This is a genomic window from Citrobacter sp. Marseille-Q3906, assembly GCF_916618775.1.
GTDB classification, from domain to species: domain Bacteria; phylum Pseudomonadota; class Gammaproteobacteria; order Enterobacterales; family Enterobacteriaceae; genus Citrobacter; species Citrobacter murliniae.
The window spans coordinates 1,955,953-2,071,295 of the sequence record NZ_CAKAKA010000002.1 but is presented as its reverse complement, the minus strand read 5'-3'; the positions used below and the strand labels follow the sequence as shown (position 1 = coordinate 2,071,295).

The 115,343-nt window shown below is 50.0% G+C and carries 115 protein-coding genes, 6 tRNA genes and 1 pseudogene (2 of these 122 only partly in view); 70 read left to right on the top strand and 52 right to left on the bottom strand.

Annotation, left to right across the window (positions count from 1 at the left end):
• Positions 1-113 carry the start of an extracellular solute-binding protein gene (locus LG384_RS14190; RefSeq protein ID WP_048221163.1) on the bottom strand. The gene continues 925 nt to the left of window position 1, outside the view, so only the first 113 of its 1,038 coding nucleotides appear in the window; the start codon lies at positions 111-113; the stop codon falls past the left edge of the window.
• A 262-nt stretch (positions 114-375) separates the two neighbouring features.
• A tRNA-Asn gene (locus LG384_RS14185) sits at positions 376-451 on the bottom strand.
• A gap of 324 nt (positions 452-775) precedes the next feature.
• Here LG384_RS14185 and nac point away from each other — a divergent pair.
• Together nac and cbl are read left to right on the top strand one after the other, a co-directional pair.
• Positions 776-1,693 carry a nitrogen assimilation transcriptional regulator NAC gene (nac, locus tag LG384_RS14180; protein ID WP_045444396.1) on the top strand — a complete coding sequence of 306 codons (918 nt, stop codon included), beginning with the start codon at positions 776-778 and terminating at the stop codon, positions 1,691-1,693.
• A gap of 101 nt (positions 1,694-1,794) precedes the next feature.
• Positions 1,795-2,745: an HTH-type transcriptional regulator Cbl gene (cbl, locus tag LG384_RS14175; protein ID WP_225761109.1), complete on the top strand. Its 951-nt coding sequence runs from the start codon at positions 1,795-1,797 to the stop codon at positions 2,743-2,745.
• A 37-nt stretch (positions 2,746-2,782) separates the two neighbouring features.
• Here the strand turns inward: cbl and LG384_RS14170 are convergent.
• Together LG384_RS14170 and mtfA are read right to left on the bottom strand one after the other, a co-directional pair.
• Positions 2,783-2,858 (bottom strand) — tRNA-Asn (locus LG384_RS14170).
• A gap of 100 nt (positions 2,859-2,958) precedes the next feature.
• Positions 2,959-3,756 carry a DgsA anti-repressor MtfA gene (gene mtfA / locus LG384_RS14165; protein ID WP_045444392.1) on the bottom strand — a complete coding sequence of 266 codons (798 nt, stop codon included), beginning with the start codon at positions 3,754-3,756 and terminating at the stop codon, positions 2,959-2,961.
• Between the two features lie 93 nt (positions 3,757-3,849).
• Between mtfA and LG384_RS14160 the strand changes: the two genes are divergently transcribed.
• Both LG384_RS14160 and LG384_RS14155 read left to right on the top strand, forming a co-directional pair.
• Positions 3,850-3,939 (top strand) — tRNA-Ser (locus LG384_RS14160).
• Between the two features lie 463 nt (positions 3,940-4,402).
• Complete coding sequence (locus LG384_RS14155) at positions 4,403-5,041, top strand: helix-turn-helix domain-containing protein (protein WP_045449685.1); 639 nt, start codon at positions 4,403-4,405, stop codon at positions 5,039-5,041.
• Positions 5,042-5,225: 184 nt separating this feature from the next.
• On the opposite strand, the gene brnQ is transcribed toward LG384_RS14155, so the two are convergent.
• The 4 genes from brnQ to LG384_RS14135 form a co-directional block, all read right to left on the bottom strand.
• On the bottom strand, positions 5,226-6,395 hold the full coding sequence (gene brnQ, locus LG384_RS14150; protein ID WP_225761108.1) for a branched-chain amino acid transport system II carrier protein: 1,170 nt from the start codon (positions 6,393-6,395) through the stop codon (positions 5,226-5,228).
• Between the two features lie 131 nt (positions 6,396-6,526).
• Complete coding sequence (locus tag LG384_RS14145; protein ID WP_045444388.1) at positions 6,527-7,333, bottom strand: PhzF family phenazine biosynthesis protein; 807 nt, start codon at positions 7,331-7,333, stop codon at positions 6,527-6,529.
• Positions 7,323-7,976, bottom strand: coding sequence for a transcriptional regulator (locus LG384_RS14140; RefSeq protein WP_045444385.1), 654 nt, complete (start codon positions 7,974-7,976; stop codon positions 7,323-7,325). Before LG384_RS14140 ends, LG384_RS14145 begins: the two co-directional genes overlap by 11 nt.
• A 10-nt stretch (positions 7,977-7,986) precedes the next feature.
• Entirely contained in the window at positions 7,987-8,352 is a 366-nt protein-coding gene (locus LG384_RS14135) for a RidA family protein (protein WP_045444382.1), read from the bottom strand.
• Between the two features lie 763 nt (positions 8,353-9,115).
• On the opposite strand from LG384_RS14135, the gene LG384_RS14130 reads away from it, so the two are divergent.
• The 4 genes from LG384_RS14130 (at position 9,116) to LG384_RS14115 (ending at position 18,253) form a co-directional block, all read left to right on the top strand.
• Positions 9,116-13,363 (top strand): autotransporter outer membrane beta-barrel domain-containing protein, encoded by a 4,248-nt coding sequence (locus LG384_RS14130; protein WP_225761107.1) that lies wholly within the window; start codon positions 9,116-9,118, stop codon positions 13,361-13,363.
• Between the two features lie 99 nt (positions 13,364-13,462).
• Positions 13,463-14,917, top strand: a complete 1,455-nt coding sequence (locus LG384_RS14125) for an EAL domain-containing protein (protein WP_200012787.1) — start codon at positions 13,463-13,465, stop codon at positions 14,915-14,917.
• Positions 14,918-15,697: 780 nt separating this feature from the next.
• Positions 15,698-16,468: a response regulator transcription factor gene (locus tag LG384_RS14120; RefSeq protein ID WP_048221214.1), complete on the top strand. Its 771-nt coding sequence runs from the start codon at positions 15,698-15,700 to the stop codon at positions 16,466-16,468.
• 153 nt (positions 16,469-16,621) lie between these two features.
• Positions 16,622-18,253 (top strand): SgrR family transcriptional regulator, encoded by a 1,632-nt coding sequence (locus LG384_RS14115; RefSeq protein ID WP_225761106.1) that lies wholly within the window; start codon positions 16,622-16,624, stop codon positions 18,251-18,253.
• A gap of 120 nt (positions 18,254-18,373) precedes the next feature.
• Here the strand turns inward: LG384_RS14115 and ompC are convergent, their stop codons facing one another.
• Positions 18,374-19,540 (bottom strand): porin OmpC, encoded by a 1,167-nt coding sequence (gene ompC, locus LG384_RS14110; protein WP_048221217.1) that lies wholly within the window; start codon positions 19,538-19,540, stop codon positions 18,374-18,376.
• 426 nt (positions 19,541-19,966) lie between these two features.
• On the opposite strand from ompC, the gene LG384_RS14105 reads away from it, so the two are divergent.
• The 3 genes from LG384_RS14105 (at position 19,967) to LG384_RS14095 (ending at position 22,614) form a co-directional block, all read left to right on the top strand.
• The gene (locus tag LG384_RS14105) at positions 19,967-20,662 is read left to right on the top strand and encodes a phosphohydrolase (RefSeq protein ID WP_225761105.1); all 696 of its coding nucleotides are present in this window, start codon (positions 19,967-19,969) and stop codon (positions 20,660-20,662) included.
• Positions 20,663-20,735: 73 nt separating this feature from the next.
• Positions 20,736-22,166: a DNA cytosine methyltransferase gene (locus tag LG384_RS14100; RefSeq protein WP_225761104.1), complete on the top strand. Its 1,431-nt coding sequence runs from the start codon at positions 20,736-20,738 to the stop codon at positions 22,164-22,166.
• Positions 22,147-22,614, top strand: coding sequence for a very short patch repair endonuclease (locus LG384_RS14095; protein WP_048221219.1), 468 nt, complete (start codon positions 22,147-22,149; stop codon positions 22,612-22,614). The genes LG384_RS14100 and LG384_RS14095 overlap by 20 nt, the downstream gene beginning before the upstream one ends.
• Here LG384_RS14095 and yedA read toward each other — a convergent pair.
• Positions 22,606-23,526, bottom strand: a complete 921-nt coding sequence (gene yedA / locus LG384_RS14090) for a drug/metabolite exporter YedA (RefSeq protein ID WP_048221220.1) — start codon at positions 23,524-23,526, stop codon at positions 22,606-22,608. The two genes, LG384_RS14095 and yedA, sit on opposite strands and share 9 nt — an antisense overlap.
• Before the next feature lie 178 nt (positions 23,527-23,704).
• On the opposite strand from yedA, the gene LG384_RS14085 reads away from it, so the two are divergent.
• Both LG384_RS14085 and LG384_RS14080 read left to right on the top strand, forming a co-directional pair.
• Positions 23,705-24,616, top strand: a complete 912-nt coding sequence (locus tag LG384_RS14085) for a DUF808 domain-containing protein (protein ID WP_048221221.1) — start codon at positions 23,705-23,707, stop codon at positions 24,614-24,616.
• Between the two features lie 77 nt (positions 24,617-24,693).
• Complete coding sequence (locus tag LG384_RS14080) at positions 24,694-24,876, top strand: YodC family protein (protein ID WP_045444360.1); 183 nt, start codon at positions 24,694-24,696, stop codon at positions 24,874-24,876.
• Positions 24,877-25,082: 206 nt separating this feature from the next.
• On the opposite strand, the gene yodD is transcribed toward LG384_RS14080, so the two are convergent.
• Positions 25,083-25,310, bottom strand: coding sequence for a YodD family peroxide/acid resistance protein (yodD, locus tag LG384_RS14075; protein WP_045444359.1), 228 nt, complete (start codon positions 25,308-25,310; stop codon positions 25,083-25,085).
• 163 nt (positions 25,311-25,473) lie between these two features.
• On the opposite strand from yodD, the gene dsrB reads away from it, so the two are divergent.
• Complete coding sequence (gene dsrB, locus LG384_RS14070; protein WP_045444358.1) at positions 25,474-25,662, top strand: protein DsrB; 189 nt, start codon at positions 25,474-25,476, stop codon at positions 25,660-25,662.
• 54 nt (positions 25,663-25,716) lie between these two features.
• Here dsrB and rcsA read toward each other — a convergent pair whose 3' ends face one another.
• The 14 genes from rcsA to fliF all read right to left on the bottom strand — a co-directional run bounded on the left by rcsA (position 25,717) and on the right by fliF (position 37,219).
• Positions 25,717-26,340, bottom strand: a complete 624-nt coding sequence (gene rcsA / locus LG384_RS14065) for a transcriptional regulator RcsA (RefSeq protein ID WP_045444355.1) — start codon at positions 26,338-26,340, stop codon at positions 25,717-25,719.
• A gap of 278 nt (positions 26,341-26,618) precedes the next feature.
• Positions 26,619-27,413 carry a flagellar biosynthetic protein FliR gene (gene fliR, locus LG384_RS14060; protein WP_045444352.1) on the bottom strand — a complete coding sequence of 265 codons (795 nt, stop codon included), beginning with the start codon at positions 27,411-27,413 and terminating at the stop codon, positions 26,619-26,621.
• Between the two features lie 8 nt (positions 27,414-27,421).
• Positions 27,422-27,691: a flagellar biosynthesis protein FliQ gene (gene fliQ, locus LG384_RS14055; protein ID WP_045444349.1), complete on the bottom strand. Its 270-nt coding sequence runs from the start codon at positions 27,689-27,691 to the stop codon at positions 27,422-27,424.
• A 9-nt stretch (positions 27,692-27,700) separates the two neighbouring features.
• Positions 27,701-28,438, bottom strand: coding sequence for a flagellar type III secretion system pore protein FliP (gene fliP / locus LG384_RS14050; RefSeq protein WP_045444346.1), 738 nt, complete (start codon positions 28,436-28,438; stop codon positions 27,701-27,703).
• Entirely contained in the window at positions 28,438-28,815 is a 378-nt protein-coding gene (gene fliO / locus LG384_RS14045) for a flagellar biosynthetic protein FliO (RefSeq protein WP_225761103.1), read from the bottom strand. Before fliO ends, fliP begins: the two co-directional genes overlap by 1 nt.
• The gene (fliN, locus tag LG384_RS14040) at positions 28,815-29,228 is read right to left on the bottom strand and encodes a flagellar motor switch protein FliN (protein WP_005127761.1); all 414 of its coding nucleotides are present in this window, start codon (positions 29,226-29,228) and stop codon (positions 28,815-28,817) included. Before fliN ends, fliO begins: the two co-directional genes overlap by 1 nt.
• Complete coding sequence (gene fliM, locus LG384_RS14035; RefSeq protein WP_045444342.1) at positions 29,225-30,229, bottom strand: flagellar motor switch protein FliM; 1,005 nt, start codon at positions 30,227-30,229, stop codon at positions 29,225-29,227. Before fliM ends, fliN begins: the two co-directional genes overlap by 4 nt.
• A gap of 4 nt (positions 30,230-30,233) precedes the next feature.
• Positions 30,234-30,701: a flagellar basal body-associated protein FliL gene (fliL, locus tag LG384_RS14030; protein WP_045444339.1), complete on the bottom strand. Its 468-nt coding sequence runs from the start codon at positions 30,699-30,701 to the stop codon at positions 30,234-30,236.
• Positions 30,702-30,805: 104 nt separating this feature from the next.
• A complete protein-coding gene (gene fliK, locus LG384_RS14025; protein ID WP_225761102.1) occupies positions 30,806-32,020 on the bottom strand; it encodes a flagellar hook length control protein FliK in 1,215 nt (404 codons plus the stop codon).
• Positions 32,017-32,460 carry a flagellar export protein FliJ gene (fliJ, locus tag LG384_RS14020; protein ID WP_045444334.1) on the bottom strand — a complete coding sequence of 148 codons (444 nt, stop codon included), beginning with the start codon at positions 32,458-32,460 and terminating at the stop codon, positions 32,017-32,019. The genes fliK and fliJ overlap by 4 nt, the downstream gene beginning before the upstream one ends.
• Positions 32,461-32,481: 21 nt before the next feature.
• Entirely contained in the window at positions 32,482-33,852 is a 1,371-nt protein-coding gene (gene fliI / locus LG384_RS14015; RefSeq protein ID WP_045444331.1) for a flagellar protein export ATPase FliI, read from the bottom strand.
• The gene (fliH, locus tag LG384_RS14010; protein WP_045444329.1) at positions 33,852-34,559 is read right to left on the bottom strand and encodes a flagellar assembly protein FliH; all 708 of its coding nucleotides are present in this window, start codon (positions 34,557-34,559) and stop codon (positions 33,852-33,854) included. The genes fliI and fliH overlap by 1 nt, the downstream gene beginning before the upstream one ends.
• Positions 34,552-35,547 carry a flagellar motor switch protein FliG gene (gene fliG / locus LG384_RS14005; protein WP_045444327.1) on the bottom strand — a complete coding sequence of 332 codons (996 nt, stop codon included), beginning with the start codon at positions 35,545-35,547 and terminating at the stop codon, positions 34,552-34,554. Before fliG ends, fliH begins: the two co-directional genes overlap by 8 nt.
• Positions 35,540-37,219, bottom strand: a complete 1,680-nt coding sequence (gene fliF / locus LG384_RS14000; protein ID WP_045444324.1) for a flagellar basal-body MS-ring/collar protein FliF — start codon at positions 37,217-37,219, stop codon at positions 35,540-35,542. Before fliF ends, fliG begins: the two co-directional genes overlap by 8 nt.
• Before the next feature lie 216 nt (positions 37,220-37,435).
• On the opposite strand from fliF, the gene fliE reads away from it, so the two are divergent.
• Positions 37,436-37,750, top strand: coding sequence for a flagellar hook-basal body complex protein FliE (gene fliE / locus LG384_RS13995; protein ID WP_045444321.1), 315 nt, complete (start codon positions 37,436-37,438; stop codon positions 37,748-37,750).
• Positions 37,751-37,795: 45 nt separating this feature from the next.
• Here fliE and yedF read toward each other — a convergent pair whose 3' ends face one another.
• The gene (yedF, locus tag LG384_RS13990; protein ID WP_000790504.1) at positions 37,796-38,029 is read right to left on the bottom strand and encodes a sulfurtransferase-like selenium metabolism protein YedF; all 234 of its coding nucleotides are present in this window, start codon (positions 38,027-38,029) and stop codon (positions 37,796-37,798) included.
• Entirely contained in the window at positions 38,026-39,231 is a 1,206-nt protein-coding gene (gene yedE, locus LG384_RS13985; RefSeq protein WP_225761101.1) for a selenium metabolism membrane protein YedE/FdhT, read from the bottom strand. Before yedE ends, yedF begins: the two co-directional genes overlap by 4 nt.
• Before the next feature lie 185 nt (positions 39,232-39,416).
• On the opposite strand from yedE, the gene yedD reads away from it, so the two are divergent.
• A complete protein-coding gene (yedD, locus tag LG384_RS13980) occupies positions 39,417-39,830 on the top strand; it encodes a lipoprotein YedD (protein WP_045444315.1) in 414 nt (137 codons plus the stop codon).
• Between the two features lie 39 nt (positions 39,831-39,869).
• Here yedD and amyA read toward each other — a convergent pair whose 3' ends face one another.
• From amyA to fliD, 4 genes are all read right to left on the bottom strand, one after another.
• Positions 39,870-41,357 (bottom strand): alpha-amylase, encoded by a 1,488-nt coding sequence (amyA, locus tag LG384_RS13975; protein ID WP_225761100.1) that lies wholly within the window; start codon positions 41,355-41,357, stop codon positions 39,870-39,872.
• Positions 41,358-41,428: 71 nt separating this feature from the next.
• The gene (gene fliT / locus LG384_RS13970; protein WP_045444309.1) at positions 41,429-41,797 is read right to left on the bottom strand and encodes a flagella biosynthesis regulatory protein FliT; all 369 of its coding nucleotides are present in this window, start codon (positions 41,795-41,797) and stop codon (positions 41,429-41,431) included.
• Positions 41,797-42,204 carry a flagellar export chaperone FliS gene (gene fliS, locus LG384_RS13965; protein WP_045444306.1) on the bottom strand — a complete coding sequence of 136 codons (408 nt, stop codon included), beginning with the start codon at positions 42,202-42,204 and terminating at the stop codon, positions 41,797-41,799. The genes fliT and fliS overlap by 1 nt, the downstream gene beginning before the upstream one ends.
• 15 nt (positions 42,205-42,219) lie before the next feature.
• Positions 42,220-43,623 (bottom strand): flagellar filament capping protein FliD, encoded by a 1,404-nt coding sequence (gene fliD / locus LG384_RS13960; RefSeq protein WP_048221229.1) that lies wholly within the window; start codon positions 43,621-43,623, stop codon positions 42,220-42,222.
• A gap of 255 nt (positions 43,624-43,878) precedes the next feature.
• Between fliD and LG384_RS13955 the strand changes: the two genes are divergently transcribed.
• The 8 genes from LG384_RS13955 to sdiA all read left to right on the top strand — a co-directional run bounded on the left by LG384_RS13955 (position 43,879) and on the right by sdiA (position 51,321).
• Positions 43,879-45,390, top strand: coding sequence for a FliC/FljB family flagellin (locus LG384_RS13955; RefSeq protein ID WP_225761099.1), 1,512 nt, complete (start codon positions 43,879-43,881; stop codon positions 45,388-45,390).
• A 162-nt stretch (positions 45,391-45,552) separates the two neighbouring features.
• Complete coding sequence (locus LG384_RS13950; RefSeq protein ID WP_225761098.1) at positions 45,553-46,272, top strand: RNA polymerase sigma factor FliA; 720 nt, start codon at positions 45,553-45,555, stop codon at positions 46,270-46,272.
• A gap of 55 nt (positions 46,273-46,327) precedes the next feature.
• Entirely contained in the window at positions 46,328-46,879 is a 552-nt protein-coding gene (fliZ, locus tag LG384_RS13945) for a flagella biosynthesis regulatory protein FliZ (protein ID WP_045444294.1), read from the top strand.
• A 100-nt stretch (positions 46,880-46,979) separates the two neighbouring features.
• On the top strand, positions 46,980-47,780 hold the full coding sequence (tcyJ, locus tag LG384_RS13940) for a cystine ABC transporter substrate-binding protein (RefSeq protein ID WP_045444291.1): 801 nt from the start codon (positions 46,980-46,982) through the stop codon (positions 47,778-47,780).
• 166 nt (positions 47,781-47,946) lie between these two features.
• Entirely contained in the window at positions 47,947-48,933 is a 987-nt protein-coding gene (dcyD, locus tag LG384_RS13935) for a D-cysteine desulfhydrase (protein WP_225761097.1), read from the top strand.
• Between the two features lie 21 nt (positions 48,934-48,954).
• Positions 48,955-49,623 (top strand): cystine ABC transporter permease, encoded by a 669-nt coding sequence (gene tcyL / locus LG384_RS13930; RefSeq protein ID WP_045444284.1) that lies wholly within the window; start codon positions 48,955-48,957, stop codon positions 49,621-49,623.
• Entirely contained in the window at positions 49,620-50,372 is a 753-nt protein-coding gene (gene tcyN, locus LG384_RS13925) for an L-cystine ABC transporter ATP-binding protein TcyN (protein WP_045444281.1), read from the top strand. Before tcyL ends, tcyN begins: the two co-directional genes overlap by 4 nt.
• 226 nt (positions 50,373-50,598) lie before the next feature.
• The gene (gene sdiA, locus LG384_RS13920; RefSeq protein ID WP_045444278.1) at positions 50,599-51,321 is read left to right on the top strand and encodes a transcriptional regulator SdiA; all 723 of its coding nucleotides are present in this window, start codon (positions 50,599-50,601) and stop codon (positions 51,319-51,321) included.
• Between the two features lie 67 nt (positions 51,322-51,388).
• Here sdiA and LG384_RS13915 read toward each other — a convergent pair whose 3' ends face one another.
• A complete protein-coding gene (locus tag LG384_RS13915) occupies positions 51,389-51,613 on the bottom strand; it encodes a DUF2594 family protein (RefSeq protein ID WP_045444275.1) in 225 nt (74 codons plus the stop codon).
• A pseudogene (locus LG384_RS13910) lies at positions 51,610-51,720 on the bottom strand (hypothetical protein); the annotation flags it as partial. The gene LG384_RS13915 and the pseudogene LG384_RS13910, both read right to left, overlap by 4 nt.
• Positions 51,721-52,072: 352 nt before the next feature.
• On the opposite strand from LG384_RS13910, the gene uvrY reads away from it, so the two are divergent.
• From uvrY to LG384_RS13880, 6 genes are all read left to right on the top strand, one after another.
• Entirely contained in the window at positions 52,073-52,729 is a 657-nt protein-coding gene (gene uvrY, locus LG384_RS13905; protein WP_003834023.1) for a UvrY/SirA/GacA family response regulator transcription factor, read from the top strand.
• Positions 52,726-54,558, top strand: a complete 1,833-nt coding sequence (uvrC, locus tag LG384_RS13900; RefSeq protein WP_045444271.1) for an excinuclease ABC subunit UvrC — start codon at positions 52,726-52,728, stop codon at positions 54,556-54,558. Before uvrY ends, uvrC begins: the two co-directional genes overlap by 4 nt.
• A gap of 55 nt (positions 54,559-54,613) precedes the next feature.
• The gene (gene pgsA, locus LG384_RS13895) at positions 54,614-55,162 is read left to right on the top strand and encodes a CDP-diacylglycerol--glycerol-3-phosphate 3-phosphatidyltransferase (RefSeq protein WP_003030490.1); all 549 of its coding nucleotides are present in this window, start codon (positions 54,614-54,616) and stop codon (positions 55,160-55,162) included.
• 151 nt (positions 55,163-55,313) lie between these two features.
• Positions 55,314-55,389, top strand: a tRNA-Gly gene (locus LG384_RS13890).
• Positions 55,390-55,440: 51 nt separating this feature from the next.
• Positions 55,441-55,514 (top strand) — tRNA-Cys (locus LG384_RS13885).
• 12 nt (positions 55,515-55,526) lie between these two features.
• Positions 55,527-55,613 (top strand) — tRNA-Leu (locus LG384_RS13880).
• Positions 55,614-55,938: 325 nt separating this feature from the next.
• On the opposite strand, the gene LG384_RS13875 is transcribed toward LG384_RS13880, so the two are convergent.
• The 3 genes from LG384_RS13875 to LG384_RS13865 form a co-directional block, all read right to left on the bottom strand.
• A complete protein-coding gene (locus LG384_RS13875; RefSeq protein WP_225761096.1) occupies positions 55,939-58,563 on the bottom strand; it encodes an inverse autotransporter beta domain-containing protein in 2,625 nt (874 codons plus the stop codon).
• A 666-nt stretch (positions 58,564-59,229) separates the two neighbouring features.
• Complete coding sequence (locus LG384_RS13870) at positions 59,230-59,445, bottom strand: hypothetical protein (protein WP_225761095.1); 216 nt, start codon at positions 59,443-59,445, stop codon at positions 59,230-59,232.
• 396 nt (positions 59,446-59,841) lie between these two features.
• Entirely contained in the window at positions 59,842-60,186 is a 345-nt protein-coding gene (locus tag LG384_RS13865) for a hypothetical protein (RefSeq protein WP_225761094.1), read from the bottom strand.
• A gap of 453 nt (positions 60,187-60,639) precedes the next feature.
• Here LG384_RS13865 and LG384_RS13860 point away from each other — a divergent pair, with 453 nt between their 5' ends.
• From LG384_RS13860 to LG384_RS13835, 6 genes are all read left to right on the top strand, one after another.
• Positions 60,640-61,089, top strand: a complete 450-nt coding sequence (locus tag LG384_RS13860; protein WP_231593075.1) for a DUF1571 domain-containing protein — start codon at positions 60,640-60,642, stop codon at positions 61,087-61,089.
• 13 nt (positions 61,090-61,102) lie between these two features.
• Positions 61,103-61,573, top strand: a complete 471-nt coding sequence (locus tag LG384_RS13855) for an SRPBCC family protein (RefSeq protein ID WP_225761092.1) — start codon at positions 61,103-61,105, stop codon at positions 61,571-61,573.
• Between the two features lie 253 nt (positions 61,574-61,826).
• Complete coding sequence (locus LG384_RS13850; protein WP_225761091.1) at positions 61,827-62,969, top strand: transglutaminase-like domain-containing protein; 1,143 nt, start codon at positions 61,827-61,829, stop codon at positions 62,967-62,969.
• On the top strand, positions 62,947-63,303 hold the full coding sequence (locus tag LG384_RS13845) for a mercuric transporter MerT family protein (RefSeq protein ID WP_200012821.1): 357 nt from the start codon (positions 62,947-62,949) through the stop codon (positions 63,301-63,303). The genes LG384_RS13850 and LG384_RS13845 overlap by 23 nt, the downstream gene beginning before the upstream one ends.
• Positions 63,300-63,581 carry a heavy-metal-associated domain-containing protein gene (locus LG384_RS13840; RefSeq protein WP_045444251.1) on the top strand — a complete coding sequence of 94 codons (282 nt, stop codon included), beginning with the start codon at positions 63,300-63,302 and terminating at the stop codon, positions 63,579-63,581. The genes LG384_RS13845 and LG384_RS13840 overlap by 4 nt, the downstream gene beginning before the upstream one ends.
• Before the next feature lie 205 nt (positions 63,582-63,786).
• A complete protein-coding gene (locus tag LG384_RS13835; RefSeq protein ID WP_045444248.1) occupies positions 63,787-64,452 on the top strand; it encodes a YecA family protein in 666 nt (221 codons plus the stop codon).
• 64 nt (positions 64,453-64,516) lie between these two features.
• On the opposite strand, the gene tyrP is transcribed toward LG384_RS13835, so the two are convergent.
• Positions 64,517-65,728, bottom strand: a complete 1,212-nt coding sequence (gene tyrP / locus LG384_RS13830) for a tyrosine transporter TyrP (protein WP_045444245.1) — start codon at positions 65,726-65,728, stop codon at positions 64,517-64,519.
• Between the two features lie 233 nt (positions 65,729-65,961).
• Between tyrP and LG384_RS13825 the strand changes: the two genes are divergently transcribed.
• Positions 65,962-66,201 carry a YecH family metal-binding protein gene (locus LG384_RS13825; RefSeq protein WP_200012825.1) on the top strand — a complete coding sequence of 80 codons (240 nt, stop codon included), beginning with the start codon at positions 65,962-65,964 and terminating at the stop codon, positions 66,199-66,201.
• Between the two features lie 45 nt (positions 66,202-66,246).
• Here LG384_RS13825 and ftnA read toward each other — a convergent pair whose 3' ends face one another.
• Both ftnA and yecR read right to left on the bottom strand, forming a co-directional pair.
• Positions 66,247-66,744 (bottom strand): non-heme ferritin, encoded by a 498-nt coding sequence (ftnA, locus tag LG384_RS13820; protein WP_045444240.1) that lies wholly within the window; start codon positions 66,742-66,744, stop codon positions 66,247-66,249.
• Positions 66,745-67,124: 380 nt separating this feature from the next.
• Positions 67,125-67,460: a YecR family lipoprotein gene (yecR, locus tag LG384_RS13815; RefSeq protein ID WP_225761090.1), complete on the bottom strand. Its 336-nt coding sequence runs from the start codon at positions 67,458-67,460 to the stop codon at positions 67,125-67,127.
• 268 nt (positions 67,461-67,728) lie between these two features.
• On the opposite strand from yecR, the gene LG384_RS13810 reads away from it, so the two are divergent.
• Positions 67,729-68,367, top strand: a complete 639-nt coding sequence (locus LG384_RS13810) for an RpiB/LacA/LacB family sugar-phosphate isomerase (RefSeq protein WP_045444237.1) — start codon at positions 67,729-67,731, stop codon at positions 68,365-68,367.
• Between the two features lie 33 nt (positions 68,368-68,400).
• Here LG384_RS13810 and LG384_RS13805 read toward each other — a convergent pair whose 3' ends face one another.
• The gene (locus tag LG384_RS13805) at positions 68,401-69,822 is read right to left on the bottom strand and encodes an MFS transporter (protein ID WP_225761089.1); all 1,422 of its coding nucleotides are present in this window, start codon (positions 69,820-69,822) and stop codon (positions 68,401-68,403) included.
• A gap of 125 nt (positions 69,823-69,947) precedes the next feature.
• Between LG384_RS13805 and LG384_RS13800 the strand changes: the two genes are divergently transcribed.
• Positions 69,948-70,199, top strand: coding sequence for a DUF2766 family protein (locus LG384_RS13800; protein ID WP_045444231.1), 252 nt, complete (start codon positions 69,948-69,950; stop codon positions 70,197-70,199).
• A 139-nt stretch (positions 70,200-70,338) separates the two neighbouring features.
• Here the strand turns inward: LG384_RS13800 and LG384_RS13795 are convergent, their stop codons facing one another.
• Positions 70,339-70,842: a non-heme ferritin-like protein gene (locus LG384_RS13795; protein WP_045444228.1), complete on the bottom strand. Its 504-nt coding sequence runs from the start codon at positions 70,840-70,842 to the stop codon at positions 70,339-70,341.
• Between the two features lie 554 nt (positions 70,843-71,396).
• Between LG384_RS13795 and LG384_RS13790 the strand changes: the two genes are divergently transcribed.
• The 6 genes from LG384_RS13790 (at position 71,397) to otsA (ending at position 78,254) form a co-directional block, all read left to right on the top strand.
• Entirely contained in the window at positions 71,397-71,954 is a 558-nt protein-coding gene (locus LG384_RS13790; protein ID WP_045444225.1) for a DJ-1/PfpI family protein, read from the top strand.
• A gap of 317 nt (positions 71,955-72,271) precedes the next feature.
• Positions 72,272-73,261, top strand: a complete 990-nt coding sequence (locus LG384_RS13785) for an arabinose ABC transporter substrate-binding protein (protein ID WP_045444221.1) — start codon at positions 72,272-72,274, stop codon at positions 73,259-73,261.
• Between the two features lie 104 nt (positions 73,262-73,365).
• Positions 73,366-74,880 (top strand): L-arabinose ABC transporter ATP-binding protein AraG, encoded by a 1,515-nt coding sequence (araG, locus tag LG384_RS13780; RefSeq protein WP_225761088.1) that lies wholly within the window; start codon positions 73,366-73,368, stop codon positions 74,878-74,880.
• A gap of 14 nt (positions 74,881-74,894) precedes the next feature.
• Entirely contained in the window at positions 74,895-75,881 is a 987-nt protein-coding gene (araH, locus tag LG384_RS13775; protein ID WP_045444215.1) for an arabinose ABC transporter permease AraH, read from the top strand.
• Between the two features lie 176 nt (positions 75,882-76,057).
• Positions 76,058-76,861 (top strand): trehalose-phosphatase, encoded by an 804-nt coding sequence (gene otsB, locus LG384_RS13770; protein WP_200012827.1) that lies wholly within the window; start codon positions 76,058-76,060, stop codon positions 76,859-76,861.
• Complete coding sequence (otsA, locus tag LG384_RS13765; RefSeq protein WP_045444208.1) at positions 76,836-78,254, top strand: alpha,alpha-trehalose-phosphate synthase; 1,419 nt, start codon at positions 76,836-76,838, stop codon at positions 78,252-78,254. Before otsB ends, otsA begins: the two co-directional genes overlap by 26 nt.
• A gap of 17 nt (positions 78,255-78,271) precedes the next feature.
• Here otsA and uspC read toward each other — a convergent pair whose 3' ends face one another.
• Positions 78,272-78,700 (bottom strand): universal stress protein UspC, encoded by a 429-nt coding sequence (uspC, locus tag LG384_RS13760; protein WP_045444205.1) that lies wholly within the window; start codon positions 78,698-78,700, stop codon positions 78,272-78,274.
• A gap of 791 nt (positions 78,701-79,491) precedes the next feature.
• On the opposite strand from uspC, the gene flhD reads away from it, so the two are divergent.
• The 6 genes from flhD to cheW all read left to right on the top strand — a co-directional run bounded on the left by flhD (position 79,492) and on the right by cheW (position 84,922).
• Positions 79,492-79,833 (top strand): flagellar transcriptional regulator FlhD, encoded by a 342-nt coding sequence (gene flhD, locus LG384_RS13755; protein WP_003034622.1) that lies wholly within the window; start codon positions 79,492-79,494, stop codon positions 79,831-79,833.
• A gap of 2 nt (positions 79,834-79,835) precedes the next feature.
• A complete protein-coding gene (gene flhC, locus LG384_RS13750; protein WP_045449675.1) occupies positions 79,836-80,414 on the top strand; it encodes a flagellar transcriptional regulator FlhC in 579 nt (192 codons plus the stop codon).
• 125 nt (positions 80,415-80,539) lie between these two features.
• Positions 80,540-81,427: a flagellar motor stator protein MotA gene (gene motA, locus LG384_RS13745; RefSeq protein WP_045444201.1), complete on the top strand. Its 888-nt coding sequence runs from the start codon at positions 80,540-80,542 to the stop codon at positions 81,425-81,427.
• Positions 81,424-82,353, top strand: coding sequence for a flagellar motor protein MotB (gene motB / locus LG384_RS13740; protein WP_045444198.1), 930 nt, complete (start codon positions 81,424-81,426; stop codon positions 82,351-82,353). The genes motA and motB overlap by 4 nt, the downstream gene beginning before the upstream one ends.
• A gap of 10 nt (positions 82,354-82,363) precedes the next feature.
• Positions 82,364-84,397, top strand: a complete 2,034-nt coding sequence (gene cheA / locus LG384_RS13735; protein ID WP_200012867.1) for a chemotaxis protein CheA — start codon at positions 82,364-82,366, stop codon at positions 84,395-84,397.
• Between the two features lie 21 nt (positions 84,398-84,418).
• Positions 84,419-84,922, top strand: coding sequence for a chemotaxis protein CheW (cheW, locus tag LG384_RS13730; protein ID WP_045444189.1), 504 nt, complete (start codon positions 84,419-84,421; stop codon positions 84,920-84,922).
• Positions 84,923-84,993: 71 nt separating this feature from the next.
• Here the strand turns inward: cheW and LG384_RS13725 are convergent, their stop codons facing one another.
• On the bottom strand, positions 84,994-86,253 hold the full coding sequence (locus LG384_RS13725) for a dicarboxylate/amino acid:cation symporter (protein WP_045444186.1): 1,260 nt from the start codon (positions 86,251-86,253) through the stop codon (positions 84,994-84,996).
• A gap of 404 nt (positions 86,254-86,657) precedes the next feature.
• Between LG384_RS13725 and tar the strand changes: the two genes are divergently transcribed.
• From tar to LG384_RS13670, 11 genes are all read left to right on the top strand, one after another.
• Positions 86,658-88,319: a methyl-accepting chemotaxis protein II gene (tar, locus tag LG384_RS13720; RefSeq protein WP_225761087.1), complete on the top strand. Its 1,662-nt coding sequence runs from the start codon at positions 86,658-86,660 to the stop codon at positions 88,317-88,319.
• A gap of 43 nt (positions 88,320-88,362) precedes the next feature.
• Positions 88,363-89,964, top strand: coding sequence for a methyl-accepting chemotaxis protein IV (gene tap / locus LG384_RS13715; RefSeq protein WP_048221253.1), 1,602 nt, complete (start codon positions 88,363-88,365; stop codon positions 89,962-89,964).
• Between the two features lie 19 nt (positions 89,965-89,983).
• Positions 89,984-90,850, top strand: coding sequence for a protein-glutamate O-methyltransferase CheR (gene cheR / locus LG384_RS13710; RefSeq protein WP_045444179.1), 867 nt, complete (start codon positions 89,984-89,986; stop codon positions 90,848-90,850).
• Positions 90,847-91,896: a protein-glutamate methylesterase/protein glutamine deamidase gene (gene cheB, locus LG384_RS13705; RefSeq protein ID WP_045444175.1), complete on the top strand. Its 1,050-nt coding sequence runs from the start codon at positions 90,847-90,849 to the stop codon at positions 91,894-91,896. Before cheR ends, cheB begins: the two co-directional genes overlap by 4 nt.
• A gap of 16 nt (positions 91,897-91,912) precedes the next feature.
• The gene (cheY, locus tag LG384_RS13700) at positions 91,913-92,302 is read left to right on the top strand and encodes a chemotaxis response regulator CheY (protein ID WP_045444172.1); all 390 of its coding nucleotides are present in this window, start codon (positions 91,913-91,915) and stop codon (positions 92,300-92,302) included.
• 10 nt (positions 92,303-92,312) lie between these two features.
• On the top strand, positions 92,313-92,957 hold the full coding sequence (cheZ, locus tag LG384_RS13695) for a protein phosphatase CheZ (protein ID WP_045444169.1): 645 nt from the start codon (positions 92,313-92,315) through the stop codon (positions 92,955-92,957).
• 179 nt (positions 92,958-93,136) lie between these two features.
• Positions 93,137-94,288 carry a flagellar biosynthesis protein FlhB gene (flhB, locus tag LG384_RS13690; protein ID WP_045444166.1) on the top strand — a complete coding sequence of 384 codons (1,152 nt, stop codon included), beginning with the start codon at positions 93,137-93,139 and terminating at the stop codon, positions 94,286-94,288.
• Positions 94,281-96,359, top strand: coding sequence for a flagellar biosynthesis protein FlhA (flhA, locus tag LG384_RS13685; RefSeq protein ID WP_225761086.1), 2,079 nt, complete (start codon positions 94,281-94,283; stop codon positions 96,357-96,359). Before flhB ends, flhA begins: the two co-directional genes overlap by 8 nt.
• On the top strand, positions 96,359-96,751 hold the full coding sequence (gene flhe, locus LG384_RS13680; RefSeq protein ID WP_045444162.1) for a flagellar protein FlhE: 393 nt from the start codon (positions 96,359-96,361) through the stop codon (positions 96,749-96,751). The genes flhA and flhe overlap by 1 nt, the downstream gene beginning before the upstream one ends.
• 262 nt (positions 96,752-97,013) lie before the next feature.
• Positions 97,014-98,597 carry an MFS transporter gene (locus tag LG384_RS13675; protein WP_045444160.1) on the top strand — a complete coding sequence of 528 codons (1,584 nt, stop codon included), beginning with the start codon at positions 97,014-97,016 and terminating at the stop codon, positions 98,595-98,597.
• A 4-nt stretch (positions 98,598-98,601) separates the two neighbouring features.
• A complete protein-coding gene (locus LG384_RS13670) occupies positions 98,602-99,741 on the top strand; it encodes a glycoside hydrolase family 105 protein (protein ID WP_200042322.1) in 1,140 nt (379 codons plus the stop codon).
• On the opposite strand, the gene mrdA is transcribed toward LG384_RS13670, so the two are convergent.
• Together mrdA and argS are read right to left on the bottom strand one after the other, a co-directional pair.
• Positions 99,713-101,650: a penicillin-binding protein 2 gene (mrdA, locus tag LG384_RS13665; RefSeq protein ID WP_225761085.1), complete on the bottom strand. Its 1,938-nt coding sequence runs from the start codon at positions 101,648-101,650 to the stop codon at positions 99,713-99,715. The two genes, LG384_RS13670 and mrdA, sit on opposite strands and share 29 nt — an antisense overlap.
• Positions 101,651-101,835: 185 nt before the next feature.
• Positions 101,836-103,569 carry an arginine--tRNA ligase gene (gene argS / locus LG384_RS13660; RefSeq protein ID WP_048221257.1) on the bottom strand — a complete coding sequence of 578 codons (1,734 nt, stop codon included), beginning with the start codon at positions 103,567-103,569 and terminating at the stop codon, positions 101,836-101,838.
• A gap of 238 nt (positions 103,570-103,807) precedes the next feature.
• Between argS and LG384_RS13655 the strand changes: the two genes are divergently transcribed.
• Both LG384_RS13655 and cutC read left to right on the top strand, forming a co-directional pair.
• Complete coding sequence (locus LG384_RS13655; protein ID WP_225761084.1) at positions 103,808-104,374, top strand: VOC family protein; 567 nt, start codon at positions 103,808-103,810, stop codon at positions 104,372-104,374.
• Between the two features lie 2 nt (positions 104,375-104,376).
• Entirely contained in the window at positions 104,377-105,123 is a 747-nt protein-coding gene (gene cutC, locus LG384_RS13650; protein ID WP_225761083.1) for a copper homeostasis protein CutC, read from the top strand.
• Between the two features lie 178 nt (positions 105,124-105,301).
• On the opposite strand, the gene cmoB is transcribed toward cutC, so the two are convergent.
• The 5 genes from cmoB to LG384_RS13625 are packed head-to-tail and all read right to left on the bottom strand — an operon-like array spanning position 105,302 to position 108,879.
• Complete coding sequence (cmoB, locus tag LG384_RS13645; protein ID WP_045444145.1) at positions 105,302-106,270, bottom strand: tRNA 5-methoxyuridine(34)/uridine 5-oxyacetic acid(34) synthase CmoB; 969 nt, start codon at positions 106,268-106,270, stop codon at positions 105,302-105,304.
• Positions 106,267-107,010: a carboxy-S-adenosyl-L-methionine synthase CmoA gene (gene cmoA / locus LG384_RS13640; protein ID WP_045444142.1), complete on the bottom strand. Its 744-nt coding sequence runs from the start codon at positions 107,008-107,010 to the stop codon at positions 106,267-106,269. Before cmoA ends, cmoB begins: the two co-directional genes overlap by 4 nt.
• A gap of 40 nt (positions 107,011-107,050) precedes the next feature.
• Positions 107,051-107,446: an MAPEG family protein gene (locus tag LG384_RS13635; protein WP_016153418.1), complete on the bottom strand. Its 396-nt coding sequence runs from the start codon at positions 107,444-107,446 to the stop codon at positions 107,051-107,053.
• Between the two features lie 51 nt (positions 107,447-107,497).
• Entirely contained in the window at positions 107,498-108,316 is an 819-nt protein-coding gene (locus LG384_RS13630; protein ID WP_225761082.1) for a DUF72 domain-containing protein, read from the bottom strand.
• Positions 108,313-108,879, bottom strand: coding sequence for a hydrolase (locus LG384_RS13625; RefSeq protein WP_048221296.1), 567 nt, complete (start codon positions 108,877-108,879; stop codon positions 108,313-108,315). The genes LG384_RS13630 and LG384_RS13625 overlap by 4 nt, the downstream gene beginning before the upstream one ends.
• A 264-nt stretch (positions 108,880-109,143) precedes the next feature.
• On the opposite strand from LG384_RS13625, the gene aspS reads away from it, so the two are divergent.
• The 6 genes from aspS (at position 109,144) to ruvB (ending at position 114,400) form a co-directional block, all read left to right on the top strand.
• Positions 109,144-110,916 (top strand): aspartate--tRNA ligase, encoded by a 1,773-nt coding sequence (gene aspS / locus LG384_RS13620; RefSeq protein WP_045444133.1) that lies wholly within the window; start codon positions 109,144-109,146, stop codon positions 110,914-110,916.
• A gap of 1 nt (position 110,917) precedes the next feature.
• Positions 110,918-111,361 (top strand): dihydroneopterin triphosphate diphosphatase, encoded by a 444-nt coding sequence (nudB, locus tag LG384_RS13615; RefSeq protein ID WP_225761081.1) that lies wholly within the window; start codon positions 110,918-110,920, stop codon positions 111,359-111,361.
• A gap of 28 nt (positions 111,362-111,389) precedes the next feature.
• Positions 111,390-112,133, top strand: coding sequence for a YebC/PmpR family DNA-binding transcriptional regulator (locus LG384_RS13610; RefSeq protein WP_045444127.1), 744 nt, complete (start codon positions 111,390-111,392; stop codon positions 112,131-112,133).
• 34 nt (positions 112,134-112,167) lie between these two features.
• Positions 112,168-112,689 carry a crossover junction endodeoxyribonuclease RuvC gene (gene ruvC / locus LG384_RS13605; protein ID WP_045444124.1) on the top strand — a complete coding sequence of 174 codons (522 nt, stop codon included), beginning with the start codon at positions 112,168-112,170 and terminating at the stop codon, positions 112,687-112,689.
• 80 nt (positions 112,690-112,769) lie between these two features.
• Entirely contained in the window at positions 112,770-113,381 is a 612-nt protein-coding gene (gene ruvA, locus LG384_RS13600; protein WP_045444121.1) for a Holliday junction branch migration protein RuvA, read from the top strand.
• A gap of 8 nt (positions 113,382-113,389) precedes the next feature.
• Positions 113,390-114,400, top strand: coding sequence for a Holliday junction branch migration DNA helicase RuvB (ruvB, locus tag LG384_RS13595; RefSeq protein WP_225761080.1), 1,011 nt, complete (start codon positions 113,390-113,392; stop codon positions 114,398-114,400).
• A gap of 83 nt (positions 114,401-114,483) precedes the next feature.
• Here ruvB and znuB read toward each other — a convergent pair whose 3' ends face one another.
• Positions 114,484-115,269: a zinc ABC transporter permease subunit ZnuB gene (gene znuB / locus LG384_RS13590; protein ID WP_048221298.1), complete on the bottom strand. Its 786-nt coding sequence runs from the start codon at positions 115,267-115,269 to the stop codon at positions 114,484-114,486.
• Positions 115,266-115,343, bottom strand: partial view of a zinc ABC transporter ATP-binding protein ZnuC gene (gene znuC / locus LG384_RS13585; RefSeq protein WP_045444112.1) — the 3' end only. It continues 678 nt past the right edge of the window; only the last 78 of its 756 coding nucleotides appear in the window; its start codon lies off the right edge, out of view; the stop codon is at positions 115,266-115,268. Before znuC ends, znuB begins: the two co-directional genes overlap by 4 nt.

The following is a 115,343-nucleotide window of genomic DNA, read 5'->3' as shown; positions in this document are numbered from 1 at the left end:
CGGGTGGTATAGAGTGTTAACGTATCCTGGGCGAAAGCCGGCAGGCTAACGGAGAGTACCAGGGCTGATGCAAGCGTGATACGGCGCAGTCCAGTGCGAGGCAGAGCATTCATCGTTTATATCCCAGAGTAATTGGAACGTTCAGTGAACGAGCGAGCGCTCGTCCTTTCGGCAGTCGTACAATAAATGATAATCACTAGCACTTACAATAATTGCAAAGTTGAAACGATTTACATTTACACAACTTTAATCATTGGTGTGATGTGGCATCCGGCAGGTGAAAAACTGTTGGGAAGGGTGCTTAAGGAATGAGGTTTTTAATGGCAGTAAAAAAGTAAAAAGCCTGCTTAGTTTCCTGAGCAGGCTTCTTAAATTTGGCTCCTCTGACTGGACTCGAACCAGTGACATACGGATTAACAGTCCGCCGTTCTACCGACTGAACTACAGAGGAATCGTGTGAACGAGGCGCATATTAGCGAGGGTCGTAGGGGTTGTCAAAGGGGTAAATGCAAATGTGTGTTTGTTTGCTGACAAAATCAACAAAGCGACGATCTTTCAATCTTTTTATGTTTTTGCTCCATTCTGGTGCGCGCCTACCCGTGTTGGGGCAGGCAGAAAACTGCGCAAAGCATCGAGAATAGTTATTATTCACCATCGGCCCTTATTTTTCGGGTGGTTAGCGCGATTAACTGCAGCCAGGCGAAACTGGCAAGCATCTTGCAACCTGATAAATATGACTGCCAGCACGGGTTCTGGTATTCCGACAGGAGGCAAAATGAACTTCAGACGACTGAAATACTTCGTAAAAATCGTCGATATTGGTAGCCTGACCCAGGCCGCGGAGGTGTTGCACATTGCGCAACCTGCGCTGAGTCAGCAGGTTGCTACGCTGGAAGGTGAACTGGATCAGCAATTGTTGATTCGTACCAAGCGCGGCGTGACGCCAACTGAGGCCGGAAAGGTTCTTTATACTCACGCCCGGACTATCTTGCGTCAGTGTGAACAGGCGCAGCTCGCGGTCAATAATGTCGGGCAGACGTTGAGTGGGCAGGTGTCTATTGGGCTCGCACCTGGAACTGCCGCATCCTCAATAACGATGCCGTTATTACAAACTGTACGTGCCGAACTGCCGGATGTTTTGGTTTACCTGCATGAAAACAGTGGCGCAGTGCTCAACGACAAACTACTCAGTGGTCAACTTGATATGGCTGTGCTCTATGAGCGTTCGCCGGTGGCTGGGATTTCCAGTCAACCATTGCTAAAAGAAGATCTTTTCCTTGTTGGCACGCGTGACTGTCCGGGCCAAAGTGTTGATTTAATCGCAGTAGCTCAAATGAATCTGTTTCTTCCGCGAGATTATAGTGCGGTACGTTTACGTGTGGACGAAGCCTTTTCGCTACGTCGCTTAACGGCCAAAGTAATCGGGGAAATTGAGTCCATTTCCACATTAACTGCAGCTATTGCCAGCGGTATGGGGGTGACTGTTTTGCCTGAGTCGGCCGCTCGTTCATTATGTAATGCTGCAAATGGCTGGATGGCCCGAATTACAACGCCGTCGATGAGCCTGCCATTATCGCTGAATGTATCGGCCAGAGGGAGTTTGTCGCCGCAGGCACAAGCGGTAAAAGAAATTCTGTTATCACTGGTCAGCCGTCCGGCGCTGGAAAACCGCGAATTGCAGCTGGTCAGCTAAACCTTATTCCCGACAGGAATAAGATGCAGGTTTTTATTATTTGTTATGCCGGGCGTCAGACTTTAACAATAGCGTAATGTCTGATGTACCCGGAGCGAAGCGTGAATTTCCAGCAACTTAAAATTATCCGCGAGGCGGCCCGTCAGGATTACAACCTGACGGAAGTCGCGAACATTCTTTATACCTCGCAGTCGGGCGTAAGCCGGCATATTCGCGAGCTTGAAGATGAGCTCGGTATTGAAATATTTATCCGGCGCGGTAAACGCCTGCTGGGCATGACTGAGCCGGGCAAAGCATTGCTGGTTATCGCCGAACGTATTCTTAATGAAGCCAGTAATGTTCGCCGACTGGCGGATTTGTTTACAAATGACACGTCCGGTGTTCTGACGATTGCTACCACGCACACACAGGCTCGCTACAGCCTGCCGGCGGTGATTAAGGCATTTCGCGAACTCTTTCCTGAAGTCCGTCTTGAGTTAGTACAGGGGACGCCGCAAGAAATTGACGTGCTATTGCAAAATGGCGGGGCAGATATCGGGATTGCCAGCGAACGGTTAAGTAGCGATCCACTGCTGGTGGCCTTTCCCTGGTTCCGTTGGCATCACAGCCTGCTTGTTCCTCATGATCATCCGTTAGTTCAGGCTTCTCCATTGACGTTAGAGTCTATTGCTCACTGGCCACTAATTACATATCGACAAGGTATTACGGGACGTTCCCGCATTGATGAGGCATTTGCGCGTAAAGGACTGGTGCCCGATATTATCCTTAGCGCTCAGGACTCGGATGTGATTAAAACCTATGTGGCATTGGGACTGGGGATTGGACTGGTGGCGGAGCAATCCAGCGGTGAGCAGGAAGAGGGCACGTTGATCCGTCTGGATACCCGGCATTTATTTGATGCGAATACCGTCTGGCTTGGCCTGAAACGAGGTCAGTTACAGCGTAATTACGTCTGGCGATTCATTGAGTTATGTAATGCGGGCTTATCGGTGGATGAGATCAAACGACAGGCTATGGAGCCAGATGAAGTGATGATTGATTATCAGATCTAAAGCAAAAAGCCCGCTAAAAAGCGGGCTTTTCTAAATTTGGCTCCTCTGACTGGACTCGAACCAGTGACATACGGATTAACAGTCCGCCGTTCTACCGACTGAACTACAGAGGAATCGTGTGAACGAGGCGCATATTACTGACCTCACTATATCGTGTCAACAGTAAAATTAGCACGCCATATCAATTGGTTAATTAATCCTCAAAACGTAGTATTAATGCACATTCGATGAGCGATAATCGTCATCTTCCCGGCTATCGCGCAACCGTAGCATTGGGTTTTGCCGATAGAACTGGAAGAACCTCTGCCATAATGCGGGAAAACGCGGCGCAAACAATTCGGGAGCGCTGAAAAAATACTCGGATAATACGGCAAAACATTCGGCAGGATCGGTCGCAGCATATGCATCTATACTGCATGCGGTTTCACCCACCAGATCGATTTCGTCCTGAATGTTGTTCATTGCCGCATGCAGATCGTGTTCCCAGTTTGCAATTTCTCGCAAAGGGATTGCCGGGACGCCGCTGGCGCGATCACCATTACGCATATCAAGTTTATGCGCCACTTCATGGATAATCAGATTAAAGCCGGAGGCATCGAAGGAATCCTGGATATCGAGCCAGTTCAGGATGATCGGACCTTGCTGCCAGCTTTGTCCGGACTGAACTACGCGTTGATTATGCACCAACCCAATATCATCTTCCCACTCGTCATCCACGACAAATGGGGCAGGGTAGATGAGCACTTCGTGAAAACCATCAAGCCACTCAATACCCAATTCCAGTATGGGCAAACAGAAAAGCAAAGCTATACGCGCACTTTTCAGTGGGTCCAGTTCAAATCCCTGAAGGGCAACTAACCTTTTTTGTTGTAAAAAGCGTTCGGCCAGGGCGATCAGTCTGGCTTGTTCTTGTTCAGTGAGATTCACCAGAAGAGGAATTGCCAGGGCATCATCCCAGGGCCACTCATCATTACGGACTGTTTCTTGTTCTTTCCAGGGCCACTTAATCATCGTTTTGCTCGCAAACTCGTCACTTGAACGAAATTGACGGAACTGGGTCTGTTAAAATGCCAAATTACCTGGCATCATGGCAACCGCCAGAACGGAGAGATGCCAGAGCGGCTGAATGGACCGGTCTCGAAAACCGGAGTAGGGGCAACTCTACCGGGGGTTCAAATCCCCCTCTCTCCGCCAAAACACCGCCTCAACCCAATCGATTTATATCTCTTTCAGCTAAAACTTTATTTGTTCAGTATGCCATTCATAACTGGTTTGCTGGGTATTGTCCTGGTATGCATTGGGCAAACTCGCAGCTACACAAGTTATCACTTAGCCAGCATTCCAGGTAGAGCTTTACCAGCATGTCATTCATTTTGTGACTTCAGTCGAAGTGTTGCACTTTAATAAGGTTGTTCCTCAGCCCAAATACCGGATATTCACTCAGGAATATCCGGATGCGCCTTACTATATCAATACTAAATTTCTGTCGTTTTGCTTCTGATATAAGCTCATGCCCTTGAGACGTTACGCAGCGTTTCGTAGTGAAATATTTATCGCTGAAACGGCAGGTTTCCGTTTAATAGTATGCTTCCCGTTACATCTGGCTGCTGGTAAAATAAGCAACTCAATACTTAACTGCATACTGAAGGGAATCGGAGTGTCCTCATCCATTGACTACCAGATTGAAAAGTACTGTTTAACGGAAAGAGGGGAGTCCCCCAGGTTAACCCGTCAGTGGGCGGATGTTATTGCTGAATGTCAGGATAAAAAAGCAGGGGCAGAGGAGCGCCTGCGTATTGCGTTGCTTAACGTGGATTATGTGACCAGCTTTGAGCTACCTTTTCGGTTGTTGCTGGTACGCACTCCACAGCTAATAGCCAGTGTGCGTGATGAATGGCAACTCAACCAAAAGAATGTGGTTTTCAACGGGAAACGTTTTGGTTGTGTCTGGAGTCTGAAGGCGGATTTGAGCGGGATACCAGATGAGTTTCACTATCATCTGTCCAATCGCATTCGGCGGGTGGATGTATCCGGGATCACGGCCGCACCTTACCAGCAAATAGCAAAAACAGTGAAGTCTCCGCGCGAACGACTGAGAATGGCACTTGAGGCAGGGTTACCGGTTACTGCGCTGGATGGACTTTTTTGGTTTGGGATCCAGAGGATTGCTGCCGATGTGCTAAGGCTTCGGAAGGCTGGTATGGCGATTTCAACATCAGAGACTGAGGTTTTCGACAATCTGACCGATACCCATCGACGGGTCCCTGTTTACAGATGTGACGGTTGTTCAGAGTAACAGCTATGTTGCCCAGACGGGCAATAGCGTCAGGCGTGAAGTATCACTTTTAATAATTTTTCCTGAAAAGACGGAGGCGGCGCCATCTCTCTGGCGTTTCACAGAAATCAGGAGATAGCGCAGGCTTAAGATTACACAAAACCCTCATCGTATAATCGGAGAGAGGTTGCCATTAGGGACTAATTTATCCTTTCACAAACAGACTGAGAATGCCGACTCCCAGCGCACTATAAAAAAAGACTCTGTATAAATTATCCGGAATATCAAACCATCTACGAAATATGCCTAATATTACTACAACCAGAACAGCCGGATAGATAGAGCAAAGAACCGGTATCGCCAGTGTTGTCAGCGAATTCAAGCCCAGAATAGCAATTGCTGCTGAGAATATAAGAGACAGAGTCACAAATACGCCGTAAGAAATACCTGTGTTCTGCTTGAAAAATTGTGCTGTACCGCTCGTGAGTCCTATTGCGGTGACAAGGCAGGCCAGAGTAATAATGGCTGCCAGCAATTCTCTGCCATATGTTCCAAAAACAGTCTCTACATATGCACTCATGATTTGCATACCGTTTGTCGCACCAATCTCTGGAGTGTGTGCGCCCATCGATATGTAGCAAATGTAAATCAGAGTTAGTCCGGTGGCAGCAATAAATGCTGATGAAGCAGAATATCGGAAAATGCCTTTAGTATGTGTAACCCCACGTTGCTTAAGCGTGTGTGAGATAATAGCCCCAAAACATAGTGCGCTGATCACGTCTAATGTTTGGTAACCATTTACAAACCCTGCTCTGAAAGCTTGTGTTTCATATATAGTTGTCGCCGTAGTGATCTCGCCTATGGGATGAAACCATGCGCATACGCCAATGAAAATCAGCACACCAATTTTTACCGGTGACAGGACAAAGCCGACGACTTCAAGCATCTTACCTGGCTTTGCTAAAATTGCGCCTGCCAGTCCGAAAAAAACAGCAGAAAAAATAAGTTTTTTCCACCATATGTCTGCTGCTCCATTAGTTATTACTTCATAACTAATGGTAGCTGTGCGTGGAGTACCAAATAACATACCAAGCGTTAAAAAACAAATACCGATGAATATAAAGCTGACCCATTTCCCTAATGGCCTGGTGAGTTCATTGATACTACCTTCATTAATCGCAAGTGAAATTATTGCTAATGCAGGAAATAACACAGCTGTAATAATAAAACCAAAACCAGCGTTAAACGTGTTTGTACCGGCTTGCAGACCAACCAACGGTGGGAATATGATATTGCCGGCACCGAGAAAAAGAGCTAGCGTCATTCCGCCAAGTGCCATAGTTTCTGGCAAGGATAGTTTTGTGTTCGCTGTCATTTATAAACTCGCATTTATGATATTGCCATATTTATTGATTGTGTTATCAATATCACTGGAGGGGTAAAGTATGATTTTCTGAGCATGAGTAATGGTGAAAATATTCACCATTACAAATCAGGGCTGTAATATTACAACTGAAACATCCCTTCAATCATCAAGCGGGCGGCGCCGTATAATTCTACACGCTTATTATCGCCTACAACGCAACGCAATGTGCCCTTTCGCGCACCGCCTTGTTGCGCCGTTAATTCTGTTTTGCCTAACCGTGATGCCCAAAACGGGGCAAGAAAAGTATGTGCTGATCCGGTAACGGGATCTTCATTTACGCCAACTTGCGGTCCAAACCAGCGAGAGACAAAATCAAACTCTTCATCCCCGGCAGTGACAATGACGCCACGGGTATCAAATAAAGCCAATTTATTGAAGTCCGGCGCTAATTTATCAATGATTGCTTTATCGTCCACCAGCACAATCAGATCGTCTGATTGCCATACGCTAATCACACCGGTGGTGATACCGAGTGCTTCAAGTAACCCTGCAGGCGCTTCAACTTCTGTGGCAGACTTTGCCGGAAAGTCCATGCAATATTCATGACCTTGCTGAGTCACAGTCAGAATGCCACTGCGCGTATGGAAACGAATAGATTTGCCAGGATGATTTAGTTTATTGAACATTACCCATGATGTTGCCAGCGTAGCGTGACCGCATAAATCAACTTCTGTCGCCGGTGTAAACCAGCGGAGATGATATCCATCTTCAACAGGTACGAAAAACGCGGTTTCTGAGAGATTATTTTCTGCGGCGATCGATTGCAAAATATCATCATCCAGCCATGCCGTTAATGGGCATACAGCAGCGGGATTGCCTCCAAAGGGGAGCGACGTAAAAGCATCCACCTGGTAAAAGGGGAGGCTGGTTGTGATATTATTTATCATTGATTTTGTCCAGATAGTTATAGATTGTATATCGCGTTACGCCTAATGCTCTTGCTACATGGTTAACGCTGCCTTTAATTTTAAAAAATCCCATTGCATGTATTTCAGATACGACCCGCTTTCTAAAGTCTGTTTTGCTTTCTGAGCCTGTTGGTCGATATTGAGCAAGAACTTCGTCCAGTGACTTATCTTGAATATCTCTGGGGATACTGTCAGCGCTTTCTGTCTCGACAGGTGTTGGCAGAAGATAATCAAGCTCACGCTTTAACCGTACCACGGCCTCAATATCAACATTTATACAGAAGGCCACCAGAGGACTACCTGATTTGCTGTAGTAAATTGTTGATGCACTATTCAGCTTTGTTCCTGCGACCGTTGTTGTTGTATATCCACTGAATACACGGGTAGGGACGGGCTGTGAAGCATCGAGTAGCCCTAAAAAGCCGGCGTCATCATCCGGTCCCGATAGCAGCGCATCTCCAATTTTCCGACCACTTATATGCCCGTTGACAATACTGATAACTGATTTTTCCGGCTGTGTAAGATCGTGTAACACGGCTTCAGTATTTGAGGGGAGAGTTGTACGCAGAGCTTCCAGTGAAGCGCTCAGCACAGTTATTAAGTGATCACGTTCGTTTTTCATTATGGTCTCTTTACGAGGCGACTGCCTGTACCTCTATCTCAACATCCAATTCAAAGGCAAGGCGGCTGGTTGTTACTGTCCTTGCAGGGTAACCATTTGGGAACCACGTGCAATATGCTGCGTTAAACTCAGCAAAATATTTCATATCACTTAACCATACCTGTACTTTGACGACATTATCTTGCGAAATACCTGTACGTTTCAGCGTTTCAACAATGGTATGCATGATCCTCTGCGTTTGTTCAGTCACAGAGCCATACACGGGTTCACCCTCCTCTGTCATAGATACCTGACCTGAAAGAAATACCATGCCATTCCCTTGAACTGCATCGGAAAAAGGGAAGGGCTTACTAGTGGCATAGCGCTTAATACTCATACTTTAGTCTTACTCATCGGGGGGGGATATGCCATAACGTTACCACAGCTCCGCCCTGAATTAAACGAAATTGTATTTTTCAACAAATGTTTGTTTTTGTCGTAAAATCTTGTTTACAGATCACAGGAAACAAGCAACGTGTTGGTGTAAAAGTAAGCAAGCGAATAATTTTTTGTATGATTATTTTCCAGGTGATAATTGGTTTATAGCGTTTTTAAGCAGATAAATCCTATTTTTAATTGCGTTGGTTTTTTCTATGCCATTGTTTCTAAATGGTAAATCTTGCGTCCCTTAAATTCAACAAAAATATTGTTTTCAAATATTGTTGAATTTGATTTTGGGTGTCGATAAGATGCCTGTGCTCTGAGATATTTTTCCTGATTCAACCCAGGTGTGTCTGAAGGTGTTTTAGGCTGATCTTTCACATCAAAGTAAAAGTGAAGATCGATTAATTCAGAAACGATAAAATTATCGTTGAATAATGACGGGCTGGATTTGACCTTGCTGGTTCAGGAAAGAGGAATGTCTTTACTATTATCTTAAAAATAGAGCCTAAAGAAACTTCAGTGTACGCATTAATCTTAAAATATATTTAATCATAATAATCAAATGCCTGATTAATGGTATCGCTTAGGTATTTTTTGCCCAGGTTTGCTAGCCAGACTAATGGTTAGATCATCATTCATATGTGACGAAAATAGTGATCAATATAACTGATGGTCATTATCCGTTGCTGTATCTATTCTAATGTAAGGCTGTGTTTATGCAATTAAGCAAAGTGTTTATTGCTGTTATATCTGCGCTGTGTACTACAAGTGCAATGGCTAATGATATCAATAATAACCAGGAAGTTACAATTGATTCCGTATGGGATGAGACCTCAAACAACCCGAGTCGCATCAGGGTTGGGTATGAAACAGACGGTGCTCTGAATATTGTTCAAGGTGGTGACGTTTTAACTAAATACTTCCATATTGGCCAGGAAGATTCTACCGGTACCGTAAATGTCATTGATGGCGGGAAATTGACAGTTAGCGCAGAATCAATGAGTTATCCCTTTGATATTGGCGGGTCTATCGATGGTCAAAACCATAAAGGGACTGGCACTCTTAATGTTTCCGGGCAGGGAAGTCTCGTCACCATATCCTCTACAAATGCTGCAGCTCTCCAGGTGGGGGCCGGGGACGGAAATGGGTTTATGAATATTTCTGATGGCGGAAAAGTTCGCCATCAATCCGGTGGTATATGGATCGGCGGCAGGGCATCTTCATCCGGAGAAACGTCAGGTGTTGTGAGTGTTGATGGTACAGACAGTGAATTATGGAGTGTGGGCAGTATTCATGTCGGAACATACGGCTCCGGAAGCCTCACCACGTCAAATGGCGGACATACCCATAGTGAAGCCACAATCTCGGTAGGCAATATGGATGAGACGAAAGCCTACGATAATCTGATGAGCGTAAAGGGTGCTGATTCAATAATATCGTCGAATGATAAAATGACTGTTGGACTTCAGGGTAAGGGGACAGCGGTTGCTTCCGATAGTGGAATACTCAGTGCTCCAGAGATTGTTATCGCGCAAGATTCCGGGTCCAGCGGTGAACTGGCAGTAGGTGCCAGAGCGGGTGCTGATGCGGCGGTTGCCGGCATTATTGATACTAAGAAAATTGTTTTTGGTGTTGGTGATGGTGTATTAACACTTAATCATACCAACACGGATTTTGTCCTTGATGCGGATATAAGCGGTACAGGTTCAGTAAATGCTGAGAGTGGGGTTTCTACCTTGTCCGGTGATAACTCCGCTTTTCAGGGGCGTTTTAATATTTCCTCTCCTGCCACACTGGTTATTTCAGAACAACAAAATATCGGCACAAATGAAATTACCATGACCGGAGGCTTACTGGAGATTGACGCAGCTCACGACTGGCAGTTTATTAACACGCTTACTGGGCAGGGCGTACTTCAGATTAATGCAGCGGGAAATACATTTGATTTTAACTCCTCCGAAGTGACTGAGAATTTCAACGGCACGCTGGCGCTTAAAGACACATTATTTTCTCTGGCAGGTACGAATACTGCTGCGCTGAAAAATATGTTGCTGAGTTTAGGTGAAGGAAGTGTGGTCAGTGTTGGGAATGGTCAACAGGTTATTGACGAGCTTGCGTTTGATGGTGGCAAGCTGGTGTTCGGAGATGTTATCCCAGGTCAGACAGAAAGCACGGAAACAGTTCATACCACCGGAGATCTGGATGTTTCAGGAAAGGGAACGATACAGGTAACCACGGGGGGAATGATAAATAACGATACTCCCACACCGAATACCCATATTACTCTTCTGGAGCAGGATGATGGAAACAGCCTGATTCAACTCGTTTCCAGTGATGGGGACACTATCGGCAGCGCAGGAAATTTGATACTGACGGACCAGAACGGAAAGGTTATCAGTGACGCCGTCGAATCCTCTATCAGTCAGAACGGCGAGGTTGTAGCTGAAGGGACCTATGATTACCGTCTTACCAGCGGTGAGAATAATGACGGGTTGTATATCAGTTACGGGCTGACGCAGGTGGAACTTCTTGCGTCTGGCGATAATGCGCTGGCCCTGGGTGCGAATGGTAATAGCGGAAATGCGGCAGACCTCAGTGCCCGTGTAACGGGTAATGGCGATCTGGCAATTGACAGTCAGAAAGGGCAGACCGTTTCGTTGTCTAATACTGATAATGATTACACCGGGGCCACTGATGTTCGTGGTGGTAATTTGCTGATGCAAAACGACAACGTTCTTGGACAAACGAGTGAACTTCGTCTGGCAGCAGAAACCGGTTTTGATATGAATGGTCACAGCCAGACAATTGATCAACTGTCTGCTGCGGCGGATTCGTTGCTGAATATCAACGGCGGAAGCCTGACGCTGCAACATGGTGGTTCTGTTGACGGTACGCTGGCTGGCAGCGGCGAGCTGAAGATTATCGGCGACACGTTGACGGTAACCGGTGAAAACAGTGCGCTGACGGCTAAAACAACCATCGCAGAAGATGCAAGTGTGTTGATGAATAATACCCTTGGTCTGGGGGTGGGAAATATCGTCGCAGCGGGCACGCTGTCTCTGAGCAAATCCGTAGGCACGCTATATAACAATATCAGTGACGCTGGGTTGGTAGAACTGAGCGGCAGCGATGTGGTGCTGGCAGGGAATAACAGTGATTTCTCCGGGCAGTTCACCATTGATGCGGACTCCCGGCTTACGGCTTCGATGGCGGAAAATCTGGGCGATGCGCAAGTCAGTGATGTCGGTTCACTGGTACTTAACAGTGAGAGCACATGGCAACTCGACAACGAGATCTACGGTCAGGGAAGCGTAACCAAAACAGGCACCGGGACTATTACCGTAGGTGATAACGCGGCCTGGACCGGCCAGACTGTTATCGAACAAGGTAGTCTGGAACTGGGACAAGCAGACTCTCCGGTGGTACTTGCCAGTACGCAGGTCACTATTCATGACGGGGCGGTGCTCTCCGGCTCTGGTGGAGTAGCAGGCAACATCGATAACGACGGTATGTTACTGGTCGGGTCGGTGGTGAGCGACAACCCTCAGCTGTTTACTGTAGGTGGTGATTTGTCGAACAGCGGTGACCTTGTTACTGGTATTCATGGTCAACTGGCGGGTAATCAACTGGTCGTTAAGGGTAACTACACCGGTAACGATGGTCATCTGTCATTAAATGCGGCGTTGGGTGACGACACTTCCGTTACGGATAAGCTGGTGATTAATGGCGATACGAGCGGCAAAACGTCTGTCAGTGTGACGAATGCGGGTGGTAAAGGGGCTGCGACTGTCGACGGAATAGAGGTGATTCACGTTGATGGACAGTCAAACGGTGAATTTACCCAGGCGGGACGTATCGTCGCGGGTGCCTACGATTATACCCTGGGGCGTGGTCTGGATGAGAACAGCGGCAACTGGTACCTCACCAGCGGTAAAACCAATCCGGATCCCGATCCGAAACCCAATCCAGATACCGAGAAGGACCTGCGTCCGGAAGGTAGCAGCTACACCGCAAACCTGGCAGCAGCGAACAATATGTTCGTCACGCGACTTCACGATCGCCAGGGTGAGACCCGGTACACGGATGCACTTACCGGGGAGCAGAAAATTACCAATATGTGGATGCGACATGTCGGAGGACACAATAGCTGGCGTGATGGCAGCGGGCAGTTGAAAACCCAGAGCAATCGCTATGTGCTGCAGCTGGGGGGAGATATTGCTCAGTGGAGTCAGAACGAGGTTGATCGCTGGCATCTTGGCGTGATGGCGGGCTATGGCAATGAACACAACAACACCCGGTCTTCACGAACCGGATACGATGCTAAGGGATCGGTGAATGGCTATAGTGCCGGCGTATATGCGACATGGTATGCCAATGATGAGTCACACAACGGCGCGTATCTGGACAGTTGGGTACAGTACAACTGGTTCGATAACCATGTGAAGGGCGATGATCTGCAGGGCGAGTCGTATAAATCCAGCGGAGTAACGGCCTCACTGGAAACGGGCTACACCCAGAAACTGGGTGTGTTCAATGGTAGCAAAGGGACACTGAACGAATGGTATGTACAGCCTCAGGCGCAGGCTGTGTGGATGGGAGTGGACGCTGACGATCATCTTGAAAGCAACGGGACGCGAGTCAGCAGCAACGGCAGCAGTAACTTACAGACGCGTCTGGGCATGAAAACCTGGATTAACAGCCATCATCAGATGGATAACGGTAAATCGCGAGAATTCCAGCCTTTTGCTGAGATTAACTGGATCCACAATAGCCGAGATTTTAGTGCAACGATGGATGGCGTGAATGTACGTCAGAATGGTGCGAAAAACATCGGTGAAGTTAAGGTTGGTGTGGAAGGTCAGGTAACTTCCCGTCTGAATCTGTGGGGTAACGTTGGCGTTCAGGTTGGCGATAAAGGCTATAACGACAGCGCCGCAATGGTCGGTGTGAAATGGAATTTCTGATGCCGTTGGATTGATGCAGCATGTAAGACTTTCGCCTGAATTTCTTAACTATACCGGAAGCACCCCGGTGGGTGCTTTGTCCGATAATACGAGTTAATTATGTCTATAACCAAGAAAGCTGCGCCCACAGTGATGGTGTTGCTTTTTCTTCTGACCGGAATGCTGGCCTCATGGTTGCAATGGAATAAAGAGGAAGAACTCATCAGGGAACACGCAGTAGGTAATCTGGTAGAAGAAATTAATCGTGTTTTTAATGGCGCACGGACACTGGCAGCACTTGCCAGTACACATATCCACGAAGCCTGTACGGACGAATTGTTGCGAACACTGAACCGTCTGACGGCATCAGAAGACAGCATCCGCTCACTCAATATTATCGAAAACGGCGAATGGACTTGCTCATCTCTTGAAGGCAGGGAATCGCTGGGAATTCATTCGTCAGGTACAACCACTCACTCTTTGATGATTGAGTTGGTTCATCGTCAAAAGACGGATATGTATATGGTTTATTTCCCTGCTGCGGGGCAAGTGGTTGCGGTTGCGGTCTATAAGGCAGTCATCGATAATATTTTACAAAAATTTTCCCATGATAAAAAAATAGATGCGTTGTTCTTACTGCACCCCGATAGCAAATCTATGACCCGGGTGGCTTCGCATAATTATCCTTTCTGGATTGTGGATAAATCCAATCGACAGGTCGGTGATTATTTACAAGATAATCGCTATATCATTATTTTATTTTTGATTCTGTTGATAAAATCATGTGTTCACCTGCGTCATATACAGCGATTGTCATCGATTGAAACGCTTGCACGGGCGATCGATAACGACGAATTTATTCCATATTATCAACCTGTCGTAGAACTCATGTCCGGAAAAATTGTAGGAGCTGAAGTTCTTGCCCGATGGAACCATCCGGAGCGGGGGATTGTTCCACCTAATGAGTTTATTCATGATGCGGAAAAAAATGGGCTGATTAATGCAATGACGCTCAGTTTACTGGAGCGGGTAGAAGTGGATATGCAACAAATAGGTAATCGCGGAGAGACATCGTTTCATATCGGTATTAACATCCCGCCTGAATCCCTGGAGTGCAATAAATTTACAGACGCCTGTATTCGATTTATTCAACGCATGAGTCTGATTGATATCGGTGTGATGCTGGAAATCACTGAAAGGCAGCTGAATCTAATCCAGGAAAATGTACTTAACCGATTGAAAGACGCCGGTGCATCGCTGGCTCTGGATGATTTTGGTACTGGTTATTCAAACCATGCGGCGTTGCAGAGAATTTCTCCTCAATATCTGAAAATAGATAAGATGTTTATTGATTCACTGGGCAGAGGAGGCGTTGAAGAGTCCATCGTCAGCAACATTGTTCATCTCTCTCAACTGGTACAGATTCCTTTGGTTGCTGAAGGTATTGAAAATAAAAAACAACAGGAGAAACTCCAGCAGATGGGGGTTGCTCTTGGGCAAGGGTATCTATTTAGCAAGCCCGTTCCCTTTAATGTTTTTTACGCCAGGTTTGATAATTCCGTGCACAAAAAATAAGAGCACCTGTTATAGATTTGCGCTAACAATTTTTAGGTCTCAATTACTGGTAAAGTGAATTTTTATTATTTGTTGTGGCTGTATAGTTTGGTTTTGGTTGCTATTATGTTGCATGTTATTTTTTATTGGGTGTGTTTTTATGCTCGCGTAGAGTTTTACACTGCTTTAATGGGATTAGTTTGATTGCGAACGAATTAAATTGTGTTTTTTTTGTTTGCGCGGAGTGTTTAACTGCAAAAATAACTTTTACGGCCGTCGCGTTATTTTATAGTAACTTATTATTAGGTATAATGTTTTTTAGGTTCTCTATCTGACTGGAGTTTGTGATTATTTGAATTGAAATTATTTTTTGTAAATTGCAAAAGGAAATCACTAATAATTTTATCCGTTTTTTTAAGTGGATGATTTTCAAATTCGTCCGTTATGATGTTTTAGTGTTCTTTTCCAGCTTGTGAAGCATCACACTGGTAACGTTGATGTATATTTATCTGTATGTCCTGGGGGCTTGGTTTTTTATGTCGCTGGGTGTTGCCAAAAATACAACATGAGTCATTTTTTCTGTTAGTGATTTAGAATCCGCATTTATACACAATATATCTCACAGAGGGGGTATTCATTTGGCTGCTATTAACAGCTGGCTAAATATATCGTAAAAAATATGAGTGATTAACGATCGTATATTTCAGTCATTATTACGAATTGATGTCGTCTTCGGTTATTGCCAAATATTTAACCGGGCGATAAACCAAAGCTTCACAAGTGAGCAGCAGGAATACATGAATGAAATTTAAATCTTCAACATTACTGGTAGCGTTTAATGATGATAACCAGATTTACAGCCAGGGAATGTTGTCTTTACTGGAAGATATTTTTACCCATGGAATGGGGATTTCATTGTCCCGAATGACTGGGGCGCCTGGCAATTCCTCCATCCGTGTTGCGGATATCTATGTTGATCATTGTGCTGCAGGTGTGCAGGCAATGTGTCGCCCTGAATACAGATTACGTAAGCAGTGCAGCCTGCTGATTGTGATCAGCTCGGCACGCGGAGAGATTTCGCAGAACACAATTCTTCCGTGTCAGCATAACTGTGTGTTTCTGCACAGAACAGATACTCTTGCGGAAATTCGGCGTCAGATAATACTGGCCTGGCATCGCCGGTTTCAGACGAAAGAGGTTAGTTGTCATGCCTGTCGTCCGTTGCTATTAACTAAATCTGAGGAACGAGTTATCGACTATTTAAGCCAGGGAACGTCGTTATCAGAGTTGGTGGACAGGCTGGCTCTAAGTCCGAAGACGGTAAGTTCACAGAAACACAGTCTCATGCGCAAATTTAGCTTGAGCAACAATGTCGAGCTGATGGATTTTATTCTGTGGTGGAAGCGTTATGAGCCAACTCGCAGGCTTAAGGCAACAGTTTCACCTGCAACAGCTATCGCCAGTACTCTGCCTAAAATGGGCATGAATAACCGTCAGTGCATCACGCCTTTTTTTACAGCAAAATCTGACAGGGACGAAAAACCACGCATACGACTGAAAGTGACTGAATAAACCCTGCGAGAATAAGTGGTGTTATACCTCTATTTAAGTTTTTTTGGGGGCATAACACTGATTGTTTTTCTATGCTCTATTAACTGAAAATATTCTGCACCACTCGCGGTATCAGGAAAGGTTGTAAAAATAAAGGAATGGATGATGTCAGTAATGAATCGGGATAGAAAATACGCCCCCAAGACATCCTGTCTGGAATCTCACTATCAACGATTAGTTGCTCGCTGGCAGACGACTGCCGCGGCGGTGACGCTACAGGAAATTGCTGAAGAACTGGGATGCTGCCGTCGCTATACTCGGGTGTTACTCCAGTCGATGATGGCACGTCAGTGGCTATCGTGGACCGGACAGCGTGGCCAGGGAGCCAGGGGGCGTTTACACTGCCGTGTGAAAGATGTCTCTATGCAGGAAAAAGAGAAAATTTTCCTCGAAGTGAGCGCGACGTTAGATTCAGAATATGAAAGTTCTCCCCCAGAGGATGTTAGCAGTAACCGTGTGTGTATTCGTTTCTACCGTCCAATTGATGCCATTGTGCCCTCTGACCATACCGGGAGGGTTGAACGCCATCTGTTGAATATGGTTCATGCCGGACTGACTTCCATCAACGATCAAGGTGTTGCAGTGCCGGACGTGGCGATGGCTGCAAAAAAAAGCCAGAATTTACAGACCTGGCGATTTCCTTTACGACAAGGCCTGACCTGGCACAATGGGGAGCCTGTTCATGCCGACCAGTTGTTACAGTCGTTGCAGATTCACCTTGCTCGTCCTGCATTTTCTCATGTGACTTCCGTCGAGCTGGAAAAAGACCGCGGTATAGATACCCTGATTTTGTCACTGTCCCGACCTGATGCGATGCTGGCATACCGATTGGCCGATCCGGTACACCGGCTTGCTCACCCGCAGTCGGGGGAAACGGGGTTAGGGCCTTTCGCGATCCGGGTGCATAACGATCATCAATTGCAGCTTGAGGCATCTTATTGTTATCACGGTACGAAACCGCGGATACAGACCATCGAGTACAGTATTGAGGCCCGTTTGCCTGGCAGGCAGTGGACCACAGTGGTCCTGCTACACCCGGATGAGGAGCCGGAGGGAGCGACGTTTCAGTATCTCCCGAAAGATGATGCTGGTTTTGTCTACCTTGCATTTAATAATCGCAGTGGGAGTCTGAACCCATCGCAGCAACGTTTTATTCAGGCACTGGCTGGCGTTGCTCTGAGATCGCTTATTGGGCGTGAGAATGTATCACCTGTCAGTGAGCAATGGTCAGTACCTGCATTGTCTGAGAATGCGGAAGTCGTTTTGCTGCCGCCAGCGGTGACGCTCGGCTACTTTTGGGCGCCTGAGACGGAAGCATTGATGAAAAATCTTCAGCGTCAGATGCGTTACTGGGGATGTAAACTGACGATACGCCCCATTGATGCCAATTTGTGGTTCCTGCCTGAAAAATGGGATGACTGCGATATAGGTGTGTCGGATCTGCGCTTTCAAACCCCATGGTGGTTCGCACCAGAAACTCGCTTCTGTCATTCGGTTATGATCCGGCAATTCACGCCACCGACATTTTATAGCAGGCTTAGTCAGCTCCTGATTCGCCTTGGACGGGATGAAGCACGCTATCCTGAGCGTATACGCAGGATAATGGACTTACTGATCAGGACTGGCTGCGTGTCTCCGCTATTCACCCTGAAGTTTGAAGTGCGGGCAAGCAAGGGGATCTGCGACGTAACTGTATTTCCCCAGGGATGGCCAGATTTTAATCGAATTTGGGTGGACGTTAACTGAGTACTTTCGGCGAGGAAATACCTGATACTTCCTCGCAATTTAAAAACGTCATTCAGGACGGGTCAGCATAAATAAAATAGCCCGCTTTATATAAAGCGGGCTTGCGTATTAATGAGCAGATTAGAACTGATAGACTAAACCAACTGCAACGATGTCGTCAGTCGCGATCCCGTTATCGGCGTAGAACTGATCGTCTTCATCCAGCAGGTTGATTTTATAATCAACGTAGGTGGACATATTTTTGTTGAAGTAGTAAGTCGCACCGACGTCGACATATTTCACCAGATCTTTGTCGGTGTACTGAGCGATACCACGGTTATTATAAACGCCCTGACCACCTAAGTCCTTACCTTTAGACAACAGGTAGGAAACGGAAGGGCGCAGACCAAAGTCAAACTGATACTGGGCTGTGATTTCAAAGTTCTGCGTTTTATTCGCGATACCGTCACTGTTGCCATATGAGGTCATATTGCGAGTTTCAGCATACATTGCCGCCAGGTAAACATCATTCGCATCGTATTTAGTACCAACAGTCCATGCGTCAGCTGTATCGCCGCCCGCAGTAATGCTGGATTTGTCATTGCGGTTGCTTTTTGCAACCTGATCATTTGTACGATCTGAACTGGAATAGGCAGCACCCATGCTTAAACCGAAGTCAAAGTCATAAGAGGTGGACATGCCATAACCATCGCCATTTTGTTTAGCCAGTTTACGACTATTGCCATTACCAGAACCTTCCTGATTTGCGCTGTGCCCTTCATTATTACCCTGATATTGCAGCGCAAAGTTCAGACCATCAACCTGACCAAAGAAGCCATTGTTACGGTAGGTTGCAACGCCGTTGGTACGCCCTGTCATGTAAACATCGGTCTGGGCGTAGGTATCACCACCAAACTCTGGCAGCATATCGGTCCACGCTTCAACGTCGTAGACTACACCGTAATTACGACCATAGTCGAAGGTACCATTCTGACCGAAGCCTAAACCGGCAAAGGCCAGACGAGTCCAGGAATCACCGTGATCGCTTTCGGGGCCGTTGGCCTGAATGTGGTATTCCCACTGACCGTAGCCCGTCATCATATCGTTGATCTGGGTTTCACCTTTAAAGCCAAGACGCGCATAGGTCTGATCACCGTCACTGCCTGCATCATTAGAAAAATAACGCAGACCATCAACTTTGCCGTACACGTCGAGTTTATTGCCATTCTTATTATAGATTTCAGCAGCATTTGCTGCGCCGGCAGCTAATAACGCAGGAAGAAGTAATGCCAAAACTTTTCTTTTCATTATATATTTCCTTTAATAATAATTGATAAGAATATGTAGCTCTATCCAGTAACTACATTTAGATACTATTCTATTAAGTTCGATTGATTTAAAAGATAACATGTAACAAATATATTTTAAATATTTCAATATGTTTCCATTTGGTTTTTTGATAACTATTTAATATGTTCCTTATTGTTTTATTAAATATTTAAATGTATGTTTTCATGATGTTATTGGTTATATTTTAATCATGATGATTTTATATATTATGTGCGTAAGGAATGATTTCTTTAATCGCATATTGTTGCCATGTCATATTGTAAACTTGGTTGTATTCATTCTTTGATGCTATGTAGTAATTACTTCTTATAAAGAACACAACTGTATGTGGTCTGTGATGACGTTTATTGTTAAGGTAGTTTTCTTTCTGCTGAGAGCGTTAACGTGGATTTACAATACTGGCAGTCGCAGTTTGAAGCGTGGTTACGCAAAAATCACTTGGGACAAGATGCTGCGCATGACATTTTTCATTTTCGACGCGTGTGGATGACGTCGCAAAAGCTGGGTAATGGCGCAGAGATTGACTGGTTGGTGGTTCTGACAGCCTGCTATTTCCATGATCTTGTCAGCTTGCCGAAAAACCATCCTGACCGTCATCGTTCGTCAGTGTTGGCCGCAGAGGAGACGCGCCGTTTGTTGGTTCAAGACTTTCCTGATTTTCCTGAAGACCATTTACCAGCGGTGAGTCACGCCATTGAAGCGCACAGCTTTAGCGCAAAAATCACGCCTGAGACTATTGAAGCTAAAATTGTCCAGGATGCTGACAGACTTGAAGCTTTAGGGGCCATCGGTTTAGCACGTGTGTTTGCTGTTTCGGGCGCATTGGGCGTAGCATTGTTTGACGCGGAAGATCCTTTTGCCCGACACCGTACTCCAGACGATAAGCAATATGCGCTTGACCATTTTCAGACCAAATTGCTGACGTTACCGATGACGATGCAAACTGAGCAAGGACGGCATCTGGCACAACATAATGCTGACTTTTTGCTGACCTATATGGCGAAATTAAGCGCAGAGCTGAAAGGGGAATATGAAATGCTGGATCTCGCTGCTATTCAACCCTTTACATCAAATCAGTAGACATAACAGTCAAAACGTCAACACCTCTATTTTATGTTAACCTGTCGACCATCCATTTCGGCCGGTTAAACGTATGCAGGAAAAATTTTCAGTAGCAGGCACCATGAACCTGATGACAGATGATACCGGGACCGCCGCGCAGGCGATTTTGGTGAAGTTGCTTGAGATCTACGACGTAAAAACGCTGGTCGCTCATCTTAATGGGATTGGCGAGAATCACTGGAGCCCGGCAATCTTTAAGCGCGTAGTTGCGAATGAGACATGGCATCGCCTTAGCGATAATGAACTTGCTCATCTGAAGACTTTGCTTCCCACGCCGCCCGCGCATCATCCATATTATGCTTTTCGTTTTATCGATCTTTTTGCCGGAATTGGTGGCATTCGCCGAGGTTTTGAAGCAATAGGCGGACAGTGTGTTTTTACCAGCGAGTGGAACAAGCATGCGGTGCGAACTTACAAAGCGAACAACTATTGCGATCCAAATCAACATTACTTTAATGAAGATATTCGCGATATCACGCTCAGTCACCATGAAGGGGTGAGTGATCAACAGGCGGCAGAACATATTCGCCAGCATGTTCCTGAGCATGATGTGCTGCTGGCGGGTTTTCCTTGTCAGCCGTTCTCTCTGGCTGGCGTATCAAAGAAAAATGCGTTAGGTCGTGCTCACGGTTTTGCCTGCGATACACAAGGCACGCTATTTTTTGATGTCGTCCGAATTATTGATGCGCGACGTCCGGCTATATTTGTGCTCGAAAATGTCAAAAACTTGAAGAGTCATGACCAGGGAAAAACGTTTCGTATCATTATGCAGACGCTGGATGAACTGGGTTATGACGTAGCGGATGCGGCGGATAACGGACCGGATGATCCCAAAATCATCGATGGAAAACATTTTTTGCCCCAGCATCGCGAACGTATTGTGCTCGTTGGTTTTCGACGCTGTCTGAATTTGAAAACAGACTTTACGCTGCGCAATATTGTTACCCGCTACCCGCAGCGACGTCTTACGCTGGCGGAACTACTTGAGCCGACGGTTGATGCGAAATATGTACTGACGCCAGTGCTGTGGAAATATCTCTATCGTTATGCGAAAAAGCATCAGGCGCGCGGAAATGGGTTTGGTTACGGCATGGTGTATCCCGACAACCCGGATACCGTGACGCGCACACTATCTGCACGCTATTACAAAGACGGGGCTGAAATCCTGATTGATCGTGGCTGGGACATGGCGCTGGGTGAAAAAGATTTCGACGATCCCAAGAATCAGTTGCACCGTCCGCGCAGACTAACGCCCAGAGAGTGCGCGCGTCTGATGGGATTTGAATCACCTCAGGGATATCAGTTCCGAATTCCGGTGTCAGATACCCAGGCCTATCGTCAGTTTGGTAACTCGGTGGTCGTCCCTGCATTCGCAGCGGTTGCCAGACTGCTGGAGCCAAAAATCAAACAGGCCGTTGTGATGCGGGAAAAAGAGAATCTGCATGGCAGACGTTCACGATAAAGCAACACGCAGTAAAAATATGCGGGCAATCGCCACCCGCGATACGGCTATTGAAAAAAGACTGGCCAGCGTGTTGACAGAGCAGGGTGTCACTTTTCGCGTTCAGGATGCTGCGTTACCGGGTCGCCCTGATTTTGTCGTGGATGACTATCAGTGCGTGATTTTCACCCATGGCTGTTTCTGGCATCACCACAACTGTTATTTGTTTAAGACGCCAGCCACCCGAACAGCCTTCTGGCTGGATAAAATAAGCAAGAATGTCGAGCGTGACGGACGGGATCGAGAAAAGCTACAGGCGCTTGGCTGGCGTGTACTGATTGTCTGGGAATGCGCGTTACGGGGACGAAAAAAACTCGCGGATGAGGCACTGTCGGAACGCGTTATTGAGTGGATCTGCGGCGGTGGCTCCACCGCGCAGATTGACACTCTTGGCATTCATTTACTGTAAGGACTTTTCCGATGGAGCCGCGACAACGTCGGCCCTGGCGGGAAAAAGGTATTTACCCAGTGTCACCAGTATTACCGCGAAAACTATCACGCCCAGAGCCAACCACTCGATGAGCGCCAGGCTTTCACCGCCCAGACCTGTTCCTAGCAACACAGCCACCACTGGATTGACGTAAGCGTAACTGGTCGCCAGGGCTGGGCTAACATTGCGGATAAGGTACATATAAGCGTTGATGGCGATGATAGAGCCAAACAGGGCCAGGTAAGCCACCGCCATAAAGCCGGAAAGTGATGGCATAGTGGTTAATTTTTCTCCGCTGAGAAGCGATGCGCACATCAGCACAATACCCGCAGCTAACATTTCAATCGCACCAGCCATCATGCCGACGGGTAAGGTTATGCGTGAGCCGTATACGGAGCCAAATGCCCAGCTCATCGAGCCGATTAGAATTAACACGGCCCCCCACGGATTGCCACTCAGATTTCCCCCGCTGTTGAGCATGATGATCCCTGCCAGTCCGATAGCAATCCCCACCCATTCCAGTTTGCGCGTTTTGATACCAAAAAAATAACTAAAGCAAAGAGTAAACAGTGGAACCGTGGCGACTACCACGGCAGCGATGCCGGAAGGGACATTTTGGTGTTCTGCGACGGTAACCAGACCATTACCCACTGCCAGCAGCAGAATACCGATCAGCGCGGCATTAAGGAGAGGGCGTAAAGGCGGCAGCTTATGACCGCGAATAAGTAAAAACGCAGTTAATAGAATTCCCGCAGAGAGAAAACGCACGCCAGCCATCATCAACGGCGGCCAGCTTTCAACACCGATACGGATAACGAAGTACGTGGAACCCCAAATGATATACAGCGCGAACAGCGCACTGAAAAGTGGTAACAATTGCCTGAAACGCATAATCCCTCACGGTGGAAATAAAAAGGTGCAACATAGTAAACGTCAAAACTATCTTGCTGGCGAGATTTATAATTGTCCGCTGTTGTTAAATAATTGTTGACCAGAAAGGCCGGTTTCAGCATTACGTGTTTTACTTCATACTTACGACTGCAAAAAAATAATATTGAGGGTAAAAATTTTGGCAGGAAGTAGCTTACTCACTTTACTTGATGATATCGCCACGCTTCTCGACGATATCTCCATGATGGGAAAACTGGCCGCGAAAAAAACAGCGGGAGTGTTGGGGGACGACCTGTCGCTCAATGCGCAGCAAGTGTCGGGGGTACGCGCTAACCGCGAGCTTCCGGTTGTATGGAGCGTGGCAAAAGGATCTTTCGTCAACAAAGTTATCCTCGTGCCGTTGGCGTTGTTGATCAGTGCTTTCATACCCTGGGCTATCACGCCGTTACTTATGATTGGCGGGGCGTTTCTCTGCTTCGAAGGAGTGGAGAAAGTCCTTCATACTCTGGAAGCCCGCAAGCACCAGGAAACCCCTGTGGAACGTCAGCAACGTCTTGCCACCCTTGCGGCGCAGGATCCACTGACCTTTGAGAAAGATAAAATCAAAGGGGCCGTGCGTACCGACTTTATTTTATCTGCTGAGATTGTCGCGATTACTTTAGGTATTGTGGCGGATGCACCTTTGCTGAATCAGGTGCTGGTACTTTCTGGTATCGCCTTAGCGGTGACTATTGGCGTGTACGGCCTGGTTGGCATTATCGTCAAGCTTGATGACATCGGATACTGGCTGGTAGAAAAGACCAGTACCCTCGCGCAGTTGACAGGTAAAGGGTTGCTGGTAGTCGCGCCCTGGCTTATGAAAACGTTGTCCGTAGTCGGTACTCTGGCGATGTTTCTGGTGGGGGGCGGAATTGTGGTGCACGGCATTGCGCCGTTACATCATGCGATTGAACATTTTTCGCAGCAGCAAAGCGTATTTATCGCGCTGATGCTTCCGACCCTGCTTAACCTCGTCCTCGGTTTCATCATTGGCGGTATCGTGGTGCTGTTGGTGAAAATGGTGGCAAAATTGCGCGGTGTTTCGCACTAAATGTCCAGTGGCTGATTACGCAAAACTGCTCTTTGTCGTCTAAGGTGAAAAGGTTTCTCTTGATACAGGGGGCAGGTATGGTCTTTTCTGTCAGTGAGGAAGTTACCGCGAAAGAGGGCGGCCCACGTATGATCGTTACCGGGTATGCCAGCGGTATGGTGGAGTGTCGCTGGTACGACGGCTTTGGCGTCAAGCGGGAGGCGTTCCGCGAAGATGAACTGGTGTCCGGTGAACGAAGACCGCTTAGCCAGGAAATCTGAATATATCGCTCAAACGTAACCCGGTGATATCTCAATCATTAGTTATATTTATCATTTTAGTGAGAATTATTTACTTGTCAGACAAAAAAATTGCAGATAAGGTTGCCAACACATCAGATTTCCTGGTGTAACGAATTTTCAAGTGCTTCTTGCATAAGCAAGCTTGATCCCGACCCGATAAGGGCCGGGATTTTTTTCGCCCATAGTCAGCGATTGATCTCAGACACGCTGAAATCATGGATATCAAGCTCGAACGCTTCAGCCAGTTCATGCCATGTGTGGTAATCACGACCGTCAACGCTAACGCGTTCCGGGTCATCGTGGCTTCGGTGAATTTCGCTCTCGCAGATTTCGTTGATTGCCTTCAGCAAAGCGTCCACATCGACGCCGACTTCGCGTTTGGCCGTATCGCTGTACTCTTTCGCGGTTTTCATCCTCATACCTCTCAACCGTTACGGATATCGGGCGCGCGCCGCAAAACCTCTGATGCACGCTACTTAAGTATAGACCGTCGAGAAAACCCGCAATCACACGCGCCAGGCGCTGCCAGAAAAAGGAATTTGTTCTACACTGGCACAAAGCCACAGGAGGAAAACTATGAAGGTGAATGATCGGGTTACAGTCAAAACGGACGGCGGACCTCGTCGACCGGGCGTGGTACTGGCAATCGAAGAGTTTAGTGAAGGCACAATGTACCTGGTTTCGCTGGAAGACTACCCGCTCGGTATCTGGTTCTTTAATGAGTCAGGACATCAGGATGGTATCTTTGTGGAAAAACTGGAGTGATGTAAGTCTTTCGGGTTTATTCTGACTGGTGGAATATCCACCAGTCAGAACGTTTTACCGCATATTCACAAAGATCCCGTTGGTGACGTTATCGGTGAGTCGAACGACGTGATAGATAACCTGCTTATTATGCGTCTTAATCTTCCTTTTTATATTCCCCTTATGGGATGACACCGTCTTTGCCTTGATATTCATTTGATCGGAAATCTGAATTGTTCCCTGACCCGCCATCCACATACGTAGCATACTGGATTCGGTGCGACTTAATGATAATGTCGGCAGTTTTACATCAACGACAATATCGACTTCCTTTTTCAGAATATCGCCAAGAAGTTCATCCAGTGAATCGGGCTTAATCGATTTAGAACTAATCAATAAATTTTTTCTTACTAAGAGATACTCATCAAAATGTACGTTGGCAATTGCCATAAACACAATAAATAATGTACTGGGATGTTGATTAATGATTTGCTTTATTTGCTGACTGTTATCTGGATCGTGGATGAAACAGTCCTCATTAATAAACACCACAGCAGGGTGCAGTGATTCGCAGGCGATGCGGAGTTCGTCAACGGTTGAAATATCGTTGATTTCCCTTTTCCTCACCCCCCGACTTACCAGATACCCGGTCAACCCTAACCGGGTGTAACTGCATAGATCCATAATAATCGTTGACATGGCATACCCTCACTCAATGCGTAACGATAATTCCCCTTACCTGATTATTGCATCACAACTAAACGGAATAATAACTACCCAAGATGACGCTTTCGCTGTTTTTCAGGCGAAATTACTATCCCGTAAAGTTGAGTATAATTTGCCAGGAAACATCTTAAAGTAAAGTAAATGTTGCGATATGTGAGTGAGGCTAAAACAAATAAACCGCGACAGATATATCCTGGTGGATGTTGTTGGTTTATAAATTTAGGACAATCCTTAGTAAAACAGGATAAAAGTTATGGACTATTATTTACAGGCATTTCGCTGACGATATCGGCCAACAAATTAAAAATTTCACTGAATAATCGCTCACAAAACGGTGCAATTAATGGCATCAGGGCGGCCATTAATGAAATACCCACGGTCAGGGTCAGCGGAAAGCCAATCACAAATACCGACAACTGTGGCGCCATACGATTTAGTAATCCGAGTGCGAGGTTGAGGGTAAGCAACAAGGTCATTACCGGCAGGGCAAGCATCAGTCCGTTGAGGAAGATTAAGCTGCCTGCGCGGGCGAGGGCGAGAAACGCATTACTGTTAACCGGATTGCCCCCTATGGGCAGGGTATGAAAGGTATCTACCAGCAGTGAGATCAGCCATAAGTGACCGTTAAAGGTCAAAAACAGCAACATTGCGAGCATATCCATCAGTCTTGCCAGCACAGGCATATTCAGACGACTTCCTGGGTCGAAGAAGGTGGCGAAGGAAAGGCCCATTTGCAGGCCGATTAATTCACCGGCTGTACGAACCGCGGCAAATGCAAACTGCATAGTGAATCCTAACGCGATACCGATCAGGATTTGCTGCATCGCCAGCCATAACGCCCCGGCGGAAAAAATGGGGACGTCAATCGAGGGAAGTGACGGGGCGATAACAATGGTTATCATCAGTCCCAACCCCAGTTTCACCCGTTTGGGTATCGCACGCTCACTGAGAATTGGTGCTGTAGAAATGAGCGCCAGCACGCGCAGCAGTGGCCAGAAGTAAAGATTCAGCCAGTGGAGCCACTCAACGCTGGTCACCTGCAGCATAGTGTTGTCTACCCGATGATATAGGGGATATTGCCGAACAACGTACGTACGTAGTCGAGCAACAGGTTAAGCATCCACGGGCCGGCAACGATGATGGCAATAAAGACGGCGACGATTTTGGGAATGAAGGACAGCGTCATTTCGTTAATCTGGGTTGCTGCTTGCAGAATACTGATGATAAGCCCCGTGACGAGAGCCACCAGCAGCAAAGGTGCGGCGAGGGCAAGGGCAACTTTCATTGCCTCTGTGCCCATCATCATGACCGATTCAGGAGTCATTTCGCGCCTCTAACTGTAAAAGCTTTGTGCAAGCGAGCCGACAAGCAACTGCCAGCCATCAACCAGCACAAACAACATCAGCTTAAATGGCAGCGCAATGGTGGCAGGTGGCACCATCATCATCCCGAGCGCCATCAGTACGCTGGCGATAACCAGATCGATGATCAGGAAGGGAATGAAAATAGTAAAACCTATCTGAAATGCTGTTTTCAGTTCACTGGTGACGTAAGCGGGAAGCAAAATACGCATGGAAACCGCTTCCGGTCCCTGTAACGGTCCGCTGTTTGCCAGGCGCGCAAATAACGCCAGGTCAGCTTCACGGGTCTGGCGTAGCATAAATTCACGCAACGGCTGAGCACCTTTCTCCATTGCTTCCTGCATGGAGATCTTCTCTTCGCTGAACGGTTGATACGCATCAACGTAGATTTTGTCGATCACCGGAGACATGATGAAAAAAGTCAGAAACAGCGCCAGTCCGAGCAGAACCTGGTTGGGTGGGGCGGACGGTGTTCCCAGCGCGTTACGCAACAGACCGAATACGATGATGATGCGGGTGAAGCTGGTCATCATCAGTAAAATAGCGGGCAGGAACGTCAGGGAGGTGATAAACACCAGCGTTTGTACAGGCAAAGACCAGCTCTGACCTCCGCCGGGCAACGGTTGGCTGACAAGGCCAGGAAGCTGGGCGAAGGCGGCAGGACTGATCAGCCACAAGCCTACCAGCGTGAGGGAAAACAAACGGCGCATCAGGATCTCCCGGGACGCTTGAGCAAACTCTTCATCATGGCCTGGAAATCCGCAGGGGAGGCCGGTTTTTCTTCTGCAATAATGGGCGCAGGGGGGAGGGTGTGCAGTACGTTTATCTGTGATGCAGTGACGCCCAGCACCAGGCGCGCATCCTCGACCTCAACAATGACCACGCGCTCGCGCGGACCTAATGAAGTGCTGGCCGAGACTTTTAGCCCTCGCGTACCTGTCCCTTTCGGTGCAAATCCCAGACGTTTAATGACCCAGGCTGCCGCCAGGATCAACACGATGATCGCGAGCAGCGCGCCACTTACCTGTACCAACGGAGATCCGGATACAGCGGCTGGCTGAGAAACAGTGGCCTGGGTATTCATCATTAACGACTCAGACGGCGCATACGTTCAGACGGCGTAATAATATCGGTGATACGTACACCGTATTTATCCGCGACAACGACGACTTCGCCCTGGGCAATTAGATAACCGTTGATCAGAATATCCAGCGGTTCCCCCGCCAGGCCGTCCAGTGCAACGACGGAACCCTGCGTCAGACGCAGCAGCTCTTTAATGGTCATGCGCGTGCGCCCCAGTTCGACGGTCAGTTTGACCGGAATATCCATGATCAGATCGATATCCTGCAGAGCACCGCTGACGTCGCCACCGCCTAGCTGCTGAAATACTGCATCGGCCGCACTTTTAGTTGTGGTTGTTTTTTGCTCGTTTAACGCGTCAGCCCACAGATCGTCCAATGCGCCAGTGTTCTCATCGGACGGATTATTCATATCACTCATTTGGGCTGTTCCTCATTCAGCGAATTCAAAATCGGGTTTATCAAATGTTCTACGCGTAACGCATACTGACCGTTTACGGTGCCATATTGGCTGGTCAGCACAGGCACGCCGTCCACATGAGCAATAATGCGGTCGGGTTTTTCAATCGGCAGTACATCGCCGGGTTTCAGCTTTAAAATCTGGGATAGCCGCAGCGGAATGTCGGCAAAGTTTGCCACCAGCTCCAGCTCAGAATGCTGAACCTGACGCACCAGATTATTGCGCCAGTTCTGATCTTCATTACGCGAGTTTTCCAGCGGCGGGTTAACCAGTAGTTCGCGTAAAGGTTCAATCATGCTGAATGGCAGACAGATGTTAAATTCACCGGTCAGGTTGCCAATCTCAACATGGAAGGGCGTATTCACGACGATGTCATTGGGTGATGTGGTGATATTGGTAAACTTCACCTGCATCTCGGAACGAACGTACTCCACTTCCAACGGGTTGATCGCTTTCCATGCGTCGCTGTAGCTTTCCAGCGCCAGCTTCAGCATGCGATTGATCACACGCTGTTCAGTATGGGTAAACTCGCGCCCTTCCACTTTTGTCGGGAAACGGCCATCACCGCCGAACAGGTTATCGACGGCGATAAACACCAGACTTGGCGAGAACACCACCAGACCCGTACCGCGTAGTGGTTTCAGGTGGATTAAGTTCAGGTTGGTCGGAACCGGTAAGTTACGCGCAAACTCGTGATATGGCTGGATACGGATCGCACCCACGGTAATATCCGGGCTACGGCGTAGCAGGTTAAATAACCCCATCCGGAACTGGCGCGCAAAACGTTCGTTAATAATCTCCAGCGCTTGCAAACGCTCACGTACTACGCGGCGTTGCGTATTGGGATCATACGGACGAATATTGCTTTCGTTTGCAATACCGGAAATGGGTTCGTCTTTAGTTTCGCTATCGCCGTTAAGCAATGCGTCAATTTCAGCCTGAGAAAGAATACTGTCGCCCATGTCTTTACCGCAGAATAAAAGCTGTATAAAGAACGTCGGTGACAACCTGTTTTGGTTGCCCGACAACGAGCGGAGTCGCGAGTGTCTCTTTGATGGCGGCAATCAGTTGTTGCTTGCCTTCCTCAGTGGAGAGCGTGGCGGCATTCTGACGAGAAAACAGCAGCAGTAAACGGCTGCGTACTTCCGGTAGATATTCGTTAAGACGTGCGCGCGTAGCTTCGTCTTTCATGCGTAGCGTAACGCCGATATACAACACGCGATCCGCATCGCCCAGATTGACGGTAAACGTATCCAGTGCAAAAAAGACCGGGGCCGGCGGTGGGGCTGGTTCCGCTTTGACGCTGGCGGACGGCTGCTGCTGCATGCGCCAGTAGCTATATCCCGCAGTTGCGCAGGCGGCGAGGGTAATTAACACCAGCAGAGGGATCCAAATAGCGCGTTTACTCTTTTTGTTAATTGCGGAGTCAGTCATCAGATACGGGCTTCCTGTTTCGGTACAGCTTATGGGCTGATTATCCCGTGTCCTGTCCACGACAAAGCGTGGAAAAGACGCGGATAATCATGCTACCTCTGGCGTTAGGCGAAGATGTCTACTGCGCCATCACCGCGCGCAATGGCTTGCAACGAGGCCGGTGCTGCCATCATTGCTTCATCTTCGGAGGCAAAAAGATCTTGCCCGTGGGCGCGACCAGTCTGTTGCTGCTGGGCAGATGACTGCTGTTGACCGGCAAAACTTTCGCTGCTGATGCTACTTTGCCCCAACTGGATCCCGCTTTCAGCCAACTGAGTGCGCAGCATCGGTAATGCCGCTTCCAGTGCCGCTCGAACATGGCTATGCGGCGACATCATTTGCAACTGCGCCATGTTGTCATCGAGCTTGAGAGAAATTTGTACCTGACCCAAATCCTGCGGATGCAGACGCAGTTCGGCGCTTTGCTGGCCCTGACGAGTGAACAACGTAACGTGCTGGCTCAGCGATTGCTGCCATTCGTGGCTACCCAATGGCGCGCTCAATACCGGTGCGGCTGTAGGCAGTGGCTGCGCGTGTGTTTGGCTGCCAACCGGCGTTGCTATTGCTACACTCGCGGTCGTTGGCGAGGGGGCGCTCTCGATCTCAGTTCTGGCAGCAGCGGCAGCCGCCAACGGTGTTAATGTCGGATTACTGGCCTGATCAACGCCACTGGTGTGTACTGCGGTATCCGTTTTACCTTTTTTCATGTCACCTGCTGCGAGCGCCGCGGTATTATCCACATTAGCACCGTGCGCATTGCCGCGTAACAGGGTGGTCAGGGCGGTATCGGCCGGTGCAGTCGGTGTGTCAGCGGCTGGCGTAACGGCTGGTTGACCTGGCAGCATGGCGAACAGCGCACTCAGCTTGGCGAGATCTTCATCGCTCAGCGTTGTCGTTTTTTCGTCCTGTTGGGCGGCCTTGCTCAACGTTGACAGGGCATTGACTTTCAGCGACGGGGTAAGTGCTGACAGCAGTTGCTGTGCGTCAGTCAAATCGCCCAGCGTGGCATCTGTCTGCACCTCTTTTTGTGCCAGGAGGTCGGCTAGCTTTGCTGTTTGCGTGGTGTCGCCATTTATTTGCAGCAATCCCTTTTGCAGTTTGCTTCCTGCCGCCTGTAAATCCGCAAGGGACAGTGGTGCATCTTTACTCTGCGCGTCGCCCGCGCCAAGTGCGCCAGCCAGCAGAGCTAAAAAATCCTCGGGTGAATCTACCGCTTTTCCTGACTGAAGACCTGCGGCTACGTCGGTGTCGGTGGTGATCAGTTGGGGCAAAGTAATCATTCGGGTTTCCTCATAGCTGCACGCTGAGCAAATTCATCCATTTTCTTCTGATCCAGTCGGTTTTCAGCCAGTAAGGCCGCCGTGGTCTGTCTGTCCTGCAGAGTCTGCCATGCCTGAAGCCGTTGCTTTTTATCGCGCCAGCTGTTGAGCGCCTGGTCAACTTTCTGCGTCCACTGATTAAGCTGTTGGCGATGCTGTTCAATCGCTTTTTCCAGCGTTTGAATAAATTGCTGGTAGTTAATCCAGCGGTTACTGGTAATACCCTGACCCATATCGCTATTAAGATTGGTACGGTACTCATGCTGATAATCGATCAGCATCTTCAACTGTTCTTCCGCCTGCTGACATCCACGACGCATTTCTCCCAAAAGAATCGCGGCGTCATCTACCTCTTTTTCAGCCAGGTCTTTCAGCGTTGCCAGCGCACCATGTTGTGCCATGACCTATGTTCTCCTGCTTTATCACACCCCAGGGAAAATCAGATCCAAAGCCTGCAGGGAGTCTTCCCAGTCGGCTCGTTCAAAGATGCCTTGCTGTAAAAATGCTTCCAGTTGCGGCCACAAGGCGATGGCTTTATCCAGCATCGGATCGCTGCCTTTGGCATACGCGCCCACGCTGACTAAATCGCGGTTACGCTGGAAACTGGACAGTAGCTGTTTAAAGTTACGCACCCGCGCATAGTGTTTTTCACTGATGAGCGCGGTCATTGCGCGGCTGATTGACGCCTCGATATCTATTGCCGGATAGTGGCCAGCTTCAGCCAGATGACGAGACAGGACAATGTGTCCGTCAAGGATCGCACGGGCGGAGTCGGCTATCGGATCCTGCTGGTCATCGCCCTCGGTCAGTACGGTATAAAATGCGGTAACTGAACCGCCGCCGTGAATACCGTTCCCGGCACGTTCCACCAGCGCAGGCAATTTCGCAAACACCGATGGCGGATAGCCTTTGGTCGCGGGCGGTTCGCCGATAGCCAGAGCAATCTCACGCTGCGCCATCGCGTAGCGGGTGAGGGAATCCATAATCAGCAGCACGTGCTGACCGCGATCGCGAAAATCTTCGGCAATGCGTGTGGCATAAGCGGCACCCTGCATACGCAACAGCGGGGACACATCCGCCGGAGCGGCAATCACCACGGAGCGTGCGCGACCATCAGCCCCGAGAATATTTTCGATAAAGTCTTTAACTTCGCGACCACGTTCGCCTATCAGGCCAACGACGATAACATCGGCCTGGGTGTAACGTGCCATCATGCCGAGCAGGACACTTTTACCGACGCCGGAACCGGCGAAAAGCCCCATACGCTGACCTCGTCCAACGGTTAACAGCGCATTGATGGGGCGCACTCCGGTATCCAGCACGTGTTCAATTGCGGTACGTTGCAGCGGGTTAAATGGTGGCGTGATTAACGCACCGGTTTCCGTAGTATCGGGAGCGGGCAGGCCATCGAGCGGTTTACCGCTGCCGTCGAGAACACGCCCCAACAGGGCCGGGCCAAGCGGCAATTGTTTTCCGCTTTGCAGTCCTTCACCTGCAATGTTTTTCGCGTAAACGCGTGCACCGGGCAGAACGCCTTCAACTTCTTCGAGCGGCATCAGAAACAGCCGTTGGCCGTTAAAGCCCACTACCTCGCTTTCAACTTCCTGAGTTTCAGTACCTTCCTGACGCTCAATGACGCAGGTTGCGCCCAGCGGCAGTTGTAAGCCTGTAGCCTCCAGTACCAGCCCCGTTGCACGGGTCAGGCGTCCGTAGCGACGCACAGACGGTAGCAGCGACATTTTCTCTTCGAAGTTATCCAGCGTATTGAGCCAGCGAGTCAGGCGCGTTGTCATTACACGACTCCTGGTGCTGCCAGGCGGCAAAGTTCTTGCCAGCGTGTAGCAACGCTGGCGTCAAGATCGCCTTCGTCGGCCGACACTTTGCACCCGCCATGGTGCAAAGTAGGGTCGCCGCGTAGCCGCCAACCGTGCAGGCTAAGGGTCGCGCCCAGCATCTCTTCTACACGCTGGAGATCGTCCGGGTGTACGCGTAACTGCGGCTTACCGCTGAACAGCGGCTCTTGTTGTAACAACTGCTGGATTTGTTTAATCAGCGCGGCGTTATCGACAATCGGTGTCTGACCAATAACCTGACGTGCTGCCTCCAGCGCCATCTGCATCAGGCGTGAGGCGATCACGCTGTCCAGCGCATCCAGCGTATTTTGAAACTCGCTCACCAGTTGCTGCATGCGGGCATGAATCGGCGCATGCTGAGCGCGGGCCTGGTTCTGACCTTGTTCCAGACCCTGTGCTAAACCATCCTGATAACCCTGCTCATGTCCTTTCTGTCGACCTTCAGCCAGACCGGCGTTATACCCCTGCTCATGGGCCTGGAGCTGCATCTGCGCCAGCTGTTGTTCAAGCTGCTGCTCAGCAGATAGCTGTGGCTCTTCTGCCTCTTCGGACAGCGGATCATCGCTGTGTTCGGCCAGTACAAACTCCGCCATTGGCGGTGCGAGATCGTCCGGTGTCCAGACTTTCCATGGCAGTTCGTTAGACATAGGTATCCTCGCCGCTGCCGATCACCATTTCGCCGGTTTCTGCCAGGCGACGCACAATAAGCAGAATGGCTTTCTGTTCGTTTTCCACCTGAGACAAACGTACCGGACCGCGGTTGGCGAGGTCGTCGCGCAGGATATCGGCGGCACGCTGCGACATATTGCGCAGGAACTTCTCGCGCAGCGGCTGTTCGGCACCTTTCAGGGCGATCAACAGCGATTCGGAATCCACTTCCTGCAGCAGACGCTGGATGCTGCGATCGTCGACATCCACCAGGTTTTCGAACAGGAACATCTCGTCGATAATTTTCTGCGCCAGCTCGCCGTCGAATTCGCGTACGGCGGTAATAACTGCTTCTTCCTGCTGTGTTTTCATCAGGTTGATAATTTCTGCTGCTGTTCTCACGCCGCCCATTTTGCTGCGTTTGAGGTTCTGACCGTCGAGCAGGCCGTTCAGTACTTCGGTCAGCTCAGCCAGTGCGGCAGGTTGCACGCCGCCGAAGGTGGCAATACGCAGCATCACATCGTGGCGTAAACGCTCGTCAAACAGCGCCAGAATATCGGCAGCCTGACCACGTTTGAGGTGTACCAGAATAGTGGCAATGATCTGCGGGTGTTCGTCGCGGATAAGGTCGGCGGCGCTTTGTGGCTCCATAAAGTTGAGCGTTTCAATGCCGCTGGTGGTATCGCGAGTTTCCAGAATATCTTCCAGCAGGCTGGAGGCACGTTCTTCGCCCAGCGCTTTCACCAGGACAGAACGCAGGTATTCGTTAGCGTTGATGTTCAGCGCCGCGAACTGTTCTGCTTCTTGCTCAAACTCGGCCAGTACATCCGTCAATTGCTTATTGGAGATCTGCCGGACATTGGCCATCGCCGTACTGAGTGCCTGAACTTCGCGCGTGGAAAGGTGCTTAAACACCTCAGCCGCGCGATCTTCGCCAATGGTCATCAGTAAAATGACGCTTTTATCGGTGCCGCTAAGATTACTCATGTTCGTTATTTATCCACTGGCGGATGACCAGCGCCACGACGCGCGGATCGTTATCTGACATTTCGCGAATACGCTGGCTCATGACTTCTGCACCCAGACGCTGGTTCGTACGACGTTGCTGGGTCTGCTCATCTTTGCTGAGACGAACTTCTACCGCTTCTTCGGTTTCCTGACGGACTCGCGTCTGCTCGTTCGCGGCTTTCGCCTCTTCGCTGCGACGCAGGAGTTGCGGACGTACTGCTTTACGCCACAGGATCCAGGCAACCAGCAGAACCAGTAACCAACGTCCGGCAACCATCAGCTGTTCAATAAAGGACTGCTGCTGCCAGAACGGTAATTCTCCGCCTGTTTCGTCTGTCGCCGTGAAGGGTGAATTCACCACGTTGAGGGTATCGCCGCGTTTATCGGAGAAGCCCATAGCTTCGCGGGTCAGGTCCTCAATTTGTTTCATCTGATCAGCGGTTAACGGCAGGGGCTTGCCATCCGGCAACGTTTTATAGTTGACCACGACCGCTACGGAGAGGCGTTGCACATCGCCCACATTCATCTTGGTGTGACGAATGGTACGGTCGACTTCGTAGTTGCTGGTCTCATTGCGCTGGGTATTACGCGGGCTAGTGTTGGCGTTATTGGCCGTCTGCGTCGTTTGTGCATTCTGTGCATTTTGCTGATTAGCCGGTGGCGTAGCGATTGGTGCGGTATTAGCCGGGGCTGGCTGATTAGACAACGCTCCTGGAACTCCGCCAGGATACCCACTACCTATCTGCTCGCTGACGTTCAACTGACGTGAACGCAGTACCGCCTGCGACTCATCGCCGTTCGGACTGTACTGCTCTTCGGTTTGCTCTTTGCTGGCAAAATCCAGCTGTGCGGTAACCTGCGCGTGGACGTTACCGTTACCGACGATAGGGGACAGGATCGATTCAATGCGACGCTGAACACGACTTTCAACATCGCTGGCATATTTCAACTGCGCATCGTTCAGATCGCGGCTGCTGGTATTCGACTGGGTTAACAGATGACCCGCCTGATCGACCAGCGTGACGTTGCCAGGCGGCAAACCCGCGACGGCACTGGAAACCAGGTGTGTTACCGCGCTAATTTGACCTTCATCAAGCGCCCGTCCCGGTTCAAGATTCACGGTGACAGAGGCAGAAGGTGATTTTTGCTCACGTACGAACAGCGAAGGTTTTGGCATCGCCAGGTGAACACGGGCGCGTTTGACCGGTCCCAAAGTTTCAATGGTACGGGCCAGTTCGCCTTCCAGCGCACGCTGGTAGTTCACTTGCTCGCTAAACTGGCTGATGCCAAATTTTTCCTGATCCAGCAGCTCAAAGCCCACCGCGCCACCTTTCGGCAGGCCTTGCTGCGCCAGGCGCAAACGCAGTTCATGGACTTTATCAGCAGGGACTTCAATAGCGCCGCTTCCCTCGGTGAAACGATAGGGAACGTTCATCTGCGTCAGTTGGGTGACGATTGCGCCGCCGTCCTGATCGGAAAGGTTGCTGAACAGTGTGCGGTAATCAGGCGCTTTGGCCCACAGGACCATCGCCACAATAATAGCGACGGCGGCAGCACCCGCCACAATCAGAGGAATTCTGGGATTCGCGCGCAGGCGATTTAACCACTCGAGAGGTTTAAGTTGGGTTGCAGTCGATGCTGTCGCACTCATCTCGCACCTCGTGGATTATCGTGGACGGCGTTTTTTGCAAAGTGGAACAAGACTCACTCCCGGGTCAGCAAACTCGAAAAATTGACGGTCTCATTATTTGCGGTTTCTCATTTTTCTATGCGCCAAAAACCGAGGTTTTTTATCGTTATTTAGCGCCTTTATCTTATTGACGAGCTGGTAATCTCTGCTAAGTAAAAAAACATCCAGGGGATCAGTATGTCGGCAATACAGGGGATTGAAGGGGTCATCAGCCAGCTACAGGCCACGGCGACGTCAGCGAAAATGCAGGATATGCAGCCACAGCCAACCGTGAGCTTTGCCGGTCAGCTGCATGCGGCGTTAGACCGAATCAGCGATGTGCAAACTGCCTCTCGCGTGCAGGCAGAAAAATTTACTCTGGGCGAACCCGGTATTGCGTTGAATGATGTGATGACCGATATGCAAAAAGCGTCGGTCTCAATGCAAATGGGCATTCAGGTGCGAAACAAACTGGTATCGGCGTACCAGGAAGTGATGAGCATGCAGGTGTAGTGAGCTGAAAAATCTCCCGCTGCACGACGCAACGGGAGTGTCTATCTACTTCTGAATCAGATAGCGAATCGTTGGGCCATCCTGCTGAATATCCAGCACTGTGTATCCGTGATTACGGGCATCCAGTGGGATATTGTTGATCGACTGCGGGCAATCGCTCACCACTTCCAGAATTTCACCTTTCTTCAACTGTGGCATCGCCTCCAGCGTTGCAACGGCCGGGTATGGACACGGTTCACCAACCATGTCGAGGCGGTAATCAGGGACGATATTTTTCATGCGGATTCCTTAGCCGGCGTCAGCCCGGCACGGCGGAAGAAGCGTTTTTCCCAGCCAATGATCAGCATCAGCGCGGCAAACAACAGCAGATAAGTCACCAGCAGGCCACCGAGTGGGCCAAAGGTATTAAGCAGATTCACTTTATCCCAACTGGTGGCAAGTGCAGGAGCAAAGTCATCCCAGTAGTACGCCAGAATGGTAGAGCCGATAACGTTACCCACACCGACCCACCAGTAGTGCACCTGACCCTCAACTGCTCGGTACATCCAGCCAGTTTCACAGCCGCCAGCCAGCACGATCCCAAAGCCAAACAGTAAGCCACCGATCACTGCGTTGGGACCTGCCCACATGATCTTCGGCTCGACGCCCAGTTGTACATAGCTGAAAATACCGATGGCGCTGACCGCCATCCCGAAGATGATCGCTTTTGCCATATGGGTGCGCCCGGAAATCCACAGATCGCGGAAGGCCGAGGTAAAACAGATTTGCGCCCGTTCAATCAGCAGGCCAAAACCAACACCGAACAGCATGGCAAGCCCGAGCTTGGGTTTATCCATTGCCGTCAGCAGCGCCCAACCGATCATGCCGATAAACACCAGCATACCAAGGCGAAAGCGGCGACGAGCCTGCTCTGGTTTTTGCGTTAACGGTGATGCCGCGGACACTTTCTGCATTTTGACCGGAATACGAAACATTGGTAACAGGGTAAAGCGCGCGCCGAACCATGAACCAATCGCCGTAGCCAGTGCGAAGAACCAGGCATGCAGTGAGAACTGCGGAATACCGGTGAAAAACGCAGCAAGGTTACAACCCATGGCCAGACGTGCGCCGAAACCGGCAATCATCCCACCGATAATCGCCTGCATAATACGTACCCGGCTACGAGGCATGCGTAATTTAACGTTGTTGGCCCACAGCGCGGCGGCAAAGCAGCCACCGAACATACCGAGGATCATCATCCCGTCGATGCGGGTCAGCGGAGAGCCTTCGAGGTGGATCAGTTTGTAGTATCCCCACTCTTCGGCGTGAATGCCAAACAGTTGCAGGATTTGACCACCCCAGCGGGTGAATTCACCGGTAACGGCCCAGAAGGTACCCGTAATGCCGAAATAGTAAGTGGAGAGAATACCCGCCGCGATGACCGCAGGGGCAGGGGCCCAAAATTTAATTAACCAGGCCTGTTTGAAGTGTTGCCATGACATGCGTTTTGCCTCTGAACTCAGAAGGTATTTAACAAGAGTTGTGGATAGTACACCGTTCAGAATTTTTGACTATTAGTAATAAGAAGTATTATTGCCTGGATCAATATTTATCCGCACACCCGAAAGGCTGGCGACATCAGGGGTTTAATGCCACAATCCCACTTTCTTCGCATGCAGGATGAATGATGAAAAAATTAGCAATCATTGGTGCGTTGCTGGCCCTTGCCGGATGCGCCGAGGTAGAAAATTATAACGACGTGGTGAAAACGCCAGCACCCGCCGGTCTGGAAGGGTACTGGCAGTCAAAAGGTCCGCAGCGTGCGCTGGTGAGTCCGGAAGCCATCGCCAGTCTGGTGGTTACTAAAGAGGGGGATACGCTGGATTGTCGCCAGTGGCAGCGGGTGATTGCCGTTCCGGGGAAATTGACAATGATCTCCGGCGATCTCACCAACGTGACGGCGAAGCGCGAGCTGTATGAAATTGACCGCGAAGGCAATACGCTGGAATACGACGGCATGACGCTGCAACGAGTTGATCGCCCAACGCAGGAGTGTGCTGAGGTGTTAAAGAAAACGCCACTGGCTACACCGCTGCCATAAGCTTTGTGCCCCGGTAGCCCGCGCCACCGGGGTTGTGCATTACAACACCTCTTCAATCACCCATACGCTAACGCTGCCGCCATTGCAGAAAAACGTCGCCTCGCCATTTTCGTCTGTCACCACACTTTCTTCTCGATTGCCAAGATAGTCACGCCAGATTTTATTGGCGTAATTCACGCCGAGCGCGATGGTCTTTTCACCGTCATCACCGTTGGACAGCACTACCACGCAGCCCGGATCATCGTCTGTGCCGCTCCGGCTAAAAGCAATACAGTTGGGGTGATCAAAATACAACGTTTGTATGCCATGGGCGAAGCGCTGGCGGGCCAGGATTAGCTCATCAAGCTGTTCAATGATTGGCATGTCGATAGGATAGGTTTCGCCATCGCCTCCGGTATCTTCGTAGTGCGCGCCGTATAAATCGGGATAGAAAACCGACGGTACACCATTTTCTCGCAACAGGATCAGCGCGTAGGCCAACGGTTTAAACCAGGGCTCTACGGGGGCTTCCAGCGCCTGTAACGGCTGGGTATCGTGATTGGCGACTAACGTCACCGCATGGAATGGGTCGGCCTCAACCAGCGTGTCGGTGAATATCTGGCTCATATCATAATCGCGGCCCTGACGGGACGCTTCATGAAACTTCATTTGCAAAGGGGCATCGAAAAGCATGGTTTTCCCCTCCACCTGGTTGATATAGGTTTGTAGTTTGTCCACTTCGTGAGACCAGTATTCAGCGACAATAAACAGCGGCTTTGGCGCAACCTCTTGCACGTGTTCGATCCACTCCTTATAAAACCAGGCTGGAATGTGCTTCACCGCATCGAGGCGAAAGCCGTCACAATGTGTTTGATCCATCACCCAACGTGCCCAGTATTTGAGCTCTTCGGTCACGGCATGGTTACGGAAATCGATATTCTCGCCCATCAGATAGTCAAAATTGCCTAATTCATCATCAACCTGATCGTTCCAGCCTTCACCGGTGTAATCATTAACGATTTTGAAAATGCCATCCTCGGTCGGGTTTTCGATGTGATCGATGCCGCTGAAGCATTTAAAGTCCCAGATGAATTGAGAATACTGACCCGCGCGGGCAGGGAAGGTGTAGCGTGTCCAGCCTTCACATTCGACGATCTCGTCGTCAATTTGCGTGCGGTCCTCGGCGTTAACGCGCTGGACACGGATTGCTTCTTTCTCATCCGCGCCCATTTTGTGGTTTACCACCACGTCCAGCAGGACGGCAATATCGTTGTGTTTCAGCGCATCTATTGCCGCCAGCAGTTGGTTTTTATCGCCGTATTTAGTGGCGATGGTGCCTTTTTGATCGAACTCGCCCAGATCAAACAGATCGTAAGAGTCGTAACCGACAGAATACCCGCCTGAAGCGCCTTTATAGGCGGGCGGAAGCCATACCATATTGATGCCGATATCATTGAGTCCGCCAGCGCGTGCGGCAAGTTCGGACCACAGGTGACCACCATCAGGGTAATACCAGTGGAAGTACTGCAATAACGTGGGATTTTTCATCTTCCGTGCTCCAGAAGTCGATTGGCCGACCTCTGGAGTATGGAAGATTATTCAGGCGAGACGGGAAATTATTATGGGGTGGTTGGAGCGTCGGGAACCAGCAGCATGCCAGAAAGACGACCATAGGCGTTATTCAGCGTCTTCTGACGGGTTGACTGACCGATCAGACCGCTGAGTTCATCCAGCCGCTGTTGCAGCAATGCTTTGAGTAACTGTTCGTTATCCAGCGTCTGTTTAATATACCCGGCAACCAGATCCTGAACGCTTCGCGTAATGCCTGGTGGAGTTTTTTCTTCCATGACCACTTCAATACTTTGCAGATAGCTAACTTCCTGTTCCAGTAAAAGGTCCCATTCACCGCGCTGCGCCAGTTCCAGCAGCGAGTGACTGAGTAGCGCGATGCGCTGCCAACGGTTGATAAACTCCACGGCTGAGGTCATTAACGGGACTCCTGGGACGACGCGTTGGGTGAGATCTGTTTCCAGGCTTCCGCAATATTGCCGAGCAATGCTTCGACTTCTTCAATGGCCTGGCAATCATTGTTCAGATTTGCGTGCAACAAACGACGAACCATATAGTCATAAAGTGATGACAGATGGGTTGCGAGCTCCCCACCTTTTTCATGGTCCAGGCCTGCCTTCAGGCCATTGTCGATAATATTGATCGCCTTGCTCAATGCTTCACCTTTGGCAACGATATCACCCTGCTGCATAAACAGGCGAGCGCGCACCAGGGCGCTGTGCGCGCCATCAAACAACATTTCGATCAGCTGATGCGGACTGGCGCTCATCACGGCGCTCTCCACACTGACCTGTGCATAGGCTTTGGTACCGCTCGCGGTATACATGCTTACCTCGTGTTATCAGGAATTATTCATCGCTGAAAATTGTTGACCCAGATAAGTACTGGTGCTGTTCAGTTTGCTCATCATTGAGTCCAGTTGCGTAAACTGCGCTTTATAGCGTGCCACGACTTCGTCAATGCTATTACTTACAGTCAGATACTGCTTAGTCAGCAGTTTCAGATTGGCGTTAATATTGTCCTGCGCATTGTCGATAATGCCGTCATCAGCCAGATAGCTTTTTACTTCAGTGGCAATCTTGGTGGTAATCCCCGTTTCTTTGCCATCGCCAACCAGCAGTTCGCGGGTGGCTGCTGTGTTATCTTTCAGCGCTTTAGCCAGCTTCTCTTCATCAATTTTTAGCTTACCGGTGCCGCCGTCCTGAGTAATACCAATCTCAGACATGGTTTTAAACGGGGATTCGCTGCCACTGTTCGCAAATGGAGCACGAATACCGTTTTGGATAGTACGTAAAACACTGTCACCCAACAGTGCGCCGTTATCCGTACTTGCTGCTTCACCCGGTTCAACTTCTTTATATTTAGTCAGCGTGCCAAAGGTATCGACCAGCGAGTTATAGGCATCCACCCAGGTCTTAATTGCGGCAGTGGCCTTTTCATCACTTTTTGTGACAGTGATGGAAGCATCTTTGATTTCTTTGGTCAGCTCAAGCGTGATGCCTTGCGGTGCGTCGGTTACGGTATTGCTTTGACGTTCAATATCGATGCCGTTGACGGTCAACTGTGCATTTTGCGCACCGACCAGTTGTTTCATCTTCCCGCTGCCGGCTTTGCTGTCATAAGACAGTAAATCGTTCAGTTTCGTATCATTCGACACCGAGATCGTCATTTCGCTTTCGGTGCCGCTCTCTGCGGTTAATACCAACTGGTAATCGTCATCTTTCACTTTTACCAGGCTTGCAGAAATGCCACTGTCAGCATCGTTAATGGCATCCCGGATATCTTCGAGAGAGGTTTCGCCTTTGCCTAACTTGATTTCCAGCGGTTCTTTACGGCCTGGTTGTGAGATCGTAATAGTGCGCTCATCAACGCTGGTATCGCCCAACTGTTCTTTGGTAGAGGTAATTTTTGACGTAGTCGATAACGACTGCGCTTGTGCCAGTTGGGTCACGCTAACGGTATATTTACCCGGAGCCGCACCTGCGCTGGTGCTGACTTTTAAATCTTCTGTGCTGCTGGTGGCTGTGGTGCTTTTAAACAGATCGGCGCTGTTTAGTGCGGTATTCGCCGTCTGAAATTTTTCTAATGCACTTTTTAGCGTGCCGTAAGCGGTAAGACGCGAGGTGTTAGCGCTCTGTTGCTGGGTAATAGGCGTTAAGCGCTTTTTCTCAGCCGTCGTTAAGTTTGTCAGCAATGTATCCAGCGGTAAGTTCGAACCAACGCCCAGTGATGTAAATGAAGGCATGCCTAATTCCTTGTGATTGCAAACAGTAGTTAAGCGCTTTATCGGCAATCTGCGCGCAAAGTTTAATAATAGTTTTGCAAAAATAATGCGCAGAATAGTGGCAATTAAAGAGGGTATTTCAGGGGCTAAGAAAAAAGAGGGCGGAAAGTGAAAATTTTCTAAAGTTCGAAATTAACGTGCCGATACATGGGTTACGGTGAGAAACCGTGGGCAACAGCCCAATAACATCAAGTTGTAATTGATAAGGAAAAGATCATGGCACAAGTCATCAATACAAACAGCCTGTCGCTGTTGACCCAGAATAACCTGAACAAATCTCAGTCTTCCCTGAGCTCCGCTATCGAGCGTCTGTCTTCCGGTCTGCGTATCAACAGCGCGAAAGACGATGCTGCTGGTCAGGCGATCGCTAACCGCTTCACATCTAACATCAAAGGTCTGACTCAGGCGTCCCGTAACGCCAACGATGGTATCTCCATCGCGCAGACCACCGAAGGTTCTCTGTCTGAAATCAACAACAACCTGCAGCGTGTTCGTGAGCTGGCGGTTCAGTCTTCTACTGGTACCAACTCCCAGTCTGACCTCGACTCCATCCAGGCTGAAATCACTCAGCGTCTGAACGAAATCGACCGCGTATCCGGTCAGACCCAGTTCAACGGCGTGAAAGTACTGGCGAAAGACAACACCCTGACCATCCAGGTCGGTGCCAACGATGGCGAAACCATCGATATCAACCTGAAAGAAATTAACGCCAAAACGTTAGGCCTGGATTCACTGAACGTCCAGAAAGCATACGATGTAAAAGCAACGGCTGTGACCACTGGTACAACGAAAAGCTATGTTGATACTACAACGGATGTCAAGACACTTGATCCGACTGCAATTAAAACAGCTCTTGGCGATCCAAAGGTTCCAGGTACTGATACTTATTCTGCTACTATTACGTTCAAAGATGGTCAATATTATGCTGACGTTTCTGGTGACTCAGAAACCGGTCCTACCACTAAAAACGGTAAATATGCAGTTACCGTTGATGACAGCGGCAATGTGACATTAGCTGGTGGTGCAGCAAAAGTTACAGGTGTTACCGGTGATACCACCGCGACAAAAGTTAAACAGGAGCAAATTGGTAACCCAGTAACTGTATCTGCTGCTGAACTTAAACCTCTGACTGATGCAGGCATTGATACTACAGGTGCTAAACTAGTCAAAATGTCTTATACCGATTCAAATAATAAGACTATTGATGGTGGTTATGCGTTAGAAGTCGGTGGAAAAAGATACGCAGCAAATTACACCGATAATAAAGTAGAACTTAAGACGACTTCTTATACTGATGCTTCTGGTAAAACTGCAACAGCAGTCAACCAACTGGGTGGTGTTGACGGTAAAACTGAGCTGGTAGAAATTGCCGGTAAAACCTACACGGCTGCTAAAGCAAAAGGTCACAACTTCCAGGCAGAACCTAAACTGTCTGAAGCAGCTACTGCAACTACCGATAGCCCGCTGGCGAAAATTGACGCGGCGCTGGCGAAAGTTGCTGACCTGCGTTCCGACCTGGGTGCGGTACAGAACCGTTTCAACTCTACCATCACCAACCTGGGTAACACCGTAAACAACCTGTCTGAAGCTCGTAGCCGTATCGAAGATGCTGACTACGCGACCGAAGTGTCCAACATGTCTCGTGCAAACATTCTGCAACAGGCAGGTACTTCTGTTCTGGCTCAGGCTAACCAGACCACGCAGAACGTTCTGTCTCTGCTGCGTTAATTTACACTTATCGCGCAAACCCCGCTACGGCGGGGTTTTTTACATTCAGCTTTACCCGTAACCCCCAAATAACCCCTCATTTCACCCACTATTCACCCGATTAAAACCCCTGCAGAAACGGATAATCATGCCGATAACTCATTTAACGCAGGGCTGTTTATCGTGAATTCACTGTATACCGCTGAAGGTGTAATGGATAAACACTCGCTGTGGCAGCGTTATGTACCGTTGGTGCGTCACGAAGCATTGCGCCTTCAGGTGCGCTTGCCGGCGAGCGTAGAACTGGATGACCTGCTACAAGCGGGCGGCATCGGGTTATTGAATGCAGTTGACCGATATGACGCTTTGCAAGGAACGGCATTTACCACTTACGCAGTGCAGCGTATTCGTGGAGCTATGCTGGACGAACTACGCAGCCGGGATTGGGTGCCGCGTAGTGTCCGGCGCAATGCTCGCGAAGTGGCACAGGCGATGGGGCAACTGGAGCAGGAATTAGGGCGCAACGCGACGGAAACCGAAGTGGCGGAGCGTCTGGCTATTCCTGTGCAAGAGTATCGTCAGATGTTGCTTGATACCAATAACAGCCAACTCTTCTCATACGATGAGTGGCGGGAAGAGCATGGCGATAGTATTGAGCTGGTGACCGAAGAGCACCAGCAGGAAAACCCGTTACAACAGCTTCTTGAGGGGAACCCGCGCCAGCGCGTGATGGACGCGATTGACGCGTTGCCGGGGCGCGAGAAACTGGTGTTGACGCTGTACTACCCGGAAGAGCTGAATCTGAAAGAGATTGGTGCTGTTCTGGAAGTGGGCGAATCACGGGTCAGTCAGTTGCACAGCCAGGCTATCAAACGTCTACGCACCAAACTGGGTAAGCTCTAGGGGTAATTTTACCCCTGAACAATGCCGCATAACGTATTGACTACCAGGAGTTATCATGACGGTGCAGCAATCAAAAAGACGGCCTCTAAGCCGCTACCTCAAAGATTTCAAACACAGCCAGACGCATTGCGCCCATTGCTTTAAGTTACTCGACAGGATCACGTTGGTCCGCCGGGGACAGATTGTGAATAAAATCGCTATCGCCCGCCTGGATACGCTGATGGATGACGCCGCCTGGGAGCAGGAAAAAAAAGAGTGGGTGGCGTTATGCCGTTTTTGCGGTGATTTGCATTGCAAAGAACAAAGCGACTTTTTTGACATCATCGGCTTTAAACAATTTTTGTTTGAGCAAACCGAGATGAGCCACGGTACGGTACGCGAATATGTCGTTCGCCTGCGTCGCCTCGGCAATCATCTGACCGAGCAGAATATCTCCCATGACCTGCTGCAGGAAGGATTCCTCGACGAAAACCTCGCCCCGTGGTTACCGCAAACCAGTACTAACAATTACCGCATTGCGCTGCGAAAATATGAGCAGTTTAAAGCCCATACGCATATGGGACATATGCAGAAATCCTCCTGGACAGCCAGTTCTGATATATATTAAAAACGAATAAGGTGTAACAGAGTCGTGTTTGTGGATCACGGCAAACGCTTTACACTATGCTCATAAATAGCAGTCACTAATGACAATATTCGGGGTAACTATGAAATTAGCACTTCTGGGACGTCAGGCTCTGATGGGTGTAATGGCTGTTGCACTTGTCGCCGGAATGAGTGTAAAGACTTATGCGGATGAAGGTCTGTTAAATAAAGTGAAAGAGCGCGGCACGCTGCTGGTGGGTCTTGAAGGGACCTATCCCCCGTTTAGTTTTCAGGGTGATGACGGCAAGTTGACCGGTTTTGAGGTGGAATTTGCCCAGGAACTGGCAAAGCACCTTGGGGTTCAGGCCTCGCTGAAGCCGACCAAATGGGATGGCATGCTGGCATCACTTGATTCAAAGCGCATTGATGTCGTCATCAACCAGGTGACCATCTCTGACGAACGTAAGAAAAAATATGATTTCTCTACCCCGTATACGGTTTCCGGTATCCAGGCGCTGGTGAAAAAAGGCAATGAAGGCGTTATTAAGACCGCTGCTGATCTGAAAGGTAAAAAAGTTGGCGTCGGTCTGGGAACCAACTATGAAGAGTGGCTGCGCCAGAACGTACAGGGCGTAGATATCCGCACCTATGATGACGATCCGACTAAATACCAGGATTTGCGCGTAGGCCGTATTGACGCCATTCTGGTTGACCGTCTGGCTGCGTTGGATCTGGTTAAGAAAACCAAAGACACGCTGGCTGTAACCGGTGAAGCCTTCTCCCGTCAGGAGTCTGGCGTGGCGCTGCGTAAAGGCAACGAAGATCTGCTGAAAGCAGTGGATGCAGCAATTGCGGATATGCAGAAAGACGGTACGCTGAAAGCCCTCTCTGAGAAATGGTTTGGGGCGGATGTGACGAAATAATCGTCACCCGAATAAAAAAGGCGCCTTTAACAGCGCCTTTTTTTATTTCACAGCGCCTTAATGTGCATAATAAAAAGAACATCACAACAACGTCTGCTCAATGGATTTTGGGTTGCAGCCAATGTACGTGCGGCCCGAAAGACAACGAGTCAATACCGGAGGCTCTATGCCACTGCATAACTTAACGCGCTTTCCGCGTCTGGAATTTATTGGCGCGCCAACGCCGCTCGAATATCTCCCGCGTTTTTCCGATTATCTCGGACGCGATATTTTCATTAAACGTGATGACGTCACGCCGATGGCAATGGGCGGCAATAAGCTGCGCAAGCTGGAGTTTCTGGCGGCGGACGCGCTGCGTGAAGGCGCAGATACGCTGATAACCGCGGGCGCTATTCAGTCTAACCACGTTCGCCAGACGGCGGCGGTGGCGGCGAAGCTGGGGCTACATTGCGTGGCGCTGCTGGAAAACCCGATTGGCACAACTGCTGAAAACTATCTCAGTAACGGTAACCGCCTGCTGTTAGATCTGTTCAATACCCAGATTGAAATGTGTGATGCGCTGACTGACCCGAACGCGCAGCTCCAGGAACTGGCGACACGCATTGAGGCTCAAGGGTTTCGTCCGTATGTGATCCCGGTCGGCGGTTCAAATGCGCTTGGTGCATTGGGCTATGTTGAAAGCGCGCTGGAAATTGCTCAACAGTGTGAGGGCGCGGTTGAGATCTCTTCTGTCGTGGTAGCATCAGGCAGCGCGGGAACGCATGCCGGTCTGGCCGTTGGCCTGGAACAACTGATGCCAGGTGTTGAGCTGATAGGGGTGACCGTATCGCGCAGTGTAGCCGATCAAAAGCCTAAAGTTGTTACACTTCAACAGGCTATTGCCAGTGAACTGGAACTGACGGCTGCGGCAGATATTCTGTTGTGGGATGAGTATTTTGCGCCGGGCTACGGTATGCCAAATGAAGAAGGCATGGAAGCGGTAAAACTGTTAGCGCGTCTGGAAGGTATCTTGTTGGATCCGGTCTATACCGGTAAAGCGATGGCAGGATTAATCGACGGCATCAGCCAGAAACGTTTTAAAGATGAAGGGCCAATTCTCTTTATTCATACCGGTGGGGCGCCTGCGCTGTTTGCCTACCATCCTCATGTGTAACGGCAAGGTAGAAAAACGCTAATGCAAGAAAGTATCCAACTGGTGATTGATTCGCTGCCATATCTGCTGAAAGGTGCGGTATTTACGCTTCAGCTGAGTATTGGCGGGATGTTTTTCGGGCTGGTGCTGGGGTTTATCCTCGCACTGATGCGCCTGTCGCCGCTGTTACCTGTCCGCTGGCTGGCGCGCTTTTACATTTCTATTTTTCGCGGAACCCCGCTGATAGCCCAGCTGTTCATGATCTATTACGGCCTGCCGCAGTTTGGCATTGAACTGGATCCTGTCCCGGCGGCGATGATTGGTCTGTCGCTGAATACGGCGGCTTACGCGGCGGAAACGCTGCGCGCGGCAATCTCCTCCATCGACAAAGGCCAGTGGGAGGCCGGGGCGAGTATTGGTATGACGCCGTGGCAGACAATGCGCAGGGCGATCCTGCCACAGGCTGCGCGCGTAGCTTTGCCGCCGCTGAGTAACAGCTTTATCAGCCTGGTGAAAGACACTTCACTGGCCGCGACGATTCAGGTACCGGAACTGTTCCGTCAGGCACAACTGATTACTTCGCGTACGCTGGAGGTGTTCACCATGTATCTGGCGGCCTCGCTGATTTACTGGGTGATGGCGACGGTGCTTTCCGCACTGCAGAACTATTTTGAAGAGCAGCTAAACCGCCAGGAGAGAGAGCCGAAATGAGTGCTATCGAAGTCAGAAACCTGGTGAAAAAATTTCACGGGCAAACGGTGCTACACGGTATCGATCTGGATGTTAAACCCGGTGAAGTCGTGGCAATTATCGGGCCGAGCGGCTCGGGGAAAACCACCCTGTTGCGTAGCATTAATTTGCTCGAGCAACCGGAGGCGGGCACGATCAAAGTTGGTGACATTACTATTGATACCGCACGCTCCCTGAATCAGCAAAAGGGATTAATCCGTCAGTTGCGTCAGCACGTGGGCTTCGTGTTCCAGAACTTTAATTTGTTTCCGCATCGTACGGTGCTGGAGAACATTATTGAAGGGCCGGTTATTGTCAAAGGTGAGGCGAAGGATGAAGCGACAGCCCGTGCGCGTGAACTGCTGGCGAAGGTAGGGCTTGCGGGTAAAGAAACCAGTTATCCACGGCGTTTATCTGGCGGACAGCAGCAGCGCGTGGCTATTGCCCGGGCGCTGGCGATGCGTCCGGAAGTGATCCTCTTTGATGAGCCAACGTCCGCGCTTGATCCGGAACTGGTTGGCGAGGTACTGAGCACCATTCGTCAGTTGGCGCTGGAAAAACGCACCATGGTTATTGTGACGCATGAAATGAGCTTTGCACGTGATGTTGCCGACCGGGCGATATTTATGGATCAAGGACGGATAGTGGAGCAGGGACCCGCAAAGGCTTTATTTACCGATCCTCAGCAACCTCGTACTCGCCAGTTTCTTGAAAAATTTCTGATGCAATAAATAGTGCCACAGCACTCACCAAAGCCGTTTTGGTGAGTGCCCTGCATAACTATTTATAATTATTGATTTAATATTGACTCACCACTCTGCTGCAATAGCCTGTTGTTGAGCCATACTCAAGTAATTCCACACTTGTCCGATAATTTGCATATATAAAATACATTTATGTGTTAGCGTGTTCATACATTTGTGATGATTATCAATCTCAGGAGCATTACCACTTAGTATGCAGGATCATGATTTCTTCACCTGGCGACGGAGTATGCTGTTACGCTTTCAGGAAATGGCGACGGCAGAGGATGTCTATAATGAATTACAACATCAGACGCAACATCTGGAGTTCGATTTTTACGCGCTCTGTGTCCGTCATCCCGTACCATTTACCCGGCCTAAAACGGCACTTCATACGACGTATCCCAAAGCATGGGTGGCGCATTATCAATCCGAAAATTATTTCGCTATTGATCCGGTGCTGAAGCCTGAAAATTTCAGTCAGGGCCATCTGCCCTGGAATGACACGTTGTTCCGCGATGCCCAACCACTGTGGGATGCGGCGCGTAATCACGGATTACGTAAGGGGATTACCCAGTGCTTAATGTTGCCGAATCGGGCTTTGGGCTTCCTGTCTGTGTCGCGTGCGAGCGTGCGTAATAGCAGCTTTGAGCAGGATGAGGTGGAACTAAGGATGCAACTGCTAATACGGGAAAGTCTGTCAGTTCTAACTCGACTGGAAGATGACATGGTCATGACGCCGGAGATGCGTTTTAGCAAGCGGGAAAAAGAAATATTGAAATGGACCGCAGAGGGAAAAACATCTTCAGAGATAGCGATGATTCTGTCGATTTCTGAAAATACTGTTAACTTCCATCAGAAGAATATGCAGAAGAAGTTCAATGCCCCGAACAAAACACAGATTGCCTGCTATGCCGCAGCAACCGGGCTTATCTGAGTAAATTGTCGTTCTGAGTATCAGGCGCAAAAACCGGCTGAGAGCAATGCTGTCAGCCGGTTTCTTATTACTGACGGTAGGCCTGTTTAATTTGCTTAACAGTGCTGGAGAATACCTCAGCCTGTGTTTCGTCCTCAATCAGCGCGATCTGTTTTTCCATTTTAAGAATCACGCGTCCTGCATCGGCTTGTCCCATTGCCTGCAGCATCAGCGTTAACATGGCTTTCAGGCAGGTGACTTCATTAGCCAGTTCTTGATTATTCTCGGCAGTGGAAAAATCAGGCGTACTCATTTATTTTCCTCGTTATGTTTCAATGAAAAAGTGCGATGGCAAATCTTAAGGCGCCGGAGTATACCATAAGCTTTGCTAAAAATATCAGAGGTTGTTTTTTGCGCAAACGCCCGCTGGCGATATTAAAATAAACAATATGTTGCAGTGCATATATTTTCTCCATTCTTTGTATATTGCGAGTATTCGACTCGTTAATTATTGTTACAAGCTTGCTTTGCTATTTATCATTCAGCGTAAGAATATGAATTTTTTGTCACTATTCTGAAACAGCCAGACCGATATAACTGTCTCTGAAGGTTGTCCGCTGTGGAAGTTTCCACTCTTCGTACAATCTAATTTCCAAAAACGAGAGCAAAATCGAAAGTCGGGTGTTTTTTACATTTCAAAGTTGAGATAAAACCCGTTAACATAGGACCGATTAACTATCGGTAGCGTTATCCCTATTCTGGAGATATTCCTTTGATCAACGTTTTTCTTGTTGATGACCACGAACTGGTGCGCGCAGGGATACGACGCATTCTTGAAGATATAAAAGGCATAAAAGTTGTCGGCGAAGCGTGCTGCGGCGAGGATGCGGTGAAATGGTGCCGTTCAAACTCCGTCGACGTTGTGCTGATGGACATGAATATGCCCGGTATTGGCGGTCTTGAAGCAACCCGCAAAATTGCACGTTCAACAGCTGACATCAAAGTGATTATGCTGACAGTCCATACCGAAAACCCGTTGCCGGCAAAAGTCATGCAGGCAGGTGCCGCGGGGTATCTCAGCAAGGGGGCCGCGCCTCAGGAAGTTGTTAGTGCGATTCGTTCGGTTTTTTCCGGGCAGCGCTATATTGCCTCCGATATCGCTCAACAGATGGCACTTAGCCAGATTGAGCCTGAGAAAACGGAGACACCGTTTGCCAGTTTGTCTGAACGCGAGTTGCAGATTATGCTGATGATCACCAAAGGCCAGAAGGTCAATGAGATCTCAGAGCAACTGAATCTCAGTCCTAAAACGGTGAACAGTTACCGCTATCGAATGTTCAGTAAATTAAACATTCACGGCGATGTAGAACTGACTCACCTGGCAATTCGCCATGGCCTGTGTAATGCGGAGACATTAACAAGCCAGTGACCGATCAGTTTGATGCAAAAGCGTTTCTGAAAACCGTGACCAGTCAGCCCGGTGTTTATCGTATGTACGATAGCGCCGGGACGGTTATCTATGTCGGTAAAGCGAAAGACCTGAAAAAGCGGCTTTCCAGCTATTTCCGCAGCAATCTCGCTTCACGTAAAACTGAAGCGCTGGTCGCGCAAATCCAGCAGATTGATGTTACGGTGACGCATACCGAGACCGAAGCATTATTGCTCGAACACAACTACATCAAGTTGTATCAGCCACGCTACAACGTGCTGCTGCGTGACGATAAATCCTATCCTTTTATTTTCCTTAGTGGTGACACTCATCCGCGCCTGGCGATGCATCGTGGGGCCAAGCATGCAAAAGGTGAGTACTTTGGACCGTTCCCAAACGGTTATGCGGTACGTGAAACGCTGGCGCTATTGCAGAAAATATTCCCTATTCGCCAGTGTGAAAACAGTGTCTACCGCAACCGTTCGAGACCTTGCCTGCAATACCAGATTGGCCGCTGTCTTGGGCCGTGTGTGGCAGGTCTGGTGAGTGAAGAAGAGTATGCGCAGCAGGTTGATTACGTCCGGTTGTTCTTATCCGGCAAAGACGATCAGGTCCTGACACAATTGATCGCCCGGATGGAAAAAGCCAGCCAGAATCTGGAGTTTGAGGAAGCTGCTCGTATTCGTGACCAAATTCAGGCCGTACGCCGTGTGACCGAGAAACAGTTCGTTTCGAATACCGGTGATGATCTGGACGTCATCGGCGTAGCATTTGACGCCGGGATGGCTTGTGTACACGTTCTGTTTATTCGCCAGGGTAAGGTACTGGGCAGTCGCAGCTATTTCCCTAAAGTTCCGGGCGGAACAGAGTTGGGCGAAGTTGTTGAAACTTTTGTTGGGCAGTTCTATTTACAGGGCAGCCAGATGCGCACCTTACCCGGTGAGATCCTACTCGACTTTAATCTTAGCGATAAGATGCTGTTGGCGGACTCCTTATCTGAGCTGGCCGGGCGACGAATTAATGTCCAGACGAAACCGCGAGGAGATCGCGCGCGTTATCTGAAGCTGGCTCGTACCAATGCGGCAACGGCGCTAACCACAAAGCTTTCTCAGCAGTCCACCATTACTCAGCGTCTGACGGCCCTTGCATCGGTGCTGAAGTTACCTGCGGTGAAACGCATGGAGTGTTTTGACATCAGCCACACGATGGGCGAGCAGACGGTGGCCTCCTGCGTGGTTTTTGATGCTAACGGACCGCTGCGTGCGGAATATCGTCGCTATAACATCACCGGTATCACGCCGGGCGATGATTATGCGGCGATGAACCAGGTGCTGCGTCGACGCTACGGCAAGGCAATTGAAGAAAGTAAAATCCCGGATGTCATTCTGATCGACGGCGGCAAAGGTCAACTGGGGCAGGCGAAAGCCGTTTTTGCTGAGCTGGATGTACCCTGGGATAAACAACATCCGCTGTTGCTCGGGGTGGCGAAGGGTGCCGATCGCAAAGCCGGTCTGGAAACGCTGTTTTTTGAACCGGAAGGAGAGGGGTTCAGTCTGCCGCCTGACTCGCCAGCACTACACGTTATTCAGCATATTCGCGATGAGTCTCACGATCATGCCATCAGCGGACACCGTAAAAAACGCGCGAAGGTGAAAAGCACCAGTACGCTTGAAACTATTGAGGGCGTCGGACCTAAACGTCGACAGATGCTGTTAAAGTATATGGGCGGGTTGCAAGGGCTTCGTAACGCAAGTGTCGAAGAAATTGCAAAAGTGCCGGGTATTTCGCAAGGTCTGGCAGAAAAGATCTTCTACTCGTTGAAACATTAGGCCCTCTGTAGCAACATAGGGGTAATTTCACTGACAACAGATAGTTATCCGTCATATGCAATTTAATATCCCTACATTGCTCACGCTGTTTCGCGTCATTCTGATCCCTTTCTTTGTATTGGCATTTTACCTGCCATTCACCTGGGCTCCGTTTGTTTGCGCACTTATCTTCTGTATCGCGGCGGTTACCGACTGGTTTGACGGTTTTCTGGCGCGCCGCTGGAACCAAAGCACGCGTTTTGGTGCTTTCCTGGATCCGGTCGCGGATAAAGTGCTGGTGGCTATCGCGATGGTGCTGGTGACGGAGCACTATCACAGCTGGTGGGTGACATTACCCGCCGCCACGATGATAGCGCGTGAGATTATCATTTCTGCGTTGCGTGAATGGATGGCCGAACTCGGCAAGCGTAGCAGCGTGGCCGTTTCCTGGATCGGTAAAGTTAAAACCACGTCGCAGATGGCGGCACTGGCCTGGTTACTGTGGCGTCCAAACATCTGGGTTGAGTACGCCGGGATCGCACTTTTCTTTGTTGCCGCGATACTGACATTATGGTCAATGTTCCAGTATTTGAGCGCCGCACGCGGAGATTTGCTTGATCAGTGATCGTTTCGCCGCAAATTTCAGCAAACGATCGTCAGTGGTGAAAAATATCGTTGACTCAGTGCGTCAGGTAAGTAGAATGCAACGCATCGAACGGCAGCACTGATTGCCAGACGATAGCAAAATCAAGTGATTAACAAAGTTACTTGATGATGCGGGAATAGCTCAGTTGGTAGAGCACGACCTTGCCAAGGTCGGGGTCGCGAGTTCGAGTCTCGTTTCCCGCTCCAAATTTTAAACATCGGCATTTGCGGATGTTGGCTGAAAAGCCTGAAGATTTCGGCGCGTTAGCAAAGCGGTTATGTAGCGGATTGCAAATCCGTCTAGTCCGGTTCGACTCCGGAACGCGCCTCCAATTTCTTCCCGAGCCCGGATGGTGGAATCGGTAGACACAAGGGATTTAAAATCCCTCGGCGTTCGCGCTGTGTGGGTTCAAGTCCCACTCCGGGTACCATGGGAAAGAACAGAATAATCAAAGCAATAAGCAGTGTCGTGAAACCACCTACGGGTGGTTTTTTTGTGCCTGAAATTTGATTTCCTAATATCTTTCCTAAGATGACTTTGTTACATGTGGGATTGTTGTTTTAATTTTGCACGCCCAGAAATGCAGACAACCGATCTACTGTTTAATTTTAACTGCGCAAATCTGAACATAACGAGAACCCCGCCTGCGCGGGGTTTTGGCTTTCCAGTGATACGGCAGGGGGGGCGCTACGGTGCATTGCGCCAGTACCCCTGCCATAGCGCCAAATTGTAGGGGCGGTTTGTTTTACTGATTATCAGCAACCTGTATCACCGGGGGCGCAGGTGTCGATAATGCTTTTCAGCGTATCGCTGCTCTTTGTTACCGTACCTTTTGTGATATCAGCTCTGACATTTAGCTGTGCCTTGGGTTGCCCATCACCTCCTTCCACTTTCATCAGGTTTTCCGACGGGATAGTCAACGCAATATTCTGGCCTACCTCTGAACTGGATACGATATGAATGGGTGAGGTATATGGGAGTCTTTTTCCAAATTCATCCCCTGAAATTACTGAGCTTACTGTTATTTGATCTCCTGCTGCCATGTTGTTGTAGGCAGCCACCACAACATCAACTCCATCCAAAGCCAGGTTAACACTCACAATCGACGGATTACCGGCTTCAGGTATTGATATGGTTATTGGCCCAAAGTCTGTTGGTGTAAAGGTTGTTTGCACTGAGGTGCTGTTACTACCGTTCACCGTTGCTGTCACGGTGAATTGTTCTGCTGTCAGATCAGTCAACGAGAGTGTCGCGACACCCTGGGCATTCGTAGATGTTGCGGTCGCTGAAGCATATTGTGCATTAGCAGAAGATTTACTCCATTGTACGGATGCCCCTTCTACAGGATTGCCTGCTCGGGTTACCGTGATTTGCGCGACGTTTTGTGTGCTACCGTCAGCTGGCGAATTATCTGGGCTCATTGTAATCGCCAGAATGGACGGCACCTCTGCAAATGTCGCAGTCGTATTGCCTGTTTTATCTCCAGCGCTTGCGGCCACATGAATATCCTGAGCCACCGTATCAGTGAGGTTTAACGTGGCAATTCCACTGGAATTGGTTATAACCGTCAGTGGCGAAACCGGTTTTGCGCTACCGACGCCAAGACTCCATGTCACACTGACGCCAACCATTGGCTGGCCGTTAGAGTCTGTTACCACAGCCTGAGCTACGTTCGCAGTGTTGCCGTCAGCCGGGGCATTATTGTTGTTCATACTGACAGTAACATTTGAAACAGCCTGGTTAATAAAGGCTGAGTTAACCGACTCTGTTTTTCCTCCTGCCGTAGCGCTTAATTTTACAGGGCCGACGGTTTTACTGGTGAAATTTATGGTTGCCTCACCGTCGCTGTCAGTAGCGCTTTCGCTACTGACGATAGTGGCTCTACTGTCTACCTGCCATGCAACTGCAACGCCGGAAAGAACTTTACCACTGGCATCTTTCAATACTACCTGGCCAATATTTTGATCATTACCGTCAGCCTGGCTGTTATTTTTAGTCAGGTTGAGATTTAGTGATGCCACTGACAGCGAAAATGAACTTGGCATTGTGCGGGTCAATGTTCCAGATGAAGCTGAGACGATAACCTGTTCGGCAGTTGTACTGGTCAGATTGACTGAAGCATTACCATTGGCGTCGGTCATCGATGTGGTCGTACTAAGTTTTGCACTACCAGTGACGGCCCAGGTAATAGATGCATTTGATGCAGCTTTATTATCAGATGTAATAGCGTGAAGCGTCACTGTATTAGTAGCAATACCGTCTGCTGGGCTGTTGTCTTTAACGCTCGTTAGAGTCATGTCTGTGAGAACTGCGGCGTCATCTTTTTTCTTATACTGCAGGATGATTTCATTGTTACGTTCTACAAGGTCATAGCGGCTGCCAGCGAGACTACGGCGCAGGGCAACCTGGTCTGAGGACATCTGCGACTGCCAGGACTGACCTAAAGTGTAATGGAAGTTCAGACTGAAGCGGGTTTCATCCATAGAATCCTGACCGTGCTTATAATCAATACCAGCAGTAACCAGCGGAACTGGCGTGTAGTTCAGACCGACGGTTATAGCGGAAGGGTTGCTCTGCAGGTGGTCTTTGTCGAATAGGGCAACATCATTTCCATAATATTGTTCATACATAGCCCGGGCACCCAGCAGTGGATATGTAGGGAGATAGCCTTCGGCACGGATATCATAGCCGTCAGCCGGTTTTTCATTATAGTCCTCGAAGTCACGTGAACTATGCCATTCAGTTGTACCGATATAAGTGTTGGCGGAAAGCTTCAGATAATCTGTCCAGGCTTCTGCACCAATACCGACGCGGCGGTTTTTGCCTGTGAAATCGTCATCAAAAAAGACATTTCCGCCAAACATCCATTTGTCGGTGTAGAAAGTTCGTACACCCATGCCGATATTGCCGGTCGTGCGCCCGTCGGGAGCTCGCAGACCAAGCTGGGTAAACAGCACTGCGTTTTTATTGTCATACAGAGGGGCAAGGAAATCGACGGCGCTTTCGTCCCAGTTGCCACTGTCGTCAATGTTGAGCTGAACGCGCGCGGTACCGAACTGGCTGAGCCACTGCTGAGTCGTTGAAGAGGTATAACCGGAGACGGCTGATTTGGCACTGTTGATTACGCCGTTTTTTCCGCTGGAAGAGAGCGAACTGGCGACGGTGTTTAATGTTCCGGCATAAGGCAGCCTAGAGTCGGTTGATGTCGTGCTATGTACAGTCGAAAATGGAGAAGACGTAGCCGAAGAAAGAGATAAGCTGTCCGCCAGAACACTGTGGGGCATGATTGGAACCAAGGGAAATAATACTTGTACAAAAATTTGTAACCATGCAAAGAAGCAAAAGTGTCTACTTCTTTCAGTACCCGAGATTTTATGCATTATCATTTCTTCTTTAATTAGTTGAACTTGATGAGTTCAGTTCAATGTAGTTCTTGTGTATTAAATGTTGCTTCCGTATGTTCACTATCTTGAAAACAAGAACGCTCCCATTGCTCATAGTCAGAGTTTGAAGGGGCTGAATCATTTTCTTTTATTTGTTGTTTCAGTATGACAAACGGAAGATCACATTTCTTGAAATTTCAAAACTCCCAAACCACAGCGCAACTCAGTCTTGTCGAGTTGATAAGAAGGTTGCATGTATTTCGGTTTTTTTTACCTGTGCTGTTTCTGCTTATAGTTTTTCAATCCATTTTTGTAGTAATTCCATATGAGGCAGGATTAAGGGTGATTTTTTTATGATTACATTTGTTAAAATGATACATGTACGTAAATAATCATCCCCGTGAATGGTTTGATTGAAAGTGATGTGGTTACTGAGGCCTGTCGCTATATACAAGACGTATATACAGATTTCAGGTTCAGTATAAATTTGTATGAGTTCGTACAAATTATATAAGATCTAATTGAAATTTGTTAATCCCATAACTAACTGTCATTAGGTTTTGTCCGCTCGCTAAGTACACTCAAACAACCTTTTTATATCAGGAGGTTATCCCAGGATTTGCTCATTGCTTTCACCATTGGTTTTTTTATGCGACTACGCACTTACCAAATGGCATATATAAAATCGTGTAAACCGAACGGCAGATACTGAGCAATAAAACAGGCCGATCGCCAGGTTGAACGGGCACAAACGGTTTTGGCGGCATTGACAGTGACGCCCGTAGCAGCGCATATTGCCGCTCCGGCATTAAGCTTAGATTGTTTTTCTATGGTTTTATGTAAACCCGATGAACTGTATGTTCCCGCAGATTTCTTCACCGGCTTTTCCTTGCCTCTGGCAAAGTTATAAAGAATCAATAATAACGCAGATAAGAGCCCTAAAATTAATGATGGCGCTGGTGGGAAATTAACAGCAGCAATACATGATAAGTGTCAATATCACTGATTATTAATTATAAAGATACTCCCGGCAGGGGGGGAAGAACCATGTGGGAGACGAGTCGCGGGGAACGACTCGTTTTCAGACCGTAAAAATTCGCCTAATGAATGTTAACCGCTGGCGGTAACTAGTTAAAAATCCTCCCGATCATAACTCGCTTCGGCGGTTTTTTGTGCGTGTTTTCGCGAACTGTTCATTATCATGCAGCACATGACCCGTTAATACAAAACCACCAGCAATCCCTCCTCGTTAGTGACTCGCCATGTATATCGCACTTAGCGACGAACAGGTGCGTTCAACATAAAACGTCCCCGGGCAGGATTATTCATAAATCCATCCCGTGCAGGGTTATAGTTGTGGTCCTGAAAACCGTTAATCATCACGGGATCGCCAATACCATCCTGGATAGCAAATGGTCTGTGGATCCTGTTTCTGGCTCTGAGCGTGAAACCGAAATTCTCCGTTCCACCAATAATAATGACGCTGTGTCCGGTTGCTAAAGCGGCACTTAACTCTTGCTCCAGTTCAGCCTGGTCTTGCAAAGTGCTGGCAGTGAGATGGGAGGAGGTCATTAACAGGATGGCGAGGGCAGCGCAGGAAAGCGCCCATGGCAGTTTCATGATTAGTACTCATAAAAAGTATGGCTATTAAAGTATAGCTTTTGGTTGCGACGATACCCGGTGCAGGACGAACAATTTAGCTGTTATGTCCTTGTTCATGATGACGGAACAGGAAGGTCAAAGGGGGGCATTAAGCACTATAATTGAACAGGTAACAGGTGATCACCCCTGTTTGCTCACCATGCAGATGCAGGAGGTTACATCAGAGACTTACTTTCTCCGACGGTAATGTTTGCAGCATTACTTGTCCTTAGCTGCATTATATATCCGGTGGACAAAAGTTTGGCCGTTGCATCACTGCTGTCACAACGTTCCACAACTACAGACCACATCGTTATCGCCCGGCAGCATTTTGATAAGCTCCAGTCTTATCAGGTTCTTATTCGTTCCTCTTCCGTCCAGGCCGAAAGTAAAATCATTCGATATAGCTATAAAAAGCCAGGCTTTATAAGGATGGATTTTACTCAGCCGCATCCTGGGGCCGTTCTTACCTATAACCCGGTAAGTAATAACGTGAAGCTTTGGCCGTTTGGGTTGGGAACTTTGCCAGTATTAAACCTCTCCCCAACAAATTCTTTAATAAAAGACGAGCGTGGCCATCGGGTCGATCAGTCTGACATTGGCGCATTGTTGGACAATATTCGTCACCTGCAGCGAGAGGGGAAAACGGCGATAATCGGGGAGGAGAACGTATCGGGGCGTTCGACCACGCACGTCTGCGTGACGGGGCCGGGGACGATGGTCGTTGATGGTGTTCACCGGTATGACGTTTGGTTCGATAACTACCATCGACTACCCGTGAAAGTGCTCAGTTACGATGCTGGTGGAAAGTGGCTGGAAACCGTACTTATGGATGCCATGATCATCAATATTCGTTTTCCCGTGGACTTTTTCACACCTTAAGGGCGCGGAGTTTATGGCCGAATATCAGTTTTCCACCGTCTGGAGGGTTGAAGCTTCGATCCAGGATGTATGGGATGTTTTCTCTCACCCGGATCAGTGGCCTGAATGGTGGGGAAGCCTGGAGCGAATTATTGAAATAAAGAAAGGGGATATACAGGGCATTGGCGCGTTGCACCGCTATACCTGGAAAGGGGCGCTGCCTTATCGTCTAACCTTTGATATTAACGTACTGAATATACTGCCTTGTTGTCTGCTGGAAGGGGAGGCGAGTGGTGAAGTTGAAGGGCGAGGAATATGGTCTTTTTCCTACAACGGCAAGGAAACTATCGTCAGGTATGACTGGCATGTACGGACCACTATTCGCTGGATGAACTACCTTGCTCCACTGGCAGCGCCCGTCTTTCGCTGGAATCACGATACGGTAATGCGTGAGGGAGCAAAAGGGTTAGCCCGTAAACTAGGAACCAACGTGTACATATTTTGATGTGGCCGGTTTTTAAGGATATGGAGCCTACCTGTTATTATGCGTTTTTCGTCTTTTTTAATGCTGCGCCTGTACTCTTGTGGTTGAAAATGGCTTAATTGTTTCTCTTTTCATTCACAGTTAACAGGTCTGTTATTGATGAATAAACTCCATCGACTCGCCTTTTTATGTCAGCGTCTGTCTGCTGTGATGATCGTGTACGGTCTCTGCCCGTTTAGCCGTCGCTCAACTCATACAACATGGACAGACAGCAATGCAACGTCGACAATTTCTTAAAAATAGTGTTCTACTTTCTGCGGCCGGTTTAGTCGGTCCTTCCGTCGTTAGCCAGACGGTACAAGCCGCAGAGCCATTAGTTGCGCCTGTAGTACGTCGGCGCTTTGCCTTATCGCAAACCTATAAATTGAATCCGCCACAAGGCTCAAGCGGTGTGGTGAAACTGTGGATCCCGTTGCCGGTAGATACAGCATTTCAGCAGATGACAGACCTTGTTTTTAGCGGCAACTATAAGCAGGCATATGTCACTACCAATAATGCTTATGGCGCGAAAACGTTGTTTGCCAGTTGGCCCAATTCACAAGGAGAGTTGTTAATTAAGGTTGATATTGACATTGAAACCGCCGATTGGGAGCCGCTGAAGCAGGATGCGCTAAAAACCTGGCATGCGCCGGAGCAGATCGTTTATCCGTTGGATGTGAAACCCTATTTATTGCCGACTGCGCATACTCCCGTTGACGGGCTTGTGCAGGAAACAGCGCGTAAAATCACCGGCAACGAGCAGGACCCATTGAAAAAAGCACGCCTGATCTATGAGTGGGTCAGTAGCCATATGGAGCGTGATAATGACGTTATCGGCTGCGGAACGGGTGATGTGGCGGAGATTCTGAAGAGTGGCAAACTCAAAGGGAAATGCACCGATATGAGTTCCGTTTTCGTCGCTCTGGCACGTGCCAGCGGCATTCCGGCGCGTGAATTATTCGGGATTCGTCTGGGGAAAGCCAATAAGCTTGAACGCTACTCGAAAAGCGCCTTTGGTAAAGCCGACGGTGCCGGGGTAGCTGATGTGAGTGGAGGTCAGCACTGTCGCGCAGAGTTTTATCTGGCTGGTTACGGCTGGTTGCCTTGCGACCCGGCGGACGTGACGAAAATGCGTCTGGCCGAGAAAAAAACGCATCAGGATGCTGATGTGCAGGCCGTTAACACCTACCTGTTCGGTAACTGGGAAATGAACTGGGTAGGGTTCAACTACGGACGTGATTTTGAACTGTATCCGGCCACAGAACAGGGAGCGATGAACAATTTTGGTTACCCCTATGCGGAAGTAGACGGCGATCCGATCAACTTCTATGACCCTAAAGCGTTCTCCTACAACTATGTCGCAACAGAACAACGCTAAAGGCGCTGGCCTCACTCTGCTGACGGCCGCTGTGGCTGCCGTCACCGCAGGATTATGCTGCGTGGGGCCACTGTTATATCTGCTGTTTGGCATTTCGGCGGCAAGTTTTACGGTATTCGCTCGTTTCGAGTTTTTGCGTCTCCCCTTGATTCTGCTGACGCTTGGGCTGCTGTTGCGCCTCTTTTGGCGGCTCTATTTTTCCAAAAGGTTGTGGTGTACCGGCTGGCTGACCCTGAAACAGACGCGTATTCTCTACTGGTGTGCGCTGATAGTGATTTTACCGGTGTTATTTTATCCAACGCTGGTTGCCTGGTTTTATGAGGTATTTGAATGAAAATAGTCACTCTGATCGCTTGCTTATTGCTGCCGTTGTGGGCTCAGGCAGCTCATCAAAAAGTGGTGCTGGATATACAAAATATGACCTGCTCGCTGTGCGTCATTTCTGTTAATCAGGCGCTACGTGAAACTGACGGCGTGATCAAGGCTAAATCGTCGCTGAAGACGCGCCAGGCTGAAGTGATCGTGCCTGAAGATTTCTCTACTGATACGCTACTCAAGGCGGTAGCAAAAACAGGATATACGGCCACGCTCAACCATATTGAACAACAATAAACCACCTGCGGGTGGTTTTCTGGCTATCAGAAGATGATGCCAGGTTTTTTGTGACCTCTTTTGTGCGTTAACTACCGGAATTACCCTCGTTTCCTGTTAACCTGAACAGGCGGTGTCAGTGAACCGCTCATGCCCATTTGTATCTGTTATCCCACCAGCCATGTAAGATAATCACAGGCAAGAATTTTTACTAAGGAAAAGCGTTATGAAAACGGGACCACTAAACGAAAGCGAACTGGAATGGCTGGATGATGTACTGACTAAGTACAATACGGACAAGGCAATTCTGGATGTGTCAGAGCTGGATGGCTTATTGACGGCGGTGCTCAGTTCACCTTATGAAATTGAGCCGGAGCAGTGGCTGGTCGCTATATGGGGAGGCGCGCAGTATGTCCCTCGCTGGTCCTCCGAGAAAGAAATGACGCGTTTCATGAATCTGACGTTTCAGCATATGGCTGATACAGCCGATCGCCTTGACGAATTTCCTGAGCAGTTTGAACCGCTGTTTGGCCTGCGCGAAATTGAAGAGCATGAGCTGACTATTGTTGAAGAGTGGTGCTTTGGCTATATGCGAGGTGTCGCGCTATCTGACTGGTCTTCATTACCGGATTCGTTAAAGCCGGCGCTTGAAGCAATTGCGTTGCACGGTACGGAAGAGAACTTTGAGGTCGTTGAGAAACTGACTCCTGAAGCATTTGACGAGAGCGTGGATGCGATCCGTCTGGCGGCTCTGGATCTGCATGCCTACTGGATGGCGCATCCACAGGAAGCGCCGGTGAAGGTTCCGTTAAAAACGGATGCCAAAATTGGGCGTAACGATCCGTGCCCATGTGGTAGTGGTAAAAAGTATAAGCAGTGCTGTCTGCATTAAGAAAAAGGGGCGTTTAGCCCCTTCGTCTTACTAACAACTTTAATGCGACTCTAAAGCTATTGTTTTAACCGACTTCAGGTAGCAGTCCTGCTGCGATAGAAAATTGCACGCCTATCACGATGATCCCGCAAATGAAAACCAGCGCCAGTGCTGGTGTACCACCCGCTACGCGCCAGGTTGTCTGTGGATTGTGTTTTCTGCTTTGCCAGACCAGCATTGACGGGATGAGCAGAGCCAGCACCGCCAGGGCAACGCCTGCATAGCCTAATGCCATCACAAAACCACGCGGATAGAAGAGAGCGAACGCCAGCGGCGGCAGGAACGTCACCACACCGGTTTGTATTCTGCCTGTTACGGTATTACGGCGCTGGAAGAGATCGGCCAGATAGTCGAATAATCCTAGTGCGACGCCAAGGAAGGATGTTGCCAGCGCGAGGTCGGCAAACAGATGCACCGCCAGCTCTACGTGTGGCGAGGCAACTACTTCACGTAACGCCTGTAACAAACCGTTTAAGCCAGCATGGTTGGCGAGCAGCCCCATAAACGTCGATGAATTGATACTGCCGAGTGTAGCGAGTTGCCAGAAAATATAGGCGACCAGTGGAATAGCGCTACCCGTGATAAACACCCAGCGCAGTTTACGGATATTACCGTTCATATAGCTGACGATGCTGGGAACGCTGCCATGAAAACCGAACGAGGTGAAAATCACCGGAATTGCGGAGAGTGCGAGGCCTTGTTGTAGCGGCAGAGTGAGAAGATTCACTTTATGGATATGCGGCATCAGCAGGGCGAGCATGACGACAAGGAAGATAATCTTGGCGCTGAATAACAGGCGATTGAACAGATCGACCAGTGATGTCCCGACACATACCACACCCCCGGCAACAAAGGTGAACAGCAGTACACCCGCCGTAGGGGATATGCTGGCACCGGTCCAGTCGCTGATGCTTGACGCCAGTAATTCACCTGCGCCACTGATGTATGCAGCCGTTAGCGCGTACATTAAAAACATCATGCTAAAGCCTGTCACCCACTGCCCGTAGCGACCAAGATAGCGTTTAGCCAGCGTGCCAAGTCCGGTGTCCGCTGGTACATGCTGATACACTTCGAGCAGCAACAGCGCGGTGTAACACATGAGTGCCCATAGCCCAACCAACAACGCCAGCGTGACGCTAAACCCCACGCCCGCCGCAGCCAACGGCATCGCCAGCATACCGGCGCCAATCGTGGTTCCCGCCACGATAAAAATACTACCCAGAGTTCTATTCTTCACGCTTTCCTCTGTCCCAGAGATAATCAACGGTTATATCTGCGGCGCAGGTTAAGGCATAACGATATTTTCGTCAAATCACCGTTACAATCTGTGTACAGATTAATTTACGAATATTTGGCGGTTAAGATGTATTACAGATGATATTTTTTGTGTCCTGCCAGCATAAACCTGCGTTAGCGCAAAGCAGTGCAATATGGTTCACATTAGGCTACGGGGTTTATTAAGGAGGGAGTATGGATTCTATTCACGGTCACGAAGTGCTCAACATGATGATTGAGTCTGGCGAGCAGTATTCAAATGCCAGTCTTGAAGCGGCGATTACGTCCCGTTTTGGTGAGCAGGCGCGTTTTCATACCTGTTCTGCTGAAGGCATGACGGCGGCTGAGCTGGTGGCGTTTTTGGCGGCGAAGGGGAAATTCATTGCCAGCGATGACGGTTTTTCTACTCACGAAAGCAAGATCTGCCGCCATTAAGATCCTCGAATTACGGTGGCGGTCAGCCACCGTAATCCAACAGAATTAATTCTGTGTATCAAGCGTAGCCAGTTCTTTATCGATGAAATAAAGACCTTCACCGCTTTTTCCTGCCAGTGATAACTTATCAATAACAGATTTAAATAATTTCTCTTCTTCATGCTGTTCGGCAACATACCACTGCAGGAAATTAAATGTTGGATAATCCTGGTGAGTCATTGCCGCATGAGCCAGCTCATTAATTTTTTGCGTGATCAACTGCTCATGTTCATAGGTGACACGGAACAGTTCATCCAGAGAAGCATATTCAGCAAACGGTGACGGCACAGTATTAATGCACGGTAAGCTACCGGTATCTGTCAGGTAATCGAACAGACGCTGCATGTGCGTCATCTCTTCCTGGGCGTGGCGACGCAGAAACGCAGCGGCACCTTCGAAGCTGTGGTAGCTGCACCACGCGCTCATCTGTTGATAGAGCAGAGATGAATAAAGTTCAAGATTCATTTGCTCATTCAGTTTGTCGATCATTTCTGTTTTCAGCATGGTTCTGCTCCACGAACATTAATTATATATTTACGTGGCGCCACTATAATTTGTTATTTAATTATTTGCAAAAGGTAAAATAATAAATTTATTTATTAAAAATGAGAATGGGAATAAAACGCATTAATACTATTAAAAGAGCGATATATTCTAAATAATTTGAGTTGCAGGACAAAATGCAGCAGGTATTTTGAACAGCGCTTGCGCAGGCCCCAAAGGGGCGAGGCCGTAGGCCGAGTCACCCGGCAAGGGAGGAAATCCCCAGGAGCATAAATAACTATGTGACTGGGGTTTCTGAGTGTAGTCAACGCATCTGCAGTTTGAAGTATGACGGGTATATAAGTAATAAAAGACCAGCAAAACAATGCAGGTCAGAAAGGTTAATAGCCGAAAGGTTGTGTCTGCGACACGGCCACACCATGACACTGCCAGGCAAGCGTAATCCTGGTATTCATACACAGGGAACCTGCGTAAACGCTACAAGTTGCCACTGGCTGACCAAATGGTACAGCGCTGGCGTATCCCATCCGCTGACACTCTTTTGTTGCCGTACTCTGGGCAATATAGTTGTCTGTGCGCGCTGTTTGTAGCATTGCCTGGTTGTAAGTAAGACGAACCACGCCAGTGATGGGGCTGGCTTCGCTGACCTGCGCCTGTTTTGTGATAGTGCATCCCGTTAGCACGAGCGGCAAGAGTGCAAGAATAAGAGGCTTCATGATATCGCTCTGAAAATTCGGTGATACGTTATCCTGACTGATACAGCGACGAGTCAATGGGTTGAATAACGTGAAGATCACCTGCGATTAATCACAACGACGCTTTTGTTGTAAGGAATTCTGCCGTTTAACGGGGGAAATGTGAGCATCTCATTATTTCTTAAAACTAAATTTCATTAAATTTGAAAGTGTGTTTGAGAGATAGTAATGTGACCTGAATGTTATGACTCATAGCGGAATCCCCGCGACGCATTCAGGAGAATACAGAATGAAAATTGCATTGATGATGGAAAACAGCCAGGCAAGCAAAAACGCGATCATTCATAACGAGCTTAAGGCTGTCGCGGATGAGAAAGGATTTCCTGTCTTCAACGTTGGAATGAGTGACGAAAACGACCATCATTTGACCTATATTCACCTCGGTATTATGGCCAGCATTCTGCTCAATTCCAAAGCGGTCGATTTTGTGGTGACAGGCTGTGGCACCGGACAAGGTGCCATGATGTCGCTGAATATCCATCCTGGTGTGGTGTGTGGCTATTGTCTCGATCCGGCAGATGCCTTCCTGTTTGCGCAGATCAATAATGGTAATGCGCTCTCCCTGGCGTTCGCCAAAGGCTTTGGCTGGGGCGCTGAGCTGAACGTGCGCTACATGTTTGAAAAAGCATTTACAGGTCGTAATGGCGAAGGTTACCCGCCGGAGCGCAAAGAACCGCAGGTGCGTAACGCAGGTATTTTGAATCAGGTGAAAGCGGCAGTGGTAAAAGAAAACTATCTTGATACCCTGCGCGCTATCGATCCTGAACTGGTGAAAACCGCCGTGTCGGGCCCGCGTTTCCAACAGTGTTTCTTTGAAAATTGCCAGGACAAAGCGATCGAAGCGTTTGTCCGTAAGATCATTGGCTAAATCCTGTTGCCCGGTGGTAGCGGTCTGCCGGGCTTAACGATTTTTGTTTGATACCGCGCTTCCTGCATCGCGGGTCAGACGCAATGTATCAACCATACCAATCAGGCAAATGATGGCGATAGCCACAAATGCCAGACGAAAACTGATCCCCGGAATATTGTCCAGCGCCAACCATTCACTGATTTTATCGCCAATTCGGATCCCGATAGCCGCCAGTGATATCCCCAACCCTACCGCTAATTGTGTTGCCGTACTAAACAACGTATTGGCATAGCTCATCTGTGGTGCAGGGACATCCGCGAAGGCAAGCGTGCTGACGCCGGTAAACTGTATCGAGCGGAAAACGCCGCCCAGATATAGCACCAGTAAAATCACCCATACCGGAGTTTGTGGAGTAATAAGTGCGCAGGCCAGCAGCGCCAGAACATTCAGAGCTCCGTTAATCAACAGCAGTTTCTTAAAGCCCAGCCAGCGTATCAATGGTGTGGTGACTGGTTTAATCGTCAGGTTTCCCACAAACACTGCCAGCACCAGGGATCCGGCATGAAAGGCGTTCATGCCAAAGCCGACCTGAAACATTAACGGCAGCAGAAAAGGTACGGCGCTGATAGATGCACGAAACAGTGAGCCGCCGTACATCGTGACGCGGAATGTAGGTACCTGCATAGCCTCCAGACGAATCATCGGCCAGGCGGCATGATGAAAGTGGCGCAGAGCGAATATGAAGGTGGCAATCCCGAGAGTGAGCAGCCCGGCGGTGAGCCAACCCTGAGGCTGTTGTGAACCCAGTAACTCCATGGCGTACACCAGACTGACCATAGCGACAGACATTGCCATAAAACCGGGGAAGTCAAACGGACGGCGCTCGTCGTCATGAATATCCGGAATAATACGTAACGCAAGAGCTATCGCCAGCAGTCCCAACGGTACATTGATAAAAAAGATCCAGCGCCAGTTGGCATAGCTGGTGATAAACCCGCCGAGCGGCGGGCCGATGATCGGGGCAACCAGTGCAGGCCAGGTCAGAGTGGCAATGGCGGTGATTAATTGATGCTTTGGCGTTGTACGCAGGACGGCGAGACGACCGACCGGAACCATCAGTGCGCCGCCCACACCCTGTAATATACGCATCGCCACAAAGCCTTCGAGGCTGGTGGATAATCCGCAAAAGACGGATGCGATGGTAAATATTGCCAGCGCCAGGGTAAATACCTTACGTGCGCCAAAACGATCGGCTATCCAGCCGCTGGCGGGGATCAGGACCGCCAGCGTAATCAAATAGGCACTGATGCCGATGTTCAGGTCAACCGCCTGCACACCAAAGCTTTTTGCCATATCGGGCAGGGCGGTGGCAATGACCGTGCCATCGATAAATTCCATAAAGAAGGCCCCGGCAACGAGCAGTGCTGCCGGCGAAAGGCCACGTAATTTCTCAACCGCTAAATGTTCACTCATGTCGTGCTTGCCATCTCAAAGAAATTGACTGTTTTTTTTATTTTCAGCGCAGCTACACTGCTTGCACCGCTATCGTTTCGACAGCTGAATGGGTACTATGACGACCTTTCTATAAGGAGCTCACTATGTCCCAAACACTGAATGCCGATCAGGAACTGCTCTCGGATGTTGTTGCCTGCCAACTGGTTATCAAGCAAATTCTGGATATCATTGATGTCATTGCCCCGGTTGAAGTCCGGGAGAAAATGTCCAGCCAGCTTAAAAACATCGATTTTTCCAGTCACCCGGCGGGTGCCGATCCGGTGACTATGCGTGCAATTCAAAAAGCGGTTGCATTGATCGAACTGAAATTCACTCCGCAGAATGAGTCTCACTAAAATAAACCGTTGTTTCAGGTTTTAGAAAGGTTTTTTTGCGCCTCCCGGAACGGGAGGCGTGAACGTATAGATGACCGAGTGTAAGCCGGGTAAGGTGAATCGCATCACCATCCGGCATGAAAGCAGAGTGAATCAAAGATTAGTGCTGCTGGTAGTTAACGACATTTAGCAGGTGCTTATCCATTTGCGCCATACACAGGCCTGCCTGTTTGGCGCTACGAACTTCATCGAGAATCGTTTGTAACAGCATGCCATCCTGTTGCTGCTCTTTTTCCAGATCGTTCAGAAAATCAATGGTAGGGGCATCGTTCAATGCTTCAGCTTCGATCGCTAAGCGCGACAGCGTGCTGGAGCGCTGCTGATATTCATCAAGCGTTTTTTGAAACAACTCTTCAAGGGATGTCAGCTCATCTCCGGGAACATCGATGGCTTTCACGATAGGATTAGCGCCTGCTTTTTTCATAAAATTAAACACCCGCATCATTTGCGTCACGTTCGCCTGCGCCTGAGTACGCAGAAACGTTGCGGTGCCTGTCAGGCTATGCTCATAGCACCATTCACTAAAGTGAAGGTAGAGATTCGATGCGTAAAACTCAAGATTCATTTGCGCGTTGAGTTTGTGAACAATTCCAACTGCAGCCATATCAATATCCTTATTTCCAGAAAGAAAGCTGTACGTTACTAACGGCAGTACAACGGGCTGTCGCTGCACTTCACATCAACGTACAAGTCATACTGTTAGCAGAATAATTCCGTTCCGCCGGTCCTTTAGGTGACCAAAGAGTGATCTCTTTACCGATAACAAATAATCATAACGCCAGCCTGGTCATAAGAAAATCCTTAAAACTACATATTTATATTTTTTTACATATCGTCATAAAAATATTTGTGCATCTGTCGCCGCAGCATAGTGGGGTGTGGTTAACTAATTGATGTATCAGTAATTAATTGCGAATAAAAATAATGAAATGCTATTTCATGTCACAAAAATAAATTCTACAACAAGATAATCTGGTTCTACAGGCGATTTTCAATCATTACGCTAATGGAATTTTTCTGTTCTCAGCGACGCTGATGGAAATTATCTGGTGGTTAATTTTATGCGTCAGATCAGTTTTAACGAATTTAATTACTCTGACGGCATAAATAATTCGGTATTTGTTGTGGTGTTTATGTGGGTTAAACGAGGAGTTGTATATGAAGAAGGTTGCGGTACTGCTGGCTCCCGGTTTTGAAGAGGCTGAAGCCATTGTTACCATCGATATTTTGCGTCGTCTTAATATCGATGTTGAGACCCTGGCCTGCGCCGAGTCTCGAGCGGTAGTGAGCTATCACGATATCCCGATGGTGACCGACAGTACTCTGATGGCCCGACTGGAGACCGTTTATGACGCAGTTGTGCTGCCAGGCGGTCCACAGGGAAGCGTTAACCTTGCTGCCAGTGATGCGGTAGTCCAGTTTGTTGCTCGTCATGATGAAGCCGGGAAACTTATCTGCCCGGTTTGTTCTGCCGCAGCCCGGGTGCTGGGCGGTAACGGTTTGTTGAAAGGACGCCGCTATGTGTGCTCTGGTGAACTGTGGGCAAATGTTACTGACGGGGAATATGTTGATGCGCCCGTCGTGGAAGATGGGAATCTTCTCAGTGGTAAAGGTTTAGGGCATATTTTTGATTTTGCTTTCACGCTCTCAGCTCGTCTGTTAGATGATGACGCTTCTGTTCGCGATCACGCCGAACACATTTATTACGCATGGTAATCTCTGGATCCCCGAATGCTTCGGTATTCGGGAACAAGGATTCGCTGGCTGATGTTATGGATTAATCTGCTACTCCTTATTATTCCCTTCAGAAATGCAGCGCTTTTTTATGTCATTTCCCACTGAATTTATGTACGCAATTACTGTAATTCTGTGGTGTGATGCCGCTCTCTTATGGAGAATCAATTTCCCGCTACAACTACTCTCAGCACTGGCGTTGATCTTATCAATCAAAGTAATGCCTTGTTTTATGTCTGAATTACAAAAAATCGTTTGATTTTACCCTACATAAAAGAACGTTAAAGCTGGAGTTAACCATGCACAAATTCACTAAAGCGCTGGCGGCCATCGGTCTGGCTGCCGTTATGTCACAATCCGCTATCGCTGAATCCATGAAGCTCGGTTTCCTGGTGAAACAACCGGAGGAACCCTGGTTCCAGACAGAATGGAATTTTGCGGATAAAGCCGGTAAAGATCTTGGCTTTGAGGTAATTAAAATTGCTGTCCCGGACGGTGAAAAAACCCTTAATGCTATCGACAGCCTGGCGGCAAGTGGCGCAAAAGGGTTCGTGATTTGTACCCCTGACCCGAAACTTGGGCCAGCCATTATGGCCAAGGCACGTGGCTATGATATGAAAGTCATCGCTGTGGATGACCAGTTCGCCAACGCCAAAGGTAAGCCAATGGATACGGTACCGTTGGTAATGATGGCGGCAACAAAAATTGGTGAGCGTCAGGGACAGGAGTTGTACAACGAAATGCAGAAACGCGGCTGGGATGTGAAATCTTCTGCCGTGATGGCCATTACCGCTAACGAACTGGATACCGCACGTCGTCGTACTTCCGGATCAATGGAAGCACTCAAAGCTGCGGGCTTCCCGGAAAAACAGATCTACCAGGTTCCGACCAAATCCAATGATATCCCAGGCGCATTCGACGCCGCCAACTCCATGCTGGTTCAGCACCCAGAGGTTAAACACTGGCTGATTGTCGGTATGAACGACAACACCGTACTGGGTGGCGTTCGTGCTACTGAGGGACAAGGCTTTAAAGCTCCGAACGTGATTGGTATCGGCATTAACGGCGTTGATGCGATTAGTGAACTCTCCAAGGGTGAAGCGACCGGGTTCTATGGTTCACTGCTGCCAAGCCCGGACGTCCACGGCTATAAATCCAGCGAGATGCTCTACAACTGGGTGACTAAAGGCGCAGAACCCCCGGTCTTCACCGAAGTCACGGATGTGGTGTTGATCACCCGCGAAAACTTCAAAGAAGAACTGGCGAAGAAAGGGCTGGGCGGTAAGTAACACGACAATTGTGAAACGTCTGTCCGACCTGCTAACTCCAGGTCGGACAAGGCAACGCCGCCATCCGGCAACAGGTTAGAACGATACTGACTCACGGAGACGTTATGCAACAGTCTACCCCGTATCTCTCATTTCGTGGCATTGGCAAAACCTTTCCTGGCGTTAAGGCGCTAACGGATATCAGCTTTGACTGCTATGCCGGTCAGGTGCATGCCCTGATGGGTGAAAATGGCGCCGGGAAATCAACATTATTAAAAATTCTCAGCGGTAACTATGCGCCAACGACGGGTTCTTTGGTGATCCGCGGACAGGAGGTTTCCTTTGCGGATACAACCACCGCGCTGAACGCCGGTGTCGCCATAATTTATCAGGAGCTGCATCTGGTGCCGGAAATGACCGTCGCCGAGAACATCTATTTAGGCCAGCTTCCGCACAAGGGTGGAATTGTTAATCGCTCGCTACTGAACTACGAAGCGGGTCTGCAGTTAAAACATTTAGGGATGGATATCGATCCGTCCACCCCATTGAAATATCTCTCTATTGGTCAGTGGCAAATGGTGGAGATTGCGAAAGCGTTGGCGCGCAATGCCAAAATTATCGCCTTTGATGAACCAACCAGCTCCCTTTCCGCCAGGGAGATTGAGAATCTGTTTCGCGTCATTCGTGAACTGCGTAATGAGGGGCGCGTCATTCTGTATGTTTCGCACCGAATGGAAGAGATTTTCGCCCTCAGTGATGCCATCACCGTGTTTAAAGATGGTCAGTACGTTAAAACCTTTACAGATATGCAGCAGGTTGATCACGAGGCGCTGGTACAGGCAATGGTGGGGCGTGACCTCGGAGATATCTACGGCTGGAAATCCAGACCTTATGGTGCAGAACGTCTGCGTCTGCATGAGGTGAAGGCGCCCGGTGTACGTACGCCGATCAGTTTATCAGTACGCAGTGGCGAAATCGTCGGGTTGTTCGGGCTGGTTGGAGCCGGACGTAGCGAACTGATGAAAGGGCTGTTTGGAGGGACGCGGATCACCGCCGGTCAGGTATTTATTGATGAAAAGTCAATCAACATCCGTAAACCCAGCCACGCTATCGAGGCGGGGATGATGCTGTGTCCTGAGGATCGAAAAGCCGAAGGGATTATTCCTGTGCATTCGGTACGTAACAACATCAATATCAGCGCGCGTCGTAAACATGTACTTGGTGGTTGCCTGATCAACAACAACTGGGAAGAAACGAATGCCGACCACCATATTCGCGCACTGAACATTAAAACGCCGGGTGCAGAGCAATTAATCATGAACCTTTCCGGCGGTAATCAGCAGAAGGCCATTCTGGGGCGTTGGTTATCGGAAGAGATGAAAGTGATTCTGCTCGACGAACCTACGCGCGGCATTGATGTGGGGGCGAAACATGAGATTTATAACGTGATCTATGCGCTGGCGGCGCGCGGCGTTGCCGTGCTGTTTGCGTCCAGTGACCTACCGGAGGTTCTCGGTGTCGCCGACCGTATCGTAGTGATGAGGGAAGGGGAGATTGCGGGGGTGTTACTTCATGAACAGGCGGATGAACGGCAGGCGCTAAGCCTTGCTATGCCTAAAGTCAGCCAGGCTGTAGCCTGAATAAGGAGAGTATAATGTCTTCGGTTTCTACATCGGGTTCTGGCGCATCAAAATCGGCGCTAAATCTTGGCAGAATTTGGGATCAATATGGGATGCTGGTGGTTTTCGCCGCATTGTTCCTGGTTTGCGCCATCTTCGTACCTAACTTTGCCACTTTTATTAATATGAAGGGGCTGGGGCTGGCTGTTTCCATGTCGGGTATGGTCGCCTGCGGGATGCTGTTTTGCCTGGCATCTGGTGACTTTGACCTCTCGGTCGCTTCGGTAATTGCCTGCGCCGGGGTTACAACCGCTGTGGTCATCAATATGACGGAAAGCCTGTGGATTGGCGTTGCTGCAGGACTGTTGTTAGGCGTTCTGTGCGGCCTGGTGAATGGGTTCGTAATTGCACGTTTAAAAATTAATGCGCTGATCACCACGCTTGCAACTATGCAGATTGTTCGCGGTCTGGCCTACATTATCTCCGACGGTAAAGCGGTAGGGATTGAAGATGAGCGCTTCTTTGCACTCGGCTATGCCAACTGGTTAGGGTTGCCGGCACCCATCTGGCTGACGGTAGGCTGCTTTATTATTTTTGGCCTACTGCTGAATAAAACCACCTTTGGACGTAATACGCTGGCAATTGGTGGTAATGAGGAGGCTGCGCGTCTGGCCGGGGTTCCGGTAGTACGCACCAAGATAATTATCTTTATTCTTTCCGGCCTGGTATCCGCCGTTGCGGGGATTATTCTGGCATCGCGCATGACCAGCGGCCAGCCAATGACCTCTATCGGTTATGAGCTTATTGTGATTTCAGCCTGTGTTTTAGGGGGCGTTTCACTCAAAGGCGGCATCGGAAAAATCTCATATGTAGTCGCCGGGGTGCTGATTCTTGGAACCGTTGAAAACGCGATGAACCTGCTGAACATTTCTCCGTTTGCACAATATGTGGTTCGAGGCTTAATCCTGCTGGCGGCGGTGATCTTCGACCGTTACAAACAAAAAGCGAAGCGTACTGTTTGATAATTTCATTGCCAACTTTTTAGTCTAGCTTCTCCTCATCGCCAGCCGCTATACCGGCTGGCGATTGTTTTTCCAAATGGCGAGCCTGGTCACACTGTCTATACTTATATCCGTCATACATCACATATACGGCGCGATCCGCGCGTCGCACAGACAATGATGAGGAGGAGATTCGGGTGACAGCATCGCTAACCGTAACCCCTGAGCTATCTGCAAACTGTGCTTATTTTTTCGATCTTGATGGAACCCTGGCAGAGATTAAACCGCATCCTGATCAGGTAGTTGTCCCTAAGACAGTCCTGCATTTGTTACATCGCCTGGCGGCGCAAAATGCGGGAGCACTGGCATTGATTTCAGGGCGCTCAATGGCTGAGCTTGACGTACTCACTACTCCCTTTCGCTTTCCGCTTGCCGGAGTGCATGGGGCAGAACGCCGCGACATCAATGGCCATGCCCATATTGTGAGTCTACCTCAGGATGTTGAACGTGAAATTGGTGTGCTACTAAATGCGGCGATGGCAGAACTGCCAGGCACCACGCTTGAAGCAAAAGGCATGGCTTTTGCCCTGCATTATCGACAGGCTCCTGAGCATGAGGCGGCGCTGTTGGCACTGGCTCAGCACATCATCCATAAATGGCCGCAGCTTGCGCTACAGCCTGGGAAATGCGTCGTGGAGATTAAACCAAAAGGTACGAATAAAGGAGAAGCTATAGATGCATTTATGCAGGAAGCCCCTTTTGCCGGAAGAGTACCCGTTTTTATTGGTGATGACCTGACGGATGAGGCCGGTTTTAGAGTAGTGAACCGCGCCGGCGGTATTTCCGTAAAGGTGGGAAGCGGGGTGACTCAGGCGACATGGCGTCTGGCAGGCGTAACAGATGTTTGGCGCTGGCTGGAGCAAATCAACTGTCCGCAGCAAGAACAAAAAACAACGAATGACAGGAGAGATAGCTATGAGCCGTTTAGTCGTAGTATCTAATCGAATTGCCTCACCGGATGATAAAGGGAACGCAGGTGGTCTTGCAGTCGGTGTACTGGGCGCTCTTAAGGCCGCAGGCGGGCTATGGTTTGGCTGGAGCGGTGAAACAGGCAATGAAGATAAACCGCTAAAAAAAGTTACCCGCGGCAATATTACCTGGGCATCGTTTAATCTGAGCGAACAGGATTACGAAGAGTATTACTGTCAGTTTTCGAACGCCGTTTTATGGCCTGCATTTCACTACCGGCTGGATCTGGTGCAGTTTCAGCGTCCTGCATGGGAAGGCTATCAGCGGGTGAATGCCTTACTGGTTGATAAACTGCTGCCACTGCTTAGTGATGACGACATCATCTGGGTTCACGACTACCATTTACTCCCGTTTGCCAGTGAACTGCGTAAGCGTGGTGTGAATAACCGTATTGGTTTTTTCCTGCATATTCCTTTTCCGACGCCGGAAATTTTCACCGCGCTACCGCCACACAAAGTATTGCTTGAGCAGTTGTGTGATTTTGATTTACTCGGATTCCAGACCGAAAATGATCGTCAGGCTTTTCTCGATTGTCTGAGCGCTCAAACCAGAGTGACCACACGCGACAAACATCACCATGCCTGGAATAAAGCGTTTCGCACTGAGGTGTATCCTATCGGTATTGCGCCGGATGAAATCGCCAAACAGGCGGCAGGGCCGCTTCCGCCGAAAATGGCGCAGTTAAAGGCTGAATTAAAGAATGTGAAGAATATATTTTCCGTCGAGCGGCTGGATTACTCCAAAGGCCTGCCGGAGCGATTTCAGGCCTATGAGTCTTTGTTAGAAAATTACCCTCAGCACCACGGTAAGATTCGTTATACACAGATAGCGCCGACATCGCGCGAAGAAGTTCAGGCTTATCAGGATATTCGTCATCAGCTAGAGACCGAAGCCGGGCGAATTAACGGCAAATATGGTCAACTGGGCTGGACGCCTCTCTACTACCTGAACCAGTACTTTGACCGCAAATTGCTGATGAAGATTTTCCGTTACTCGGATGTTGGGCTGGTTACGCCATTACGGGACGGCATGAATCTGGTGGCAAAAGAGTTTGTCGCCGCACAGGATCCTGCCAATCCCGGCGTACTGGTGTTATCACAGTTTGCCGGGGCGGCGAATGAGCTGGCCTCCGCGCTGATCGTTAACCCTTACGATCGGGATGACGTTGCCAGCGCGTTGAACAGAGCGTTAATCATGCCGCTTGATGAGCGTATTTCGCGTCACGCCGGGATGCTGGAGACGATTGTCAAAAACGATATCGACAACTGGCAGGCCAGTTTTATTCGTGACCTAAAAAAGGTCGCGCCACGTCATGCTGAAAGCCAGCCGCACGACAACGTGGCCTCATTGCCCAAACTGGCCTGAAATCCGATGCTCGGTGATTAGTCACCCGCCAGCGGAACCAGCAGCACATCCACCTGACTTGCGCTGACAACGCTTTTCGCTGAGCAGGATGCTCGCGAAAAGAAGCTCTGGTTATGGTTGCCATAAATGACAAGATCGACAGCGTGCTTGCGGCACACGTCGAGAATATGTTCGTTCAGTGCCCCATAGGTGATGAAGGTGTTCTCAATGGGGTACTGAGCCTCTTTACTGAGCTTATCAATAAAATCCTGTGTCTCTTCTTGCATCACTTCACGAAGGTCTTCCAGCATTGGTGCAGCGAATTGATTATACAGTTCAGGGTCCGAGACAAGGGTTATCAGGCTAATACGGGCATTGACAGGGCGAGCGATAGAAACGGCCTTCGCTAACAGCTGGTGGCTTTCGGGGGTGGCTGCAACAGCGACAAGAATGTGCGCATAGCTCATAACTCGCTCCTTTATATAAGAATTATGAGAGAACTTTCATGTTTACTCGGGTTAGCTCAATACTGCATCGTTTCACCTGACAATAGTGTGAATGCCATCATGATTATTCATTAATTATTCTTATAAATAGAATAATCACGTCAAATGAGCCTGAAATGCATTCAGGTGATTTAAGTGAAATCAACTGCTAATGAAAACAATGTGTTAATAAAAATTAAACATTAATTAACATTTAAGATGTCGTCACCATGCGGTATTAATTAATTGACCTTAATATTTAAGTTGTTGTTTATAAAGCATTTAATGAAATAACGTTTCATAGTGAATAAGTTATTCAGCATGTTATTTCAGTGCGTGATATTAACGCAGGTAAATAAGATGCTATTCGGTTTCATTGCAATAATATTCGTACGCATGGAATTGAAATGAAGAACGATAGTTCAAAAAACAAGCAAAGTAAAAGCCACGCTGATGGATTTATGTTAATCCTTTAGCTGCTTTATGTGATCTGTGTCACATATTCTTTAAATTCGCAGCATCGCTCCGTTGTATGTGTAACGGGTGGCGGGTAGAGTTGCGTCGAATTAGGAAAAATCTTAGACATTTGTAAGAATTGATGTGAGCTTGTAAGGAACGCGGCCTTCTTAAAAGGGAATGTTTACACAACGCGTAAGTGCCGTAACGCTGCTATGTATTTGACCTTTTGTTTTTTTTTACCGGGCCTTCCCGGCGACATCACGGGGTGCGGTTTTACCGCATAAAAATCATGTTGGTTATTATGGATGCAAATAATGCATACATCCGAGTTGCTGAAACACATTTATGACATCAATTTGTCATATTTATTGCTTGCACAGCGTTTGATCGTTCAGGATAAAGCATCCGCGATGTTCCGCCTTGGTATCAGCGAAGAGATGGCGGACACGTTGGCAACACTAACACTTCCTCAAATGGTCAAACTGGCTGAAACAAATCAACTGGTATGTCATTTCCGTTTCGATGATCACCAAACTGTTACTCGACTGACGCAAGATTCTCGCGTTGACGATCTTCAGCAAATTCACACCGGTATCATGCTTTCAACGCGTCTGTTAAGCGACATTGATGATGCGGCGCGTAAGAAAAGGGCTTGATGATGAGCGAAAAAAGCATTGTTCAGGAAGCGCGTGATATCCAGCTAGCGATGGAATTAATCACATTGGGCGCCCGTTTGCAAATGCTGGAAAGCGAAACGCAGTTAAGCCGTGGCCGACTCATTAAGCTCTACAAAGAATTACGCGGTAGCCCTCCGCCAAAAGGGATGCTCCCTTTCTCAACCGACTGGTTTATGACGTGGGAGCAAAATATACATGCTTCTATGTTTTGCAACGCCTGGCAGTTTCTTCTTAAAACGGGTCTGTGCAGCGGCGTGGATGCCGTAATTAAAGCCTACCGTTTATATCTTGAACAGTGTCCGCAGCCTGAGGAAGGACCCTTGCTGGCGTTAACACGCGCGTGGACTCTTGTGCGCTTTGTCGACAGTGGCTTGCTGGAACTGTCCACCTGCAACTGCTGCGGCGGGAATTTTATTACTCACGCGCATCAACCAGTGGGCAGCTTTGCATGTAGTTTATGCCAGCCGCCATCGCGGGCCGTAAAAAGACGTAAACTTTCCCAGAATGCTGCCGATATTATTCCACAACTGCTGGATGAACAGATCGAACAGGCTGTTTAACTGATACGGTGTGGATAAACACTCCAGCAGCGGTAAGAGATTACCGCTGCTTTTTTTTGTCCTGACCTCTGAGTTAACTGCCCGACTGCGCATCCTGTCATAGTCAATTGCGAAAGGATGATGTCGTGCTTATCTTATTAGGTTACCTGGTTGTTATTGGTACAGTTTTCGGCGGTTATATGATGACCGGCGGACACCTTGGGGCACTCTATCAACCGGCTGAGCTGGTGATCATCGGTGGTGCGGGTATTGGGGCATTCATCGTCGGCAATAACGGCAAAGCCATCAAAGGGACGATGAAAGCGATCCCGTTGCTTTTTCGTCGCTCGAAATACACCAAAGCCATGTATATGGATCTGCTGGCACTGCTTTATCGCCTGATGGCCAAGTCTCGTCAGCAGGGCATGTTCTCGCTCGAGCGTGATATTGAAAACCCAAAAGAAAGTGAAATTTTCGCCAGTTATCCGCGCATCCTCGCGGATGCCATCATGCTTGATTTTATCGTCGATTACCTGCGCCTGATTATCAGCGGCAATATGAATACGTTTGAAATTGAAGCCCTGATGGACGAAGAAATTGAGACTCATGAGAGTGAAGCTGAAGTCCCGGCCAACAGCCTGGCGATGGTCGGTGATTCTTTACCCGCATTCGGTATCGTGGCGGCAGTTATGGGCGTTGTGCATGCACTTGCCTCAGCCGATCGTCCGGCGGCTGAACTGGGTGCGCTGATTGCGCACGCCATGGTAGGAACCTTCCTCGGTATTTTACTGGCCTATGGATTCATTTCTCCGCTTGCCAGCGTACTGCGCCAGAAGAGTGCTGAAACGACCAAAATGATGCAGTGCGTGAAGATCACTCTGCTCTCAAACCTGAATGGCTATGCCCCTCCTATTGCCGTCGAATTTGGTCGTAAAACGCTGTATTCCAGTGAGCGTCCTTCGTTTATCGAACTGGAAGAACATGTTCGTGCGGTGAGAAACCCGACTCCGCAGCAAACGACCGAGGACGCATGAAAAATCAGGCCCATCCTATTATCGTCGTAAAACGACGAAAACATAAAAATCACGGCGGTGGGGCGCATGGTTCATGGAAAATTGCCTACGCCGATTTTATGACTGCGATGATGGCCTTCTTTCTGGTGATGTGGCTGATTTCCATTTCCAGCCCGAAAGAGTTGATCCAGATTGCAGAGTATTTTCGTACCCCTCTGGCCACTGCGGTGACCGGTGGAAATCGTATTTCGAATAGCCAAAGCCCAATACCTGGCGGCGGGGACGATTACACCCAGCAACAGGGTGAAGTGAATAAGCAGCCGAATATCGATGACCTGAGAAAGCGCATGGAGCAGAGTCGCTTGAGTAAATTACGCGGTGATCTGGACCAGTTAATCGAGTCCGATCCTAAACTGCGAGCGCTACGTCCGCATTTGAAGATTGATTTAGTTCAGGAAGGGCTGCGGATTCAGATTATCGACAGCCAGAACCGCCCGATGTTTAAGACTGGCAGCGCCGAGGTTGAGCCTTACATGCGCGATATCCTGCGAGCCATTGCACCTGTCCTGAATGGGATCCCTAACCGCATCAGTCTCTCCGGCCATACGGATGATTATCCTTATGCCAACGGTGAGAAAGGGTACAGCAACTGGGAGTTGTCTGCCGATCGCGCCAATGCATCGCGTCGCGAGCTGGTCAGCGGAGGCCTGGACACGGGAAAAGTATTACGGGTGGTAGGCATGGCCGCCACGATGCGTCTGAGCGATCGCGGTCCTGAGGACGCCATCAACCGCCGTATAAGTCTGCTGGTACTCAATAAGCAGGCGGAAGAGGCCATTTTGCATGAAAACGCTGAAAGCCAGAATGAGCCGGTAAGTGTATTACAACAGCCTGCGGCAATGCCGTCGGCAAGCGTTCCCACATCGCCACCAGCCAATCCGAGGTGATAGCGTGAGCATGGATATTAGCGATTTTTATCAGACCTTTTTTGATGAAGCTGACGAACTGTTGGCCGACATGGAGCAGCACCTGCTTGATTTGGTTCCTGAAGCCCCGGATTCCGAACAACTGAATGCCATTTTTCGTGCAGCGCACTCGATTAAAGGCGGCGCGGGCACCTTCGGCTTTACTATTTTGCAGGAAACGACCCATTTAATGGAAAACCTGCTGGATGAAGCGCGGCGTGGCGAGATGCAGCTCAATGCCGACATTATCAACCTGTTTTTGGAAACGAAAGATATTATGCAGGAACAGCTCGACGCCTATAAAAACTCAGAGGAGCCGGATGCCGCCAGCTTTGAGTACATTTGTAATGCGTTACGACAGTTAGCGCTCGAAGCCAAAGGCGAAACCGCACCGGCGGTCGTCAACTCCGCCAAACTGAGCGTTGTTGACAGTGCGGCGATGCAGGAAGAGGCGATGGCACCAGACGCCCCGACAGCAGGTGAAGAGGTCAAAAAACGTATTGTTCTCTCGCGTCTGAAAGCCAGTGAAGTAGATTTACTGGAAGAGGAACTGGGGAATCTGGCGACCTTGACGGATGTGGTAAAGGGAAGCGATTCGCTGTCGGCAACGCTCGATGGTGACCTCGCAGAAGATGACATTATCGCCGTGCTCTGCTTCGTGATCGAAGCCGATCAGATTGAATTTGAAACCGTCACTTCAGCACCTGCTGAAGCGGAAGTTGCAGCGGTTGCCGTCGTCGACGAGCCGCAGCCGGTTGCCCCGGTGCCAGCGGTTAAAGCGGCCGCCAGTGAACCGCAACATGGACGTGCGGAACGTGAAAAACCTGCTCGTGCGAGTGAGTCAACCAGCATTCGCGTAGCGGTAGAGAAAGTCGATCAGTTGATTAACCTGGTCGGTGAATTGGTGATTACGCAGTCGATGCTGGCCCAACGTTCTAACGAATTGGATCCGGTAAATCACGGCGATCTCATCACCAGCATGGGTCAGTTACAACGTAACGCCCGCGATTTGCAAGAATCGGTGATGTCGATTCGTATGATGCCTATGGAGTACGTCTTCAGCCGTTTCCCTCGTCTGGTTCGCGATCTGGCGGGCAAACTGGGTAAACAGGTCGAGCTGACGCAGATTGGTAGCTCTACTGAACTCGACAAGAGTCTGATTGAGCGCATTATCGATCCGCTGACGCACCTGGTGCGTAACAGCCTTGATCACGGTATTGAACTGCCGGAAAAACGCCTCGAGTCCGGGAAAAGTCCGATCGGTAATTTGACGCTTTCTGCTGAACACCAGGGCGGGAATATCTGTATTGAAGTTACCGACGACGGCGCAGGCTTGAACCGTGAGCGTATCCTGGCGAAAGCTATCTCCCAGGGGATGCCGATCCACGACAACATGAGCGATGACGAAGTCGGCATGCTGATCTTCGCGCCTGGTTTCTCGACCGCCGAACAGGTAACGGATGTTTCCGGCCGTGGTGTCGGTATGGATGTGGTGAAGCGTAATATCCAGGAGATGGGAGGACATGTTGAGATCCAGTCAAAACAAGGCCAAGGTACGACTATCAGGATTTTGCTGCCGCTAACGCTGGCTATCCTTGATGGCATGTCCGTCCGCGTGGCGGATGAGGTGTTTATTCTGCCGCTGAATGCCGTCATGGAATCACTGCAACCCCGCGAAGAAGATCTCCATCCGCTGGCCGGGGGAGAACGTGTTCTGGAAGTGCGCGGCGAATATCTACCGCTGGTTGAGTTGTGGAAAGTCTTTGAAGTCGAAGGTGCAAAAACCGAAGCGACTCAGGGCATCGTGGTGATTTTGCAAAGCGCGGGGCGTCGATACGCGCTGTTGGTTGATCAGTTAATTGGTCAACACCAGGTGGTGGTAAAAAACCTGGAAAGCAACTACCGCAAAGTGCCTGGCATCTCTGCTGCAACGATCCTCGGCGACGGTAGTGTCGCGCTGATTGTCGATGTTTCTGCATTGCAGGGGTTAAACCGCGAACAACGTGTGGCGATCACAGCCGCCTGATTGAGTAAGAAAGGGAATAATATGACCGGTATGAGTAATGTAACTAAACTGGCCGGCGAACCGTCAGGTCAGGAATTCCTCGTGTTCACGCTGGGGGATGAAGAGTACGGTATCGATATCCTGAAAGTGCAGGAAATTCGTGGCTACGATCAGGTCACGCGTATCGCCAATACACCTTCTTTTATTAAAGGGGTCACTAACCTGCGCGGTGTGATTGTGCCGATCGTTGACCTGCGTGTGAAGTTCAGCCAGAGCGATGTTGATTACAACGAGAACACCGTAGTGATTGTACTGAATCTGGGACAACGTGTGGTGGGTATTGTGGTTGATGGTGTTTCTGATGTGTTGTCGCTGACTACAGATCAAATCCGTCCTGCGCCGGAATTTGCGGTCACGCTGTCAACGGAATACCTGACCGGACTGGGCGCGCTGGGCGATCGGATGCTGATTCTGGTAAATATTGAGAAGTTGCTTAACAGCGAAGAGATGGCGTTGTTGGATATTGCGGCTAATCACGTGGCATAAATAAAGCCGGAACACAGTGGCATATTTCAAAGGGCCGGGTAAGCGTTAGCGATACCCGGCTTTTTTACACCTTACACTTTCTGCTCAACCAGCTCGGGTTCTTCCTGTAGTAAACCTTCATCCTTCGCCAGCATTGCCGTAGCGATCCCGTTGCCTAAAACGTTAATCGCCGAACGTCCCATATCGAGGAAGTGGTCAATACCCATCAGTAACAGGATCCCTGCAACCGGAATATTGAAGTTCGGAATGGTCGCAGCCAGTACCACCAGCGCTGAGCGTGGCACACCTGCAATCCCTTTTGAAGCCAACATCAGCGTTAGCATCAGTACGGTAATTTCCGCGAATGAGAGGTGGATGTTATAGGCCTGAGCGATAAACATTGAGGCAAATGAGCAATACACCATCGAGCCGACCAGGTTAAACGAATAGCCGATGGGTAGCACAAACGACACAATATTGCGGGAGCAGCCAAACGTCGTTAACTGTTCCAGTGTTTTCGGATAGGCTGCCTCTGAGCTGCTGGTAGTGAAGGCGACTAACACCGGATCTTTCAGCATGCTGACCAGCCGGAACACCTCTTTCTTCAGCACGATATAACCTACAGCCAGCAATACCAGACAGGTCAGCAGGATGGCGACGTAATAGCCGCCAATAAATGAGGCGTAGTTGAGCAGAATACCCAATCCCTGCGTGGCAATGACGGAAGAGATAGCGGCGAAGATAGCCAGCGGCGCGACGTACATAACATAACCCGTCACCTTCAACATAATGTGGGAAACCACGTCCAGCGCAGCGACCAGCGGCGCGTTAAATTTCTCACCCAGCGATGCCCCACCGATACCGAAGAACATTGAGAACACGACGATTTGCAGGATCTCATTGTTTGCCATGGCGTCGGCAATGCTGGTTGGGATGGTATGAGACAGAAAACCTTTCAGGCTCATACCACCGACGGCCAGACCGGTATCCGTTGCTTCCAGCGGAATCGCCAGGTTCAGCCCGCTTCCCGGTTGCTCAAGGGAGACAACGAAAAGGCCTACCAGAATAGACAGTACAGAGGAACTGATAAACCAGATCATCGCTTTACCGCCAACGCGCCCAATAGTCGACGTTTCTCCCAGGCGCATGATACCGACAGTCAGCGTGCTAAAGACTAAAGGTGCGATGACCATTTTAATCAGCCGCAAGAAGATGTCGGTAAGCAGTGTAATATTATCAGCCCAGGTGGTAACGACACCTGGGGAGGCATAGGAGTGGATCACCGCGCCCGACAGGATCCCCGCCAGCATGAAGATCACGATAAACAACGTGAGTTTGTTTGCACTTGCCACTAAAAAGCCCTCTCAGGATTTAACATTTATTGTTCGGTTACTCATTTTTTATACTTATTAAGTGGTAACGAAATATTCATCATATAAATTGAATTAAAGCGTACTCGGATACAACTTTTTTTAATTTTTTATCCATTTTGTTGTGGTATTTGAGGCGTGATTATGTGATCGAAATCACATAGTGGCATTCAGTGATGGTCAGTTAGTCGTCGTAATAACCGTTTTCTCGTGTTATACACATGATAATTATGGTGTTTATTTGTTGGCGATTTGTGGCGTCAGCACGTTAATGTCTTCACATCAGCCTCAGCCGTTCATTTCCCCCAGGTTTTCCTTTTCGCAAACGTAAAGTTATCTCAGTGAGTGCCGATAACGTTGATAACTCGTTTTCAGGAAGGTGCCTTATGTTTAACCGTATCCGCGTTGTAACAATGCTGATGATGGTGCTGGGGGTTTTCGCACTGCTACAGCTTGTTTCCGGTGGTCTGTTGTTCTCGTCATTGCAACAGAACCAGCAAAGTTTTGTTATTTCAAACGATCTTCGACAGCAGCAAAGTGAACTCACCTCAACATGGGACTTAATGCTGCAAACGCGCATTAACCTGAGCCGTTCATCGGCGCGCATGATGATGGACGCATCTAATCAGCAGAGCAGCGCGAAAAACGATCTGCTGAAGAATGCGAAAGGCACATTGGCGCAAGCAGAAGCGCATTACGCAAACTTTAAAAACATCACTCCTTTGCCTGATATGGCAGAAGCCAGCGGCAACGTTGATGAGAAATATCAGCAGTATCATGCGGCGTTAGTGGAGCTGGTTCAGTTCCTGGAAAGCGGCAATATGGATGCATATTTCGCTCAGCCTACTCAGGGGATGCAAAACGCCCTCGGTGAAGCGTTAGGAAAATATGCCAGCGTTAGCGAAAAACTCTACCTGCATGCTTTTGATGAAAGCGCACGGGATTACCACTTTGCCCAGTGGCAGCTCGGTATTCTGGCCGTGGTACTGGTGCTGATTCTGGTGGTGGTCTGGTACGGCATACGTCATACCTTGCTCAACCCGTTGTCCCGCGTTATTGCCCATATTCGTGAGATTGCCAGCGGTAATTTAACAACATCGCTGACCGTCAGCGGGCGTAATGAAATCGGCGAACTGGCAAGCACAGTCGATCATATGCAGCGTTCGCTGATTGAAACGGTAACGCTGGTGCGTGAAGGATCCGATGCGATTTATTCCGGCACCAGTGAAATTGCCAGTGGCAACACTGACCTTTCATCCCGTACTGAGCAGCAGGCTTCTGCGCTGGAAGAAACCGCAGCCAGCATGGAGCAGCTTACGGCAACTGTTAAGCAAAACGCGGATAACGCGCGTCAGGCATCTCAACTGGCGAAAAGCGCCTCCGATACGGCCCAACATGGCGGCAAAGTGGTTGATGGTGTGGTTAACACCATGCACGAAATAGCCGACAGTTCGAAGAAAATTGCCGACATCATCAGCGTCATTGACGGTATCGCATTCCAGACCAACATTCTTGCGTTGAACGCAGCGGTAGAAGCCGCCCGTGCAGGTGAGCAGGGCCGTGGTTTTGCGGTGGTGGCGGGAGAAGTGCGTAACCTGGCGAGCCGTAGCGCGCAGGCGGCGAAAGAGATTAAAGCCTTAATTGAAGATTCTGTCTCGCGGGTCGATACCGGTTCTGTTCTGGTAGAAAGCGCCGGAGAAACCATGAATGACATCGTCAATGCAGTGACGCGCGTCACTGACATTATGGGTGAAATTGCTTCGGCTTCTGATGAACAAAGTCGCGGGATAGACCAGGTTGCGCTTGCCGTATCTGAGATGGACCGCGTGACGCAACAGAACGCCTCGCTGGTGCAGGAGTCCGCCGCCGCTGCAGCAGCACTGGAAGAACAGGCCAGTCGCTTAACCCAGTCCGTATCAACCTTCCGCCTGGCATCACGTCCAGTGTCGGCTAAATTGCGTGATACCCGGCCTTCTGCAACAACGGCTCCGGCGTCGCATCCGCGACAGACGGCTACCGAACAAGACACTAATTGGGAAACATTTTGACTGATAGTTGAACTGCGGCCCGCGCCGCCTGATGGGAGCGTTGATGTTTAATCGTATTCGAATTTCGACCACGCTGTTTTTGATTTTAATCCTCTGCGGTGTTTTGCAGATTGGCAGTAATGGCTTGTCTTTCTGGGCATTTCGGGACGGTTTTCAGAGTCTCAATCAGGTCGAACAGAGTAATCAGCAACGCGCTGCGTTGGCGCAAACCCGCGCTGTGTTATTACAGGCCAGTACAGCGTTAAACAAGGCCGGGACGCTGACTGCTCTTAGCTATCCGCCAGAGGAGATTAAAGCGCTGATGATCCTTGCGCGAGATAGCCTGGCGCAGTCTGGATTGCTGTTTAAACGTTTTATGGCGACGACTCAGAATGCGGGAGAAGGGAACGCGCTACAAAACGCGACGGAGAAAAGTTTCATCCAGTGGCATAGCGATCTGGAGCATCAGGCGACCTGGCTTGAAAGTAATCAGTTGTCAGATTTTTTGACTGCGCCAGTGCAGGCGTCTCAGGACGATTTTGATAAGAACGTTAATGCATGGCAGAGCAACATTGACCGTGTTTTGCAGACGGCAGGGGAACATAGCCAGCGTAATTACCATATGTCGGCGGTGATTTTCGCCAGCATGCTGGTGCTGGCAGTACTGTTAACAACCGCGGGATTGTTCTGGTCACGCAAAATGATTGTGCAGCCGCTGGCTATTATTGGTAGTCATTTCGACAGCATCGCGGCGGGGAACCTCGCACGACCGGTTGCGGTGTATGGCCGTAATGAAATATCAGCTATTTTTGCCAGCCTGAAGTCGATGCAACAGGCGCTGCGCACAACGGTGAATGATGTTCGCCAGGGCAGTTCCGCGATGCATACCGGGATCTCGGAGATAGCGATGGGCAATAACGATTTGTCTTCGCGTACCGAGCAGCAGGCTGCATCGCTGGCACAAACAGCAGCCAGTATGGAACAGCTTACCGCCACCGTTGGACAGAATGCCGATAATGCGCGCCAGGCATCCGGAATAGCGAAAAGTGCCGCAGACACTGCGCACAAAGGCGGTGAACAGACGGCTAAAGTCGCCAGTACGATGCATGAGATTACAGCCAGTTCGCAAAAGATAGGCGATATTATCGGCGTGATTGACAGCATTGCTTTTCAGACCAACATTCTGGCACTCAACGCCGCAGTAGAAGCCGCCCGTGCAGGTGAACAGGGGCGTGGCTTTGCCGTGGTGGCTGGGGAAGTTCGTAATCTGGCCAGCCGCAGCGCGCAGGCTGCGAAAGAAATCAAAGGACTGATTGAGGAGTCCGTCACCCGTGTGCATCAGGGATCGCAACTGGTGGATATGGCGGCGCGCACTATGACAGAGATTGTCAGCTCGGTTACCCGGGTTAACGACATTATGGGGGAGATTGCCTCGGCCTCCGATGAACAACGTAGAGGAATTGAGCAGGTGGCGCAGGCCGTCAGCCAAATGGACTCGGTGACGCAGCAAAACGCCGGACTGGTCGAAGAGGCAGCCGCTGCTACCGGGCAACTGGCCGATCAGGCCGATCATCTCTCAGCTTGCGTCGCGTTTTTTAAGCTTGAAGAGCAAACCGTAGTACAACGAGAACTGGCGCAGCCAAAGGTTGTACCTGTTGTATCCTGAATGTGATTGAGAAGGCGCTATGACATCATCTCTGCCCTCCGGGCAAACGTCATTATTGTTACAGATGACACAGCGCCTCGCGCTGTCTGACGCGCATTTTCGTCGGATATGTCAATTAATCTACCAGCGCGCGGGGATCGTGTTGGCCGACCACAAGCGGGACATGGTTTATAACCGCCTGGTTCGTCGGTTACGTACCCTGGAACTGGATGATTTTGGTCGTTATCTCAGCATGCTGGAAGCTAACCAGAACAGTGCTGAGTGGCAGGCCTTTATTAACTCCCTGACCACCAATCTGACCGCTTTTTTTCGCGAAGGGCATCATTTTCCGGTGCTGTCTGACCACGCTCGTCGACGCAACGGTGAATACCGCGTCTGGAGCGCGGCGGCGTCTACAGGGGAAGAACCCTACAGTATTGCAATTACGCTGGCTGATACCTTAGGTATGGCGCCGGGGCGCTGGCGCGTTTTTGCCAGCGATATTGATACTGAAGTGCTGGAAAAGGCCAGAAACGGAATTTATCGCCTTGATGAACTGAAAACCCTGTCGCCACAGCAGCTGCAGCGTTATTTCATGCGCGGTACCGGGCCACATGAAGGACTGGTCCGTGTACGACAAGAACTGGCGAGTCATGTTGAGTTTTCCAGTGTGAATTTGTTGGATAAAAAATACAACGTGCCCGGTCCATTCGACGCCATATTTTGTCGTAACGTCATGATCTATTTTGATAAAACGACTCAACAGGACATTTTGCACCGTTTTGTTCCACTCCTTAAACCTGACGGACTGTTATTTGCCGGTCATTCAGAAAACTTTAGCAACCTCGTGCGCGAGTTTAGCCTGCGCGGACAGACGGTGTATGCGCTAGGTAAGGATAAAGCATGAGTAAAATCAGGGTATTGTCGGTCGATGACTCCGCATTGATGCGTCAAATCATGACCGAGATTATTAACAGCCACAGTGATATGGAAATGGTCGCAACTGCGCCGGATCCGCTGGTAGCCCGGGATTTGATCAAAAAATTCAATCCCGATGTCCTGACCCTGGATGTGGAAATGCCGCGCATGGACGGTCTCGATTTTCTCGAGAAACTCATGCGTTTGCGTCCGATGCCGGTGGTGATGGTCTCTTCTTTGACCGGAAAAGGCTCTGAAGTGACGCTGCGGGCGCTGGAGCTGGGTGCTATTGATTTTGTCACCAAGCCACAGTTGGGGATCCGTGAAGGGATGCTGGCCTATAGCGAGATGATTGCGGAGAAAGTTCGTACCGCATCGCGCGCGCGTCTGGCGGCGCATAAGCCGATTTCTGCACCGGCGACGCTGAAAGCTGTGCCGCTGCTCAGTTCTGAAAAACTGATCGCCATTGGCGCATCGACCGGGGGAACGGAAGCTATACGCCATGTACTGCAACCACTGCCGCTTTCCAGTCCGGCGGTGATTATCACGCAGCATATGCCGCCTGGGTTTACCCGGTCGTTTGCCGAACGTCTGAACAAGTTGTGTCAGATCAGCGTGAAAGAGGCAGAAGACGGGGAGCGCGTCTTACCCGGGCATGCGTATATCGCACCTGGCGACAAACATATGGAGCTGGCCCGCAGCGGGGCCAACTATCAGATCAAAATTCATGATGGCCCGCCGGTGAACCGGCACCGGCCTTCTGTGGATGTGCTGTTTCATTCGGTAGCAAAACACGCGGGGCGCAATGCCGTGGGAGTGATCCTCACGGGGATGGGTAACGATGGCGCAGCCGGAATGTTAGCGATGCACCAGGCTGGCGCCTGGACTATCGCGCAAAACGAAGCAAGTTGTGTGGTGTTCGGCATGCCGCGCGAGGCCATCAATATGGGTGGCGTGAGCGAAGTGGTCGATCTTAGCCAGGTAAGCCAGCAGATGCTGGCGAAAATCAGTGCCGGACAGGCAATACGTATTTAATGAGGAGCAGTATTTTATGGCGGATAAAGAGCTGAGATTTTTGGTTGTGGATGACTTTTCCACCATGCGTCGCATCGTGCGTAACCTGCTTAAAGAGCTGGGATTCAACAATGTTGAAGAAGCTGAGGACGGCGTGGATGCGCTGAACAAGCTGCAGGCGGGTGGGTTTGGTTTTGTCATTTCCGACTGGAATATGCCCAATATGGACGGTCTGGAACTGCTGAAAACTATTCGTGCAGATGGTGGCATGTCCTCCCTGCCGGTGCTGATGGTGACAGCTGAAGCGAAGAAAGAAAACATCATTGCGGCAGCACAGGCTGGCGCCAGTGGTTATGTTGTGAAGCCTTTCACGGCAGCGACGCTGGAAGAGAAACTCAATAAAATCTTTGAGAAACTGGGCATGTGAGGGTGTGATGATGATGCAACCACAAATTAAACCTGTTGATGAACATTCAGCAGGGGATATCATCGCGCGCATCGGTAGTTTAACCCGAATGCTGCGTGACAGCCTGCGTGAACTGGGGCTGGATCAGGCGATTGCAGAAGCGGCGGAAGCGATTCCCGATGCGCGCGATCGTCTGGATTATGTTGTACAGATGACCGCGCAAGCGGCAGAGCGCGCACTGAACAGCGTGGAAGCCTCGCAGCCGCACCAGGATGCGATGGAAAAAGGGGCCAAAGCCCTGACCAAACGCTGGGATGAATGGTTCGAAAATCCTATTGAGCTGTCCGATGCCCGTGAACTGGTCACTGACACCCGACAGTTCCTGGGCGATGTCCCCGGTCATACCAGCTTTACCAACGCCCAATTGCTGGACATCATGATGGCGCAGGATTTCCAGGATCTGACCGGTCAGGTTATCAAGCGTATGATGGATGTTATTCAGGAAATTGAGCGTCAACTGCTGATGGTGCTGCTGGAGAATATTCCGGAGCAGGGCGCTCGTCCAAAACGCGAAAACGAAAGCTTGCTCAACGGCCCACAGGTTGATACTTCGAAAGCCGGCGTGGTGGCAAGCCAGGATCAGGTGGACGACCTGCTGGATAGTCTCGGATTCTGATACGTATTTGCCGGATGGAGATGTCCGTGCATCTTATCCGGCCTACACTTGCATGTAGGCCGGAGCTGCCAATTGGCGTTAAAGCTATAAATCCCATCTTTTTTACCGCTTACTCTTCCCATTGCTGGATTACTGTTCTGGCATCATTCTCGCCTATCTCTCGATCCAGGGTCTGATGCGTGGCAGAAGAAAGCGACGACGACAAAACAGAAGCCCCCACACCCCACCGACTTGAAAAAGCGCGGGAAGAGGGGCAGATCCCCCGTTCCAAAGAGCTTACCTCACTGCTTATTTTGCTGGTGGGCGTGTGCATTATCTGGATCGGTGGGGAGTCGCTTGCCCGTAAACTGGCCGGAATGTTGTCTGCCGGTCTGCGCTTTGATCACAGTATGGTCAATGACCCTAACCTGATCCTCAGCCAAATCATCCTGCTGATTAAAGATGCCATGGTTGCGCTGTTACCGCTGATTACCGGCGTGGTTCTGGTGGCTTTGATCTCTCCGGTGATGCTGGGAGGCTTGATCTTCAGTGGTAAATCGCTGCAACCCAAATTCTCGAAGTTAAATCCGCTGCCGGGTATTAAGCGCATGTTTTCAGCGCAAACCGGGGCGGAGTTGTTAAAAGCGATATTGAAATCCACGCTGGTTGGCAGCGTAACCGGATTTTATCTCTGGCATAACTGGCCGGAGATGATGCGTCTGATGGCCGAGTCGCCGGTGACGGCGATGGGTAATGCCCTGGATTTAGTCGGTATGTGCGCGCTCCTGGTGGTGCTTGGGGTCATTCCGATGGTGGGGTTTGACGTCTTTTTCCAGATTTATAGCCACATTAAAAAGCTGCGGATGTCACGCCAGGATATTCGCGATGAGTTTAAAGAAAGTGAAGGTGATCCGCATGTGAAGGGAAAAATTCGCCAAATGCAGCGTGCCGCAGCGCAGCGTCGCATGATGGCGGATGTGCCGAAAGCGGATGTTATCGTGACCAACCCCACGCACTACTCGGTCGCCTTGCAGTATGACGAAAATAAAATGAGTGCGCCAAGAGTCATTGCCAAAGGCGCAGGGCTGGTGGCCTTGCGTATTCGTGAAATTGGCGCTGAGCATCGTATTCCCACTTTAGAAGCACCGCCGCTGGCGCGTGCGCTATATCGCCATGCTGATATTGGTCAGCAAATACCTGGCCAATTGTATGCGGCCGTCGCGGAAGTATTGGCCTGGGTATGGCAGCTAAAACGCTGGCGTCTGGCCGGCGGAACGCGTCCACCACAACCTGGAAATCTTCCAGTGCCAGAAGCACTGGATTTCATGAACGAGAAGAATACTGATGGCTAATCTGGTCGCGATGCTGCGTCTGCCCAACAATCTGAAATCCACGCAATGGCAAATTCTTGCCGGGCCGATCCTCATCCTGCTGATCCTGTCGATGATGGTGCTGCCGCTGCCGGCTTTCATCCTCGACTTATTGTTTACCTTTAACATTGCGCTGTCGATCATGGTACTGCTGGTGGCTATGTTTACCCAGCGTACGCTGGAATTTGCCGCCTTCCCGACGATTTTGCTGTTCACTACATTGTTACGCCTTGCGCTGAACGTTGCATCTACACGTATTATTTTGATGGAAGGTCATACCGGCTCGGCAGCGGCGGGAAAGGGAGTAGAGGCCTTTGGTCACTTTCTGGTTGGCGGTAACTTTGCTATCGGTATCGTGGTCTTCGTTATTCTCGTCATTATCAACTTTATGGTGATCACCAAAGGTGCCGGGCGTATTGCCGAGGTCGGCGCGCGCTTTGTGCTGGACGGGATGCCGGGCAAACAGATGGCAATTGACGCCGATCTGAATGCCGGACTTATTGGTGAAGACGAGGCTAAAAAACGTCGTTCAGAAGTGACGCAGGAAGCGGATTTTTACGGCTCAATGGACGGTGCGAGTAAATTCGTGCGCGGAGATGCCATCGCCGGTATTTTGATCATGGTTATCAACGTGATCGGCGGTTTGCTGGTAGGGGTTTTGCAACATGGCATGAGCATGGGAAGCGCGGCAGAAAGTTATACCCTGTTGACTATCGGTGACGGACTGGTTGCGCAAATCCCTGCTCTGGTTATCTCTACGGCGGCGGGCGTTATCGTAACCCGCGTGAGTACCGATCAGGACGTCGGTGAACAGATGGTTACCCAGCTGTTCAGTAACCCCAGCGTCATGTTGCTCAGTGCTGCGGTACTCGGCTTATTGGGTCTGGTTCCGGGGATGCCCAATCTGGTATTTCTGATGTTTACCGCAGCGTTGCTGGGCCTTGCCTGGTGGTTGCGCGGTCGTGAGAAAAAAGCGCCAGAGGAACCTCAGTCGGTGAAGATGCCGGAAAATAACTCGGTGGTGGAAGCCACATGGAACGATGTGCAACTGGAAGATTCTCTGGGAATGGAGGTTGGTTATCGCCTGATCCCGATGGTGGACTTTCAGCAGGATGGCGAGCTACTGGGGCGAATTCGCAGCATTCGCAAGAAGTTTGCCCAGGATATGGGCTTCCTGCCGCCGGTGGTACACATCCGCGACAATATGGATCTGCAACCCGCCCGCTATCGCATTCTGATGAAAGGCGTTGAGATTGGCAGCGGTGACGCCTATCCGGGGCGCTGGCTGGCAATCAACCCTGGTACGGCAGCCGGGTCGCTGCCAGGCGAAAAAACGGTCGACCCGGCCTTCGGTCTGGATGCTATCTGGATTGAAAGCGCGCTAAAAGAACAGGCACAAATTCAGGGCTTTACGGTTGTGGAAGCCAGTACCGTCGTCGCCACCCACCTTAATCACTTGATTGGTCAGTTCGCCGCCGAGCTGTTTGGTCGTCAGGAGGCGCAACAGCTGCTGGATCGCGTTTCGCAGGAGATGCCAAAACTGACTGAAGATTTAGTGCCAGGCGTCGTGACGCTGACCACGCTGCATAAAGTTCTGCAGAATTTGTTGGATGAAAAAGTGCCCATTCGAGATATGCGCACCATTCTCGAAACGCTGGCAGAGCACGCGCCTTTACAGAACGATCCGCATGAACTTACCGCCGTGGTGCGTGTTGCGCTGGGGCGGGCGATCACTCAGCAGTGGTTCCCGGGTAACGAAGAAGTTCAGGTTATTGGCCTTGATACGCCACTTGAGCGTTTGCTGTTGCAAGCATTGCAGGGCGGTGGTGGTTTGGAGCCAGGGCTGGCAGACCGACTTCTGGCGCAGACTCAGGAAGCATTATCACGTCAGGAGATGCTGGGTGCGCCGCCGGTACTGCTGGTTAATCATGCATTGCGTCCGTTACTGGCCCGCTTTCTACGTCGCAGCATACCGCAACTGGTGGTGCTGTCGAACATGGAGCTGTCCGATAACCGCCATATCCGCATGACTGCGACCATTGGGGGTAAATAATGCGCAAGTTTCTTTGGCTGTTACTCTTTCCTCTGGCGGTGCAGGCCGCCGGAGAAGGCGCCTGGCAGGCAAGCGGTATGGGCATTACCTTAAATTATCGTGGTGAGTCAGCCTCATCAGCACCGCTTGTCTCCAGCCAGCCAGTTTCCGGGTTGATGACTCTGGTAGCCTGGCGTTACGAGCTGAATGGTCCAACACCTGCGGGATTACGGGTACGTTTATGTTCTCAGTCCCGCTGTGTCGAGCTTGACGGGCAAAGCGGGACGACTCACGGGTTTAACAATGTTCCCGCCGTTGAGCCGATGCATTTTGTCTGGGAAGTCCCCGGTGGCGGACGTCTGATCCCGGCTTTGCAGGTTCAAAGTAACCAGGTGATTGTGAACTACCGTTAATTCCCTTCGTTATATCAGCCAGCAGATGAAACTGCTGGCTTCCTCGCAATTTTGACCTACCTCTTTGATTAAAAAGAAACGCTGTTTTATAAAATAGGTGACGTACGTTGCCGGACTCTTTGTGCTGTTGCCATTTCGTCAGAATTGCTGGCAGAAATAGAAAGGTTTCACTTGCTGTTAGCTTTTACTGTGACCCTGTAAGGATGCCCAATGTCAAAACGAGGATTGCGGGGCCTCCCATTAATTTGCAGGGGTAACGGCAATGAACACGCGTAAAATTAGTCTGGTAAATTATTTTGCTTACGGTTCAGGTGACTTTTTAGGAGCGGGGACAACGGCGCTAACCGCCGCATGGTTACTCTATTTCTACACTACCTTCTGTGGACTGACACCTATCGAGGCGACGTTTATTTTTGCCACCGCCAGGGTGCTGGATGCGGTGGTTAGCCCGTTAATGGGTTTTTTAACGGATAATTTTGGTTCGACCTGGCTTGGCAAGCGTTTTGGCCGCCGTAAATTCTTTATTCTTCTGGGTATTCCCTGTGTTTTTAGCTACTCACTAATGTGGGTTGGCGATATGGGGTTCTGGTATTACCTGCTGACTTATCTGCTGTTTGATGTGGTCTACACCATGATTCTGGTGCCTTATGAAACACTGGTACCGGAAATGACGGATGACTTTAAACAGAAAACCAAGTTTTCTGGTGCACGCATTTCAATGGCGCAAATGTCAGCCATTCTTGCCTCGTTCTTACCGGGAGTGCTGCTCACTCTGTTTGGTAAAGACAACCCTGTTTCATTTTTCTATGCGAGTCTGGTGTTTTCGGTGCTGTGTGCGCTGATGCTAACCTTCGTATGGTTTTTTACCTGGGAGCGTCCGCGTGAGGAATGGACCGAAGCCGCGCTTCGGGCTGAAGAAGAGAAGAAAAGCCTGAGCTTTGGTCAGAGTATGAACCGTCTGTTTGTCGAGCTAAGTTCGACGCTGCGGGTCAGGATTTTCCGCCAACATTTGGGCATGTATCTGGGTGGCTACATCGCGCAGGACGTCTTTAATGCAGTCTTTACTTATTACGTTGTTTTCGTGCTGATGCAGGATGCCTCAATGGCCTCGAATCTGCTGGGGACGATGGCTATCTTCCAGTTTATTGCGGTTATCGCCATGATACCGCTGTGCATCCGCTTTGGACCTGCGCCGTCTTACCGAATGGTGGTTGTGCTGTTCGGTTTGAGTTCACTCTCTTACGCAGTGCTCTATTACGCCGGGTTGAGCGATATTTATACCTTATTGTTGCTGGTTTCCGCCATGGCTGGTCTGGGGCGTGGCGGCATCAATTACGTACCGTGGAATACCTACACTTATATTGCCGATGTTGATGAGGTGATTACGGGTCAGCGTCGCGAAGGGATCTTCGCGGGCATTATGACGCTAACGCGCAAAGCCTCACAGGCGGGAGCCGTCATGCTGGTGGGGATTGTCATGCAGATGTCTGGATTTGTATCAGGTCAAAGCACGCAACCTGCGGCGGTCAGCCATACCATCTTGTTAATCCTGAGCTGCGGGACGCTGATTGTTCTGGCGCTTGGATTCCTCGTTTCCCTGCGTTTCAAGCTAAACCTGCAAACGCATAGCATCCTGCGTGAAGAGACTGCGAAAATGCGTGAGTCGGGTCGGGCGATGCCGGAAACGCTCACGCCACAGGTTCGCGCTACCGTAGAGATGCTGTCGGGCATGCCGTATGAATCGCTTTGGGGTAATAACAATATTGGTTACCTGAATCGTAATAAACCTGCTGCGTCACGGCTGGAACATGGCACAGCATTGAATTCGACATTGCACAGAGGTTAAGTAGATGATTGTTTACCCGGTGAAACACAGTCCGTTGTTGCGTCAGCCAGAACACTTTATTGCCAGAGATGAATTAAAAAACCTTATTAAGAAGGTGACCCATAACCTGGTCAATATCAATGATCAAACAGGTGAGTTCTTGTTGCGACTGGACGATGGACGCGTCATTGATACCAAAGGATGGGCTGGATGGGAGTGGACGCACGGTGTCGGCTTGTACGGAATGTATCAGTATTATCAGCAAACTGGCGATGAAACGATGCGCGATACCATCGACAGCTGGTTTGCCGACCGCTTTGCTGAAGGGGCTACCACCAAAAACGTCAACACCATGGCACCGTTTTTAACGCTGGCATATCGCTATGAAGAAACGCGTAATCCCGCTTATTTACCGTGGCTTGATTCCTGGGCTGAGTGGGCAATGTATGAAATGCCGCGTACTGACTTCGGCGGCATGCAGCACATTACGCTGGCGGAAGAGAATCATCAGCAGATGTGGGATGACACGCTGATGATGACGGTTTTACCGTTGGCGAAGATTGGTCAATTGCTCAACCGACCAGAGTATGTCGAAGAAGCGACGTATCAGTTCCTGTTGCATGTACAAAACCTGATGGATAAAGAAACGGGGCTGTGGTTTCACGGCTGGAACTATGAAGGGCATCATAACTTCGCCAACGCGCGCTGGGCGCGCGGGAACAGCTGGTTAACTATCGTTATTCCTGACTTCCTTGAACTGGTAGATTTACCGGAAAATAATGCGGTTCGCCGCTATCTGGTACAGGTGTTGAACGCGCAGATTGCAGCTTTGGCGAAATGTCAGGATGAGAGTGGTTTATGGCATACGTTGTTGGACGATCCGCACTCTTATCTGGAAGCCTCGGCCACTGCGGGGTTTGCTTATGGGATCCTGAAAGCAGTGCGTAAACGCTATGTCGGTCAGGAATACGCGGCTGTGGCGGAGAAGGCCATCAGAGGCATTGTGAAACATATTTCGCCGGAAGGTGAACTGCTGCAAACCTCCTTTGGTACCGGGATGGGGCACAACCTCGATTTTTATCGCCATATCCCGCTGACCTCGATGCCTTATGGACAGGCGATGGCGATGTTGTGTCTTACCGAATACTTGCGTAAGTATTTTTGATGGCGAGGCCCGATGACGCCGCAATGATCGGGCCTGGTGTTGCTGTGGCATCTGATGGTGTGTTGCTCTCCTGCGGCGCAAACAGATGATCCATGATTTGACGCATTATCGGTGCTGCGGTAACACCGTCGCTGCCGCCGTTCTCGAGAATCAACGCCACTGCGACTTTCGGGTTTTTATACGGAGCAAAAGCGGTATAGAACACATGATCCCGCAAGCGGATGGGGATCATCTTCGCATTGTAGGTCTGGTTTTCCTTCAAACTAAAAACCTGTGATGTGCCACTTTTAGCGGCAATACCATAGGGCGCGGTGTGGAAAAATTTGTAACCCGTGCCGTTCGGTTCATTCGCCATGCCAAACATCGCCTGACGCACCAGCCCCCAATAGGGAGATGCGGCAGAGGCAATTTGTGTTGACGTTTTTGGTGCCTGATAAGGTGTGACGGATTGGCCGCTTTCTTCATCTTGTAACAGGTGAGGGGAGATCACTTTCCCATTGTTAATTAGCGCCACCATGGCTTTCACCATCTGGATCGGCGTGGCTATCCAGTAACCCTGACCAATGCCGACTGAAATCGTATCACCCTGATACCAGGCTTTTTTATGTACCCGCTGTTTCCAGTCGCGGCTTGGTAACAGACCGTCGTACTCTTCATCGAGATCGATGCCGGTGGGTTTACCGTAGCCAAACTGACTGAGCGTGTTGTGTATCCGGTCTATGCCCATCATATATGCCACCTGATAGAAGAATGTATCGGCAGATTCTTCTATTGCTTTGGTCACATCCAGCATACCGTGACCGGTTTTTTTCCAGTCACGGTAATGGCGTTCAGTGCCGGGTAGCGTCCAGGTCGGGGCGCCGAAGAAGCTGGTTTGTGGCGTGATTACTCCGCTCAATAAGGCTGACATTGCCATGTATGGTTTTACGGTTGAGGCGGGGGGATACAACCCCTGCGTGACGCGGTTTATCAGCGGCAGGTCTTTATCCTGTAGTAGCTTGTTATAGTCCTGGTAGCTAATGCCTTTTACAAACGGATTCGGGTCGTAGCTGGGATTCGACACCATGGCCAGCACTGAGCCGTCGTGCGGATCTTCAACCAGTACGGCGGCACGCTGACCTGCCAACAGGCTCTCAATATATTCCTGTAAGTGTAAATCCAGCGTCAGATGAACATCCTTACCGGCGACAGGCGGTACATCTTTTAGCAAGCGCACAATGCGTCCGTGGTTATCCACTTCCACTTCCTGATACCCGGTTTTACCGTGCAGATCGTTTTCGTAGTAGTGCTCAATTCCCTGTTTGCCGATGTTATGGTCGGCGGCATAATTTTCTGCCAGCCCTTTTTTATCCAGCGCTTTTAGATCGCTGTCGTTGATTTTAGAGACATAGCCGAGTACATGCGCCAGCTCTGCACCATAAGGGTACTGGCGATCTTCATAGCTGTTGATGGTGACGCCGCTGAAATGAAACTGGTTAACCGAGAAGCGGGCGATCTCCACATCGGTCAGCGCATTTTTAAGCACCACAGGGCGATAGCGGCTGCTGGATTTCAGATCATGGCGAAACTGGTCAATATCATCCGCAGTAAGGTCAACAATTGGCGTTAACTGTTTTAGCAGTGTATCCATGTCGTTGATCTTATAAGGGGTAACTGAAATATCGTACCAGGTGACGTTGCGTACCAGTGGGATACCGTTGCGATCGTAAATGATGCCGCGTGTTGGGGCGACAGGCAGCATTTTGATGTCATTGGCATTCGAGCGGGTGGTGTAATACTGGTGCTCGCGAATTTGTAAGTTGTAGAGGTTATAGACAAGGATGCCAAAACAGATGACCACCAGGCCAAAGGCCACCATTACCCGTCGCTGAAAGAGTTTCTCTTCCGCTGCAAAATCTCTGAATGTCATTGACCCGTACCCGATTAATTCGCCGCCTAATGATACGGAGGCTGAAACGGGATAACAGACAAAAGATGTTCCATCTCTCGATGGAAATGTGTCATTCCTTGTGAATTGTTTCAGACCAGCATGTCCGGAAATAAAAAAGGCCTGAGTCCGGATTACGAACTCAGGCCTGGTATTTTTTAATATGCTTACATGCGTTCTACGGTTTCGATACCCAGTGTATCCAGACCCAGTTTCAGCGTTTTCGCCGTTAACTGTGCCAGTTTCAGGCGGCTGTTACGGATCTCTTCGTTTTCAGCGCTGAGGATTGGACAATGTTCGTAGAAGCCAGAGAACAGACCGGCAACGTCGTACAGGTAGGCACACATCACGTGCGGCGTACCTTCGCGCGCAACAACGGTCAGTGTTTCTTCAAACTGCAGCAGGCGGGCCGCCAACTGGGCTTCGCGATCTTCGCTGATAATGACCTGCGCACTGGCAAGCGCGCTTTCATCGATATCCGCTTTACGGAAAACTGACAGCACACGGGTGTAGGCATACTGCATATACGGTGCGGTATTGCCTTCAAAGGCGAGCATGTTGTCCCAGTCGAAGATGTAGTCGGTAGTACGGTTTTTTGACAGATCTGCATATTTCACCGCGCCGATACCGACCGCATTCGCCAGTTTTTCCAGTTCGTCGGCAGGCATGTCCGGGTTCTTTTCAGCCACCAGGCGACGTGCGCGCTCCAGCGCTTCATCCAGCAGATCGGCCAGTTTTACCGTACCGCCGGCACGCGTTTTGAACGGTTTACCGTCTTTACCGAGCATCATACCGAACATGTGGTGTTCCAGTGGTACGGAGTCTGGCACGTAACCGGCTTTACGCACGATAGTCCATGCCTGCATTAAATGCTGATGCTGGCGGGAGTCGATGTAATACAGTACACGATCGGCGTGCAGCGTTTCATAACGATACTTCGCACAAGCGATATCAGTCGTGGTGTAGAGATAGCCGCCATCTTTCTTCTGAATGATAACGCCCATCGGTTCGCCTTCCTTGTTTTTATACTCATCAAGGAATACAACGGTTGCGCCTTCACTCTCAACGGCCAGACCTTTGGCTTTCAGGTCAGCAACAATGCCAGGCAGCATTGGGTTGTACAGGCTTTCACCCATCACGTCATCGCGCGTCAGAGTGACGTTCAGACGATCGTAGGTTAACTGGTTCTGCGACATGGTGATGTCCACCAGCTTGCGCCACATCTCGCGGAAATAGGCATCGCCACCTTGCAATTTCACCACATAGCTACGGGCGCGCTCGGCGAATTCTTCATCTTCGTCGTAATGTTTTTTTGCATCGCGGTAGAAACCTTCAAGATCGGCCAGCGCCATCTCTCCGGCATTTTCCTGCTGTTGTTTTTCCAGCCACGCGATGAGCATACCGAACTGCGTACCCCAGTCACCGACGTGGTTCGCGCGAATCACATTATGACCAAGGAACTCCAGTGTACGTACCGCCGCGTCACCGATGATGGTAGAGCGCAGGTGACCAACGTGCATCTCTTTCGCCACGTTAGGCGCAGAGTAGTCGACGACAACGGTTTGTTTAGCGGGCTGGGTGACGCCCAAACGCTCGGAAGTCAGCGCCTGCTGGACGTGTTGCGCCAGAAATGCCGGATCGAGAAAAATGTTGATAAAGCCCGGGCCAGCGATTTCAACTTTGCTGGCAATCCCGTTGAGATCCAGATGAGTCAGCACCTGCTCTGCAAGTTGTCGCGGCGCCATACCCAGTTTTTTAGCAACTGCCATCATGCCGTTGGCCTGATAGTCGCCGAACTGTACTTTTGCTGACTGACGAACCTGCGGTTCGCAATCTGCAGGCGCGCCTGCAGCAATCATGGCCTGACTGACTTTTTCTGAGAGAAGAGCCTGAATATTCACCGGAATACCTTACATTTATGAAGCGGGTTGATGTACACCGCACCAGTTTAAGAATTTAGGGCGGGAGTATACTGCAAATGGCCGTTGCCGTCAGCATTGCGAGTGTCGCCGGCTGACTGAAATATAAACAATGTAATTACGTATAATTATTCATGTTGTATCTGAAAAAATCAGCAGTTGGATGGGGCTGCGCAACAGAGTAAATTAGCGGCTTTGAATATGGATATGAGCATTCAATATGGCTAACTGGCAGACTGTTGAAGAACTGCATGATATTTCCGCAGATTTACCGCATTTCACTCAGGCGTTAACGGAGCTTTCCACCCGTCTTGGTCTGGATATCTCATCGCTTGAAGCCGATCACATTTCTCTGCGCTGTCATCAAAATACTACCGCAGAGCGCTGGCGCCGGGGATTCGAACAGTGTGGCGAACTGCTGTCGGAAAATATCATTAACGGCAGACCCATTTGCCTGTTCAAACTGAATGGGCCGGTTTGTGTAGCACACTGGCAGTTTACAGTTGTCGAGTTGCCATGGCCGGGTGAGAAGCGTTACCCGCACGAGGGTTGGGAGCATATTGAAATCGTTCTGCCTGGCGACCCGGAATTACTTAATACCCGGGCACTGGCACTGCTGTGTGATGAGGGATTAAGTCAGCCGGGAATATTCGTCAAGACCAGTTCGCCGAAAGGAGAGCGTGAGCGTTTACCGAATCCGACGCTGGCGGTTAGCGATGGTAATGTGACCATCAAGTTTCATCCGTGGTCAATTGAAGCGATTGTGGCAAGCGAACAACAGGAGTGAGTATGGCATTGCTGGAAATCTGCTGTTACAGCATGGAGTGTGCGCGCACAGCGCAGCAATATGGCGCGGATCGCATAGAACTTTGCTCTGCCCCCAAGGAGGGAGGCTTAACGCCGTCTCTGGGCGTATTGCGGTCAGTACGTCAGCACGTTTCCATCCCTGTTAACCCAATTATCCGTCCGCGTGGGGGGGATTTTTGTTATACCGATGGGGAATTTGCCGCGATGCTTGATGATATCGCTATGGTCAAAGAGTTGGGGTTCTCAGGGGTGGTGACCGGCGTATTAGATGTCGATGGCAATATCAATATGCCGCGTATGGAAAAAATAATGGCTGCCGCCGGCCCGTTAAGCGTCACCTTTCACCGGGCCTTTGATATGTGTTCTAACCCATTAAATGCACTGAAAAATTTATCTCAATTGGGCATCGCAAGAGTACTGACTTCTGGTCAAAAATCAGACGCACAGCAAGGTTTAACAAAAATAATGGAACTTATTGCGCAGGAGGGTGCTCCAATCATTATGGCCGGAGCGGGGGTTCGCGCCGCGAATTTGTCGCAGTTCCTCGACGCCGGAGTGCAGGAAGTCCACAGTTCTGCCGGAGTATGGCTGGCTTCACCCATGCGTTATCGCAATTCGGGGTTGTCGATGTCTTCGGATGCACAAGCGGATGAATATTCCCGCTATGCGGTAGACGGGGCGGCGGTTGCTGAAATGAAAGCAATCATTGCATGCCATCAGGCCAGCTGATTTTTACCGTTGCATCATGTCGCCCAATATGATGCTTGCTCGTACCAGGCCCCTGCAATTTCAACAGGGGCCTTTTTTTCTCCTTCATATTCCAAGCCGCAGCGGTGTTGGCTGCCTTGCTGCAACTTGAACTATTTTGGAGAAGTGGTGCTATACGTAACAGCTATCTGGCAATCCATTACGGTTTACGCGCAATCAAAACCGCACGTAATGGGGCGGGGTAGCCTTCAACCGTTTTGCTGTGGTCGTTCGGGTCAAGGAAGTCGGCCAGTGATTCGGTAATCATCCACTCGGTACGGCGCTGTTCTTCTGTGCTGGTAACACTCACGTCAGCGATACGCACATCCACAAATCCACATTTTTCCAGCCAGTTTTTAAGCGCCAGCGCAGAAGGAATAAAATAGACGTTACGCATTTGCGCGTAGCGGTCACCCGGCACCAGCACGGTGTTTTCGTCACCTTCGACCACCAGCGTTTCCAGCACCAGTTCACCATCTTGTACCAGTTGATCTTTCAACTGCCAGAGATGTTCCAGCGGAGAACGGCGGTGATAAAGCACGCCCATCGAGAAAACGGTATCAAATGCTTTTAGCGCCGGAAGCTGCTCAATACCCAGCGGCAGCAGGTGTGCGCGTTGGTCGTTGCCTAAAAGCTTACGTACCGCTTCAAACTGACACAGGAACAGCTGCGTAGGATCAATCCCCACCGCCAGATGCGCACCTGCGCCAATCATGCGCCACATGTGGTATCCGCTGCCACAGCCAACATCAAGAATGGTTCGCCCGGTTAGATCAGACAGATGCGGCAAAACGCGATCCCATTTCCAGTCAGAGCGCCATTCGGTATCGATATTCACACCGTACAGCGAGTAGGGCCCTTTACGCCACGGCATCAAGTTACGCATCAGGGTATCGATGCGTTTGCGCTGCCCTTCACTCAGTGGCTCTGCACTTTCGGCGGTCACGCTGTGCAGTAAATCCAGACGATGTGGCGTCAGCTCCGGTAAAAACTCGACCGCGTTCGACCACTGCTTAAACAAGCCATGTTGATCTCGCTGCCAGGCGGCAATTTGCGCCGGTAGTGTTTCCAGCCAATGAGAAAGATGATTCTTGGCGATTAGCTGATAAAAGTTACCAAAGTCGATCATGCAGAAACCTCAGCTTTGAGCGCTACCAGAGAACCAAAATTGAAGCACTGGAACCACAGTTCGCTGTGTTCAAAGCCGGCCTTGCGCAGACGCGCTTTGTGAGTTTCAACAGAGTCGGTCAGCATCACGTTTTCCAGCATGCTGCGCTTCTGGCTGATTTCCAGTTCGCTGTAGCCATTTGCCCGTTTGAAGTCGTGGTGCATGTTGAACAGCAGTTCGCCAACGTGGGTATCTTCGAAGCTGAATTTCTCTGACAGCACTAGTGCGCCACCGGGATTCAGCCCCTGATAAATCTTATCCAACAATGCCTGGCGCTCAGCCGGCTCAAGGAATTGCAGGGTAAAATTCAGCACCACCATAGAGGCGTTTTCAATAGTGATGTTGCGAATATCTCCCTCGACAATCTCGACCGGAGTCGGTGCTTTATAGGCATCAATATGGCGGCGGCAACGTTCGACCATCGCCGGGGAATTATCGACGGCGATAATTTTGCAATTATCATGATGAATATTGCGACGCACCGAGAGCGTCGCAGCGCCCAGAGAGCAGCCCAGATCATAGATCTGTGAGTGGGGTTGCACGAAACGTTCGGCCAGCATACCAATCATTGAAATGATGTTTGAGTAGCCGGGAACGGAACGCTGGATCATGTCCGGGAAGACTTCAGCTACCCGTTCATCAAAGGTCCAGTCACCCAGACTGGCGATAGGCGCAGAAAAAAGCGTGTCGCGGTGAGACATAACGTAAAAATCCGGGAAAAATAAAGTGGCGTATTGTGCGCTAATGCAGGGAGAAAACCAACTCCCAGGGCATATACCAAAGATTCGCCAGCACCATTAGCAACAGTGAACACCAGGTGGCGCTCATGCCAGAACGACGCCAGCGAAACAGGCGGTGGTGGAATCCGTAATAATGCATCAGTCGACCGGCAATCAAAATAAGCCCGCAAATATGCACCATCCACGTTTCTGCGCCGTTCATTTCCATAAATAACAGCAGCACTAATGCGACAGGAATATATTCCACTGCATTACCATGAATGCGGATAGCACTTTGCAGTTCACTAAAGCCGCCGTCGCCATAGGCAACGCGATACTGCATACGCAGGCGAACGACGTCAAAGGAGAACTTTATCAACAATAACGCACCTAATACGGCATAAAGCGCGCTTACCATACAAACTCCCTTTAAAATGGCTGATGGCACTGTCTATGATAGGTGGCATTTTCAGAAAAGAGAAGATTGCTGTGGAATAGATGGCGCTGATCCGATCTCTGGCAGCACGGTGCGCAGATCGCTCCATAGCGTATCCACCAGTTGTGGCGCTTGTGCGATGTCGGGCGTATGCAAGAACAGATATGGCGTTGAGGTCTGCCGCCAGAGCGATAGCTTTGCCAGCCAGACGGCAAAAAATTGCTGATTTTGCGCCATATCATCGCTACCGATAAACCGTACCATCGGATTGTTTGCTGTCACTACGGCATGAACCGGCACCTTCGGCTTCTTACGTTGCGCATCGCGTATGGCTTCAGTATGAGGGATTGCCGCGTGTACCGGGCGGCTATCTAAAACGACCCGATTGACCCCACGCTCATGCAGACCGCGATTAAGTTGTTTTTCTTCCTCGCCTTTGGCAAAAAACGCGGGATGACGCACTTCAACGCCGTAGGTAAAGGTTGCGGGAAGCGTATCGAGAAAATGCCACAGAGCATTGATGTCACTCGGGCCAAAAGTCGCGGGTAACTGTAGCCAGTATTGCCCAATCCGTGCTTCCAGCGGGGACATCCGCGTTAAAAATTCCTGCACTAAATCGTCGCAGTTACGCAGCGCGGCCTGATGCGAAATTGTGGCTGGAAACTTAAAGCAGAACCGAAATGCGTCTGTGGTTTGAGCATGCCAGCGAGAAACGATATCGACTTTCGGCAGCGCGTACAGAGTAGTATTGCCTTCCACACAGTTAAAGTGGCGGGCATACTCTTCCAGACTGGTGATACCCAGGCGCACCCATTTCGGGTGCGACCACTGCGGTAAGCCGATATAGATCATAGCGCTTGCAGGATCTCGTTAACGCTGCGCACGCGAGCAATACGCGGGAAAATATGCGTCATGCTGCCCTGATGTTGATCGGCACTGGCGGCGCTACAGGCGTCTTCCGCAATGATAAGGCTGAAACCCAGTTCCCAGGCGTTGCGAGCCGTTGACTCGACGCCGATATTGGTGGAGATGCCGCACAGGACGATGGTGTCGATGCCGCGACGGCGCAATTGTAGCTCAAGGTCAGTGCCGTAGAATGCTCCCCACTGGCGTTTGGTAACTTCCAGATCGCTGGCACATTTGCCCAGAGCGTGCGGGTAATCCCACCAGTTGTCGGGTAATGCTTTTGCCGGGATCTGTGCATCAACCGGCTGTTTCAACGCTTCGGCATAATTATCAGACCAGCCGACGCGAACCCACACTACTGGCGAACCGTGAGCACGAAATTTTTCCGCTAGGCTTGCCGCGCGGGCCACAACGTCGTTAGCTGTGTGAGGACCTCCGGCAAAGGGCAAAATCCCTTCCTGTAGGTCAATTGCGACAAGGGCGGTAGTTTTAGGGTTCAGTTCCAGCATGGTGACTCCAGTAAAAAAAGAATTCCGTTACACCTTAATCGCGATTCTGTGTGAAAGGGGCGACAATTTTTGTTATTTTTTGTGAGATTACGCAATACCCGCGTAGGAAACACGCGTACAGTCAGTACCGGACTTATCGTGCGGCAGAATTTCCAGTATAATAGCCGCCTTTTTTCATTCAGTTGTGACATTCAGCTAAAGCTGCGACTTCGTCATCTGCAAAGCAGGTGACAATCCGCCTGCGGCAAAGTTAAGGGATATCTCATGCGTACAGAATATTGCGGACAGCTACGCCTGTCCCACGAGGGGCAGCAGGTGACTCTGTGTGGTTGGGTCAACCGTCGTCGTGATCTTGGTAGCCTGATCTTTATCGATATGCGCGACCGCGAAGGTATCGTGCAGGTGTTTTTCGATCCGGACCGTGCGGACGCGTTAAAGCTGGCCTCCGAACTGCGTAATGAGTTCTGCATTCAGGTTACGGGCACTGTACGTGCGCGTGATGCGAAAAACGTCAACGCCGATATGGCGACCGGCGAAATTGAAGTTCTGGCGTCCGATCTGACCATCATTAACCGTTCAGATTCACTGCCGCTCGACTCTAACCATGTAAATACTGAAGAAGCGCGTCTGAAGTATCGCTATCTGGATCTGCGTCGCCCGGAAATGGCGCAGCGTCTGAAGACTCGCGCTAAAATTACCAGCCTGGTGCGTCGCTTTATGGATGACCATGGCTTCCTCGACATCGAAACCCCGATGTTGACCAAAGCTACACCGGAAGGCGCGCGCGACTATCTGGTGCCTTCACGTGTGCATAAAGGTAAATTCTACGCGCTGCCGCAGTCTCCTCAGTTGTTTAAACAGCTGCTGATGATGTCCGGCTTCGACCGTTACTACCAGATCGTCAAATGCTTCCGTGACGAAGATTTACGTGCTGACCGTCAGCCTGAATTTACCCAGATCGATGTTGAGACTTCCTTCATGACTGCACCACAGGTGCGTGAAGTGATGGAAGCTCTGGTGCGTAATTTGTGGCTGGAAGTAAAAGGTGTGGACCTGGGCGATTTCCCGATCATGACCTTTGCCGAAGCTGAGCGTCGTTACGGTTCCGATAAGCCGGATCTGCGTAACCCGATGGAACTGGTCGACGTTGCTGACCTGCTGAAATCTGTCGAATTTGCTGTGTTCTCTGGCCCGGCTAACGATCCGAAAGGCCGCGTAGCTGCCCTGCGCGTACCTGGCGGTGCCGCTCTGAGTCGTAAGCAGATCGACGACTACGGTAACTTCATTAAGATCTACGGCGCTAAAGGTCTGGCTTACATCAAAGTCACCGAGCGTGCGAAAGGTCTGGAAGGGATCAACAGTCCGGTGGCTAAGTTCCTGAATGCTTCAATCGTAGAAGCGATTCTGGAACGTACCGGCGCACAAGACGGCGATATGATTTTCTTTGGTGCCGACAACAAGAAGGTGGTTGCTGATGCCCTGGGCGCACTGCGTCTGAAACTGGGTAAAGACCTGAACCTGACAGATGAATCCAAATGGGCGCCGCTGTGGGTCATCGATTTCCCAATGTTCGAAGACGACGGCGAAGGCGGTCTGACCGCGATGCACCATCCGTTTACCGCACCGAAAGATATGACTGCCGCAGAGCTGAAAGCTGCGCCGGAAGATGCGGTTGCCAACGCTTACGATATGGTTATCAACGGTTATGAAGTGGGTGGCGGTTCTGTACGTATCCACAACGGTGACATGCAGCAGACTGTATTCGGTATTCTGGGTATTAATGAGCAAGAACAGCGCGAGAAGTTCGGCTTCCTGCTGGATGCGCTGAAATACGGTACTCCGCCGCATGCGGGTCTGGCATTTGGTCTGGATCGTCTGACCATGCTGTTGACCGGTACCGACAACATTCGTGACGTTATTGCCTTCCCGAAAACGACGGCTGCCGCGTGTCTGATGACCGAAGCGCCAAGTTTTGCCAACGAAGCTGCGCTGGCGGAACTGAGCATCCAGGTTGTGAAGAAGGCAGAGAATAACTGATATGAAGTACAAACAGCCTGTCTCGGTGTTAGTCGTGATTTATGCAAAGGACACCGGGAGAGTGCTGATGTTACAGCGACGCGACGATCCTGATTTCTGGCAGTCGGTCACCGGCAGCCTTGAAGAAGGTGAAACCGCGTCGCAAGCCGCCATGCGCGAAGTAAAGGAAGAGGTCACCATTGATGTTGCCTGCGAGCAACTGACCTTAATTGACTGCCAGCGCACGGTGGAGTTCGAGATTTTTAGTCATTTACGTCATCGCTACGCACCGGGAATCGAACGAAATACGGAATCCTGGTTTTGCCTGGCACTTCCCTCTGAACGAGAGATCTTGTTCACCGAACATCTGACCTATCGTTGGGTTGATGCAGCAGAGGCTGCACAGTTAACCAAGTCGTGGAGTAACCGGCAGGCGATTGAAGAATTTGTAATTAACGTCGCCTGAGAAGGCACGCTTTTTGGAGATATTATTTATGGCAGGTCATAGTAAATGGGCCAACACCAGACATCGTAAAGCAGCGCAGGATGCTAAGCGTGGCAAAATCTTCACCAAGATCATTCGTGAGCTGGTGACGGCGGCCAAACTTGGCGGCGGCGATCCGGATGCGAACCCGCGTCTGCGCGCAGCGGTTGATAAAGCACTGGCTAACAACATGACGCGTGACACCCTGAACCGTGCAATCGCGCGTGGCGTCGGCGGTGATGATGATGCGAACATGGAAACCATCATCTATGAAGGTTATGGTCCTGGCGGCACTGCGGTCATGATTGAATGCCTGTCTGATAACCGTAACCGTACCGTTGCGGAAGTGCGCCATGCGTTCACCAAAACCGGTGGCAACCTGGGCACCGACGGTTCCGTTGCTTACCTGTTCAGCAAAAAAGGCGTGATTTCCTTCGAGCAGGGCGACGAAGACACCATCATGGAAGCGGCGTTGGAAGCGGGTGCTGAAGACGTTGTAACCTTCGACGACGGTGCAATTGACGTTTACACCGCGTGGGAAGAGATGGGTAAAGTGCGTGATGCACTGGAAGCTGCAGGTCTGAAAGCAGACAGCGCTGAAGTGACGATGATCCCGTCAACCAAAGCGGATATGGATGCAGAAACTGCGCCGAAACTGATGCGTCTGATCGATATGCTGGAAGACTGCGACGACGTTCAGGAAGTTTATCATAACGGTGAGATCTCTGATGAGGTTGCCGCTACGTTAGAATGATGTGGTTAAGCCATAAACTAACAGGAGATGCGTGATGTCTATTATTCTCGGCATTGACCCGGGATCGCGCATCACCGGTTATGGCGTAATCCGTCAGGTTGGCAGACAGCTAACCTATCTCGGTAGTGGGTGTATTCGCACTAAAGTTGACGATCTGCCGTCTCGCCTGAAGCTGATTTATGCGGGCGTTTCGGAAATAATCACCCAGTTTCAGCCAGATTATTTCGCCATAGAGCAGGTCTTTATGGCGAAAAACGCTGACTCGGCGCTCAAGCTCGGGCAAGCGCGCGGAGTAGCGATTGTTGCTGCTGTAAACCAGGACCTTCCGGTGTTTGAATATGCTGCGCGGCAGGTGAAACAAACCGTCGTAGGGATAGGCAGTGCGGAGAAAAGTCAGGTACAGCACATGGTGCGCACGTTACTTAAACTCCCGGCAAACCCCCAGGCAGATGCTGCGGATGCGCTGGCTATTGCCATCACCCACTGCCACGTCAGCCAGAACGCCATGCAAATGAGCGATACCCGGCTGAATTTAGCGCGTGGTCGATTACGTTAGTGATAAATGAGGCTGGATATCTATCCAGCCTTTTTTTATGATAGCGCATTACCTTTTAGCCCTTAACGCAGGAGCGTCACGTGATTGGCAGACTCAGAGGCATCATTCTCGAAAAACAACCCCCGCTGGTACTGTTAGAAGTAGGCGGTGTAGGCTATGAAGTCCACATGCCGATGACCTGCTTCTATGAGCTGCCGGAGTCAGGAAAAGAAGCCATTGTTTTCACGCATTTTGTCGTACGTGAAGACGCACAGTTGCTGTACGGCTTTAATAACAAACAGGAACGTACACTGTTTAAAGAGTTAATAAAAACCAACGGCGTTGGACCCAAGCTGGCACTGGCTATTCTCTCGGGTATGTCTGCGCAGCAGTTCGTTAATGCCGTTGAACGTGAAGAGCTAGGCGCGCTGGTCAAACTACCGGGTATTGGTAAGAAAACCGCTGAACGCCTGATTGTCGAGATGAAGGACCGCTTTAAGGGGCTGCATGGCGATCTCTTCACGCCGGCAGCCGATCTGGTGCTGACGTCACCTGCCGGTCCGGAAACGGATGACGCTGAGCAGGAAGCGGTTGCTGCGCTCGTGGCGTTAGGCTATAAACCACAGGAAGCCAGTCGCATGGTGAGCAAAATTGCCCGCCCTGATGCCAGCAGTGAAACCCTGATTCGTGAAGCGCTCCGCGCTGCATTGTGAGGTAAAGGATGATTGAAGCAGATCGCCTGATTTCGGCTGCCAGCACCACGCCTGAAGACCTGGTGGATCGCGCGATCCGCCCCAAATTGCTGGAGGAGTATATCGGCCAGCCTCAGGTCCGCTCGCAAATGGAAATCTTTATCCAGGCAGCGAAACTGCGCGGCGATGCCCTCGATCACCTGCTGATCTTTGGGCCTCCCGGTCTCGGAAAAACGACACTTGCCAATATCGTTGCCAATGAAATGGGGGTAAACCTGCGTACCACTTCCGGCCCGGTACTGGAAAAAGCAGGCGATTTGGCAGCAATGCTCACCAACCTTGAACCTCACGATGTCCTGTTTATCGATGAAATTCATCGCTTATCGCCCGTTGTGGAAGAGGTTCTGTATCCGGCGATGGAAGATTATCAGCTGGATATCATGATTGGCGAAGGGCCGGCTGCGCGCTCTATTAAGATTGATTTGCCACCGTTTACGTTGATCGGCGCGACAACCCGTGCCGGGTCGTTAACGTCCCCATTGCGCGATCGTTTTGGTATTGTGCAGCGACTGGAGTTCTATCAGGTTGCGGACCTTCAGCACATTGTCGGACGTAGCGCACGTTACATGGGGCTGGAAATGAGTGACGAAGGGGCGCTGGAAGTGGCTCGTCGTGCACGTGGCACCCCGCGTATAGCCAACCGCTTGCTACGTCGCGTACGAGATTTTGCCGAAGTGAAGCATGACGGAACAATCTCGGCGGATATTGCTGCCCAGGCGCTGGATATGCTCAATGTTGACGTCGAAGGGTTCGACTACATGGACCGCAAACTGTTGCTGGCAGTGATCGATAAATTCTTTGGTGGACCAGTGGGGCTGGATAACCTGGCCGCTGCGATTGGGGAAGAACGCGAAACCATTGAGGACGTGCTGGAACCGTATTTGATTCAACAAGGGTTCCTGCAACGTACGCCGCGAGGACGCATGGCGACGGTTCGCGCGTGGAACCATTTCGGTATTACACCGCCTGCAATGCCCTGAGTCAGCGTTATGCGTTTATCCGACCTACAATTCTGTAGGCCGGATAAGATACATCAGCATCACTATTCGCTAATGCAGCGCACTCAGCTAGCCTGCTTCTTCATCATACTGAAGATAAACAGCAGCGCAGCGCACAGCACTACTGAAGGCCCTGCTGGCGTATCATAGAAGGCTGAGAACGTTAACCCGCCTGTAACCGCTATTATTCCCACTCCAACAGCAACGCCTGCCATCTGCTCTGGCGTACGAGCGAAACGACGTGCGGTTGCTGCCGGGATTATCAGCAGTGAGGTAATAATCAGAGCCCCAACGAACTTCATCGCGACACCAATAGTTAACGCTGTCACCAGCATCAGCAGCAATTTAACGCGCTGCAGCTTCACGCCATCGACAAATGCGAGGTCCGGGCTGATGGTCATCGACAGTAAGTTGCGCCACTGCCAAAAAAGTATTGCCAGAACAATCACAACGCCAATGGCAATGGAGATCAAATCCTCCGGCGTAACAGCCAGCAAATCACCGAACAGATAAGCCATCAGATCCACGCGAATATTGGACATCAGGCTAACGACAACCAGACCCAGTGACAACGCACTGTGCGCCATAATGCCGAGTAAAGTATCGATCGCGAGGTGAGGGCGTTTCTCCAGCCACACCAGGCCAGCGGCCAGCATTAGCGTGACAGCAATGACGGCATAGAAAGGATTAACATCCAGCAGCAGGCCAAAGGCGACACCCAGCAGTGAGGCATGCGCCAGTGTATCGCCAAAATAGGACATACGACGCCAGACAACAAACGAGCCGAGCGGGCCGGCAGCGCAGGCCAGCATGATCCCGGCTAACCAACCGGGCAATAACAATTCAATCATGAGTGACCATTTCCCCGACGTAATACGATACGACCCTGTAAATCGTGGCGATGATTATGGTTGTGGCGGTATAT

Bases quoted from the DNA above. Each gene is read 5' to 3' on its own strand.
- fliP (WP_045444346.1), bottom strand. From the start codon at position 28,438: ATGCGCCGTTTGTTTTCCCTCACGCTGGTAGGCTTGTGGCTGATCAGT.
- tar (WP_225761087.1), top strand. From the start codon at position 86,658: ATGTTTAACCGTATCCGCGTTGTAACAATGCTGATGATGGTGCTGGGG.
- LG384_RS14145 (WP_045444388.1), bottom strand. From the start codon at position 7,333: ATGATAAATAATATCACAACCAGCCTCCCCTTTTACCAGGTGGATGCT.
- fliG (WP_045444327.1), bottom strand. From the start codon at position 35,547: ATGAGTAATCTTAGCGGCACCGATAAAAGCGTCATTTTACTGATGACC.
- pgsA (WP_003030490.1), top strand. From the start codon at position 54,614: ATGCAATTTAATATCCCTACATTGCTCACGCTGTTTCGCGTCATTCTG.
- fliR (WP_045444352.1), bottom strand. From the start codon at position 27,413: ATGCTGCAGGTGACCAGCGTTGAGTGGCTCCACTGGCTGAATCTTTAC.
- LG384_RS13850 (WP_225761091.1), top strand. From the start codon at position 61,827: ATGCAACGTCGACAATTTCTTAAAAATAGTGTTCTACTTTCTGCGGCC.
- fliL (WP_045444339.1), bottom strand. From the start codon at position 30,701: ATGACTGACTCCGCAATTAACAAAAAGAGTAAACGCGCTATTTGGATC.
- fliS (WP_045444306.1), bottom strand. From the start codon at position 42,204: ATGTATACCGCGAGCGGTACCAAAGCCTATGCACAGGTCAGTGTGGAG.
- cmoB (WP_045444145.1), bottom strand. From the start codon at position 106,270: ATGATCGACTTTGGTAACTTTTATCAGCTAATCGCCAAGAATCATCTT.
- LG384_RS13785 (WP_045444221.1), top strand. From the start codon at position 72,272: ATGCACAAATTCACTAAAGCGCTGGCGGCCATCGGTCTGGCTGCCGTT.
- LG384_RS13805 (WP_225761089.1), bottom strand. From the start codon at position 69,822: ATGAGTGAACATTTAGCGGTTGAGAAATTACGTGGCCTTTCGCCGGCA.
- uspC (WP_045444205.1), bottom strand. From the start codon at position 78,700: ATGAGCTATGCGCACATTCTTGTCGCTGTTGCAGCCACCCCCGAAAGC.
- fliI (WP_045444331.1), bottom strand. From the start codon at position 33,852: ATGACAACGCGCCTGACTCGCTGGCTCAATACGCTGGATAACTTCGAA.
- LG384_RS13955 (WP_225761099.1), top strand. From the start codon at position 43,879: ATGGCACAAGTCATCAATACAAACAGCCTGTCGCTGTTGACCCAGAAT.
- yecR (WP_225761090.1), bottom strand. From the start codon at position 67,460: ATGAAGCCTCTTATTCTTGCACTCTTGCCGCTCGTGCTAACGGGATGC.
- rcsA (WP_045444355.1), bottom strand. From the start codon at position 26,340: ATGTCAACGATTATTATGGATCTATGCAGTTACACCCGGTTAGGGTTG.
- LG384_RS13845 (WP_200012821.1), top strand. From the start codon at position 62,947: ATGTCGCAACAGAACAACGCTAAAGGCGCTGGCCTCACTCTGCTGACG.
- LG384_RS13800 (WP_045444231.1), top strand. From the start codon at position 69,948: ATGTCCCAAACACTGAATGCCGATCAGGAACTGCTCTCGGATGTTGTT.
- fliJ (WP_045444334.1), bottom strand. From the start codon at position 32,460: ATGGCACAACATGGTGCGCTGGCAACGCTGAAAGACCTGGCTGAAAAA.
- LG384_RS13825 (WP_200012825.1), top strand. From the start codon at position 65,962: ATGGATTCTATTCACGGTCACGAAGTGCTCAACATGATGATTGAGTCT.
- fliK (WP_225761102.1), bottom strand. From the start codon at position 32,020: ATGATTACTTTGCCCCAACTGATCACCACCGACACCGACGTAGCCGCA.
- brnQ (WP_225761108.1), bottom strand. From the start codon at position 6,395: ATGACAGCGAACACAAAACTATCCTTGCCAGAAACTATGGCACTTGGC.
- fliN (WP_005127761.1), bottom strand. From the start codon at position 29,228: ATGAGTGATATGAATAATCCGTCCGATGAGAACACTGGCGCATTGGAC.
- LG384_RS14120 (WP_048221214.1), top strand. From the start codon at position 15,698: ATGAAATTTAAATCTTCAACATTACTGGTAGCGTTTAATGATGATAAC.
- otsA (WP_045444208.1), top strand. From the start codon at position 76,836: ATGAGCCGTTTAGTCGTAGTATCTAATCGAATTGCCTCACCGGATGAT.
- flhA (WP_225761086.1), top strand. From the start codon at position 94,281: ATGGCTAATCTGGTCGCGATGCTGCGTCTGCCCAACAATCTGAAATCC.
- yedA (WP_048221220.1), bottom strand. From the start codon at position 23,526: ATGCGTTTCAGGCAATTGTTACCACTTTTCAGTGCGCTGTTCGCGCTG.
- ruvC (WP_045444124.1), top strand. From the start codon at position 112,168: ATGTCTATTATTCTCGGCATTGACCCGGGATCGCGCATCACCGGTTAT.
- yodD (WP_045444359.1), bottom strand. From the start codon at position 25,310: ATGAAAACCGCGAAAGAGTACAGCGATACGGCCAAACGCGAAGTCGGC.
- fliT (WP_045444309.1), bottom strand. From the start codon at position 41,797: ATGACCTCAGCCGTGGAGTTTATCAACCGTTGGCAGCGCATCGCGCTA.
- LG384_RS13670 (WP_200042322.1), top strand. From the start codon at position 98,602: ATGATTGTTTACCCGGTGAAACACAGTCCGTTGTTGCGTCAGCCAGAA.
- LG384_RS13860 (WP_231593075.1), top strand. From the start codon at position 60,640: ATGGATTTTACTCAGCCGCATCCTGGGGCCGTTCTTACCTATAACCCG.
- dsrB (WP_045444358.1), top strand. From the start codon at position 25,474: ATGAAGGTGAATGATCGGGTTACAGTCAAAACGGACGGCGGACCTCGT.
- araH (WP_045444215.1), top strand. From the start codon at position 74,895: ATGTCTTCGGTTTCTACATCGGGTTCTGGCGCATCAAAATCGGCGCTA.
- cheA (WP_200012867.1), top strand. From the start codon at position 82,364: ATGGATATTAGCGATTTTTATCAGACCTTTTTTGATGAAGCTGACGAA.
- cutC (WP_225761083.1), top strand. From the start codon at position 104,377: ATGGCATTGCTGGAAATCTGCTGTTACAGCATGGAGTGTGCGCGCACA.
- nac (WP_045444396.1), top strand. From the start codon at position 776: ATGAACTTCAGACGACTGAAATACTTCGTAAAAATCGTCGATATTGGT.
- mtfA (WP_045444392.1), bottom strand. From the start codon at position 3,756: ATGATTAAGTGGCCCTGGAAAGAACAAGAAACAGTCCGTAATGATGAG.
- flhC (WP_045449675.1), top strand. From the start codon at position 79,836: ATGAGCGAAAAAAGCATTGTTCAGGAAGCGCGTGATATCCAGCTAGCG.
- motB (WP_045444198.1), top strand. From the start codon at position 81,424: ATGAAAAATCAGGCCCATCCTATTATCGTCGTAAAACGACGAAAACAT.
- LG384_RS13630 (WP_225761082.1), bottom strand. From the start codon at position 108,316: ATGATCTATATCGGCTTACCGCAGTGGTCGCACCCGAAATGGGTGCGC.
- LG384_RS13655 (WP_225761084.1), top strand. From the start codon at position 103,808: ATGGCTAACTGGCAGACTGTTGAAGAACTGCATGATATTTCCGCAGAT.
- mrdA (WP_225761085.1), bottom strand. From the start codon at position 101,650: ATGACATTCAGAGATTTTGCAGCGGAAGAGAAACTCTTTCAGCGACGG.
- LG384_RS13915 (WP_045444275.1), bottom strand. From the start codon at position 51,613: ATGAGTACGCCTGATTTTTCCACTGCCGAGAATAATCAAGAACTGGCT.
- znuB (WP_048221298.1), bottom strand. From the start codon at position 115,269: ATGATTGAATTGTTATTGCCCGGTTGGTTAGCCGGGATCATGCTGGCC.
- dcyD (WP_225761097.1), top strand. From the start codon at position 47,947: ATGCCACTGCATAACTTAACGCGCTTTCCGCGTCTGGAATTTATTGGC.
- LG384_RS13610 (WP_045444127.1), top strand. From the start codon at position 111,390: ATGGCAGGTCATAGTAAATGGGCCAACACCAGACATCGTAAAGCAGCG.
- LG384_RS14100 (WP_225761104.1), top strand. From the start codon at position 20,736: ATGCAGGAAAAATTTTCAGTAGCAGGCACCATGAACCTGATGACAGAT.
- cmoA (WP_045444142.1), bottom strand. From the start codon at position 107,010: ATGTCTCACCGCGACACGCTTTTTTCTGCGCCTATCGCCAGTCTGGGT.
- LG384_RS13635 (WP_016153418.1), bottom strand. From the start codon at position 107,446: ATGGTAAGCGCGCTTTATGCCGTATTAGGTGCGTTATTGTTGATAAAG.
- ftnA (WP_045444240.1), bottom strand. From the start codon at position 66,744: ATGCTGAAAACAGAAATGATCGACAAACTGAATGAGCAAATGAATCTT.
- tcyN (WP_045444281.1), top strand. From the start codon at position 49,620: ATGAGTGCTATCGAAGTCAGAAACCTGGTGAAAAAATTTCACGGGCAA.
- LG384_RS13675 (WP_045444160.1), top strand. From the start codon at position 97,014: ATGAACACGCGTAAAATTAGTCTGGTAAATTATTTTGCTTACGGTTCA.
- yedE (WP_225761101.1), bottom strand. From the start codon at position 39,231: ATGTCATGGCAACACTTCAAACAGGCCTGGTTAATTAAATTTTGGGCC.
- flhe (WP_045444162.1), top strand. From the start codon at position 96,359: ATGCGCAAGTTTCTTTGGCTGTTACTCTTTCCTCTGGCGGTGCAGGCC.
- fliH (WP_045444329.1), bottom strand. From the start codon at position 34,559: ATGTCTAACGAACTGCCATGGAAAGTCTGGACACCGGACGATCTCGCA.
- LG384_RS13795 (WP_045444228.1), bottom strand. From the start codon at position 70,842: ATGGCTGCAGTTGGAATTGTTCACAAACTCAACGCGCAAATGAATCTT.
- LG384_RS13855 (WP_225761092.1), top strand. From the start codon at position 61,103: ATGGCCGAATATCAGTTTTCCACCGTCTGGAGGGTTGAAGCTTCGATC.
- fliE (WP_045444321.1), top strand. From the start codon at position 37,436: ATGTCGGCAATACAGGGGATTGAAGGGGTCATCAGCCAGCTACAGGCC.
- fliM (WP_045444342.1), bottom strand. From the start codon at position 30,229: ATGGGCGACAGTATTCTTTCTCAGGCTGAAATTGACGCATTGCTTAAC.
- cheR (WP_045444179.1), top strand. From the start codon at position 89,984: ATGACATCATCTCTGCCCTCCGGGCAAACGTCATTATTGTTACAGATG.
- sdiA (WP_045444278.1), top strand. From the start codon at position 50,599: ATGCAGGATCATGATTTCTTCACCTGGCGACGGAGTATGCTGTTACGC.
- tap (WP_048221253.1), top strand. From the start codon at position 88,363: ATGTTTAATCGTATTCGAATTTCGACCACGCTGTTTTTGATTTTAATC.
- yedF (WP_000790504.1), bottom strand. From the start codon at position 38,029: ATGAAAAATATCGTCCCTGATTACCGCCTCGACATGGTTGGTGAACCG.
- cheB (WP_045444175.1), top strand. From the start codon at position 90,847: ATGAGTAAAATCAGGGTATTGTCGGTCGATGACTCCGCATTGATGCGT.
- tcyL (WP_045444284.1), top strand. From the start codon at position 48,955: ATGCAAGAAAGTATCCAACTGGTGATTGATTCGCTGCCATATCTGCTG.
- fliO (WP_225761103.1), bottom strand. From the start codon at position 28,815: ATGATGAATACCCAGGCCACTGTTTCTCAGCCAGCCGCTGTATCCGGA.
- ompC (WP_048221217.1), bottom strand. From the start codon at position 19,540: ATGAAAAGAAAAGTTTTGGCATTACTTCTTCCTGCGTTATTAGCTGCC.
- LG384_RS14095 (WP_048221219.1), top strand. From the start codon at position 22,147: ATGGCAGACGTTCACGATAAAGCAACACGCAGTAAAAATATGCGGGCA.
- araG (WP_225761088.1), top strand. From the start codon at position 73,366: ATGCAACAGTCTACCCCGTATCTCTCATTTCGTGGCATTGGCAAAACC.
- LG384_RS13810 (WP_045444237.1), top strand. From the start codon at position 67,729: ATGAAAATTGCATTGATGATGGAAAACAGCCAGGCAAGCAAAAACGCG.
- tcyJ (WP_045444291.1), top strand. From the start codon at position 46,980: ATGAAATTAGCACTTCTGGGACGTCAGGCTCTGATGGGTGTAATGGCT.
- cheY (WP_045444172.1), top strand. From the start codon at position 91,913: ATGGCGGATAAAGAGCTGAGATTTTTGGTTGTGGATGACTTTTCCACC.
- LG384_RS13865 (WP_225761094.1), bottom strand. From the start codon at position 60,186: ATGAAACTGCCATGGGCGCTTTCCTGCGCTGCCCTCGCCATCCTGTTA.
- yedD (WP_045444315.1), top strand. From the start codon at position 39,417: ATGAAAAAATTAGCAATCATTGGTGCGTTGCTGGCCCTTGCCGGATGC.
- LG384_RS14130 (WP_225761107.1), top strand. From the start codon at position 9,116: ATGCAATTAAGCAAAGTGTTTATTGCTGTTATATCTGCGCTGTGTACT.
- ruvB (WP_225761080.1), top strand. From the start codon at position 113,390: ATGATTGAAGCAGATCGCCTGATTTCGGCTGCCAGCACCACGCCTGAA.
- LG384_RS14115 (WP_225761106.1), top strand. From the start codon at position 16,622: ATGAATCGGGATAGAAAATACGCCCCCAAGACATCCTGTCTGGAATCT.
- fliF (WP_045444324.1), bottom strand. From the start codon at position 37,219: ATGAGTGCGACAGCATCGACTGCAACCCAACTTAAACCTCTCGAGTGG.
- LG384_RS13875 (WP_225761096.1), bottom strand. From the start codon at position 58,563: ATGCATAAAATCTCGGGTACTGAAAGAAGTAGACACTTTTGCTTCTTT.
- amyA (WP_225761100.1), bottom strand. From the start codon at position 41,357: ATGAAAAATCCCACGTTATTGCAGTACTTCCACTGGTATTACCCTGAT.
- aspS (WP_045444133.1), top strand. From the start codon at position 109,144: ATGCGTACAGAATATTGCGGACAGCTACGCCTGTCCCACGAGGGGCAG.
- LG384_RS14135 (WP_045444382.1), bottom strand. From the start codon at position 8,352: ATGAGTATTAAGCGCTATGCCACTAGTAAGCCCTTCCCTTTTTCCGAT.
- LG384_RS13790 (WP_045444225.1), top strand. From the start codon at position 71,397: ATGAAGAAGGTTGCGGTACTGCTGGCTCCCGGTTTTGAAGAGGCTGAA.
- LG384_RS14125 (WP_200012787.1), top strand. From the start codon at position 13,463: ATGTCTATAACCAAGAAAGCTGCGCCCACAGTGATGGTGTTGCTTTTT.
- LG384_RS13625 (WP_048221296.1), bottom strand. From the start codon at position 108,879: ATGCTGGAACTGAACCCTAAAACTACCGCCCTTGTCGCAATTGACCTA.
- fliD (WP_048221229.1), bottom strand. From the start codon at position 43,623: ATGCCTTCATTTACATCACTGGGCGTTGGTTCGAACTTACCGCTGGAT.
- flhD (WP_003034622.1), top strand. From the start codon at position 79,492: ATGCATACATCCGAGTTGCTGAAACACATTTATGACATCAATTTGTCA.
- nudB (WP_225761081.1), top strand. From the start codon at position 110,918: ATGAAGTACAAACAGCCTGTCTCGGTGTTAGTCGTGATTTATGCAAAG.
- LG384_RS14140 (WP_045444385.1), bottom strand. From the start codon at position 7,976: ATGAAAAACGAACGTGATCACTTAATAACTGTGCTGAGCGCTTCACTG.
- LG384_RS14080 (WP_045444360.1), top strand. From the start codon at position 24,694: ATGGTCTTTTCTGTCAGTGAGGAAGTTACCGCGAAAGAGGGCGGCCCA.
- fliZ (WP_045444294.1), top strand. From the start codon at position 46,328: ATGACGGTGCAGCAATCAAAAAGACGGCCTCTAAGCCGCTACCTCAAA.
- cheW (WP_045444189.1), top strand. From the start codon at position 84,419: ATGACCGGTATGAGTAATGTAACTAAACTGGCCGGCGAACCGTCAGGT.
- fliQ (WP_045444349.1), bottom strand. From the start codon at position 27,691: ATGACTCCTGAATCGGTCATGATGATGGGCACAGAGGCAATGAAAGTT.
- LG384_RS13840 (WP_045444251.1), top strand. From the start codon at position 63,300: ATGAAAATAGTCACTCTGATCGCTTGCTTATTGCTGCCGTTGTGGGCT.
- cheZ (WP_045444169.1), top strand. From the start codon at position 92,313: ATGATGCAACCACAAATTAAACCTGTTGATGAACATTCAGCAGGGGAT.
- LG384_RS13835 (WP_045444248.1), top strand. From the start codon at position 63,787: ATGAAAACGGGACCACTAAACGAAAGCGAACTGGAATGGCTGGATGAT.